A 102,025-nucleotide genomic window follows, 5' to 3' on the forward strand; every position below is an offset into this window, starting at 1 on the left:
GGTTAGTGTCTTCACTGCGGGTTAAAGACCCACGACGAAGACACTAACCTATCGAAAGTTCTCCCGACCCTCCCCTATGAACGGCGAAAAGCCATATGTGTTTCGAGAAGCCACCAAAGAAGTGGCTTTTCGAAACACATGTGGCTTCTCAGCGTAAGACCCACGGCAGGAGAACGACCTTACATGTCGGGCCAGTCGCGGTGCAACGAATACTCCGTATCCCCGTCACCGTTATCATTGAGGTGCCAGCGCTGACCGGTACGAATATCGGCCTTGCGTAGGCGCGGGTTCGGGTTATCCTTCTTGCCCATCGTGGGGGCTGCCCCGCACCAAGCGGCTGACGCCGCGGTGCTCTGCGCTCGGGACCGCGCGGGCCGATTTCAGAGACTGCCGCCTTGTTGCCCCTGATCTGTAGAAGAGTCATTTTTCTGTTAAACAAAAAAGGCCTGCCGTATGGCAGGTTATTGCGTTGGTGTAGAAAGCTAGGCGTGGAAGTTACCGGAACGCTGGTAAGCGTAGCTGGTATCCGTTTGACGCGGACGCTCACGAGGGTAGGTGGTGACCGGTTTGCCCGCGGTGTAGTTGGTGGCAGTATCGCCGTTGCCGTACTCGATGACATAGGAGGAGGGCATGAGCTCAATTTCGACGTGTCCGGCGAGCATGTCTGCTTCGAGGCGGTAGGGTCCTCCGTCATCGACGTAGAAGTTGATCTGGTCGCCCTTGTAGACGTTGGGGTCGCCTTCTGCTCGGCCAGTGCCTGCGGGATTGTTATAGGACTGGTGCAGGGTTGGCTTGCCCGGCTCTAGGGACTCTGCAGCATGGCGAATTTCCGTCATAACTTCTTCGTAGGTCGGGCCGGTGGGGCCGGGGCTGTCGGCACTGGTGAGGGTGCGGGTATTGTTCGGGATGCAACTAGCAGAGGAAGGGCTTCGGGGACTTCCGTGATCTACAGGAATGCCAGATTCAAGCGACATATTTGTGAACTTGAATGTTCCTATTCTTCCGTCTTTGGTTGTGCATGACATAATATTGGGATTTTCGTTGGCGTAGGTAACTTTTACGCCGTTTCCCTGATTTACTGTGGAATAAGTATATTGTTGCTGAATTTCCTGGTTGGCATTATCTGCACCTGTATTTTTCTCATCGTAACCATCTTGACTGCCTCGCGAAGTAGTTGTTTCAACTTCGATTTGGCAAACTTTAGCTGATGTGTCAGAACAAGGCGCAGTAATAACGTATGCATCAACGTTAGTGGTACCGCAAAATCCTAGAATGCAAGATAGAGAAAAAATCCCACTGCATTTTATTATTTTTTTCATTATTTTAGTCTTCTACCTGTTCGTAACCGATAATTTTCCATGAAGAATCAGAATACTTAAACTCAAATTTCCAGGTGTCATTATCCTTCTGGATATTTCGGTTTCGGTGCCATTCTCCGGTAGGCTCCACAAGAGTTATATAATTCCACTCGCGATATGCCTTCCAAAAATAGGTTTCCCCATCCTCAGACCACGGATTTCCATCAGCAACATAGTTGTCAATGCCATCAATAATCCACCCGCCGCGCTTATACAAGTCCTCAAAGCTCTTATATCCCTTAAGTTCACTTTCAAAATTACTGGAAATGTATTTTCGGGATTCCGTAAAATCGCCTACTTGAATTCCGTAATTAGTCCATTTCACCCAAGCATCCATCGTCTTACGGATACCTTCAATAGACTTCTCACGATAGCCCTCTTCAGGGGCGTTAGGCTTCGGCACGTTCTGAGCAGGGCCCTTGCCGTCCGCAGGGCGGTACTCACCATCCGGTGCCTTCGAGCCGCCCGAGTAGCCTCGAACAGTAGACGGGGTTGCGCTTGCCGAAGGCGACTCAGATGCCGCCGCAGATGCCGAGGCAGTTTCACTCGGCACGACGGATGCGGTGGCTGCCGCCTCGCTATTTGCCTGCTGGCCACACGCCGCAAGCAGGGCACCAAGGCCCACAAGTGCGCCGCTGCCCAACAGGGTACGGCGATTGAAAATGGTCGAATCCATAGAAGATACGCTCCTATCGTCGGTGACAGTGTGATATATGTGCATGTCGGGCCGTTATTCACAGGTCACATTGACCACCGGAAGAAAAACAACCCTATAGTGCATCCAGCAATCGCATCAATGCGCTATAGAACACTACAATATCCACCCTACCGCATGTTTGCCGTCGTTTGCATTCTTTTGGGTACAACAGCGACTAAACATCACCATACGAACACCTCAATGCTTTATGCATCAAATAATCTGCACTTGTGGAGGTGCCGCCTCAGCAGAATTTGTGTCATGGTTTAGCGTCTTTGACCATGGTTTTTAACTACGACCAAAGACACTAGCCTATGGCACAAATCCGTAACCCATGACCGAATCTCCGGCTGCGCCAGGTAGGCGAGAGCTGGTTATGGGTTATGCCTTGCCTTTTCGTCGATAGGTTAGTGTCTTCACTGCGGGTTAAAGACCCACGGCGAAGGCACTAACCTATCGAAAACCTCGGTCTAAAAAGCAGGCGGCCCCGGACGCACACATGTATCCGGGGCCGCCTGCTGCGGTTATTTATGACCTACGAGGCAATCTTCGCGATCTGGAACATGGACGCCGGCATCGGTCGGTCCAACGACCAGCGAATATGCATCGGCTTGGAGCCCTCGTGAGAAATGTATTTCACGGTGCCCAGGCACATGTAGGGTTCGGGGCCGAGCCTATTCTCCCTGTGCTGGCGGGCGAAGAGCACGATGCGTCGGCCTCGCTCCTCGTGGTGTTGGAAGAGCTGACCAAGCTGACTTTCGGGGGTTGTCGCGCTCTGCGAATCCCACGCGAACTCGTCAGTGCTGATGGCGTAGTCCTTATACATGGTGGCCGGGGAGAAGTGCTTTTCAGACTTTTCCAACGTCACCAGTAGCGCGGTGGTATTCGTCGGGTCGAAGGGCACAACACCGTTGACCACGCCGCCGGGTACCTTGAAGTTCTCCTCCTGACCACCCAGACCAGCAAACAACTCCTCGCGAGAGTAGTAGGCGTGAGTGCGCAGGGGGACGCCTTCACCCTCAAAGAGCGGCAGGGTGGAGGTGGTATCCGTACCGGCGTTGAAGTTCCAGACGCTCTCCATCTCCTGCAACATGCCGCGGTTCTTGCGCAGAGTTGCCAGGCCCTCGTCGAGGCTGAACTTCTCAGAGGACCCGTCCCACTTGGCCTTTGGCCAGATGGAGAACAGGAGCATCCATGCGTGGCGGCGCTGTTCTTCGGTCATGTCCTGTTCCAGGATGTCGGTGTTCAGTAGCTCCAGGTATGCGTTAATGCGGAACGTGTCGTGCACGTGTGTGAGTGCCTTGACGCGCTTATTCGTCTCGACGGCCACGTTGTCCTGGAAGGGAACCACCAGGTCGGGGTACAGTCCACTCGCGGCCTGGAGGCTGGTCCAGGTCGTTGCAACGGGCTTAGCAACACCGGGCAGGGGCACCTTGCTGCTACGGCCGTAAATCTGCGGCAGTCCCAACCCGTAGCGGTTGATGAAGTCGATGACGGTGGGGCGAATATCGGGTTCCGTGGAGTTTCGGCGCATGTCTTCCAGGTAGCTCTTTGCGGTGTCGATGAGGGCGTTCTGGTTCATGCGTAGGGACTCGCGAATCTTCTTGATGACCTGCTTCTGAGTCAGCTCGTCCAGGTGGAAGTGGCAGCCGGCCGGCAGTTCAGGGCTCTCAATGTCCTGCTCGGTCAGGGTACCCTGTCGTACAAAGGCGCGGTACTTGTGGTGAACCATGAAGTTCTTGTTCTGGTGTCCCACGAAGTCGAGGACCGTCAGAACAGACTTCAACGGTGCACGGCGCAGACCGCGGCCCAGCTGCTGCAGGAAGAGGGTGAGCGACTGGGTGGGGCGCAGCATCAGGAGGGTGTCGACGCTCGGAATATCGACGCCCTCGTTGAACAGGTCCACGGTGAAGATCGTGGTCAGCTCGTGCGCTTCGTCTGCAAGGTTTTTCATGACCTCGGCGCGGCGCTCGGCGGAATCCGTACCGACCAAGAAGTCGGCGGGAATACCCACCTCGTTGAATTTCTGCGCCATGTATTCGGCGTGCTTCACGCTCACGCAGAACCCGAGTGCCTTCATGCGCAGGGGGTTGTCGACCTTCTCGCGTAGCTCCTCCACGATGATGCGCAGGCGGCGTTCAGCCTCGTCCTTGGTGTACAGGTTCTCCAGGGCGTTTTCGTCGTATTTGCCACCCCGAACGTTGATGCGGCGCAGGTCGGTGCCGTCGGCAATACCGAAGTACTGGAAGGGTACGAGGAGGTGGTCTTCGAGTGCGTCCCACAGGCGGATTGAGGTCGCCACATAGCCGTCAAAGTACTTGTCGGCGATGTTTACCCCGTCTTCTCGCTCGGGGGTTGCGGTCAGGCCAATAAATTCGCGGGGCTCAAAATAGTTGAAAACTTTGTCCCAGCTGGCGGCCTTAATGTGGTGGCATTCGTCCATGATGATGACATCGAAATAGTCCGGCGCGTAACTTTCGAGGGTGGCACCCGACAAAGTCTGAATGGTCGCAAAAACAGCCTCGTTATATTCGGGCTTTTTGCCGCCGGTCAGGAGCTCACCGAAATTACCTTTAAGCATGACGTCGCCGAAAGTGCGGCGCGCCTGGTCAAGGATTTCTTTGCGGTGCGCAATAAAAAGCAGCTTCAGCTTTTTGCCGGACTGCTCGCAGAGTCGCCTGTAATCGAGAGCCGAGAACACGGTTTTGCCGGTGCCGGTTGCGGCCACGGCGAGGTTGCGGTGACGACCCTTAGAACGAGCGTTCTGCATTTCTTCAAGCATACGCACCTGATGCGGGAACGGGTGCACATCCAGCAGGGACGAGTCGATATCGTACTCCAGGCCCTTGCTTTTACGGCCGGTAATATCCGCCTTGGCCAGGGCAGTGTCGAGATCCTGTTTCTCCTGGTCAGAGGCGGTGTAAAGGGTGAAATCGCCGCTCTTCCAGTAGCTTTCGAAGAGGCCTTCAAACTGGCGGATCAGGCCGGGCGTAATCGGGTTAGAGATGCGAACATTCCACTCCAGGCCGTCAGTGAGCGCGGCACTAGAGAGGTTCGAGCTGCCCACATAGCCGGTGGACATGCCGGTATTGCGGTGGAATAGCCAGGCCTTCGCGTGCAGGCGGGTGCTGTCGCCCTGGTAGCTGATTTTCACCTTGGCGCCGTACTCTTCAACGAGGCGGTCGATAGCCTTACGGTCGGTTGCGCCCATGTAGGTGGTGGTAATAATACGGAAAGGAATACCGCGATTTTTAATAGCTTTAAGTTGCTCGCTCAAACTATTAACGCCGGACATTTTAAGAAATGAGCAGAGCAAATCTACACGGTCTGCACTTTCTAGCTCTTTCTGAATTTCAGTATTGAGATTCAGGTCTTTAGAAGTATTCGTCATCAGAGCAACGTCGCTCAGAGGAATATCGGGGCGCGTAGTTTTTGCGTCAGTGAGGGTGAGCTCGCGCATCTGAATTACGTTGCTGTCGTCGTCGGTCAGCAAGGAGTCGTTCTGCTCTTCGGCGTCCTGCGGTAGGAGCTCCATCATGCGGTTGATGAGTTCCACCTGGTGTGCAGGGGTTTTGAGGCTTTCGAGGGCGGGAGCCAGCTGGGTGGCGAAGAACTGGGTGAGCAGTTCGGAGATGTTGTAGTCGTCCTTTTCGAGGATTTCTTCCTGCCATTGCGCGCCTTCGGGGGTGGCGCGGCCCATGAGCGATGCGCTCTTGAGGTGTTCGTAGAGCCCCAGGGGGAGAGTTTCGTCAGTTACGGTCATAGCAGCAGCCTAGCAGCCCGGGCGGTTTGCCGCTGCTTGGGTGGTCACCGGCTCACGGGGTAGGGGTGGTGGAATCCTGTAATTACAAAAATTCCGGCGACTCCTGCATACACCCCTCCTTGAAAAGCCACATGTGTTTCGAGAAGCCACTTAACATGTTGCTTTTCGAAACACATGTGGCTTCTCGGCGATTAAACTCGGCGCAGCAATCACCCCGCCCCGCACGCAGAACACACCAGCCCAAACGCTATTGATTCGCATCACAGGCCGGCGTTCTTAGGTATCCTTGGGGTAACACCCAGACAGAAGCCCGCCCTCCACCTCGAAAGGGGCCGCATGAAAACCTTCTGAACTAACCTACCCCTCACCATCCGCGCGGCAGTCATCTTCTGCTACGCCTACGCCGCGGTGCGCATCCTCAATCTCTTCGCTGAGGCAGGCACCGCACCGCTGACCCCACGCACGCTCCTCGACGGTGCCCTCACCGTCGCGGTCGTCGTCGGTGCTCTCGTCCTGTACCTGGGTAACGCCCTGAGTGCCGCTCTGCGCGCCCGACGAGAAGGCTACGAGCCCCGCCCGCCCTCGGCCCGGTTCTGACCGCCGTGGGCATGGCTGTTCTTGACGTGATTAACTATGTGCGCCTCCGCCGCACCCGCAAGGTCTAACCGGGGAATGGCACTACAAGAAACCCTGTAATTACAAAAAATCTCCCGCACCGGGTGGAGCACACCTTCACGGCATGCCCCGCCCAGTGCGGGAGATTTCTATATCAACGGAATGCCGCAGCCTTCACGCTACAGCGCCGCGTGCACCTTACAGGCTCTGTGCCTGAATTGCGGTGATCGCAACGGTGTTGATGATGTCCTCAACGGTGGTACCGCGCGACAGGTCGTTCACGGGCTTACGCAGACCCTGCAGAACCGGGCCCACAGCGGCAGCACCCGAAGACTGCTGAACAGCCTTGTAGGTGTTGTTACCGGTGTTCAGGTCGGGGAAGACGAACACGGTAGCCTGACCAGCGACCTCGCTGCCGGGCAGCTTGGTCGACGCAATGGACATGTTCGAAGCAGCGTCGTACTGGATCGGGCCCTCAACCGCGAAGTCGGGGTTCGAGGCGCGCACGAGCTCGGTTGCCTCACGCACAACGTCCACGTCTGCGCCAGCGCCGGAGGTGCCGGTCGAGTAGGACAGCATAGCAACCTTGGGGGTGACGCCGAACTGGCGTGCAGTCTCTGCGGATGCCTTCGCGATGTCGGCGAGCTGCTCTGCGTTGGGGTTCGGGTTCACTGCGCAGTCGCCGTAGACCAGAACGCGGTCTTCCATCAGCATGAGGAAGACGGAGGAGACGATCTTGGTGCCGGGGCGGGTCTTGATGAACTCGAGCGAGGGGCGGATGGTGTTCGCGGTGGTGTTCACTGCACCGGAAACCATGCCGTCGGCGATGCCCTTGTAGACGAGCATGGTGCCGAAGTACGAGGGGTCGGTCATGCGCTCGCGAGCAGCCTCAATGGTGACGCCCTTGTGTGCACGCAGCTCAGCGTAGGTTGCTGCGAAGTCCTCGGTGTACTCGTTGTTTTCGATGTCGATGATACGAATGGTGCTGGGCAGTTCGATACCTTCGGCCCGGCAGATCTCTGCGATCTTGGCGGGGTTGCCGAGCAGGATCAGGTCGCAGAAGTCGCGGCGTGCAATGATTTCGGATGCACGCAGGATACGCACGTCGTAACCCTCGGGCAGGACCACGGAGCGGCGGTTTGCGCGTGCGGTCTCGATGAGGTTGTGCAGGAAGCGCAGCGGGGTCATGGATGCGGGGCGCTCAATTTCGAGGCGTGCCAGCAGTTCGTCCTTGTTGACGTGCTCGTCCCAACCGCCCATTGCCGCTGCGAGCTTGCGCTGGTGGCCGCTTTCGAGGGTGCCGCGGACGCGGGAGACTGCGCGTGCAGACTTGAAGGTGTCCTTGGTGGTGGACAGCACGGGGAACGGCGCGTTGTCGATGAGGGAGCCGACTGCGGTGTTCTTGCCGGGCAGTGCGTCCAGGCCGCCGGTGAGCAGCACGCCGGAGGGTGCGGGGAAGGTCGGTGCCAGTGCGGATGCGAGGGTTGCTGCGACGATGTCTGCACGGTCGCCGGGGACGATGACGAAGTCGCCGTCGACGAACTGGTTGAGGAAGTTGGAGACGTTCATTGCTGCGACCTTGATGCCGTGGATGTCGCGGCTGAGGTCTTCTGCCTTGATGCCTTCGGTGTCGAGCTTGAGGGCTTCGGCAACTTCACCGACGGTGGGTGCGTTCAGTTCGGGGATTTCGGGCAGTACGTAGACGGGCAGGTTTGCGTCGCCGCGCTTGACGGACTTTTCGATTTCGTCGTGCAGTTCGGGTTCTGCCCGGCTGACGATGATTGCGAGCAGGTCTACCTTGGAGGCGAGCAGTTCGGTGCGTGCCACGTCGACTGCGGTGACTGCTTCTTCGACGGTTTCTTCCTGTGCGCCGACGATTGCGACGACGGGCAGGCCGAGGTCACGTGCGATCTGGACGTTCAGGTCGAATTCGACTGAGAGCGCGTTGGCGGGCAGGTAGACGCCGTCGACGATTACGACGTCGCTGTTTGCTGCGACCTTTTCGTAGGCGGAGACCGCGCGTGCGGAGATTTCTTCGGTGTCGCCTTCTGCGATGAGTGCGAGTGCGTCGGTCATGGAGACTGCGCCGCCTACCTGCTCTTCGGTCAGGCCGAAGTGTTCACGGATGAGGCGTGCCATGGGGTCGTCGGCGATGGTTGCGCCGTCGAATACGGGGCGGAAGAAGCCGACGCGGTCTGCGCGCTTGATGAGGGAGTCTGCTAGACCCAGGGCTACGAGGGACTTGCCCGAGTTCTGGGACATAGCGGAGAGGTAAAGACCGGTGGTCATTGTTTTACTGTCCTTCTATGCGATGTTCGGCGCTGGGTCCCGCGGTTGCGCAGGGGTGTATGTGCTCCTGTGCGCGGGTGCGTCGAGCTTATAGGTCATCTTCTATCTTAAGGCGTTGTGGGGGTGGCGCCTAACAGGGTGTGCGGTGCGCTGCGTCATGTGGGCGGGCTGTTTCCCTGTTGTGGTGTGCCGTTTAGGGGTTGGGGATGCGCGCGTATCGTACGCTGCGTCCGGGGGCCCAGGAGCCGCGTGCTTGGAAGTACACGCCTTCGTTGCGGTAGCCGAGCCGCTCGTAGAAGGAGAGCGCTCGTTCGTTTTCTGCCATGACCCACAGGTAGGAGTTTTCGTCCGGGTAGATGACGGATTCGTAGAGTGCCTGACCGAGCCCGGTGCCGTGCGTGTGGTTGAGGGTGTACAGGTGTACGAGTTTGCGGGTGCCTGCGGGCAGTTCGGGGAGGGACTCGGCACGTTCGAGTTCCCAGGAGGAGGGCTCACACAGGGAGAGCGCCAGGCCGACCGGCTTATCCCAGTCGATGCGTGCGCCGATAGAGCAGGAGAGCCCGCCGTCGGGGGTCCAGCCGGGCACCTCATAGGCAAAGAAGCCGCGCACGGTGGGGGAGGAGAGGTGGCGGTGGAAGTCTTCGAGGTATTCGTTGCGTTCGGCGCGGTGGCGGGCGGTGAAGCTTTCCCCGAGCGTGTCGAAGTAGATCGGGTCGTAGGTTTGCTCCATGCAGTCCAGCTGCAGGTTGACGTATTTTTCGGCGTCGGTCGGTTCAATTGGTGCGAGCGCGTAGCGGCCCTGACATACAAATCCCATGGGTTCTAGTCTACTCAGCCGGCCCCTGTGAAGGCGGTTCCTTGCGGGTGCGTACGCTAAGGGCGTGCGGGGGCTGTTGCAGAGCGCTCTGTTGCCTTGAGGCTTGTCAGCTAGGCTAGTGGGTATGGCGAAAAAGAGCAGGGCACCCAAGAAGTCCCAGAAGGCGCAGAAAGCCCAGAAGACGCAGAAGCAGCAGAAGAACCGCATCGACGATACCGAGAACACCCCCGTGCAGGGTGCCGCTGCTGGCGTGTACCCGATTTCTACGGGTGAGGCGGAGCTGGTCCCTGACGGCTACCATGCTGACGGCTGGCTGCTGCTCATTAATGGTGTGCAGTCTTCCCACGTGATTGTGGGTGAGCCTCGCCAGCTGGATTTTGAGTACATGCGCTGGATTGCCGCGGTCGTCTCCTCACACGTGGAGGAGCACCTGGACGCCGCGAAGCTGCGCATCACCCACCTGGGCGGCGGCGCGTGCTCGATGGCGCGCTATTTCGCTGACCTGTACCCGACCAGCCGCAACACGGTTGTTGAGCTGGATGCCAAGCTCGCCGAGTATGTGCGCGCCTGGTTCGACATCCCCAAGGCGCCGCGCGTGAAGATTCGCGTGGGCGAGGCGGGTGCCGTCACCGCAACCTTCGCGCCCGCATCCCGTGACGTGCTGATCCGTGACGTATTCGCCGGGGACACCACGCCCGAGGCGCTCACCACTGTCGAGTTCACCCGCACCGTTGCCGAGTCGCTGGCACCCGGTGGCCTGTACATCCTGAACTGCGGTGACGGGCCGGCGCTGACCGGTGCCCGCGCGGAGGCGTCCGCCCTGCTTGAGGTGTTCGAGTACGTGTGTATTGTGGCGGATTCGGCAATGTTGAAGGGCCGCCGCCGCGGCAACGTCATTATTGCTGGCTCGCACGCGCCCCTGCCGGAGGCTGGTTCCGTGCAGGCTGCCGCTATCGCCCGTGAGCTCATGGGTGGAGGCGTGCCCGCCCAGTACTGGGATACCGCGCGGGTGCGCCAGTTCGTGAGGTAGCGGTTCCGGCGGTAGCTTACGTTCTTCAGTCATGACTTAAATTTTTCGACCATAGGTTAGCGACTTTGGTGGGGGCTTTTAACTACCGCCAAAGACCGTAACCTATGGCCCAATTCGGCGCCCCCTCCACGGCAGACGCTACTATAGTGGCATGCGATACACCTACCTTGGCCCCTCCGGCACCTTCACCGAATCCGCCCTGCTGAGCGTCCCCGGCGCATCCGACGCCGAACGGATCCCCGCCACCAGCGTGCCCGACGCGCTCGCACGCCTGAACGCGGGCGAGGTGGACGCCGCCATGGTGCCCATCGAAAACTCCGTGGAGGGCGGCGTGAGCGCCACCCTGGACGCTATCGCAGCCAGCGAGGGTGTACGCATTATCCGTGAAGTGCTCGTACCGATCCGCTTCGTGCTGGTCGCCGCGAAGCCCATCAGTATTGACGATGTTAAGACCATCTCCACCCACTCGCACGCCTGGGCGCAGGTGCGCGGCTGGGCGCAGGAGAACGTACCCGCCGCCGCCTACCTGCCCGGCTCCTCCACCGCGGCGGCGGCTGTCGGCCTGCTCGAAGAGGGCTGCACCTACGATGCGGCAATCTGCTCCCCGGCGCTACTGAACTACCACCCGGAACTGCACGTGTTGCAGGACAACATCGGCGACAACAAGAACGCCGTAACCCGCTTCGTGCTGCTCTCCCGCACCGCCGACATCCCCGAATCGACCGGCTCCGATAAGACCACCCTGACCGTGCCGTTGCCCGCCAACCGCGCCGGCGCCCTGCTCGAACTGCTCGAACAGTTCTCCGTGCGCGGCGTGAACCTCTCCCGCATCGAATCGCGCCCCACCGGCGAAGGCATGGGCTCCTACTCGTTCAGCATCGACGCCGACGGCCACATCTACGAGGCACGCATGCGCGATGCACTGCGCGGCCTGCACCGCGTCTCCCCGACGCTGAAATTCCTCGGCTCCTACCCGCGCGCCGACCACGAAAACACCGAAGTCGACGCCATCCACTCCGATGGCTCCTTCGACGCCGCACACGAATGGGTTGAGTCGCTCTTCCCGAACGGTCGCCCCGCACAGCTGCAGCGCCGCTAGACACCCCCGCACCTACCCGCGCCCCACCAGCGCAAACCCCGCCCACAACCCACCGCAAGATTAGGTAGGATAAAACAGTGATTGATATTAACCTCCTCCGCGAAAACCCCGACGTCTTCCGCGCCTCCCAGCGAGCACGCGGCAAGGACGAAACCCACGTCGACCGCATCCTCGAAGCCGACACCGCACGCCGCGCACTCATCGGCGAATACGAGACCCTGCGCGCCGAACAGAACGCCTTCGGCAAGACCGTCGCAAAGGCACCCAAGGAAGAAAAGCCCGCCCTCGTCGCACAGGCGAAGGAACTGGCAGCCCGCGTCAACGAAGCAAAGGCAGCCTCCGAAGCGAAAACCGCCGAATACGAGGAACTGATCAGCAGCATCGAAAACCTCATCATCGACGGCGTACCCGTCGGCGGCGAAGACGACTACGTAGTCGTCAAGGAAGTCGGCACCCCCCGCGACTTCACCACCGAAGGCTTCGAACCGCGCGACCACCTCGAAATCGGCGAACTCGTCGACGGCATCGACATGGCACGCGGCGCGAAGGTCTCCGGCGCACGCTTCTACTTCCTCAAGGGCCAGGTAGCACGCTTGGAGCAGGCACTCATGTGGATGGCGCTCGACCTCGCAACCGAGCACGGCTTCACCATGATGACCACCCCCACCCTGGTACGCCCCGAAATCATGAACGGCACCGGCTTCAACGTCAAGCACGACGACGAAATCTACCGCCTCGAACGCGACGACCTGTACCTGGTCGGCACCTCCGAGGTGGCGCTCGCCGGCTACCACACCGACGAAATTCTCGACTTCGAGAAGGGTGCGAAGAAGTACCTGGGCTGGTCCTCCTGCTACCGCCGCGAGGCAGGCTCCGCAGGTAAGGACACCCGCGGCATCATTCGCGTGCACCAGTTCAACAAGGCTGAAATGTTCGTCTACTGCCCCGTCGAGCAGGCAGAAGAGATGCACGCAAAGCTGCTGTCCCTCGAAGAGGAAATGCTGCAGCGCTGCGGCCTCGCATACCGCGTGATTGACACCGCCGCAGGCGACCTGGGCACCTCCGCAGCCCGCAAGTTCGACTGCGAGGCGTGGGTCCCCACCCAGGGCACCTACCGCGAGCTGACCTCCACCTCGAACTGCACCACCTACCAGGCGCGCCGCCTGAACATCCGCGAGCGCACCCCGGACACCGTGGATGAGGCAGGCAACGTGCGTAAGGGCCGCACCCGCTCCGTAGCGACCCTGAACGGCACCCTGGCGACGACTCGCTGGGTGGTTGCCATCCTGGAGACTCACCAGCAGGCTGATGGTTCTGTTGTGATTCCTGAGGCTCTTCGCCCGTACATGGGTGGTGCCGAGGTCATCCCGGCTGTCGCTGAGTAAGGGAAACCCCGCCCGCTGAGTAATCTCATAACCAGCTGAAAAACCCGCTCACCGCGTAAACGGTGGGCGGGTTTTTGCGTATCCCGGTAGTCTAAGAACTATGCCTCTTTACCGTAAACTCCTTGGTGTTTCTGCGGCGGCGGCTCTGACCGCCTCCGTCACTCGTGCCCGCCGTGAAGCGCGCCGACGCGCTATCGAACTGGGTGCGCCCTTCGGCGTTCTGCCGACCCTGCCCACCGGTGAGGCGCAGCGCGTGGGCGTGGTGTACAACCCGAGTAAGCCCGGCGCTGCGGCGGCTATCGAGATTCTGGAACGTACCCTCGCGGCGAACGGCCACCCGCAGGCGCTGGTGCGCACCACCCGCGTGGACGAGCCCGGTTCTGAGGCTGCCCGCGAGCTGATCGCTGAGGGTGTTGACCTGCTGATTGCTGCCGGTGGTGACGGTACGGTGCGTGCTGTGGCGGCGGCGCTGGCACATCATGAGGGGCGCAAGCCGCGTCTGGGTATTCTGCCGATGGGTACCGGTAACCTGCTGGCGCGCAACCTGTACATTCCGGTCAGTGACGTGGCGGCGTGTGTGAATATTGCGCTGAACGGTGCAGGTCAGGCCGTTGATGCGATTGAGATGACGACGACGAGCGCCCCCGGCGAAGAAACCGAACACACGTTCTTTGTGATGAGTGGTGCCGGATTTGATGCGCTCGTCATGAATGACACGAACGAGGACATTAAGGCGAAGTTCGGGTGGGTCGCGTACGTGCAATCCGGTATGAAGCATATGCTGGGCAGGTCGCACCCGGTGCGTATTAGTGTGGATGGTGCGCCGTTCCGTACTTTGCCGATGCGTTCGGTGCTGATCGCGAATTGTGGCCGCCTGCAGGGTGGTATTCGCCTGGCGGATATGACGGATGTGCATGACGGCAACCTTGAGGTGATTGTGGCGTCGCCGCGTGACCTGGTGGAGTGGGGGCTGCTGATGGCTAAGGTTACGCGCCGCACGATTCTGGGTTCGCCGCGCATTGAGCTGCCGGTGATTCGCCACTTGGTGGGGTCTGAGGTGGTGTTGGAGTTCCCGGATGGTGCGCAGCCGGTTGAGGTGGATGGTGACCCGGCACCGTCGGCGTACCGCATTAGCGCGCGCGTGCTGCCTGCCGCCGTGGAGGTGGCGGTCCACCCCGAGGTGCTCTAGTGGGTGTAGTGAGGGTGTTCGGGAGCCTTCCTAGCACCCTAACTACCTATTTGTGACCTGGATTATGAAAGAAATCGCGGATTTTTTCACTATTTCCTGAAAATCAGGAGGATAATGAAAAAAACCGCGATTTTTTACACCATCAAGGAGGGTACACGTGAACACCACCGGCACAAGGTACCGCACCCTCAAAAGCATCTTCCACGAACGCGGCAAAGCCGCCGCACAAACCGAACTGCAGGCACGCCGCAACGGCCACTCCACCTACCTCCTCAACGAATTCACGGTAGGGGAGCACCCCCTGTTCTACCTGGCAGACCGCATCGCGCTCGCATCCTTCGAACGCATCATGCGCCGTGAACGGCACATCGAACAGCTGAGCTCCCAACTGCCCAGCATCGCCATGCAAAGCTACCTACTCGACCTGGCAGTACGCAGCATCGTGGCGTCCGACCGCATCGAAGGTGTGCACACCACACGCCAGCTCATCTCTGAGGCACTCACCTCCGGCGACAGCGAGGACCCCCGCGCCAAACGCGCCGTCGAATTCGTGAACCTCCTCAAAGACCTGGGGGCAGGCCGCCCACCCTCCACGGTTGAGCAGGTGCGTAGCCTCTACGACACGCTACTCGAGGGGCACCTCGCGGAAGAAGACCGCCCAGACGGGGCTCTATTCCGCACCAAACCCGTGGTTATCCACGACAACACCCGAGAAATTCACCGCGCCCCCGACAGCGAAGTAACCATCACCGCCAACGTTCAGGCGGCGCTTGACCATGCCCTCGACCCGAACGTGCCGGCGCTATTCTCCGCGATCGCCGCGCATTTCATGGTGGAATACACGCACCCTTTCTACGACGGCAACGGCCGCCTGGGCAGGTACCTGCTGGTGTCCCACCTGGGGCAGACACTCACCCGGCTGACGACCCTCACCCTGCCGAGCACGCTCAACATTCAGAAGAGCCGCTACTACAAGGCGTTTAGCGCGGCGGAAGAACCCCTCAACTACGGTGAGGTGACCGGTTTTCTGCATGTTTTTCTGGGGCTGATCGAGCAAGCGCAGGAGCACCTGGTAGACGAGTTGGAATCACGTGACCGTGCGTGGCGTGCCCTTGGCAAGCGTATCGCTGATCTGGAGGGCAGCCGCACCTGGACGGGTGGCACCCCCGGGCTGACTTCGAAGAAGCTTGATGATGTTCTGCGGCTGCTGTACCTGCTGGGGCAGGTGCAGATTTTCCGTGCGCCGGTTGCCCCCACTTCGAGCGAGTTGCAGGAGGCACTGGGTGTTACGGCGCCGACTCTGCGCGATAGACTCAAACTGCTGCAGGGGCTTGGGCTTGTTGAGGGTGTGAAGGCTGGCCGTACGATGCGCTGGTCGCTCACCGAGGCGGGAACCGCCCTGCTAAGCTTGCCCGCCATTGATGACGACGAAAAATAGCCCACGAGCATAAGAAACAGGGGAGGGGCCGCACCAGAATGTATCCCGCCTATAACTGGCAGAATCGTGGAATCCATCTTTGCAGTAGCGGAACGGGCCGGTTGCAGACATAAGTATCGGTATGTGGTAATCCATCTGCTCACGCCACCATTGTGTAAGGCTCCTGTAGTCGCCGTGTGATTCATCCCATGTCTGCTACATTAGGGTCAGGCGACATAATGCTTCCGGGTGCTTCCACCACTCAGAACACCAGAAAGTATTCTGGATATCTATTTTGCGGTTTAACGAGGCCGTACACCTGAACTCGAATACCGAATGACTGGAAACATAATGGTGATCAATCACAAGCGACGGGGCGAAACACAGAGCGCTGCTCCTAGCCTGCATCTGAGAGACATGCCCATCGAGCACTTGTATGCGCGCTATCAAAGGATAGCGCGGAACCTGCCGAGACGGATCCGCTGGCTTGCTTTGGTATTCGCGCCAACGAGCACGAGTTTCACCGTCTTCACCGCTGGCCTACTGAATGTTGCAGGGGCTCTGATGATTACGGCAGGTATCGGCCAGGTAACGTCAGGTGAGAGGACCCCAGGCAGTGCTATTTGGTTACTCATCTTCGCTTTCCTGGCTGAAAGCCTAGGGTACTGGGTGAAGGAACGCCAAGAGCTTATTCTCACGATCGCGGTTCGACAGCTCACATACCGCCGTTTCCGGGACATCTTTAGTAGGTCATCCCATCCGCCGGAAGCTCACGGGCATGTTCTCACATACCCAGGACAGATCAGCCAGTTTGCCTTCGTTGTTGATTTCGCCGTTTCAACCGTTCAGATTATTGCCTTTCTCGCGGCTTCGCTCGCGCTATATGGTGCAAGCGGCGCAATCGCTGCGTTGCTCATCACTGGATTGGTATTCGTCAGCGTCCGTCTCATCAACTTGGTGGGCCGACTATGGGAACAGTACGTCGCTCTAGAGGGAGAGCGTCGGCAGTGGATCCAGCGTGTAGCAAACGCGCTGCCTCGAGGGCAAAGCATCCCCAGCTGGGGTACCGCCCTGGACAAGGTCGCTAGCATCCGAAACACCGAAGAGCAGCTTCTGCACAGACGAGTCCCGTTGCAGATCCTGAATGGATTCCTTGAACGGGGAGCACTAACTGCGGTGCTCGCTGTGGTTGTGGTTCTCGGCGCGTGGCTCTGGCCATCCGCTCATTTCGGTGTTGGAATTATTTTGGCAGCCCGCTACCTGTACGCAGCGGTGCAGAACAACATCGTAAACTATCGGGTTATTCGGCTCGCTGTGCCAATGATGCGTGAGCTCGACAAGCTCGAGTCGTCTCCAAATTGCACGGTTAAACAGCAGGACTGGGTGGGGCAGCCTTCAAATTCTAGAGAGGTGCTTGCCGCTACGTCTGAGCGCGCTGAAGCATTGCGCACATCCGTGACCACCCCCGATTCTGCTTTCGTACCACGCAACCCGGAAGTGTCCCATTCGGTGTTGTCAGCGTGGCGAGCTTCTGCTTCGCCACATCAGGTATCCCGGTTCACTAGCCTCGCTTTAGGTATGGGGCTCAGTGAGGATGTGATCGGGCGGTTCTGGCAAGACGCAACAACCTTGTCGTCAGGAGAGAGACACCGTGCTGCTGTCGCTATCGTTTTGGCAGACAAACCGGACTGGCTAATTTTGGACGATACGTTCGCAGCGCTTGATCCTGTAGCACGAGAAGTGGTTGCCGAGAGGATCTTAGAGTGCGTGCCAACGTGCACACTTCTGGCAAGCTCGGAGGAGTACGTACCGAGTGCCTTCACCCCCGGCAATGATGCGAGGGTAGACCCTCTTGAGTTGCAGGCTCATAGCCCCGGGGCAGCTAAGGAGGCAGATGCTGGTTCGACGGATGTGAGCGAGGGACAGGACCTTCCTGACCCTGATCCGAAGCGTGCCACATTCCGACGATCGGCCCTGTTGTTGTTTGGACCGCATTTGGTGTGGATTACGTGTGGCGCCCTACTCTTGAGCGGATCCGAAGTTGCTTTTGCATTGACGATTGCTCACAGTGATGGGCTGTCTGCTCAGGTTGCTGGAGTGTCAGCTGCTTGCGCACTGGCAGCAATTGTTGGGTCCGTCATGTTCTTTGGCCCGCTCTACTGGGCTCCCATCGCTAGGCTGAGCGATTTGCACGACCGGGTTATACGCAGGCTCGATCGATTCGCTAGTCCTAGAACAAGCGGTGCGGTCATGGGGCGGATGGGTGAAGACTTCTCCGACCTTCAGATGTCGGTGCCTAGCGCCCTGGGTTCGGTATTTATGGTCATTCTACAGACCTTTATGCTCATTGGAGGCGCAGTGGCTGGCGCCCCGCTGTTCATGATTGCTGTGTTGGCGGTAGCACCCCTAGCGATCCTTGCTATGCGTCAGGGTTCAAAGTGGATTCTCCCTGCCTCGACGACGGCTGCCAATCGCCGAGGTGACTTCATCGGGGTGGCTGGTGCCCAGGCTGGCTTACACGCTGCGCCCGTCAGTGCAGGGCTGCGTCGGGCTGGAGAAGAAGCCTACGCTCATTCGGAGGCTGCATACGTCAGCAGCTCGATTCAGTTGGCGAACGCCTACGCACTGCGTACGGGACTGATCCAGTTGCTTGTGTTGTCACTGAATGTTTCTGCAGTGGGATTGGCACTGATGGTCGAAGGATCGAACTCAGTGGTTGCTCCCGCGGTCGTAATATATTTTGCAGTAACTCTGTCATCTGGCATCCAATCTACGGTGGAGACGCTGCAACAGGTTGGTGTAGTCAGCTTGACTGCGGAGCGTGTTCGGATGCTTGAAGAGTACCGGGCCGACCGTTCTTATCCGCCCGTGCGGTCTGCTGACCTGGCTCTGCTTGAGAGCGTTCTTGACTCTGGGTGTTCTATGGTTGCCTTGATTGGACCAACTGGCGCGGGGAAGTCCGTCATGCTTGATGCTCTATACCGCCGGTATCCCCAAGGCGAAGTGGTAATCGTACCGGATATCGATCCGTTCGCATCTGAAGCATCGAATTCGAGCGGGCTCATGCTTGCGCGTTCCGTGTTACGTGAAGGCGCTGCCCGGCTTGTGTTGCTTGATGAGACCTTGAAGGCTCTCACTCCGTCAGAGGAGCGCGCTGAGCTCGAATCGATGGCGTGCGCTATCGAGGGCAGTGACAAGCAGGTTGTGATTGTCCTTCACTCGCGCTCGAACCTTGACTGTTTCAAAGAAGTGGTGAATTTAGATGCGTGAGCTGACCCAAGTACTACGTTTTTCTCCAAGAACTATCGAGGACGAAATGCGAATCTATAGGGCCAACCTTATAGCCTGGACCGATTCGTCGGTGGCACTTCTGAACGAGTACGGCGCCACACTGTGCACACCCGCCCCTCCTGCACCCGACAATGCCCTGATACCGCCCGCGATAAAAACCCCCGTTAAAAACACAGTCGGGGCCGTCTCGCACGCAGGCTCGAAAAGTGCGAGAATGGAGCAGAAAAGAAAACTACGAAAGAGATACTTTCATGCTTATTCTCGTTGTGAACGCCGGTTCTTCCTCCCTGAAGTACCAGGTGCGTGACACCTCCCTGCCCGAGGCAGAGCAGATGCTGACCTCCGGCCTCGTCGAAAACATCGGCACCGACGTGCCCAACCACGAGGTCGCATTCGACATCATGTCCGAGAAGCTTGAGCCCGTCCTGCACGGCCGCGAGCTGCAGGCAGTCGGCCACCGCGTGGTGCAGGGTGCAGAGAAGTTCACCCACCCCACCCTGCTGACCGAGGAAGTTGTCCAGCAGATCGACGACCTCTCCCCGCTGGCACCGCTGCACAACCCCGCACACGTTCAGGGCATGCGCGCAGCAATGCACAAGTGGCCCTCCCTGCCGCAGGTTGCTATCTTCGACACCGCGTTCCACTCCACCATGCCCGAAGAAGCATGGCGCTACGCGATCCCCTACGACCTGGCTGACAAGTACAGCATCCGCCGCTACGGCTTCCACGGCACCAGCCACGAGTACGTCTCCCACGTTGCAGCTGACATGCTCGGCATTGCACGCGACGAGTTCAACGGCATTGTTGCTCACCTCGGTAACGGCGCGTCCGTGACCGCTGTGAAGGGCGGCAAGTCCGTCGACACCTCCATGGGTTACACCCCGCTGGCCGGCCTGATCATGGGTACCCGCTCCGGCGACATTGACCCCTCGGCACTGACCACCATCCTGTCCCGTGAGGGCATTGACGGTGAACGCCTGGACACCATCCTGAACAAGGAGTCCGGTCTGCTCGCACTGGCTGGCTCCAACGACATGCGTAAGGTTGTTGAGGCTGCACAGTCCGGCGACGAGCGTGCACAGCTCGCACTGGACATGACCTCCTACCGCCTGATGAAGTACATTGGCGGCTACAACCTGGTTGTTGGCGGCGCGCAGGCACTGATCTTCACCGCAGGTATCGGCGAGAACTCCGGTGACTTCCGCAAGCTGGTCCTGGACCGCCTCGGCGCTCTCGGCATCAAGTACAACGAGGAAGAGAACGCTAAGCGTTCCCCCGAGCCGCGCGTGATTTCCACCGAGGATTCCGCTATCAAGGTGCTGGTCATCCCCACCAACGAGGAGAAGGCTATCGCTGAGGCTACCGAGGAACTCGTCAAGAGCCTCTAAGCCCCACGCACCCCGCCGTGTAGGCGACTGAGCGTAAAGTTATCCGCCGTGGTACCCATTCCGTATGGGTGCCGCGGCGGATTACTTATGCCCGCAAGGCGGTGCGCCCCCTGCACTGTGTGTCCCTGAGTCTCTGCACTGCGCGCCCCGGCGCTGTGTATTCCGGCGCGGTGTATTCCGATGCTGGGGCGTACTGTAGCGTCGCGAATGGGCATTCTATGAGAAAAAGCGCATTCACATTCACTAGTAAGTGCCCAAAAACGATAGAGTGGAATCAGATAACACTCGATACGAAGCGGACGAGACATGACTCAACCCCCTGAAAACCACCAGCAGCCCGGCGGACAGTTCAACGCCCAGCCCGGCCAGCAGGCATTCCGTGCCCCCGGTGAGCCCCTCCCGCAGGACCTCTCCGCCGGCTGGCTCCCCGAAGACGAGCGCCAGAAGCCGGTCAGCCCCCTGCCCCAGCCGAAGCTCTTCGCCTACCAGTCGATGCTGCCGCCGAAGGTGCTGCACGCGCTGCGTCACCCCTCCGAAATTCCGTGGCTGGTCGCCGCCTACGCCGTCACCGCGGTCGGCTACATTGTGCTGTTCATGGCGCTGGCTGACCTGTTCAGCTCGATGATGCGTTACGTCTTCAGCTCAACCGGTGAAGGCTCGGTTCGCGTACCTTCCGGTAGCACCTCCGCAAGCCTGGAAGACCTGATTTTCCAGACGGTTGGTCTGCTCATCCTGGGCCCGATTGCCATCTTCATTGTTCGTGCAATCTACTACGCGCAGCAGCGTGTTCGCGGTGTGCGCATCACCCCGACCCAGTTCCCTGAGGCGTACCAGATGCTCGCCGAAGCAGCGGAGGCAGCGGGCCTGCGCCGCGTGCCGGATGCCTACGTTGTTCTCGGTAACGGCACCATGAACGCTTTCGCGGCAGGTCACGGCTTCCGCCGCTACATCTGCCTGTACTCTGACCTGTTCGAGATCGGCGGTAAGTCTCGTGATCCGCAGGCGCTGCGCTTCATCATTGGCCACGAGGTGGGCCACATCGCCGCAGGTCACGTCGGTTATTTCCGTCTGATTTTCACCACGCTGTTCAACCAGATTCCGGTGCTGTCGAGTGCGCTGTCCCGCTCGCAGGAGTACACCGCCGACAACTTCGGCTACCGCTTCTGCCCCGAGGGCGCTGAGGGTGCTGTCAAGGTGCTTGCGGCAGGTAAGTACCTGAACAAGCAGGTCAACTTCGATGAGCTTGCCGACCGTGCCGTGACCGACCGCGGCCTTGCCGTCTGGTACGTGAACCTCCTGGCAAGCCACCCCATCCTCACCTGGCGTGCGCATGCGCTGCGTGACCGCACCCAGCCCGGCCGCCTGTTCTGGCGCCCGACTGAGAACCCGGTCAAGGACACCGCACCGCGCGTTCCTGTCCTGATTCCGGCGGCGGAGCCGGTGCACATGTGGCCCGACCCGATTCAGTCCACCGAGTTCATGCGTGAACACCAGGACGCTTGGGCAGACCACACCCTGGAAACCGTGGACGTGTACTCCAAGCCCGAGAACGCCCCCGAGTTTGATGCGAACTCTACGCTGTTTGCTGGCTGGCTCACCGAGCAGGCTCGTGCCTTCCACGGTCAGCGTTGGGATGCGTACGCTGCCGCCGGTGGCGTGCCGGCACCGGGTGCTCCCGGTGGCCCGCAGATGCCCGCACCGGGTCAGCCCGCACCTAATCAGCCTGCCTACGGTCAGCAGCCCGGCTTCGGTCAGCCTGCCGCAGGTCAGAATGGTGCAGGCCAGAATGGTGCAGGCCAGCCCGCACCTGAGCAGCCCTCTGCCGGTCAGCCTAATGGCCAGCCCGAGCAGTATGGTTACGGCCAGTACGGCAACAACTCCTCTGAGGGCGGCTCGTACGGTTACGGCTTCGACGGCGACAAGAAGTAGCCGCTGAGCCTCCTCTGACCGCCTCATCTGAGCCGCACAGCTCAATAACCTTTCACGAACCCGTCGGGGTGCTAAGGCACTCCGGCGGGTTCGGCTGTTAACCGCCTCCTGCGCACTCCTGAGCATCCCGTGTGACCCCCAGGTGAGAAGATGCGCCCGCCCCAGCATCCGCCGCGGGGTGCGGTCATAGAATGGAAACCATGCTTTCATCACTTCGCTCCATCAAACTCGACCCGCTACTGACCATGCTCATTACCGCGGTCATCCTCGCCATTATCGTGCCTGCGCGCGGCGACTTCGCCGAATGGTTCAGCACCGGAACGAAGTTCGCGGTCGCCTTGCTGTTCTACCTGTACGGCGCTCGCCTCTCCACCGCGGAGGCTATTCGCGGCCTGACCCACTGGCGTCTGCACCTGATGATTTTGAGCTGCACGTTCGTGCTGTTCCCCCTGGTCGGTTTGGCGCTCTCCCCGCTGCGTTTTGTGCTCGGTGATGGGCTGTACATGGGCATTCTGTTCTTGACCTTTGTGCCCTCGACCGTGCAGGCTTCTATCGCGTTTACCTCGATTGCGGGCGGTAACGTGGCGGCGGCGATTGTGAGCGCCTCGCTCTCTTCGATTGTGGGTGTGGTAGCGACCCCGCTGCTCGCCATGCTGCTGATGAACACGGGCCATATTGAGTTCTCCGGCACCGTCTTTCTGGATATCGCCATTCAGCTGTTCTTGCCGTTCGTGCTCGGTCAGCTGACGCGCCGCTGGGTGGGGGAATTCGCCAAGAAGCCGACCACCAAGTGGCTTGATAAGTTCTCGGTCATGATGATTGTGTATTCGGCGTTCTCCGCCTCCGTGGTGCAGGGCGTGTGGACGCGCGTGGCGTGGTGGCAGATTGTGCTGCTGATTGTGCTCATGGCGATCATTGTGGTGTTCATGCTGTGGCTGACCGACCAGCTGGCTAAGCGTCTGGGCTTCAACCGCGCCGACCGCATTACGATTCAGTTCTGCGGTTCGAAGAAGTCGCTGGCGGCCGGCCTGCCGATGGCGATCATTATTTTTGGTGCGGGTTCGCTGGGTCTGATGATGCTGCCAATCATGATTTTCCACCAGGTTCAGCTGATGATTTGCACCTGGCTTGCGGGCCGCTATGCGCGCCTGGATGTGGTGGGTGCCGCCTCCGCGAAGGAAGTTCAGTAGGGGGTTTGAAACCTGTCTGCTGGGGTGCTTGCCGGGGTGGTTGCTGGGCTCTTTGGCTGGCTCCCTGATGGGCGCTCCGACGGATACGCGCGGGCACCTCTGAACCTGTGAGATAAGCCTCTGATGAGGGGTTTTAATGGGTTCTTTGGGTCTGGATGATCTGTCTATGAAGTGATATAGCGCGCACTCATCGAAAAACTCTCTGACTAGTGCATTTACGTGCAAAATGTGGCATTAGTACTTGTCAGTTGGTTTTCTGTGGGTTATCTGCACTCTATTGCACCAAAGTGACCGGCGAGACAATCAACACTATCGGGTGTTGAGCGGTGAAAAAGCCCCAATTTTGCCCTAGAATATTTTGTCGATGGGTTAGACAGATTTGCATCCTGTATGCAAGAATTTATGACTCATGTGGGAATGGTTGAGATTCACTCCCTCACACCGCCCACGAGCATTGATGCAGCGGATTCACTCCCCGCCCGCATCCCACACCGGAAGAGACTCACTCACTCAACCGGAAGGAAGCTCAAAACCATTTATTCACTCAAACACAACTGGATACACTCAGCTTAATGACGCGCTTAGATTCCATCTATGCGCTAATCGCTGTCTGTATCCGCCAAGAAAGAGGACACTCCATGGCTACCATCATGAGCGTGAACGTATGCGATTCCAAGTACAACGCTGACCCCACCGGCGTACGAGACTCCACTAGTGCTATCCAGAAGGCTATCGATGATGTTGCTGCGCAGGGCGGCGGCTCTGTGGAGATTCCCGGCGGCATGTACCGCGTCTCCTACCCCTTCATCGAAATGAAGCACCGCGTCGAGATCTTCGGCCACGGTCAGGCAACCCGAATCGTCGCTTTCACCGACAAGGGTATTCCCTCCACCAAGAACGGTAGCTACGAATGCACCGGCGTTTTCCACACCGGTAGCTACACCACCCCCATGAGCGGTGGCACCAACCAGAACAAGCCCATGCGTATGGGCGTGCGTGACCTGTTCATCCGCACCAACAAGTACAACCTGCCGCTGGATTCTAAGAGCAACCAGATTTTCCTGGAGAAGCACACCCAGCCCGTCGACAACGTTGCAGGCGTCATCCTCCACACCCGCATTGCGGACGCTAACCCCGGTGAGCCGGACGCAGTGCCCACCCTGTCCAACATCGAAATCTGGGACACCGCCATTGGCGTTGCAATCCTGGGCCTGGACGACCAGGGCATGAAGATTGACAAGCTGCGCATCCGCCAGACCCTGCGCCAGGGCCTGCTGGTCGGTAAGCCCGTCGGCCACCCGCTGCGCCCCCGTGAGGGTGACACCCCCGGCGCAGCAGATAACAAGTTCTCCATGATTGACGTCTCTGACGCAAACATGAGCTACGGCACCTTCGCCGGTATTGAGATTTACACTTCTCAGTCCAAGTTCGAGGCGTCCACCAGCTGGTTCAACAAGCGTAACCAGGGTAAGAACGCCCTGTACGAAGTGAAGACCCGCCACGTGGGTGCAGGCTGGTTCATTCAGGGCACCCGCAACATGTTCATTGGCTGCACCGCCCAGGAGAACGCCGGTCACGGCTGGCTCGTGGAGTGGGGCAACAACCAGTTCATTGGCTGCCTGGGCGAGTCCTCCAGCTTCCAGGATGCTGTTACCGGCGCTGCTCGAGGCGACGAGGCAGCGAACTGGTACATTGGCCGTAACGCACGCGGTAGCCGCTTCGTGGCTCCTCGCTCGCACAACCCTTACAGCTGGGCGAAGGCTTCCCTGTACGGCTTCTACATTGAGAACAACATTCGCGATATGCACATTACGACTGCGTCCGCGAAGGATGACCGTATTGGTGATAACAACATGGTTGGCCGCCGCGTTCACGTGACCGGCGCTATGGGCGATAATGTGCTCATCGAGGTGGACCACATCCGCCACGCAACCTTCGCGCCGAAGCAGCTGGAGAAGCGCGGCAACGGCGTGTTCATGGGCTAACCCTCACGGGTTGAGCTGCGCGGGCTGAGGCTCGTGATTACAAAATCTTAAAACGCATACGCCTGAGGGGCGGGGAGTAATCCCCGCCCCTCGGCGTTTAAACACCTCATGAGAAAATTTTTTAGTTAGATAGTGTCGTGATACACACTCAAATATATTACACTTAAGTGCATGAGCCCAGCCTGGCGTACAACCAGACTGGACTTATCTGTATTTGGACTGGTCACGGAAGGCAACACGGTCTGAAGCAGTAAAAATGTTGGCAGTATCCACTGTTTAGGTTCCGTGCGAGCATCGTTGATTGCATGACCGCAGGCGCATTGAGCGCTCAGGCATAACTTGGCAATCACCAATAGTTTCTAGTTAACACACGATGAAGGGTGTGACATATATGCTTCTTGACGCGCACGATATTACCTACGCGTACGGGGCTGGGAAACCCGCCCTCACCGACGTTCATCTCCAAGTTTCTTCCGGAGAAATTCATGGATTGATTGGACCTAACGGCTCTGGAAAATCCACGCTCATGAAACTGATAAGTAACCTCCTGCACTCCAAGAAGGGTGATATTCAGATCAGCGGTCATGAGCACCAGAGCCTTGCTGCTCGCACCTCCTTGATGTACCTGGCAAGTAACGACTATCTACCGGAATTCCTGACCGGTATGGAGTACCTGCGTTTTATCCACTCTCTGTACAAGGAGAAAGTGGATGAGAATGCTGTGGCGGAGTACTTTAAGCGTTACCAGATGACAGGTCGACAGCATGATCTGATGGAAGACTACTCCCACGGCATGCGCAAGAAAACTCAGCTCATTGCAGCGTTGCTATTGCGTCGACCGCTTACTCTCATTGATGAGACGCTTAACGGAATCGACATCGATGCAATTTACACCTTTGAACGAGATATGCGCACATTACGCGATGAAGGGTGCGGAATCCTGCTGTGTAGCCATGATTTCACGCTTCTAGAAAGGTGCGCAGACCGTGTTACCTTCCTCCACCGCGGCGTAGCGCTCGAGGATGACGCTACCGACGTTCTTCTAGAGCGCTATGGAACTCTCGATGCTATGGTCCGAAAAACTGTGGATGAAATCGAGGGGGACCTATGAGGTTCAGCGCGGTATATCAGCTCGTTCACTTCTATTTCCTCTTCCTGCGCCGCCGTGTTTTAGGAAGGGGAGTTCTGGCAAATCGACCAATTCGTTACGGCGCATTTTTTGGTGTCTTAGCGCTATACGCAGGATATGTTCTGCTGAGTATCAGCGTTGTTAGGCAAACATTTAATAACCCGGAAATAATAGCGCCGATTCTGGAAGGAATGGGTATCTCATCTATTTTTTGGGTTGCCGCATTTTACACAATTGTGCGAATCCTATTCCTGAAAGCAGATGAGCTAACAGAACTTACGTACACTCTTCCCGCGACCAATAAAGAACGTCTGATTGCGAGTGTTGTATTCGAGATGCTTCTTGTCGGAACAGCTACTATTGCTCTTTCAAGTGCGCTGGCTATTGCTTGTAGCATTGTCGTGGGGTGGAAAGCTGCGGAGCTCTTCCTCTTTGGTGTTGTGTCACCGGCTCTTGTTACTTACCTGATTCTGCTAGTAATTCATTTGGGAGTAGAGCAACTCCTTGCCCTCGTGGGAATGGCACGTTTGCGCGGTCTTGTGATTCCTGCTCTTCTTGCAGGTCTTATGGCTGTTGCATTTAGCCTGATGCGCGACCAGAGCATCGAATACATGCGGATTCGTTTGCTCGAAGATACGGCCCCATGGGTGCCACAGCTGGCGTTTCTCCGTATTGAGGAAGCTATCGGAGGGCCGCTAGGAGCAGCGGGTGCTGTACTCGCCTTGCTAGGAGTATGTGGACTGCTACTAGCTCTAGCTATAGCAATTGCGCCGAAGGACTACACTCCGCTCAGGAGCTACTTCCTTGCTCTGCCTGGAAGCCTTGCTAACACGCGATTTGGCGCTTTGGTGCTGATGCAGTTCCGTAGCTTCGAGAACCAGTTTGTGCTGGTATCTGCTGTGGTGGCAGCTTTCGCAATTCCTTGGAAGAGCTGGAATGCGCCTCCGGCGTACATTATGCTCCCGGCTTTCTTGGGAATCTACGCGTATGCATCTTCTGAACCCCTGCGTCGCCTTACTCCGTTCCGCCAATCGGCAGGTGTGTTTTACCTTCAGCTGATCGGTTCGCAGGCAACTATCATGCTTGCGCTAGGTGCAGTTCTTGGAACAGTTTATCTAGCGCAAGGAGGTCAGCTATCAGATATCCTGACCGTTTTTGGGTTTGGGCTGGTATCTATCGTCATGACTAATCTTGTGGGTATTATCTTCCCGCCTGAAAAGGGAAATCCATTCTCTGTGGTTATTGGTGTGATTCTTCTGCTCTCGGTGGTGGCAACTTTTGCTTTGGGCCTGAATATGTTTGGGCTCCCAACGGAGGTTAACGTGACCATCATTGCGGTGCTTCTTGGATTCGCCGTGTTCTTTAGTGTCTTGGGAATTTCCCGTAATGAAAAAGGAGTGCGCCATGAAATGGTTCACCTATAGTATTTATTCGCTTGCTACTGCTGCAGTAGTCACCGTATTGGTAGTCGCCGGAAGTACCATCTATACGCTCTTTAGCTTGGGCGAGAATAGTCCTATGGGAGAGGCGTTCTTTGGCGCGATGCTCTTGGAGTCAATTGCACTCCCGGGCGGGGGAGTTAGTATGCGAATGAGCATGGTAAATCCTGTGCCCGTCGTAGTGACGCTCATTCTCTTGACGTTTGTCATCTTTGCTGTGATTGTGGCGTATAACCGACTTTCCGCCTACCGTGCTCAGCTCATTGCAGAGAAATCCTAAGGGATGAGTCGGCGAACTCTTGAACTTTTACAGGAGACATCCCTGCTTCATCAATCGAGGCATTTAGCGGTTGCTATGTTGCGGTCGTTACGGTGGTTCCTTGCGATATGGTGCGGATGTACTGTAGGCATGATTCTCTGGGCTACCAGTGCGGGTGCGCCAGGACTTGCAGAGCCGCTGATATGGGTTCTGATCCATGCGCTTGGCGGATTGACGTTGGGATTCATGATTCATGAATTAGCGCATCTGATCGCTTTGCGGGTTTTAGCTCCGAATGTTGGAATAGTTTCACTTGAAATTACGCCTTTACGGGTGAGCTTGCATCCACACGGTTACATGACGGGCCGACAAGTAGCAGCTGTTGCAGTTGCTGGACCGGGTGCCTGTATTGTGGCAGGGGCAATCCTGTGGGCGTTACCTGTCAATTACGGGCTTCATTGGTGGTATCTTACCCACGTCATATTCCTTCTCCCCATTTTCGGGGACGGTCACGCGTTGGTGCGAGGCATGTTACTTGGTACTAAAGCTAGCCATGTGGGGGAGAACTGACTGTGGGATTCCATAACTAAAGGCGGTTACGCTTTGAGGGGCGGGGAGTAATCCCCGCCCCTCGGCGTTTAACCCGCACCCAAAACGGCCGAAAAACCGTAGAAAAACAGGGTAGGGGAGCGGGCATCACAGTGCCCGGTCGTCGCCTCCACACGCCCAATGCGGTACCCTTGAGCAGGAGGCAGGTCTGCCGGTGCACAGACCCGCACACGCCAAAACACCCGCAGAAATGCGCCCAACACACCGCACCACACAAACTCAACACTGCACCCACGCAGCACCGTACTCACTCAGCACCGTATTCACCGCATACTGCCGTATTCACTCAATTCACTCACCACGCCGCCTTCAGCACCGAACGCGGTATCCATCGAAAGAATTGAGCCCCTCATGCCCGATACGCCCATGAGCATCAATGCCATCAACTACGGCGCAGACCCCACCGGTGCCAAAGACTCCACCGTAGCCATCCAGCGTGCCGTCGACGCTGTCGCCGCACGCGGCGGCGGATCCGTAGAACTACCCCGCGGCATCTACCGCGTCTCCTACCCCTTCATCGACATCAAGCACCGCGTCGAAATCTTCGGCTACGGCTCCTCAACCGTCGTCATCGCGCACTCCGACCGCGCCATCCCCACCACCGCCAACGGCCACACCGAATACACCGGCGTGTTCCACGTCGGCAGCTACACCACCCCCGTCTACGGCAACTACAACGCCAACAAGCCCATGCGTATGGGCGTACGCAACCTGCACATCCGCACTAATGCCGCAAATACCCCCATCAGTAGCTACCCGCTCGATGCGCACACTGCCCCGCTGAATAACGTCGCCGGCGTCATCTTCCACACCCACCTGACCGGCGACATGCTCAACGAACCGGACATCGTGCCCGTTATCGCCGGCGTGGAAGTCTGGGACACCGCCATCGGCGTCGCCGTACTCGGTCTGGATGACCAGGGCATGAAAATTGACGACGTGACCATCCGCCGCACCCTCAACCAGGGCCTGCTGCTCGGCAAACCCGCCGGCCACCCCCGCCGCCCCAATGAAGGACAGAACTCCGGCGCGGCAGACAACAAGCTGCGCGGTATCGACGTTGCCGAGGCGAATCTCAGCGGCGGCTCCTACGCCGGTATCGAGGTGTACGCGGCGCAGGCTAAGTTCGAGAACTGCTCCAGCAACAGCAACCACCGCACCAGCAACAAGAACGCCCTCTACGAGCCCGCCACCCGCCACGCCGGCGCAGGCTGGATCGTGCAGGGTGAACGCAACATGTTCATCGGCTGCACCGCACGCTCCAACGCGGGCCACGGCTGGATTGTTGAGTGGGCGCACAACATCTTTATCGGATGCGAAGCGGAAGGCTCCAGCTGGGCTGGCACCGTCAGCGGTGCCGCCGGTGCCGACGAGGCCGCTAACTGGTACATCAGCCGTAACGCGCGCGGTACCCGCATGGTCGCGCCCGTCTCCTACAACCCGCCGGAGAAGCCCGCCTCCCTGTACGGCTTCTACATTGAAAACAAGATTTACGACCTGCGCATCACTGAAGGCACCGCCAAGGACGACCGCATCGGTGAGGGTAATATGCTCGGCCGCCGCGTGTACGTTACCGGCGCAATCGGCGCGAACGTGGTCATTGAGGTTGAGGAGCTGCGCCACTCCACCTCGCCCGCCGGTCAGCTCACCAAGGAAGCCTATAACGTGATGCGCGGCTAGTAGAGGCTAGTAGACACGCCCGAACCGGTTCGGAACTTTCCTGTGAATCGAGAGGGAGGCGCGTGTGCCCTAGTGGGCGCGTTATACCGCCACATGTCGGCTAAGAATCAGGGCAGCTGCGAATGGAATACATACCATTCGCAGCTGCTTTGTCGTTTAGAACAATGTTTAATTTTTAGTTGATAAAAGTCTCAATTAAATATTGAATAAAATATTAATATGTACTTTAAACTTTCTATGGTGGTGTAAAACAGTCCATTCACTGTGCACCACCATAGCCGTGCGACAGTATACGGAACACGCACATCATTGGTACACACCAAAACCGCGTATCGCCGCACGTCAGCTCCTATTCATTGCCGCTTCTCACTATTCCTCAACGCACTCCTTCCCCCTTTTCTTATTCGCTCCATTTGGCGACCCCGCAGTCGACCCAAAAATCGGTTCCTTCCGGCCGGTTCCCAACCACAATTACATAAGGAAAAATCCATGCTTCCGGTTATCTCCCGAGTCCTCACACCCACCACTCGCGCACGCCGCACTTTCGCACTCACTCTCGCACTCGCCCTCGGTGCCGTACCCGCAGGCACCTCCGCCATCGCCTCCCACCAGGCTGTAGCTCACGCCGCCGAACCTGCCGCAGCCAACGGCCTCATCAAACTTCACCAGCCCAAGAACGACCCCAGCTACGCCGAATGCGTCGCCAACTTCCTCGGCACCATGAGCGCCACCCCCGGCGTGTGGGCGGTCTGCCACGGCTACCTCGACAGCGAAGAATACACCGTCACCCGCCGCCACAGCAGCGCAACTGTCACCCGCGGCCAGCTCGTACGCATGCTCTACCGTATGGCAGGATCCCCGACCGTCAAGGACCTCCCGAAAACCTCGCCCTACAAGGACGTGCCCACCACCGACCCCAACTATGCTGCGTACATTTGGGCAGCGGATGCGGGCATCACCTCCGGCTGGGATGACGGGCTCTTCCACCCGGACGATTACGCCACCCGCCACACCCTCGCCGCGTTCCTGTATCGTGCCGCAGGTAGCCCCGATGGTGCCGCACGCCTGCGCCAGATTCGCCGTCCGCTACGTGCCGAAGTCAAGAAGACTGAGCAGTTCAAGGCTGAAAACCGCTGGGCAGCCCGCACGCTCGGCGCCTACCCCGAAGTGGACCGCGACAGTGACGGCGTGGCAGACGTGGTGAACCCTGCCAGCCCCCTGTACTTCTCCGATGCCCTGTACATGCTCAAGGCGTACGGTGATAAGGGCCTGAAGGTTGTGGGCACTCCCGCCGTTGACTAGGAAGCCGTTGACTAGGAAGCCGTTGACTAGGGGTAATACCGACTAGATGCAGTGCTGACTAGATGCAGTGCTGACTAGCGCATATATTCACCGCCCGCCGGTGCGACCCGAAGGTTGCGCAGGCGGGCGGTGCTCTGTTCCGGGTGCTGTGCTGTTCTGGCAGGTTGCGAGCGCCCGTGCCGCCGCGCAATCGCTTCCGTGCAATGAAAGGTGCATGCTCTGCACCCGCTAAGCTAGAAGGCATGAAGATTGCCACCTGGAACATCAACTCAATCCGCGCCCGTGAGAACCGCGTCGAAGACTGGCTCGACGAACACGACGTTGACGTGCTCGCCCTGCAAGAAACCAAAACCAAGGACGAAACCTTCCCCTTCGACCTCTTCGAATTCATGGGCTACGAGGTTGCGCACTTCGGCCTGAATCAGTGGAATGGCGTGGCAATCGCCTCCCGCGTGGGCCTTGAGGACGTGCAGCGCGGCTTCGATAATCAGCCGCACTTCGGTAAGCCCGGCGAGCCCGAGGTGCTGGAGGCGCGCGCGATCGGTGCGACCTGCGGCGGCGTGCGCGTCTGGAGCCTCTATGTGCCCAACGGCCGCGGCCTGACCGACCCGCACATGGACTACAAGCTCCGCTGGATGGAGGCGCTGTGCCAGAACGTGCACAACGAACTGGCTGCTAACCCGCAGTCGCAGCTCGCCCTGGTCGGTGACTGGAACGTCGCCCCCGAGGATGCCGACGTGTGGGATATAGACTACTTCCTGCGCAACGAAATGACCCACGTTTCCGAACCCGAACGCCGCGCCTTCGCCGCCCTACTCGAAGAGGGCATGGTGGATGTAGTACGCCCGCACACTCCGGGCGAGTACACCTACTGGGACTACCAGGCGGGCCGCTTCACCAAGGATGAGGGCATGCGCATTGACTTCCAGCTGTTCTCGCCCGCGCTCGCCGCGCGCGTGGAACGCGCCTGGATCGATAAGGTGGAACGCGCCGGTGAAGGCGCAAGCGACCACACGCCGGTCGTGGTTGAGATTGCCGACTAATCCGAGCGTATAGCTTGCCGTAGAACCGCGTGCAGTAAGGAGGCGGGGGAGGGGCCCCCGCCTCCTTGCTGTATCTGCCGGTGCTTCTGTCCTGTGTTTCTGCGCGCCTGCTCCTGGGTTTCTGCCAATATTTCAAGGTTTTCTGTGTGGCTTAGTTGAAAAGTTCGGCTAGCCGAACTATTGTTAAATTCCGCCCGGGACGACAGGCAAAAGCGCATTATGATGCCTGCGCAGACACAACCGTGTCCCTAGCGTCCCGGCGCGGCAAATCCCATACATCAACCACATACTCAAACCCGTGACTTCCAATGAAGGATGCCTCATGAACGCTTTCACCCCCGCAGGCAGCAACGCACGCCGCCTCGTCCAGGCGCTCTGCGCCGCCCTCGCACTCACCCTGCTACTCGTGCTCACCGGCTGCGGTAGCACCTCCAGCACCACCGAAGGCGCTAAGAGCAGCAGCGGCAAGAAGACCGTGCTCACCACCTTCACCGTGCTCGCAGACATCGCCCGCAACGTGGCAGGCGACGACCTGAACGTCGAATCCCTCACCAAGCCCGGCGCAGAGATTCACGAGTACGAGCCCACCCCCTCCGACCTGAAGAAGGCACACGCCGCCGACCTGGTGCTCGACAACGGCCTGAACCTGGAATCCTGGTTCGCGAAGTTCGTTGAAGAATCCCATGCTAAGCACGTGACCGTCTCCGAGGGGGTCACGCCCATCTCCATTACCGAGGACGCCTACGCGGGCAAGCCCAACCCCCACGCCTGGATGAGCCCCAGCAACGTGCAAAAGTACGTGGACGTGATGATTCGCGAATTTAGTGCTCTCGACCCGGCCCACGCCGCCGACTACAAGACCCGCGGTGAAGCCTACAAGAAGCAGCTGCAGGGCGTGCGTGACGAGCTCGTCAAGGAAATCTCCACCCTGCCCGAGAACCAGCGCGCACTGGTCACCTGTGAAGGTGCCTTCTCCTACCTGGCGGCAGACGCGGGCCTGAAGGAAAAGTACATTTGGGCGGTCAACTCCGAACAGCAGGCGACCCCCTCGCAGATTTCCTCCGCGATCGATTACGTGCGCGAGAACCAGGTTCCCGCCGTGTTCTGCGAATCCACCGTCTCTGACAACCCGATGCGCCAGGTCGCAGACGCCACCGGCGCACGATTCGGCGGCGTGCTCTACGTGGACTCGCTCTCCGAGGCGAACGGCCCCGTGCCCACCTACCTGGACATGATCCGCTACGACGCACGTACCATCGTTGCGGGCCTCAAGGGCAACTCCTAAACCCGGCATAAACCCCGAATAAACCCGGCATAAACCCGGGCCAACCCCGGCATCGAAAACCCTGGGTAAACCCCAAACCCCCGATAGGATAGGAGGGGCGTCGCCTTCTTGGCTCCGCTCCTCCCACGCCGTTAACACTCGCTCACACAGCACCCACTCAGCAACACGCAAGCAAGTACACCCGCCCCACGCATACGGTGACCACCAGAAAGAACACAAGGAATGAGCACTCTTCTCAGCTGCGAAAATGTGCACGTGAACTACGGGCCAGTCCGCGCCCTCACTGGCGCATCCTTCACCCTGGACACCGGGCGTATCTGCGGCCTGATCGGCATGAACGGCTCCGGCAAATCCACCCTTTTCAAAGCCATCATGGGGGTCGTACCCATGCACGCCGGCAGCATCACCCTCGACGGGCAGCCCGTCGGCGGTAACCGTGGCAGCCGCGGCAAGAACGCGCACCATCACCGCGCCGGGCTCGTCAGCTACGTGCCGCAGAGCGAAGAAATCGACTGGACCTTCCCCATCTCCGTGCGCGAGGTGGTCAGCATGGGACGCTACCGCAACCTCGGCATCACCCGCCGCCTGCGTGCCGCAGACCGTGCCGCCGTGGATGAGGCGCTCGCCCGCGTGGAACTGACCGACCTTGCCGACCGTCAGATTGGGGCGCTTTCGGGCGGTCAGCGTAAGCGCGCCTTCGTGGCACGCGCTATCGCTCAGGGCGCCCAGCTGCTGCTGCTGGATGAGCCTTTCGCCGGCGTGGACAAGCGTAGCGAAGCGATGCTCATTCAGGTCATCGAACAGCTGCGTGACGAGGGCGCGACCGTGCTGGTTTCCACGCACGACTTGGCGAGCCTGCGCCAGTTCGCCGACGAGGCGCTACTGCTACGCGGCGATATTCTGATGCACGACACCCCCGAGAAGGTGCTCGCCCCCGAGAACCTGGTGCGTGCCTTCGGCATGGAAGTGGACGCCGGCGCGTCGGTCGCTACCGGCGCTGCTACCTCCGGCACTACTACGATCAGCTCTGTGGAAGGGAAGAACTAAATGGACATCCTCAACTTTCTGGTGGAGCCGCTGACCCTGCCCTTCATGCTCCGCGCATTCGTGGTCACCGTGCTTGCCGCCGCCGTCTGCGCTCTGCTCTCCTGCTGGCTCGTGCTGCTCGGCTGGTCACTTATGGGGGATGCCATTTCGCACGCGGTGCTACCCGGTGTGGTGCTCGCCTATATTTTTGGTGCGCCCTTCGCAGTGGGTGCGGTGGTTGCCGCCCTCGTGGCGGTAACTCTTATCGGCGGGGTGCGGCGCAGCGGCCGCGTGCGCGAGGACGCCGCGATCGGCATCGTGTTCACGACCATGTTTGCGTTCGGTCTGGTGCTGATTTCGGTTACGCCGTCGAATACCGACCTGAACCATATTCTCTTCGGTAACGTGCTGGGCGTGTCCTGGTCGGACGTCTGGCAGGTCGCCATCCTCGCGGTGATTGTTGCCGCCGTGCTGCTGGTCAAGCGCCGCGACTTCGTGCTGTACGCCTTCGACCCGGGCTTTGCGCAGGCGGTGGGGTTGCGTCCGCGTCTGCTCGGCGCGCTGCTGCTCATTATGCTGGCGCTAACCTCCGTGGTGGCACTGCAGATCGTGGGTGTGGTGCTGGTCGTGGCGATGCTCGTCATCCCCGGCTCCACCGCGCGCCTCATCACGGACCGGTTCGTGCCGATGCTCGCGGTGAGCGTGGGAGTCTCCCTGGTGGGCACGCTGACCGGCTTGTACGCCAGCTACTACGCGGACGTATCCCCCGGTGGTGCCGTGGTCGTCACGCAGGGCATACTGTTCGCCCTGGCGTACGTATTCGCCCCGCGCTACGGTCTGCTGGGCAGGATGCGCGCCCGCCGACTCAGCACTGCCGCAACGAAAACTGAGCCCTCAGCTTCCTAAAACTAACTCAATACAGCGCTAGGCGGAGGCCCTTCATGGGACCTCCGCCTAGCGCTATTTTCTGAAATTCTAGGGTGCCGCTACCGCCCTGTATCTAGCGCACCGTGCGGGACACGAACAGGGAGGCGGTCGCCTCCGCACCCAACGGAATAATGGTACCGCCGGGCTTCACCGCACCGGCCGCGTCCGTCTCGTGCAGGTTGCCGGAACCGGCACCGACCACGCTCACGTTCACCGCCTCCGAGAAGGGCGCACCCTCCTCAATGTGCAGGCGCACGCCGGGCACAAAACCGTGGCCCTGCAGGTAGCGCAGCAGGCGCGGGTCGTCATCGTTGATGCGTTCGAGCACGACTGTTTCGCCGGGTTCGCACTGGCTCAGCGGCACGGTCTGCGGAAAACTAATATGCCCCGAAGAGTCCGGGATCGGGTCGCCGTGCGGGTCGCGGGTCGGGTGCCCCAGCAGGGTGTCGATGCGGTCCACCATGAAGTCGGATACCGCGTGCTCCAGAACCTCCGCCTCGTCGTGCACACGGTCCCAGGTGTAGCCGAGGGTCTCCACGAGGAACGTCTCAATGAGGCGGTGGCGGCGAATCATCGCCAGCGCGTAGGAGCGGCCGGTTTCAGTGAGCTCAATAGCGCCGTAGGGCTGATGCTCAATCAGGTCGGCGGCGGCGAGGCGCTTGAGGCCGTCAGATACCGAAGAAATGCGCAGGCCCATGCGTTCTGCCAGGGCGGATGCGGTGGCAGGGGTTTTGGTCCATTCTTCGAGGCTCCAGATTTCCTTGAGGTAGTTCTGGGTGCTGACGGAAAGTTCTGAGAGAGGCATAAAGATAAGTCTACCTTTTCTCTGGTTTTGCCCGTCGAGCTGCAGGGTATTCAGCGCGGGTTTAAAAAGCGTCCCGCCCGGATAGTTCACCCCTGGCAGGGGGCGACCATCACGGGCGGGATCAGGTGTTCGGTTCCGCGCTGGCAGGCACTAAAGGCTGGCAGGTACCAGGTACGAAGGCTGACAGGCGCGAAAGAATGAGGGGGGCGCGGCGGCGGTTAGGTGGCGCGGCGGCGCGAACGGTCAATACGGGTCAGCAGCTCGATGAGCGCACCGCGTGCCGCCTGCTCCTCATGCCAGAGGGAGCGGACGAGGGTGCGGCTGACCGCCTGGGTGGTGATGCCGAGTGCGGTTGCGGCGGCCTTCTGCTGGCCGCGTACGCCGGGTACGAGCAGGTTTACTACGCGCCATTCGGCGTCGGTGCGGTCGGCGCATACGCGGTAGAGCAGGCGTGCGGAGCCTGCGGCGAGGTCGGCGAGGTGGCGGTTGTCGGCGCTGACGCTGATGCAGCGTACGGGTGCGCCTCCTTGTGCTTCTTCGACGGCGAGACGTGAGAATTCGAGGGCGTCGCCGGTGCAGTCGGTGGTGCTGACGGCGCCGAGTGCGCCTGCGAATCGGGGGATGTTGAGCTCGCCGATTCCGATGCCGACCCAGAAGCCGTTATCGCGCGCGGCAATGAGCGCCGCGTGGAGTGCGTCGCTGGCGCGGTCGAAGGCGCCCTGAATTTCGTCAGGGTATGTCTGGGCGAAGGCAACACGCGGGTTGAGCTTTGCGAGTTCGTCCGACAGTGCAGTGAGTGAGTGCTGTGCGGAACGTTGAATAAAGGTTAGAACGAACACCTTCCTATTATGCCGTAAAACCTTCAACAAGCGGCGTAAGGTTCGCCGTAATACCGGCAACATTTAAACCCCTAAAAATGCGCATTGATAAGGGGAATTATCGTGAGCGTGCACTGTGTGCAGAAATCCTCGAAAGGACGTAGAACACCCCCGAAAGGAAAATAATTTTCATGCAAGTGCACGTTGAATTATTCGCTTTCGGGGGCGTTGAGTGGGGTTGATAGACGGGGCTACCGCGGAACTACTGTGCGTTCGTTACCTGCGAGATATGGGGCAGCTGACGCAGCGGCTTCTGGAATACCATCACCACCAGCGACAGGAAAATGAACACCGCGTAGAACAGCGCCGTGTACGTAATACCCCAATCAACAATGAGGAACCCTGCCAGCAGAACAGCCAGCGGGGTGAGCGCCATGTTCGGGATGCCCTGCACCGAGTGCACGCGACCGATCATGTGCTCCGGGGTGGATGCGTTAATGTACGCAATGATGCTCGAGTTGAAGGAGGGAAGCACAATACCCGCCAGCACAATCAGCAGGCACACCGCCCACAGCATCGAGTGAACCACCGGCAGCAACAGGTAGCAGGCCGACATGATGGCCAGGGAGGTGATACCGAGCGGGCCGAGTGCAAACTTCTCGGTCAGCGGGCCGACCAGGAACGAGCCAAGCAGCACACCCACACCGAAGGCGCTCGCGAAGATGCCGATGAAGAGCGGGTGTGCGCCCTCCAGGGTGTAGTAGTAGATGAAGGTGAGCGGAATGCCGACCGTTCCAAAGTTCGCAAGTGTTGAAACGAATGCAATGGACACCAGCACCTTGTTCTTCAGGATGTACTCGAAACCGGCTTTTGAGTCCTGCCAGAAGCTGGTTTTCTCGCCTTCCTCCTCTTCTGCGGGGTGCCGACTAGCGCCGTAACTCTTGGGTGCGACGATGAATGCCAGCAGGTTGACGACCGCGTGAACTGCGGTCATGAGTACAGTCGAGAAGCCGATAATGATGCCTGCGACCGGGCCGCCCAACAGGTTAGCGGTGGACTCGCGCGTCTCACCCATACCGGAGGCGTACCCCAGGTGTTCCTTGGGGACTACACGGGTGATGATGGACTGCTCGCTCGGGTAATCGAAGGTGGAAATGATAGCGGCGAGAGAAATCGTGATCACCAAAACGTAAATGTTGGTGACGTTGAAAACGAGGTAGAGAAGAATCGCTATCCAGGACAGTGACTGGCCGATACAGGACAGTGCCAGGCACTTTGAGGGGCCGATTCTGTCGACCCATGTTCCAGATATTGCTCCGGCGCAGGTGGCGAGAACACCCGCGACGAAGAGGGTGATGCTCGCAGCTTCGGGGGAGCCGGTCAGCGCCAAAATAATGATGGGCGTGGTGATATAGCTCATCGAGTCTGAGAGCTGGTTGGCTCCAATGGCGAAGAGAGTATTTCGAAAATCTCTATTCTTGAGTAGCTCGGTGTTGACACTCATGGGGGACCTCCACTGTGTATGAATTACTGTAATCGAACATATTTTGATGTATTGCTTTACCTAAACTTTGTGGCTTAAGTTTGGCAAGATACCTAATTCCTTCATATGCGGCAAGTGATCCAGATATAAGGACTATAGGAGATATTGCAGCATTTATCTCTGGGACTTTATCTGTATGAGCTTCCTCGTAACCTAGACGAGTCATATTTCGTAGATTACTTTCACGGATGCATCTATAGCATCCTGTAACCTTTGGGTCATAGATGCAACAATTAATTATTGGGCCATTGTAGCTTGCATCAATCCATGGCTTACCAGATTTTAATGAAGCATCAGAGAACCAAAATGGTATATCGTCTGGACTGTCAGCGCAACGGTACACTAGGTCATATTCATTAAAATATTTAATGAGGTCATCAGAGGAAGTAATTTTCTTATCTTCGGATGTAATAAGAATTTCTGAATTTATTTTTTGGAGATTTTTCATGGCAGCCGTTGATTTTTTGAGCCCAAGGTCTTTTTCTGTGTATAGAATTTGCCTATTGAGATTCGACTCTTCAACATTGTCAAAATCAACTATGTGTATTTGAGATACTCCTGAAGAGGCTAAGTTCATGGCCACGGATCCACCAATTCCTCCAAGACCTACAATTGCAATCTTCGAGGAGGACAGAATATTTTGCACCCGAAAAGGGTCGCTACTTCCTGAAGTGTCAATCCAAGAAAAGAATTCACGACTTCTTGAGTACCTATTAGATTTTGTAGATGATTTAAGGTAGGATCCATCTTCTATGTGACCCATCGTTATGAGTGATTCTATAATTTTCTTTGAATTTTTAGGAGTTAATCCTAAAATTTCTGATGTCTTTATAACTACCTCATCTATCGTGTATTCTCCTGTTAAAATCTCATTCAGGTTCTTAAAATTTCCCGAGGGGTCATGAATTGTGTTTGATATGCCTTGTGTTATAGATCCAATAATGAATCTATTGTTTTTAATTTTTATAATTGAGTGACCAAATCGAAGCTTTGGGTACATTTTTCCATCTTTCTATCTGTTGGATGTTTGTATGCGTAGAGGGGCTCGAGTAACTGAGATTACCGAGCCCCTCTGGAGGTGGTTATTTACTGTCCGCCTACACGATGTGCCGGAGGACGGGTACCACCATGAGCCCTCTTGAGCTCATCTTCGGATGAGGTAATCAAATCCTGAATATCGAGTTCCATTGGTGTTCCTTTCGACAGATAGTCATCTATGGCTATCGAATCTTGGTTGAGCGAGTCAGCTCAACCCCCAACATCTGTTGGTGTCTTAAATCATAGTGGAGATATGGGTCATATGCATGAACTCATGTTGAAAAACTTTCCTCATTTTGAGTATTGACATTAGGGTTAGGATGACTACAATTCAGTCTTGGTGCTTCCGCCCAACCGAACCCTGAAATAACCCGATTGAACCCGGTTGCGGGCGCACCAAAGACGCCCCCGCAACGCAGCAGGCGGGGGAGTGTAGAAGAGCGCAGAATAAGGGCTGCACTAGGTGCTACTCCACCAGGCCCGCGAAGCCCGACAGAGCCAGCACCTCCTCAACATCCTGCGGCACCGAACGCGCCACCCACGGCGAATGCACCAACACCGCCTGCCACTGACCGCGCGACACCGCCACATTCAAACGATTCGGCGACAGCACAAACCCGGCACCGCGCCCAGAATCAACCCGCGACGATGCCAACGACACCAACACCACCGCAGCCTCCTGACCTTGGAACTTATCCACCGTGCCCACACGCACACCAGCACCCGAAGAATCCGCCAAACCAGCAGCAATCAGCGCCTCACGCACACAATCAACCTGCGCGTTATACGCCGCCACCACAATGCAATCCTCCGCCGCCAACGGGCGCGGCTCAGCACTAGCCGCCGGAACCCACTCACGACCCAACAACTCGCGCACGCAATCCACCACCGCCTGCGCCTCCTGCACAGAACGCACCGAACAACCCGCATGCTCCACCGGATACGACACCACACCCGGCGCAACACCCTGCAAGGCGCGACCAGCCGTCGCCGCCGCGCTCGCCAACGCGCCATCATACGACAGCCACGAAACCCGCTCGCACAACGCCGAATCCATGCGCCACGACTCACCCAAGAAATAGCCAAAACGAGAATCCAGCGCCGCCGCCCCATCAGACAACCAGCCCAACGCCGAAACATCCACCGGGTACGGGTGCACACCCGTCGACACCTGCGGCAACTGCTGCGGATCGCCCAACAGCAGCACCGAACGAGCCGCACGAGCCGCCGCCACCGTATTCGTCAGCGAGAACTGGCCCGCCTCATCAACCACCAGAACATCCAGCGACCCGGCAGGCACACGACGCTCACTCACGTAATCCCACACCGTACCGCCAAACAGCAGGCCGCCCGCACCAGAAATCAGCTCCACCAGCTCAGAATCAGACACCTCAGACCACGGGGCGTCCGGAGTCACCGACTTACCGCGCAGACGCACCGCACGCGAAACATCAAAACCATCACGGGCACAGCACGCCACCATGAGGTTCTCAATCACCGCGTGCGACTGAGCCACCACGCCCACCTTCGCACCCTCAGCCACCAGACGCGCAATCACGTGCGAGGCGAGGAAGGTCTTACCCGCACCCGGAGGGCCCTGAACCGCTACATAGGAATGGTCGAGAGCGCGAACCGCCGCATGCACGGCATCCACCGTGGGCAGGTCAGAGCCGGAAAAATCAACCTCACGGGGTAGATTTTCTGCATTTTTGGCGTTCGAGGCGCTCCTCTTCAGGCGCGGTGCACGGCGGAACAGCAAATCCGCGGAGGCGCTCTCCACCCCCGTCAGCGAAGCCGCCGCATCGAGCACGCTCGGCAGGGCACGGGACGGGTCAGGGGTCTCGGCGGACTCGCTGGAAGCTTCGGAATCCTCGCCGGGCACGGGGTCATTAAGCACGGAGTCGTTGGGCATGAGCGCGCCGCCGAAGAGCAACCCGTGCACATCAGACTGCAGAGCCGCCTCAATCGTCGCCGTAGACACCGGATCGCCAGGACCAATACCCGAAGGCAGGGCACGGTGCGGCTCATCCTTCACGCGGATGCGCTCCTGCAGAAGCACCTCCAAGAACTCGCTAGCCGACTCTTCGCCAGCCGACTCTTCGGCAGCCTTTTCGGGGTCCGCAGAATCCTCGGAACCGGCACCGAAACCGCCCTGCGCCACCGCCAGCACACGCAAGCCAAAGAAACCCGTCGCCGCCAACTCGGCGGGCACACGCTCACCCGGATTCGACGCACGGAAATAATTCACCTGCGACTCCATACGGTCCAGCGCAATCTGCGGGCTCAACCCCGCCTCATACGCACAAAAAACCGCACGGTCAGAGGGCGCAATCACCAGGCTCGGGTCAGCCTCAATTCGCGCACGCAACAGACGCACCTGCGCGCCGCGCACACGATACCAGCCGGGGGCGTCTTCAACCTCGGTGGGCTCCTTCATGGCGGCGGCAAGCGCCTCCAGATCTGCGGGGGTGTTCAGAAGAGCATGCGCATGCTCCACCGAAAGCACCTGCACTCGATCGAGGTACGCGTAATCGCGGCTCGCCACCCAGGCCGTCGGACCGTCCTCCAGTCGGCGAATGTGCTCACGCCAGAACGGGGCACGCTCGCGGCGGTGATAATTCGTCATGGATAGCAGCATTGCCGCCTCAAGCTCGCCGGCACCCCAACCGTGCTCCGCCGCGTGCTCCTCCAGGGATGCGAGCTGGGCATCCAGCAGGCACTGCAGGCGGTACTGTTCACTGTCGTTCTCCACCGCGGCGGGCACCCGGTACATGACCGGGTGCTCCTCAGTTTCCGGATTCTCGGCGGTATCTTCGGCAGTGTCTTCGGTGACGAGCTCCGGGGCGTCGGTCGCGAGGGTAAGAGATGCCGCCGCGTTCAGGCACGCCGGGCACTCGTCGCAGGTCAGAAAATAGGGGATGCGCTCGGCAAGTTCCGCCGGTTCTATACCCTCGTTCAGTGCCTGGGTGAGCAGCAGGAGGCGCTGCTCCTGCAGGCGAATCAGCGGCAGAATACGCGCCGAATCAACCCGGTGAGGTTGAGGAACGGGGGAGTGGTGCTCAGTGGGCTCTGATTTGGACCCCGCGCTGTACTCATTCGCGCCGTGCTCCAGATGAAGGTCGAGGCGCCTCGCATTCTCGGCATTCTCGGTTGCACTAGCGGTCAGCAGGTGTGCCGCCAGGGCACCGCGCAATAGTGCCCGATGTGCCGCCTCACCCAGATGCGGGGTGCAGACGATCTGGGCGGTATTGCTCTCGGCGGCGCTGTCCGCAGCCGGGCAGTCGAGGCGGTCGAGCTCCACCGTGTAGGTCAGCCCCGCCGCGGAGGTCGCCACCAGGGGCACCGGGTGCGCTGTGCCACCCGCATGCTCACTGCTGACTACTCCACTACCGACCATTCCACTGCCGACCATTCCGCCCTCGGTTAGCACCCGCAGGCACTCGCGGTACGCTTCGCGGGCGCGCTCGGACTTCTCGGGGGTCGGGTGGGCAGACTGCTTCTGCGCACGCTCCCGAAGCTCGGTGTAGAGCCGCAACTCGCAGGTGGAGGTGGCGGTCAGATCAGCGAGGGTGAAGGTAAGGTCCATGGTGACTTTTCTGCTGGAGGAGAGAGAAACAAGGCGGGTGTGAAACCTTGCCGGGTAAGTGGGCGTGAGCCCCGGTTGAGGAGTCTATCGGCACCCCGCGCCGCCCCTTGCCCCAAGAGGTCTTGCCCCGAGAGGTTGATTTTCAGGTTTCACGTGAAACACTACAGAAAATCAACCTGCACGGGGTGATTCAGGGGGCTTTCGGGGCTATCCGGGCATACACGCTAGGAGGCTGCACCCGCCGCAGCCGCGGTAGAAACTGCCGCCGAAGCAGCCGCAGAAGCCGGGGCGCTTGCCCCGTCCGAAGCGGGTGCCGAAGCACTCGCTGCTACCGCAGAGGGAGCAACAGAAGCACTCGGCGCGGTCGAACGGTTCGCAATTGCCGCCGTCGCGGCGTCCACGCGTTCCTTCGCGGCGGGCAGCGCATCCGCACCGCCCAGATCGTTCAGAATAATCGCGAAAATCAGGCGGGTGCCGTCGGGTCGGGTCGCTACACCGCACAGCGAAGACACCGTGTACAAGGTGCCGGTCTTCGCCTGCACAAAAGTGCGTGCGTGCACGGCGTTCGCCGCACCAAAACGACCGGACAGGGTGCCGCTCACGCCCGCGACCGGGAACGTGCTCATCAGCTGCTCCGCATGCTCATCAGCATTCAGCAGAGCCACAACCTGCACGAGGGTTCGGGCGGTCACGCGGTCCGTCAGGGACATGCCGCACACGTCCGCCTGCACCAGGTTTTCAATGTTCACGCCGGCATCCACGAGCGCCTGGCGCACGGTCTGCTGTGCCGCCTCGCCGCTGCCTTCCTTACCTGCGGCAACGGCGGCGCAACGGCCGAGCACCTCGGCGAGAGCGTTGTCGGATTCGAGCATCATGTGCTGTGCCTGCTCCAGCAGGGTTGCCGACTCGACCGCGGCGATTTCGGCTGCTTCCGCGGGGGCGGTGCGGCGCTCCGCAAGGGTAAAGCTCATGCCGGACTCCTTGCCGGCGGTGTTGAGCGCATCCACGAACGCCTGCTGAGCGGCAACCGCCGCATCGTCCGGGCGTACCGGGTTGCTTGCGGTGGACTTGCCCGGCACCGTGTGCGATTCGAGCGCAATGGGGTGAATGGGCGTGATCTGGCCGGACGCCACGTCGGCGTCATCCCAGCCGGGGTTCACGCCGGGGCCGGTGAAGAAGGTGCCGTCAAGGTAGACGGGTAGCGCCGCGGTCGGCTTCTCGCCCTGAAGAAGCGCCTTCACGGTCAGCTCGGCGAGGGTGGTGAGGCCTGCGCGTCCGACAATCTGCTTCGGGTTGGAGGCGCCCGCACCGAGCAGGGTGTCGCCGCCCGCCATGAGGTACAGTCCGACGGCGTCGCGGGTTACGCGGGTGCGCAGGCGCGCCTGCAGATTTGCGTAGCGGTTGAGTGCGAACAGGGTCAGCACCTTAAAAGTGGAGGCGGGCACGCGTGCGGTGTCGGCGTTGGCGGCGTACAGGTCGGCGGGCGCGGTGGCCGCCTTGATGCTGGGCAGGTTGCCGTCCATGCCGGTGACGAGCAGGCTGTACTGCGGGTAGGTGCCGTCCGCGAAGAGCGCGGTGAGGGCGGCGCGTAGCTGTTCCTGTTCCGCTTCGGGCAGTGCGGGGGCGAGGGTCGGGGTGGCGCTCGGGGTTGCGGAGGCGGTCGCCTCGGCGGTGCCGGTGGGGCTGCCGGTTGCGCTGCCGGTGGGGCTTGCGGAACCTTCGGGGCGTTTCTGTTCGGTTGCGGCGGATCCGCAGGCGGTGAGGAGGAACATGCCACCGAGGGTGAGGGCGGCGCGGCGGGTGAGGGTGGTGGTCTGGGTGTTGTGCTTGTTGGAAGGCATCTTTTGAGCATAGCGGGCGGATGGGGTGCCTATCGAATTTACGCGCCGGTGCTGGGATGCTCATGCCGTGCTCCTGCTGCCCCTTATAACCCCTATCTGACCTGTCCGGCATGGTGGCGGGGTGCGGCGGCGGGGTGTGCTGGCGGGCGCGGGACTAGGCGGAATGTTAACTGTGGTGTGAGCGTGGTAAATTACGCTGGTTTTGGCGCCAAATACGCGGTTTCGGTGTGCGTGAACGGGTTACAATGGGTGAGTTCAACACCTAACTTTCGCACCTTGCGCGCCGAAGTCGCCGCGAAAGTGACTCTAACTCACGAGAAAGAAGGTTCCGATGGAACTCGACGTCACTATTGAAATTCCCCGCGGCTCCCGCGTGAAGTACGAAGTGGACCACGAGACCGGCCGCCTGCGCCTGGACCGTGTGCTGTTCACCTCCATGCAGTACCCCACCGCTTACGGCTACTTCGAGAACACCCTCGGTGAGGACGGCGACCCGCTGGACGCAATGCTGATCCTGGACGTTGACGTTGTTCCCGGCGTGCTGGTTGAGTCCCGCCCGGTCGCAGTGTTCAACATGACCGACGAGGCTGGCGGCGACGCTAAGGTTCTGTGCGTTCCCACCGACAAGCGCTACGACCACATCAAGTCCCTGGCTGATGTTCCGGAGCAGCTGAAGGCTGAGATTCAGCACTTCTTCGAGCGTTACAAGGACCTGGAGCCCGGCAAGTGGGTTAAGGGCGAGGGCTGGGAAGACCTGGCTGCTGCTGAGAAGATGGTCCAGGAGGCTATCGACCGTTTCGCAGCTGAGGGTCACTAAGCTGCCGCACCGTTAGGTGCACCCGGTTTTTATCAGGGGGGCGTGTTCCCCGTGTCTGGTTTGTGCGAGTTTTCGTGCGTGCTGGAGGCGGTGGGCACGCCCCCTTTTTGTTGTGTCTTTCGCCGCATCTGCCTGCACGCCGGGCGTAGTTGATTGCGCGAGGTGCAGATTCCGGGTATGGTCAAAGGGATTCACTCTTCTTCTACTCTCACACCTTTCACCGAGGATAGAAAATGAAGAAAAACCTTTCGACCCGTGGTGCGGCGGCACTGTTGGCGCTGACTATGGGGTATATGGGTCAGGGCGTAGCCCAGGCGGCATACATTCAGCCGAAATCTGCACAGCCTGTTGAAGAGCTAGAGTTTGATGTTAATTGTTTTGGCATGCACTTCTATTACGGCGCAAACATGATGACCAATTTGCACTGGGCGGAGTGTACCGGCCTGATTACGAAGAAGCAGGTTGTTGGGCTGGCCCGAACCCGTGAAGATAAGTTGCCGAACGGGGTCATGACCATTTCGCGTGGTCGCTTGCTGGAGTACCTGTACCATCTGGCGGGTTCACCCGAGGTGAAGAACCTGCCGGAGAAGTCCCCGTACACCGACCTGACTCCGGGTGATGCTCGTTATAAGGTTGCTATTTGGGCGACCCGTGTGGGTTTGACCACCGGTTGGTCTGACGGCTCCTTCCACTATGACACTCCGGCGAGCCGTGGCGCCTACTTTACCTTCCTTTATCGTGCTGCGGGTAGCCCCAAGGTGGCTCTGGAATCTCTGGATAAGGCGAATGCTGTGCGTGCGGAGAAGGGTGCTGCCCCCATTAAGGAGGGTAGTGAGTTGCATCGAGCAATGAGCTGGATGTATCAGCATGCGCTGGCGAAGGGGGAAGAAGTCCGGGCGTATGACACTGGTTTCCTCACTAACGGGTACACGCCGTGGGATTTCAATGAAACACCAGATTTCTATTACGCTTCGTACCGCACTATTTTCACCCCTCTCATGGTTCTTGATTACCATGAAGAGCTGGCACCGATTGTGGCTCGTCTGCAGTCGCTGTCCTAGTGGCAGGTGAGCGGAGGGCTTGCTGGGGGCGTGTTTCCCGTGTCTGGTTCGTGCGATTTTTCGTGCGTACTGGAGGCGGTGGGCACGCCCCCTTTTGCTGTGCTCCTTGATTGTGTTCGGAGGTTCCTTGGAAGGACATGTGTAACCGAACTATTCTTCGGAAAACAGCCTCGGAGGGCTTCTTGGGGTGCTAATATGGGCATATTACGAAGAATAGTTCGTATAATCTGAGGTTCTGTAGCGGTGAGGAGGGGACATCCATGGCATTCGACGCAACGGGGTTCGCACAGGAATTTGGTGCGCAGGTTCGCGCCGTCCGCAAGTACGAAAAAATCACCCAAATGGAGTTGGCGTGGATGGTCGGGCTCAGCGATAAAACAATCCGCGATATTGAGCGTGGGTTGCCCGGCCCGTCAATTGGTGCGGTCCTCAAAGTCGCCCAAGAGCTCGGTATCGAGCTGGCTATCACCAACCCCCTCACCTAACCCCTCCCGCACACCTATATAAAGGAACCACCATGCAGAATGGACGCGCAGGACGCCTGCACCCCGCCGTCGGCACTGCCCGCCGCCACCTCGCCGCCGCCCTCGAAAAGCTCCTCGGCGCCGGAAGTATCAAAGCCACCGGACGCTCCCGCACCGCCTCCACTGCGGACGCCGCCGATCTACCCCTGCTCCTGGTCGCCTGCAGCGGCGGCCCCGACTCCCTCGCCCTGGCGGCAATTGCCGCGCACTTCGCCCGCCGCGGCGACGTGCGCGTAGGCGCCATCATCGTCGACCACGGCCTGCAAGAAGACTCCGCCGCAGTCGCCGCGCAGACCGCGCAGACCCTCACCGACCTGGGGCTTCACCCCGTCATCACCGAAAAAGTGCAGGTTCCCGTCGGGAACATGGGCCCCGAAATGGCGGCGCGCACCGCCCGCTACACCGCCTTCACGAAAGCCGTCGAAGCCACCGGCGCCCGCGCCGTACTACTCGGCCACACCCTCGACGACCAGGCAGAAACCGTGCTACTCGGCCTAAGCCGCGGCTCCGGCACACGCTCCCTTGCCGGTATGCCGCCCGTACGCGTCGAAAGGGGCGTCACCTACCTGCGTCCCTTCCTCGGTCTGCGCCGCACCGACATGCTCGACATCTGCGATGCCGAAACCCTCACCCCCTGGATCGACCCGACCAACACCGACGAAACCCTCATGCGTGCCCGTATCCGCCACAGTGTGCTGCCCTACCTGGAGGAGCACCTCGGCGGGGACGTCGCCCGCTCCCTGGCGCGCACCGCCGCGGTGGCCGGCCCCGATGCCGAATACCTCGACGAGCAGGCACAGGTAGTCTACGAGCAGGCGCTCCTACCCGCCGGAACCACCGTGCGTGGCATCGAACGTGAGGACGCCGTGCTACTGGACCGTGCGCAGGTGGCGGCGCTGCATCCGGCGCTTCGTTTGCGTGTGCTTGCCACCGCCTGCAAAGCCGCCGGGGGAGAGAACCCGGGCTTCGAGCGACTGCAGGCGCTGGACTCTTTCACCGCCGAATATGCGGTAGCTGGACCCGTTCAGATGCCCGGTCATGTGAGCGCGTACCGCCGCCGCAAAATTGTGCACCCGGCAACCGGTGAACGCCTGGACGTGCTCGTATTAGTGCCAACTCGACCCTAACTAGGTGCCCAGCTAGGTGCCCGCGGAAGCATCCTCAGCACACACTATCTGCGTGGTGAGGTGCGCCGCGGCGCCGTTTTAAGCCATACTTAAGGCGAACACCATCCACATTGTCCGCTGTGGGAAGGCATGAAACCCCGCACCCGGGGCCCCGGCGGAGGCGCAGAGCGTCTAAAGATACGAAGGAATACATCGTGCAGGCTATCGACGTGCAGGACGATATTAAGAACGTTCTCTTCAGCAAGGAAGAGATTAACGCGAAGGTCGCCGAACTGGCGGCGCGCATCGACGAAGACTACGCCGGTAAGGACGTGCTGTTGGTGGGTGTTCTCAAGGGCGCCATCATGATCATGGCTGACCTTTCCCGCGCTCTCAAGGGCCACTACACTATGGACTGGATGGCTGTTTCCTCGTACGGTTCCGGCACCAAGTCCTCCGGCGTTGTGCGTATCCTCAAGGACCTGGACACCGACCTGGTGGGCCGCAACGTCCTGATCGTTGAAGACATCATTGACTCCGGCCTGACCCTGGCATGGCTGCAGCAGAACCTGATTTCTCGCGGCGCAGCTTCCGTTGAGATTTGCACCCTGCTGCGCAAGCCCAAGGTCGTCAAGGCTGACGTTGAGGTCAAGTACGTCGGCTGGGACATCGAGCCTGAGTTCGTTGTTGGTTACGGCCTGGACTTCGCTGAGAAGTACCGCAACCTGGACTGCGTCGCAACCCTGCACCCGCACGTTTACTCCTAAGCCTTCACCTCAGCAACCATGCTGTAGGTGGTGACGCCCCGCCTCCTCACGCTTGTGGGGGAGCGGGGCGTTGCTGTACCCGGAGGTGGATGTACCCGACGCAGAAGATGCACTTTCACCCCCGCCGAGTGCTACAACCCTTTAGCCCGCAGGTGAAATAGAGAAGCCCGGTACCTAGCCGCCCGCCGGGGTAGGGTACATTTAAGGTTGCACCGTTGGGTGTTCCGGCAGGCATGCCGCACCCCAACGGGTCACAGCCGCAACGTAAGGACAAAGCATTGGCGCAAACCCCCAATACTCCGCAGAAAGGCTCGGAGGGCTTCCTGAAGAAGCTGATTAACGGCCCCTGGTTCTGGCCGGGTGCAGCTCTCGTAATCATGCTGGCTTTCCTCATGGCCTCCTTCTTCACCCAGCCCTCGCGTCAGGTGGACACCAACGTGGGTCTTCAGCTGCTCAACGACCACCAGGTCAAGAGCGCAAAGATCTACGACGGCGACCAGCGCGTCGAGCTGCAGCTTAAGGACGACTACAAGAAGGGCAACGACAACTACGGTAAGTCGGTGCGCTTCTACTACGTGCAGCCCCGCGGCGACGAAGTTGCTAAGGCAATGGAATCCGCCGAGCTGGAAAGCTACACGGACCAGCCGGTTGAGCACAGCTTCCTGGGCTCCTTGGTGTCCCTGCTCCTGCCGATTCTGCTCTTTGGTGTGCTCTTCTGGTTCCTGATGGGACGAGTCGGAGGCGGCTCCTCCGTGATGAGCTTCTCCAAGTCCCGTGCGAAGAAGTTCACCAAGGACAAGCCGGAAGTCCGCTTCAGCGACGTCGCCGGCGTGGACGAGGCTCTCGCCGAACTGGAAGAAGTCCGCGAGTTCCTGGCTGAACCCGAAAAGTTCACCCGCCTGGGTGCCAAGATCCCCAAGGGCGTTCTGCTGTACGGTCCTCCCGGCACCGGTAAGACCCTGCTCGCCAAGGCTGTGGCGGGCGAGGCTGGCGTGCCGTTCTACTCGATTTCTGGCTCTGACTTCGTTGAAATGTTCGTGGGTGTGGGTGCGTCCCGCGTGCGCGACCTGTTCAAGGAAGCGAAGAGCGACCCCGCCGCCATCGTCTTCGTCGACGAGATTGACGCTGTTGGCCGCCGCCGCGGCGTCGGCATGGGCGGCGGTAATGACGAGCGTGAGCAGACCCTGAACCAGCTGCTGGTTGAGATGGACGGCTTCGACGGCAACTCGAACGTCATCGTCATTGCTGCAACGAACCGACCCGACGTTCTGGACCCGGCGCTGCTGCGTCCCGGCCGTTTTGACCGTCAGATTGGTGTGGACGCCCCCGACATGCAGGGCCGCGAACACATCCTGCGCGTTCACGCCGCAGGCAAGCCAATCGCTAACACCGTTGACCTGGCTCAGGTTGCTAAGCGCACCCCCGGCTTCACCGGTGCTGACCTGGCGAACGTCATGAACGAGGCGGCTCTGCTGACCGCCCGCGATAACGGCAACGTGATTGACGACCGCGCTATCGACGAGGCAATCGACCGCGTCATGGCTGGTCCGCAGCGTTCCTCGCGCATCATGAACGAGCACGAGCGTAAGGTCACCGCATACCACGAGGGCGGTCACGCCCTGGTCGCGGCGGCACTGCGTAACTCCGCGCCGGTCACCAAGATTACGATTCTTCCGCGCGGCCGCGCCCTGGGTTACACCATGGTCATGCCGCAGGACGATAAGTACTCCACGACCCGCCATGAACTGCTTGACCAGATGGCGTACGCGATGGGTGGCCGTGCGGCTGAGGAAATCGTCTTCCACGACCCGTCCACCGGTGCGTCTAACGACATTCAGAAGGCAACCGACACCGCCCGCAAGATGGTTACCGACTACGGCATGAGCGCCGTCATTGGTTCCGTGAAGCTTGGCGGCGAAGACACCGAACCGTTCCTCGGTGGCGGCGGCGCTTCGGCACGCAACTACTCCGACGCGACCGCGGCAAAGGTCGACGCTGAGATTCGTGCCCTGCTGGAGCAGGCACACGACGAGGCGTTCCAGATTCTGCTGGAAAACCGCGATATTCTGGACCGCCTGGCGTACGCCCTGCTCGAGAAGGAAACCCTGCTCGAGAACGAGATTGCCGAAATCTTCAAGGATGTTCGCAAGCGCCCCGAGCGTGAGCACTGGTACTCCAAGCCGACCCGCGAGCGTACCGACATCCCACCGGTGAAGGCACCGAGCGAGCTGGCGAAGGAAGCCGAAAAGGCTGAGGAAGCACCTGCCGCTACTGCTACGGCACCTACTGTTCCGGTAGCACCGGCTGCACCCGCACAGCAGGTCCCGGTAGCACCTACGCAGCCGTTGCCGCCTCAGGCGCCCCTCAGCGACCCGGACGCCGACCCGACCGTCGCAATGCCCACCCAGCAGTACCCGAACTACCCCGCCCCTCCGGCGCAGCGCCCGGAGAACGGCAACCCGAACCAGAATGGAGCAGAGAATGAGCGAGGCTAAGAACGCCGTCGACCAGCCGCGTATTGAGGCTGCCGTCCGTGAGATTCTGCTCGCGATTGGTGAGGACCCGGACCGTGACGGTCTGCAGCAGACCCCTGCACGTGTGGCGCGCGCCTACGCGGAGTTCTTCTCGGGCCTGCACCAGGACGCCGGCGAGATTCTGGGTACGACCTTCGACATTGCCCACTCTGAGATGGTGCTGGTGAAGGACATCCCGTTCTACTCGACCTGTGAGCATCACCTGGTGCCGTTCCACGGCGTGGCGCATGTGGGTTACATTCCGGGCCCGGACGGTAAGGTGACCGGCCTGAGCAAGCTCGCCCGCGTGGTGGATCTGTACGCTCGCCGCCCGCAGGTGCAGGAGCGTCTGACCACGCAGGTGGTGGAGGCTCTGGAGGAGCACCTGAACCCGCGCGGCGCGATTGTGGTGATTGAAGCTGAGCACATGTGCATGTCGATGCGCGGTGTGCGTAAGCCGGGCGCGAAGACCGTGACTAGCGCGGTGCGCGGTGCGCTGATGAACGGCGCAACCCGTGCGGAGGCGATGAGCCTGATCTTCTCGCAGCGCTAAGCACTCGGGATGAACATATAGCTATACGACAGGGGGCAGGATTCTAAGGAATCCTGCCCCCTGCGCTGTGTAGCGGCATTTGTTGGGTCGTATGACGAGTGCCCTTGCGTAAAGAGCATTAGTGATTGTAAAGTTGTTACTACTAGAACCGGCACCACTGCCTGATGAATGATTGAGAATTCTGAAGGAGTACAGGACCGGTCTTCTTTTTTAAGTGATTGACGCTCATTCCTCATTTGGGGGCAGACACGCTGAAAGGGGCGGAGGTGAAAACCTCCGCCCCCTTTTCGCATCGCCAAAGTGCTCCGAGAATGTGTTCTGAGCCGGTACCTTCCGCGGCCGCGGCAGTGCCGATCATGCCGCACCGCAGAAGCTAGAAGAGCCCGCCGCTAACGCTGCAAGCTACCCTTCGCCTCGCTCGGATTATCCCAACCCAGGGCAAGAGTCACGATCAAGCCCACGGCAATGAAACCGCAACCGGTCGCGGTGCCGAAAGCAATCCAACGCACGGCAGGAACACCTTCAGCGAGCACAATAGTCACCAGTGCGGCAAGAGCTACCAGGGAGAGGATCCAAGCTCCAGTCTTCATATTCACAATGAGTCACTTCCTAGAGTATGTATGTGTGGGTGCGCGCCACCGACTGGGAACGCGCCCGGCACGGTATGCGTGCCCTCCCAGCATACCTTTAAATAAGTATCTGTAATGCAAGTATTGCATGCCGTGTCCCCAGAATCGACCCCACAGCTGCCCCAACCCCCGCCCCAATCACTGCGGCAAATATGGGAGCACCGCAGATTCGGTACGATAAACCCATGACTGAATCCACACACACCACCCGTGTAGCCCCCCTGCCCTGCGACGCGCTCGCCGCCGAACGCACCCTCGTGATGGGCATCCTCAATGTCACCCCCGACTCCTTCAGCGACGGCGGCCAGCACTACGCCGCCACCGACGCCATCGCCCGCGCCGCCCACATGATCGCCGAGGGCGCCTCCATTATCGACATTGGCGGTGAGTCCACCCGCCCCGGTGCCGTGCGCATCAGCGTGGAGGAGGAGCAGCGCCGCATCCTGCCCGTCATCGAGGCAGTCGCGCAGATGGGCACCACCATCAGCGTTGACACCATGAACCCGCAGACCGCTCGCGCCGCCATCGCCGCCGGTGCGCACATCATCAACGATGTGTCCGGTCTGAACGTGAGCGATGAAATGATTGAAACCGCCGCTGAACTGCAGGTGCCGTACATTCTCATGCACGCCCGCGGCACCTCCCAGACCATGAACAGCCTGGCGGAGTACCCGCGCGGCGTGGTCATTGAGGTTGTGGAGGAGCTGACCGGCCTGCGTGAGCGTTTCCTTGCCGCCGGTGTGCTGCCGCAGAACCTGATTCTTGACCCGGGTCTGGGCTTCGCGAAGGGCGGTATGCAGGATTGGGAGCTGCTCGCCGCCGTTGACGAGCTACAGGACCTGGGCCACCGCCTGCTCATTGCCGGTTCTCGCAAGCGTTTTATCGCCAACGCCCTGACTGCGGCGGATATGGCGCTGGCTGAGCGCCTGAACGCGAGCGGTTTCACCGCAACCGATGCGGGTGAGGCTGAACGCGAACTGTGGCAGCCGCTGTCGGAACCGCGCCCGGCTCAGCATCGTGCGGCAGCTTCTGCGGCGGTGACCGCCCTGGTGGCGGCGCGCGGCGTGTGGGCGGTGCGCGTGCATGACGTGCCCGCCAGCGTGGATGCGGTGACGGTCGCCTCCGCGTTGCGCTCCGTAAGCTAAGGCTCTGCCAGCTAGAACCACCACCCCGCGACCGCCGACTACCCGAATACCCTCTAGGAGACCCCCAATGACCCAGGCAGATTACGCACGCCACGACCGCATCACCCTCACCGGCATTACCGCTAAGGGCTACCACGGCGTGCTCGACTTTGAGAAGCGCGACGGCCAACCCTTCGTCGTGGACGCGACCCTGTACAGCGATTTCTCCGCCGCAGCCGCCACGGATGACCTGACGAAGACCACGAACTACGCGCTCGTGGTTGACCTGATTCACCGCCACGTGACGAACGGTTCGCTGGACCTGATTGAGACCCTCGCGGTGAACATTGCCGAGGGTATTCTCGCGATGTTTGAGCTTGTGGAGGCGGTGGAGATTACCGTGTCGAAGCCGCAGGCGCCGATTGAGCTGCCGTTCGGTAACGTTGCGGTGAGCGTGTTCCGTGAGCGCACCGTGGAGGGCGGCCGCTAGTGGCGGGCGCAGCAGAATATACACACCGCGCGGTGCTTGCGCTGGGCTCGAACCTGGGCGAAAGCGAAGACACCCTGGAGCGTGCCGTCGCCGACCTGGTGGCGGGCGGCGTGCAGCTGGTGCGCGCCTCCGGGCTGTACCGTACCGCCCCGGTGGGTGGCCCGGCGGGTCAGCCGGATTTCGTGAACGCGGTCATTGAGGTGACCACTGACCTGGGCGCCTACGAGCTGCTGAAGCTGTGTAATGCGGTGGAGGCGGCGCATCACCGTGAGCGCCTGGTGCGTTGGGGTCCGCGCACCCTCGATATTGACGTGATTGACTATGACGGCGTGATCTCTGAAGATCCGGTGCTGACTTTGCCGCATCCGCGGGCGCAGGAGCGTGCTTTTGTGCTGGTGCCGTGGGCGCAGATGGACCCGCAGGCGTACCTGACGGTGACCCGGCGTGCGGAGCCTTCGGGGGAGCGGCCGGATGAGGTTCCCACACCGCTGAGTCGCGAGGTCGTGAACGTTGCGGAGCTGTCCCGCACGCTGCTTGGGGCGGATGAAGACGCTATTAGCTATATGCGTGAGATGCAGGTACCTGATCAGCCTTAAATGTGGCACTCTGGAAGGTAGAGGAACCTACCGAAAGGAAACACCATGAAGCCCCTGAGTTATCGGGCGATTATTGTGGCGGCTGTGTGCGGTGCCGCTGCCGCTCTTATGGTGAATTCCGTGATGATTGGCGCCGGTTTTGGTGAGCTGAATTTTTCGTGGATGCTCGGCGCGGTGTGCCTGCTGGTTGCGGCGGGTGCCGTGTGGCTGGGTGTGCAGGTGGCTCGTTATCGTCGTATTCAGACGCGTGAGAAGGTGCCGCATATGGGCCCGATTCTTGCTGCGCGTGCGGTGGCGTATGCGCAGGGTTCCATCATGACCGGTGCCCTGTTGACGGGCTGGTGCGCTGCGATTCTTGGTTACCATGTGGCGATGGTGTCTGTGCGCGGTTTTTCGGTGGTCTTTTGGGAGGTTCTTGTTAATTGTGTGGGCAGTGTTGCCCTGCTGATTGCTGGGCTGTGGGCTCAGCATTGTTGTCGTATTCCGCCGGAGGATGATGAGGATGCGGCCTCCTCTTCCGGTGCTGTAAAGCCGCGAGAGGGAGGAACCTATGTCGGCTCCTAACCAGAATAGTTATTCGCCGAATGGCCAGTACGGGCAGGACGCCCAACAGGGTCAGTATGGTCAGTATGGTCAGAGCCAGCCTGCTCAGCAGAACCAGTACGGGCAGTACCAGCAGGCGGCTTACGGTCAGCCTGGTGCCCCGTATGGACAGCAGACCCAGAATAACCAGCAGACGCAGTATGGACAGCAGGTTCCGCCCGCTGCCGCGTACCCGAACGCGCCTCAGCAGGTTCCCGCGCAGCCGGCACCTTCTCAGCCGGTAAGCTCCCAGCCGGTAGCCTCTCAGCCCGTGCCGGAGCCGCAGTGGGTGCCCGCCGCCTCCGGCTACCTGACGGTTCGTTTTGTTCACACTATTTCTGCCTTGGCGCTCCCGATCCTTGCGGGTGTTGCCATGTATTGTGCGGGCACGTTCTTCGGCGGCCCGGAGGCGCTACGCATCGTCGGCCTGGTGGTGGTCGCGGTGTTTGGTCTGTGGGGTCTGTGGTGGATTCTGACCACTCCGCGCCGTACTCGCGCGCTCGGCTACGCGCTGGAGTCGAATCACCTGATGGCTCGCCGCGGTATCGTGTTCCGTTCGATGAGCTCCATGCCGTACGGCCGCATCCAGTATGTTGATGTGGATTCGGGCCCTCTGGAGCGCATGTGCGGTGTTGCCCGCCTGACGGTGCGCACCGCGGGTACGACCACCGGCACGATGGTGCTGTTCGGTATTCCGCTGAACGTGGCGGAGGAGCTGCGCGCGGATCTGGTGCGCCGCGCCGATGAGCGAATGGCGGCACTCTAATGAGTACCCCGGTTCCGAATAATAACGCCCCGAACTCTCAGGAGCAGAAGTGGTGGCGTGCCGATATCCGCACGTTCATCATGAACCTCTGGTTCATTATTCTGCTGGCGTTCGGCTTCTTCCAGAGCATTATCCTGAATATTTTGACCACCCCGCCGAACGAGTGGGGCGCGCGGCTGACGCAGGCATTTGATGAGAACAGTAGCTACTTCAGCGCAACGTACTCGCAGCTTATCGGCTTCGCCGTGCTCGTGCTGATTCTGGTTGCTGGCTCGATTGACTGGTGGTTTACCCGCTATAGCCTGGACGATTTGGCGATTCACCGCCGTAGCGGTTTTCTGTTCAAGAAGAACCGCACGATCCGTCTGGAGAGCGTGCAGAGCGTGGACATTTCGCGTCCTCTGGTGGCTCGTCTGCTGGGTCTGTCGGAGCTGCGTTTTGAGGTGGCTGACGGCTCTTCGGAGGCGCTGCACATCAAGTACGTTTCTGCCCGCAAGGCGGAGGTTCTGCGCCGCACCGCGATGGCGAGTATTAACCTGCTGCGTTCGGAGGCGGCTGGCCGCCCGGTCGATGTGCTGCCCGATAGCATGCAGATTTCGGCGGAGCGCATGCCGGATGCGAATCAGCTGCACCAGCCGTTTGAGGCATCTTACGAGGCGTCCTATGGTGCGCCTCTGCAGGACGGTACCGTACAGGACGGCACTCAGCTGGTAGCGCCTCAGCAGGGCGCCCAGCAGCTCGCACCCGAGCAGTCTGCACCCCAGCGCCCCGGTACTCAGCAGCCCGGCGCATCCCGCCGCGGCGCTCGCATGCCGATGCCGGTCACGGCTGACCCCTCACAGCCGCCGATTTTCCGCATCTCGAATGTGCGTCTGATTGCCTCCATCATGCTGGAGCACCTGGTGTGGCTGGTGCCCGCCGTGGCCCTCATGGTCGGTGCCGCGGTCATTGCCGCGATGATGGGCGGCGAGAGCCCGTTCCTCATTTTCATGGCGATGCTGCCCGGTATGTTCGCGCCCATGGTCGGTTATGTGGTTGCCCTCTGGACACGTTTTGACGGTGCCGCGAACTTCAAAATCACCCCCAGCGGTCAGGGCGGCGTGACCCTGCGCTACGGTTTCACCGGCACGCACACCCAGAACGTGATGGTTGAGCGTATTCAGGCACTCGCCGTGGAGCAGTCCATCCTGTGGCGTGCGTTCGGCTGGTACCGCATCAAGATGACCATTGCCGGTATTGGTATTGAGAAGAACGACAACCAGAAGGTTGTGACCCGCAATGTTGCCCTGCCGGTTGGCAATAAGCAGGAGACGCTGATGGTGTTGCGCCTGCTGTTGCCCGCCCTGGATGAGGCGCAGGCGCAGGTGCTGCTGGATACCGCTGATGGTTCGCTGAAGAGTCAGAAGCCGCAGGTTCCGGCAATGATTGTGACGCCCTCTTCGGCGCGCTGGATGGACCTGCTCACCTGGAAGCGTAACGGCGTGACCACGGTCGGTTACACTGCCGGTTCGGTGCAGGCGAGCACCCGCATTGATTCTGATGCGGCACGTTCGAGCGTTGGTGAGCATACGCGGGGCGACCTGCTGCTGATTCGTGGCGGCTACTTTATCCGCACGCTGTCGATTGTTCCGGTCAGCCGTGTGCTGAGCGTGAGCCGAGGTCAGGGCCCGCTGCAGCGTGTCTTCGGATGCGCGAGCGTGCATTTCGGTACGGTGCCCGGCCCGGTGCGCACCCTCATGATGCACTTGCCGCCGCGCGTCTGCGAGGATTTGGTGTGGTTGATGACGGTTCGGCTGGAGGGTATTGAGCCCTACTACCGCGTACCGGAACCCGCGCTGGGTTCTGTGCCTGCTGCAAACGGGTACAGCGCGAACGGGTACGGTGCGCTCTAACCCGCCGGGTTAGCGGGCAGCAAAACTGCAGATCGCGCCCTGCCGTCAGTGTTCTTCGTGACACCGACGGCAGGGCCTGCGTAAAAGGGAGAATATACTTAAAGCCGTGATACAGCATTCAAAACCTGCGCGTTTGGGCATTGGAATTATTTCAGCCGGGAGGGTCGGATCCGTCCTCGGTGCGGCTTTGCGCGCCTGCGAGCACACTATTGTGGGTGTTCACGCGGTGTCTGAGGCTTCTCAGGAGCGCGCCGCGATGCTGCTTCCCGATGTGCCGCTGCTGCCGGTGGAGCAGATTGCTGAGCGTAGCGAATTGCTGATTCTTGCGGTTCCCGATGATGAGCTGCCGGGCCTCGTCACCTACCTGGCGTCCTCGGGAAGTATTACCGCCGGTCAGATTCTGGTGCACACCTCCGGCCGTCACGGCACCGAGGTTCTCGCACCGGCGACCGCGCTGGGCGCTATCGGTTTGGCGATTCACCCCGCCATGACGTTTACCGGCATGTCCGTGGACCTGCAGCGTCTGAACGGCACCTGCTTCGCAGTGACCGGGCCTGCACCGTTCATCCCGATTGCTCAGGCACTCGTGGTGGAGATGGGCGGCGAACCCGTGCACGTTGCCGAGGCTGACCGAGCGCTCTACCACGTAGCCTTGGCGCACGCCGCGAACCACCTCGTGACCATCCTGGGTCAGTCCCAGCAGATGCTCGCCTCCATCGGTATTGAGGATCCGGCACGCTACATGGGCCCCCTCGTGCGAGCCGCCGTGGACAATGCGCTCGCCAGCGGTGAGGGTGCTCTCACCGGGCCCGTGGCACGTGGAGACGCAGGCACCGTAAAGGCTCACCTTCAGGCTCTGAATGAGTACTCAGAGCATGAGAAAACAGGTGATATTACAGACTCTTATGCCGCTCTGGCACACGCAACCGCAAAAAGAGCGCATAATAGAGGTTTGTTAAACGATGAACAACTGGGACGAATTGAGAATCTGCTGGGTGAGTCTTCGGACCGCAACCACCCCGGCGATATTGATGATTCAGCCCCCGAAAACAAGGAGTTCTCGTCATGACTGAGACTTCGATGCCCCGAGTCGTGACCACCATTGCGGAGTTCCGCACGGCAATCACCGAATCCCTTGCCGCAGCGCAGGAAGAACTGGACCGGGCCGCCCGCCAGGAGGCGGAGCAGAACGGCACCGCAGTTCAGTACACGAACGCATCCCTGGGCTACGTGCCCACCATGGGCGCCCTGCACGACGGCCACGCAACCCTGTTGCGTCGCGCCGCTGAACAGAACGATGTAGTGGTCGCCTCCATTTTCGTGAACCCGCTGCAGTTTGGCCCCGGCGAGGATTACGAAGCATACCCGCGCACCCTGGAGGCAGACGCTGCCCTGGCTGGTGCCGCCGGTGTTGACATTATTTTTGCCCCCGAGGTTGAAGAGATGTACCCCGACGGTGACCCGCTCATCCGCATTTCGAGCGGCGAGCTGGGCACCAAGTTTGAGGGTGCGACCCGTCCGGGCCACTTTGATGGCGTGCTGGCTGTGGTCAATAAGTTCTTCAACATTATTCGCCCCGCAGCCGGTAACCACCCGGTGAATGCGTACTTCGGTCAGAAGGACGCTCAGCAGTACATCCTGATTCAGCGTATGGTGCGCGATTTCAACCACGACGTGACCATGCGCCCTGTGGCGATTGTTCGCGAAGATAACGGCCTGGCGCTGTCTTCGCGTAATAGCTACCTGTCGGATGAGGAGCGCGAGTCTGCCCTGGTGCTGTCCCGCACCCTGGCTATGTTGCGTGAGAATTCGCTGAACCGTGGCTTCCACGAGATTGATTTGGACGGTGCGCGTGAGCGTATCAACTCCACTCCGGGTGTACGCCTTGACTACCTGGAGCTGGTCGACCCGATGACTTTCGGTGAGCCGACTGAGGAGTCGGAGCGAGTGCTGGCACTGGTTGCTGCGTTCGTTGGCCCGACCCGCCTGATTGACAACATGGACCTGCGCTAAGCGTTCGTTCGTTTAGAAGAGTCCCCAACACACTACACAGATAGGTATCACTGTGAGCACTGAGCACACTGCCGCACCGGCGATTGCTGATATGTCTGAGCAGATGCAGATTCGCCTGGAAAAGCGTGCGAAGCTAATCGAGTCGGGTCGCGAGGCATACCCGGTGGGTCTGCTGGATTCTGAGGGTAACCGCGTGGAGCCCAACCACATTGAGGATTTGCGCGCCGAGTACGATCCGAAGCTGGCTGCTGAGGAGCTGAAGGCTGGCGACGAGACTGACCGTGTGGTGCATGTTGGTGGCCGCGTGGTGTTCGTCCGTAACACCGGTAAGCTGTGCTTTGCGACCCTGCAGGGTGGTACCGAGGGTAAGCGCATCCAGGCGATGCTGTCGCTGGCTGAGGTTGGCGAGGAGTCCCTGTCTGAGTGGAAGTCCCTGGTTGATCTGGGTGACCACGTGTTCGTGACCGGCCGCGTGATTGTTTCTCGCCGCGGTGAGCTGTCCATCATGGTGACCGACTGGAAGATGGCGTCGAAGGCGCTGCGCCCCATGCCGGTTCTGCACAAGGACCTGAACGAGGAAACCCGCGTTCGCCAGCGTTACCTGGACCTGATGGTTCGCGAGGAGGCTCGCGAGCTGGTGAAGAAGCGCGCCCTGATTACCCGCACCGTCCGCCGCGTGCTGGAAGATCACGGCTACATTGAGGTTGAGACCCCCGTTCTGCAGCTGGTGCACGGTGGCGCGACGGCTCGCCCGTTCCGTACCCACCTGAACGCTTTTGACCAGCCGATGACCATGCGTATTGCGACTGAGCTGCCGCTCAAGCGTGCAGTGGTTGGTGGCATTGACCGCGTGTACGAGATTGGCCGCGTGTTCCGTAACGAGGGCGTGGACTCGACCCACAGCCCCGAGTTCACCACCCTGGAGTGCTACGAGACCTATGCTGATCAGTTCGTGATGGCTGAGCGCATGAAGGAGATTATCCAGAGCTGCGCGAAGGCTGTCGGTACCGAGCGTATTGAGACTGAGAACGGCACCATTGACCTGTTTGGTGAGTGGAAGTGGGTTGGCGTGTACCCGGGCTTGTCCGAGGCTGTGGGCGTTGAGATCACCCCCGAGACTGACGCATCCGTTCTGCGTGAAATCGCTGAGAAGCACGAGGTTGATATCGACCCGAAGTGGGACGCTGAGAAGCTGGTGACCGAGCTCTTCGGTGAGATTGTTGAGCCGACCCTGGTGAACCCGACCTTCGTGTACGATTACCCGCCGAGCGCTCAGCCGCTGGCTCGTCCGCACCGTTCCGGTGAGCCCCTGATTGAGGCGTGGGACCTGATTATTGGCGGTATGGAGCGCGGTACCGCGTTCTCTGAGCTGATTGACCCGGTCATTCAGCGTGAGCGCCTGACCGCTCAGTCGCTGCTGGCTGCTGCCGGTGACGATGAGGCGATGGAGCTGGATGAGGACTTCCTGCGCGCCCTGGAGCACGGTGCACCCCCGATGGGTGGCCTGGGTCTGGGCATTGACCGTCTGATTATGTTGCTGGCGGGCGATCAGGATCCGGAGCGTCCGGGTACTGTGGTGCGTCAGCCCGGTATTCGTGAGACTATTCTCTTCCCCCTGATGAAGCCGGAGGCCTAAGCTTCCCCTTCACCTGTGAGGGTGTTAATGCGGCGGGTGCCGCGGATACGGTTGTATCTGCGGCACCCGCCGTTTTCTGTGCACTCTTTTGCACGGTGTATAGCTTCTGAGGTGGAGTTTTCTGTTTGTTTGCACAGGTCAGGGACGTTTTAAGGTGCTTTTTTGCTCTATTCTGGTGCTGATTTATGCTGCTCTATTCACTCTGGCGGGGGTTTCTGCTCTTATGCATGAACGCGTTACATAGAAAATAATGAGGGGTTGGGAGATAGCAGAATTTCGCTTTTGAATAGAGCTGAAATGTATGGTGCGAATGGTCTAATGTGCAGGCTCGTGCGGGCGCTATATTTCACTCAGATTGTCGGGGACGCCGGGGTACATTATTAGGTGTCTTTGTCTCTGGGGGCTGTGTCTGCTGCCTGGAAGAATCCAAAGTATTTGCACTCTAAACTTCACTTTAATGTTCTTGTAGCGAGTGCAGATTTAACGGGGATGCACAGAAGCGATATATCGCTGCGGATGATTGGCGTATTGTTTCAAAGCTCAGAATATTTTCGGAATCTTTAATATATTTCTGATACTATATGAAAGAAAATTAGTACATAAATATATCCGGCACACTATTTTCTCAATCCCGATAGAGGCTTTTGAGTTTACTCCACAGGATATATGCAACAGATGAGGAGGTGCCTCAATGGCACAGAAGGTTCGCATCATCCTTGAAGACGATCTCGATGGCGGCCCCGCAGACGAAACTATCCGTTTTGGTCTGGACGGCGCTCACTACGAAATCGATTTGTCCTCCGCAAACGCAGCTCGCCTGCGTGACGCTATCCGCCCCTTCGTAGCGAAGTCCCGCCGCGTGCAGGGCACCGCTACCCAGCGCACCCGTGCCCCCCGTGGTACCGCTGCTCCGGTTAAGCGCAACCCCGAGACCGCAGCAATTCGCGAGTGGGCTAAGGCTAACGGCCACAAGGTTTCTGACCGCGGTCGTATCCACCAGGATGTTCAGGACGCATACTACGAAGCAATGAAGGCTCAGGACTAAAAGTTCTAAGTTATTACGCGTAACCGGAGGGGTTGGTTCTTCAAGGCTCTAAACCTCCGAGCGCTTAGGGCGGACGGTGTTATCACCGTCCGCCTTTAGTTTTGCCCCGGTATTTCTTGATATGCGTTACATATCTGCTGGGGGTGGTGGGGTGTTTTTATATCACCCACCCCAATTAACTATTTACATGTAAAATATATTGATCCTTTGCTGATGCCCGCTTCTGAATTATTAGGAGGAAGAGTGGGGAATCGGATGCGCAATCTGGTGTCGAGTGCGGGTTCCCCATTTAGGTTTCATGCATTGGCAGGAACACTAAAGGTAATGTTGCATTAATCTCTTCAAAGCGGGGGATATGCACTGTGATATTCATGCGATCGTTGCGTTGGGTATTCCATCGAAGGGGCTGGAATGTACTGACTGAAATTTTCGAATAATTGGGAGCCCTGCATCTTCGGTGGGGCTTTCAGAACTTACGGATTATCTCTTGATGGGGCGCCGAAATGATGCGGGAATTATCCGGAAAATAAGCGCCGCGTTATCCGGCAAATATTTTTTGCGAATTATTGAAATTTCTCACTTAAACATATAAATTTTTAAAAATTTCTGCAATATATTCATGCACGTGCAGGAAACAAGCGGTTTAGGTGTTGGTCTATGTGGGTTCTTGTGTGTTCGCCCCTCCCGCAAACCCTCGTATCGGCACCGTAGACCCTCGGAACCCACTTGTAGCACCTGTCCGCGGTACATCCGACGGCAATATGCGCACACTCTGCACAGACTGCCTCCGCAAAAACAGCCAGCCCCGGCAAAAACAGCTGGCCTCGGGAGAAGCAGTCAGCACCGACAAAAACAGCTAGCACCGACCTGGCGGCACCCATCCACCTTCAGGTAGGCTCACCTGCGTGAGCTAGACCCCTCAAAACCGCCCCCGAGCCCCGCCAGAAGCCCCGAAACCGCGCCTAAACCGCCCCTAGAACGCCCGGAACAGCTCATCTGTTCTCTTGATGGCGAACAGACGCCCATCAGCCCGCCCTTTCAGCCGCGCTCAACGTACTCTTGTATCAATAGGAAAATGCAAGGAGTGCGTAAATGTTTGAACGCTTTACCGATCGAGCTCGGCGCGTTGTGGTGCTTGCCCAGGAAGAGGCACGCATGCTCAACCACAACTACATCGGTACCGAACACCTTCTGCTCGGTCTGATTCACGAGGGCGAAGGCATCGGTGCCCGCGCCCTGGAATCATTGGGCGTTACCCTGAACGCAGTACGTGAACAGGTTCAGGACATCGTCGGCCCCGGCCCCCAGGCGCCTAACGGCCACATCCCCTTCACCCCGCGCGCGAAGAAGGTTCTCGAACTGTCCATGCGCGAGGCTATTCAGCTGAACCACGGCTACATCGGCACCGAACACATCCTGCTGGGCATGGTTCGTGCAAACGAGGGCGTGGCAAACCAGGTGCTGGTCAAGCTGGGCGCTGAGCCCGCTGCCGTGCGCCAGGCCGTGATGGACTTGATTTCCGGCTACCCCGGCAACAACTCCGGTGAAAAGGAAACCGCCGGCGTGGGTGCAGGCAACTCTCGCGAAGGCACTCCCGCGGGTTCGACCATCCTGGATCAGTTCGGCCGCAACCTCACCGCAGCAGCGCGTGAGGGCGAGCTGGACCCGGTCATCGGCCGCCACAAGGAGATGGAACGCGTCATGCAGGTCCTCTCCCGCCGTACTAAGAACAACCCCGTGCTGATTGGTGAGCCCGGTGTCGGTAAGACCGCCGTCGTGGAGGGCCTGGCACAGGCTATCGTGCACGGTGACGTCCCCGAAACCCTCAAGGACAAGCACCTGTACACCCTGGACCTGGGCTCCCTGGTCGCAGGTTCGCGCTACCGCGGTGACTTCGAAGAGCGCCTGAAGAAGGTTCTGAAGGAGATTCGCTCCCGCGGCGACATCATCCTGTTCATTGACGAGATCCACACCCTCGTTGGTGCAGGTGCCGCAGAGGGCGCAATTGACGCTGCCTCCATCCTCAAGCCCATGCTGGCTCGAGGCGAACTGCAGACCATCGGTGCAACCACCCTGGACGAGTACCGCAAGCACATTGAGAAGGACGCCGCCCTGGAACGCCGCTTCCAGCCGATTCAGGTTGATGAGCCCTCTCAGGAGCTCGCCGTGCAGATCCTCAAGGGCGTGCGCGATAAGTACGAGGCACACCACCGCGTCACCATTACCGACGAGGCTATCGAGACTGCCGTGAACCTTGCGGCACGCTACATCTCTGACCGCTTCCTGCCGGATAAGGCTGTCGACCTGATTGACGAGGCGGGCGCACGCCTGCGCATCAAGCGCATGACCGCACCCCCGGAAATCAAGCTGCTCGACGAGAAGGCCGCCAAGCTGCGCCAGCAGAAGGAAGACGCCATCAACTCCCAGGATTACGAGAAGGCCGCAGGCCTGCGTGATCAGGAGCAGAAGGTCCTGGCTGAGAAGGAAGAAGCCGAGAAGGCATGGCGCGAAGGCGGCGACGCATTCGGCACCGTGACCCCCGAGGTTATTTCTGAGGTTCTGGCCGCTTCCACCGGTGTTCCCGTCTACAAGATCACCGAGGAAGAGTCCAGCCGCCTGCTGACCATGGAGCAGGAGCTCCACAAGCGCGTTATCGGTCAGGAGCACGCTATTGCGGCACTGTCCCGCGCTATCCGCCGTACCCGCGCAGGTCTGAAGGACCCGCGCCGTCCCGGTGGTTCGTTCATCTTCGCCGGTCCGACCGGTGTGGGTAAGACCGAGCTTGCTAAGGCTCTGGCGGAATTCCTGTTCGGTGATGAGGATTCGCTCATCACCCTGGATATGTCCGAGTACCAGGAGAAGCACACCGTCTCCCGTCTGTTCGGTGCGCCTCCCGGCTACGTTGGCTACGATGAGGGCGGCCAGCTGACCGAGAAGGTCCGCCGCAAGCCCTTCTCCGTGGTCCTGTTCGACGAGGTTGAGAAGGCTCACGCTGACCTGTTCAACTCGCTGCTGCAGATTCTGGAAGACGGTCGCCTGACCGACTCGCAGGGTCGCGTGGTGGACTTCAAGAACACCGTCATCATCATGACCACCAACCTGGGTTCGCGTGACGTGAACCGCCGTATCCCGGTTGGTTTCCAGGCGATGGATGACACTGCAGCCGACTACGAGCGTATGCAGGCACGCGTGATGGAGAACCTCAAGGAGCACTTCCGCCCCGAGTTCCTCAACCGTGTGGATGACATTATCGTCTTCCCGCAGCTCTCCGAGTCTGAGATTCTGCAGATTGTGGACCTCTTCGTGGGTCGCCTGGCTAAGCGCCTGGCGGAGCAGGATATGTCCATTGAGCTGACCAACGCTGCGAAGGTTCTCATGGCGGCTAAGGGTTACGACCCGTCCATGGGTGCTCGTCCGCTGCGCCGCGAGATGCAGCGCAACATTGAGGACGCCCTGTCTGAGAAGATCCTCTTCGGCGACATCAAGCCCGGTGAGAAGATCACCGTGGACGTTGAAGGTGAGGGCGACTCCGCGAAGTTCGTCTTCTCTTCGCAGCCGATGAAGGAGCTGGCTCTGGACTCGGTGCAGGAGCTGAACGAGGGCGAGTCTTCCGAGGCTCCCGCAGCTGAGGCACCTGCCGCTGAGGGTCAGGGCAACGACTAGGCTCTGAAATAAGCTCTAGGTAGCTAGGTTCTAGTGCACTAAACGCATGAGGGGCGGTACCGGAAGTATCCGGTACCGCCCCTCAGGCGTTTCTATGCTTTTGGGAGGCTCTAGGAGCCTCTCTGTGGCGGGTACTAGAGTGAGACGAGCACAGTATCGCCCTGCGTGACTTCGCGGGCGAGAGAGTCCGCCAGCAGCCCCGCGTAGCAGCGCTGCAGCTGCTCGGCGGCGGGGGAGAGCGCATACAGCGCCTTGAGCGGGCGGTGCACCGCGGCGGGTGCATCAGCTGGGAATGCCAGGTCGGGCGAAGTTGTATCGCTAGCTGAAGTTGCACCCGAAGACGCACCCAGGATGAGGTCGCGCTCCACCGGCTCATGCGCCGCACGCAGCACCGCCATCACCGCGCCGCGCACCTGACGGTCCGTGCCGTGCCAGCTCTGACCCTTGGGGGTGTAGTCAGCCTCCGGCTTGCCTGCCGCAACCCAGGCGCACAGATCCTCCACCGGGCACAGCTGACAGCTCGGGGACTTCGCCGTGCAGACCAGCGCACCGAGCTCCATGGTCGCCGCATTCCACAGGCAGGAGGTGGGGGTATCGGCGGGCATGAGCGCCTCCGCCAGGCGAGTCTCAGCCGCGGTCAACGAGCGGGAGGGTAGCGCCTTGCCGGAGACAGCGCGCGCGTGCACGCGGCGGATGTTCGTATCAATGACCGTGGCGCGCAGACCGAACGCGAACACGCTAATCGCCGCCGCCGTGTAGGAACCCACGCCCGGCAGAGCCAGCAGCGCCTCGTAGTCGGCGGGAACCTCACCGCCGTGCTGCTCCACAATCGCCACTGCGGCACCGTGCAGACGCTGCGCGCGGCGCGGGTAACCCAACCTGCCCCAGGCGCGCACCGCCTCCGAGGCGGGCTCGGCGGCAAGGTCGGCGGGGGTGGGCCAGCGGCGCATCCACTCCTCCCACACGGGCAGCACGCGCTTGACGGGGGTCTGCTGCAGCATGAACTCGCTGACCATCACACCCCAGGGGGTGCACTCGTCGCGACGCCACGGCAAATCGCGTGCCTGGTCGAGGAACCATCCATTGATTCGGTGGTGGAGTGCCTCGATGTTGGTGCCTTCGGGTAGGGCGGGTTCGGGGCGTGTGCGTGCGGTGCGTTTGGGCTCTGAGGTCATCCGAAAAGCCTACGCCACAGGGCATATATTCCCAAAACCGCATGAACGGGGTTCACTGTGATTCTCAGGGTTAAACCCGGTATCCTTAAGGGTATGTCTGAAAATGGTCCCGTTCTGCCTCCCGAAGTGTACCGCCGTCGTCGTATCGTAGCGGTCATTGCTCTGCTCGCTGTCATTCTGCTGCTGGTCGCCGGCGTGACCTCCATGGTCGGCATGATTAACGGCAAGAAGGACGCCACTGTAGCCTCCACTGCGACGGCTTCCGGTGCACCCTTCCAGAGCTTCAGCGCTCGCCCCTCCGAAACTGCTTCGGCTACCCCGTCCGCTAGCGCGACTGCCTCTGCAACCGCGTCTGCGTCGGCTAGTGCTACTGCTTCGGCAACTCCTTCGGTGACCGCTTCTGCGGCACCCACCGCAAGCGTGACCCCCACTGCGGCAACCACCCCCGCGGCGACCCCGACTGCTCCCGCACCTACTCCGAGCGTGACCACTGCGGCTGTCGCGGCGGCGTGCACCGCGAACGACCTGAAGGTGACCGTCACCCCCGCGAAGCGTACCTTCGCTGCCGGTGAGCAGGTGTCCTTCCACGTGACCTACACGAACTCCTCGAAGACCCCCTGCGCTGTGGGCGGCGAGGGTGCGAACACCGGCGTGGACCTGAACATCACCTCCGGTGCGGCTCAGGTGTACACCCGCAGCCTGTGCGCGGCGACCGCCGTTCAGAAGGCTGAGGTAGCCGCAGGTGCCGAGGCGGCAACCGACCTGGCGTGGGACCGTAAGATCAACGTCCTGGGTTGCTCTTCCGCTTCGACCGCTCAGAAGGGTTCTTACTGGGCGACCGCTACGGTGAATGGTGTGAGCTCGGCTCAGGTGAACTTTGTGATTCAGTAGTTCACCAACCTGATGTTCACAACGTCTGAACTTTCATAGTTTTTGCCCGTGAATGGGCGCGAAAAGCCCCCGTGCTGGATATTCTCCGGTGCGGGGGCTTTTTGTATAGGTCTATTGCGTGGCGCTATTTGGAGGCGCGCGGCTTGGCGAAGCGGCGCTCACCCAGGTACCCGAGCAGGCTTCCGAATGCGGTCCACTGTAGTGCCGCCAAAAGCAGGGTGGACAGGTCGGTCACCTCAAAGGAATTGGGGATGACCTTGAACCACAGCAGCGGCAGGTAAATTAGGAACAGAATGGGGGACGCCCACACGAAGAACGGGACGGGGTGCTTGGCCGACGGATACTTAGCTCGTGAGTACGACATTGTGACCTCCTTGGGGTGTCAAGGTGCGGAGAAAACTCCGCTGTCACTGCATCATAGCGCAAAAATATTCTCCGGGGGGGGGGATTACGCGCCGCTGACTTAGAGATATTTCTCCAGGCTGCTCTCCGCCATGCGGGAGAGCTGCTCACGCACCGTGCGGGCACGAGCCTCACCCACACCGTCCACGGCGCGCAGGTCCTCAAGGGACGCCGCCATGAGAGCCTGCAGGCTACCAAAGCGCTCCACCAGACGCTCAGAAATAGCGTTCGGGATGCTCGGAATGCCGGCAAGCAGGCGGAAACCGCGAGGCTGCAGGGGTAGCTCCAGGTCGGGGTTCTCACCAAAGCCGACAGTGCGGGCAATCGTGCGCAGATCCACGATGTCCATATCGTCCAGGTTCTGCAGAGCCTCAACGCCGGCGGTAATCAGCTCGTCGTTCACCTCGGGCAGGTAGTCGCGCAGAATCAGGTCGCTGGCGGTCATCTCGGGGGCGCGCAGCTCCTCCAGCTGCAGGGCAATCAGGCGGCCGTGCACGCCGAGCTCCAGCACGTAGTGGCTGACCTCGCGGATAATGCGGTTCACCATCTCCATGCGCTGCAGGGTCATCGCCACGTCGCTCAGGGAAACGTTCGATTCAATCTCCTGGGCAGACAGGTTGGAGAGCACCGAACGCAGACGCTTCTTGTAGCTTTCAAGGGTCTGAATCGCCTGGTTTGCGCGAGCCATCAGGTACTGGCTGTCCTCAACCATGTAGCGGGTGCCGTCAACGTACACCGAAATCACGGACATCGATGCACTCACCGAAATCACCGGGAAACCGGTCTGAATTGCGGTGCGCTCGGCGGTGCGATGGCGGGTGCCGGACTCGTTCGTTTCAATGGAGGCGTCCGGCATGAGCTGCACGCCGGCGTGCAACAGGCGGGTGGCGTCGCGGTCGCAGATGATAGCGCCATCCATCTTCGCCAGCTCGCGCAGGCGGGTTGCCGAGAACTCAGTGTCGATATTGAAACCGCCCGACGACAGGGAGGATACGGTGCGGTCGGATCCGAGTACGATGAGTGCGCCCGTACGGCCACGCATGATGCGTTCCAGGCCCTCGCGGAGCTCGGTGCCGGGGGCGATTCGGGCGATAGTTTTAAGCAATAGGTCACTATAATTCATCTGCACGAAAACCATTGTACCCGTAAGGGTGGTTATTGAGCCAGGTCAGGGGCGGAACGGCGGGCTAAAGTGCCTCAAAAACGAACGGATATTCTCGATATTTATACGGGAGTGCACCGGGCTAAACTATCTGCGTTTAAGAGTAAAAATGCGTTCTGTGGCACCCCATTTCGCCGTGACCAAACACCGCGCGCCATATCGCCCCAGACCCTAAAATAGACCCATGACCGCGCGCACGAAAAACACCAAAACCGCACCCGCCTACCGCTGCACCGAATGCGGCTGGACCACCGCCAAATGGGTAGGCCGCTGCGGCGAATGCCAAACCTGGGGCACCGTTGAAGAAGCCGCCGGGGGCACCCGCGCGCGTACCCGCGCCGCATCCAGCGTGCAGAAACCCGCCCAGCCCATTGCAGAAGTCGACTCGCGCGTAGCCGCCTACATGAGCACCGGAAACCCCGAATTTGATCGCGTGCTCGGCGGCGGACTCGTACCCGGCGCGGTCATCCTCATGGCGGGCGAACCCGGCGTGGGCAAATCCACCCTGCTGCTGGATGTCGCCGCCACCTTCGCGCGCGGCACCGCCGGGATTGCGGGACAGCAGGGGGCGCAGAATATCGCACCCCAGCCGCCGCGCCCGGTCCTGTACATCACCGGCGAGGAATCCGCCGCGCAGGTCAAACTCCGCGCCGACCGCATCGGCGCCATCGCGGACACCCTCTACCTGACCAGCGAAACCGACCTCGGCACCGCCCTGGCGCATATTGAGCAGGTCAACCCCTCCCTGCTGGTCATTGACTCGGTGCAGACCCTCGCCTCCGCGGAAGTTGAGGGTAGCGCCGGCGGCGTGACCCAGGTGCGTGAGGTTGCCGCCTCCGTGATTGCCGCGGCTAAGGAACGCAATATGTGCACCCTGCTCGTGGGCCACGTGACTAAGGAAGGCACCATCGCGGGCCCGCGCCTGCTCGAGCACCTGGTGGACGTGGTCTGCCAGTTCGAGGGCGATAAGCACTCGAATATCCGCATGCTGCGCGCGATTAAGAACCGCTTCGGACCCACCGACGAGGTGGGCTGCTTTGACATGCACGAGGACGGCATCGCACCCGTGCTGGACCCCTCCGGCATGTTTGTTTCGAGCACCCCGCACCCGGTGGCTGGCACCTGCGTGACCGTCACGATGGAGGGCCGCCGCCCCCTGCTCGCCGAGGTTCAGGCGCTGCTGGATCAGGCGGTGGCACCCGCCCCTCGCCGCACCGTTTCCGGTCTGGATTCGGCGCGTATCCAGATGCTGTTGGCGGTGCTGCAGCGCCGCGCCGGGCTGAACGTGGGCAAGCTCGACTGCTACGTCTCCACGGTGGGCGGTGCAAAAATTGCCGAGCCCGCCGCCGACCTGGCGTGCGTCATGGCGCTCGCCTCGGCAGCTCAAAATAAGCCGCTACCGCGCAAGCTCGCGGTCTTTGGCGAGGTCGGTCTGGCGGGTGAGGTGCGCGCCGTTCCGGGCATCCGCCAGCGCATCGCGGAGGTGGGCCGTCTGGGCTTCACACACGTGCTGGTGCCCGCCTCCCCGACCGGCGTGGGGGACGTGCCCGAGGGCGTGACCGTGCGTGAGGTAACCACCCTGGGTGAGGCGCTCGCGCTGCTCTTCCCGCAGAAGTAAAACACCTAAAGACACAGCAAAGGGGACTCCCGGCTGGCGTGAATGCCGCCGGGAGCCCCCTCCGTTGTGTCCTTGATGGTTGCCACTGACCCCGATAGAAGCCCGCTAGAGCCTAGTTAGGAGGAGCGGCTCTCCTCCTCGTTCTCGTGCAACATAATGTTGATCGAGCGGGTGTTGAGCTTGTTCGTGCGGTGGGTGTTCACCGCGCTATCGGTCACGTCATCAACCACCGTGGAATCGTCCATGTCAGCGTCCACAATCGGGATTGCCGAGGTGCGCGGTGCGTGCTTCGTGACCGCCTCGCCGAGGGGCACGAGAACCGCCACGGCGTCCTTGTGGGACATGCCGGTCGCCTCCAAAAAGTCGACCACAATCAGACGGAGCATCAGCACCAGCGACTCGCCCTCAAAAGTTGCCACACCCATGGTGCGCGGCTCGAGGGTGCCGGCAAGCTTAATCATGCGCTCGCGTGCCGCCATCATGTAGTGCTCGCGTTCGCCTTCGGTCGGTGCAGACATGCCCAGGCCGAGGCTTTGCGCCGCCAACGACAGCTCGGTCAGCGCGTCACTGAGCGAAAGCTGTGCGGCAGTACGCAACTGCACGTGGTGAATCGTGGACGCCATGCGGCGGTTGAGCACGCGGTCGTTACGAATCGCCAAATCCACCGCGGCGAGGGTCTTCGCCATGCGCGCCAGCTCGCCCTTGCTCTTGCGGCTATTCCAGGACAGCTCGCTCATGCCCTGCGCGGTAATCAGGTCACCGCGGCATGCATCGTAGAGCGGCTGCAGGGCGCGCGCATCGAGCAGGCTCTGGTACGCCTTGTTGTAATCGTAGTAGCGGATTGCCTCGGAGGAGAGCTGGAAAACCTTCGCGAACGCATCCATGAGAGCCTGCGCGCGGGCACGCGGGTTCTTACGCGGGTCGCGCGGCATCAGGTACATGGCGAGGAACGCAAAGGCGCCACCAACGATACCGTCGAAACTGCGGGTGAACGCATCGTCAGGTACGGGCAGTAGCAACGTGAAACAGGCCTGGAAGCTGAGCTGAATCGTAAAAATAATGCCCTTATCAATAAATCGGGCAATAATCACGGTCAAGAAAAGCACCACTGCCGCCTGCCAGGTGCCGTGACCGAGCAGAATCAGCAGAAGGTCGCCAATGAGAATGCCGAGGGTCACGCCGAAGGAGACCTCAAGGATTCGGCGGGAATGCTTAGCACCGCTTACATAGCCGAGAGATACGAGGGCGGCAACCGGCGCGAAAATGGGTTCCTGGTGGCCCAGGATGTGCTCAGCGAAAAGCCAAGCGCCCATAGACGCCGCAACAATCTGCACAGACTGAAAGAAGTCAGCCCGGACTCGGTGAATACCCTCATGGACGAACTGCCGGGTGTTCTGTTCAGTAGTGCGTAGAATCTCTGCGAAGCGTGCCATGAGCACCATCATACCGGCGCGTGTGCTCTGTACAAGGGGGTAGGGGAGTGTTGGGTGCAAGTGTGAGAGACCCCGCGCCCCGTACCCGCCCTATACCCGCTCCGAAGCCGCGTTTTTCGCGGAAACCTAGCTCCAAAACCGCTGCTCTAGCTCCGTTACGCAGCCTGGCCCCCGTTATGCAACCTAGCCGCGGAGGCGGCGCGCCACCCTCGCCAGCAGGCCCGGCTTCGTCTCGGCGGGCGCTTCAGAAGATGACTCAGGCTCGACGGTGACAGGATGCGTTTCTTCGGCGCCGTGTGCCCCGTGAACACCGCGCGCGCTGTACCCGCCGCCGATTGCGCGGGCACATTCAAGCTGCCGGCGGTGCTCAGCATCCCAGGAGTGTGCCCGGTCAGACATCGCCCACTCGAAACCCGCGGTGAGGGAGGTTTCGGTAAAGAGATCGCGTGCGGCGCGGACGGTTGCACCAAGCGGCTCGGGGAGAGCCAAGGTTTGCTCTGCGGCAGGGAAAGGCGCGGGGGCTTCTGAACCGCCGAGAGTTTCTGCATTGCCGCGAGTTTCTGCACCGGAGGCAAAAATCTGCGCAAGCAGGTAGGCACGCTCGGCTCGCAGAGCCTCCAGCAGTTCGGTGCGACGTACATCCGATGCCACCGCCGCATGTCGTAGAGCGGCGGCAACCATCAGCTCGGGAACGCCACCGGCGAGCATGCCCAGCGGCAGGGTGAACTCGCCCAGCCCGTACAGGTTCAGGGCGCCGCCCACGCGCATCTGCGTGAAGGCATCTGGCACGAGGGCGAGCACGGGAATACCCGCCGCCGCAGAGAACACCGCCGGGTGGTAGCGGCTGGTCAGCGTGAACGCCGCGCCACGGTGCACGGTGACGCTCTGGTCGGTGTGCAGAATCGGCAGCAGGGTTGCCGGAGTGGAGGGGCTGAGCTGCTCAGCGATGCGCTGATGCACCTGAATATCGCCGCTTTCGGGGTTCTGTGGGTCGCCAAAATGGCTCAGGAACACGAGGGCGTAGCCGTGCTCGCGCCACATGCTATCGAGCAGACGCGCGATCTGCTGCGCCTGCTGTTCGGTGCACTCGTTGACGGTCACGCACACGTAGCGTTCGGGCAGCTCATCCAGTGCCTGACCTGCGGAAACGCCCTCCGCATAGTGCAGGGTACGCGCCGGGGAAGCCACCGGGTAGTCGGTGGCGTCATCCACGCTCAGGCGCGCGTCAATACCCCGCTCACGGCACCAAGCGAGGGAAGAACGTTCGCGCACCGTCACCGAACGGGCGGTGCGCAGCATACGCTCCAGAACCTGTGCGTCTTCGGGGTTGAGGACCGGGCCCAGGGATTGACCGGTCACGTACACGGGCACGCCCGCATGCTCGGCGGCACGCACCGCGGCGGCACGCTCGTAGAGGAGCCAACCGAAGCGGGAGTTGAGGTTGCCGCCGCCGGAGACCACGACCGCGTCCATGGCAGCGATAGCGTCAGCGAACTCCACCATGCGCTCAACGGTCTGCGCCAGCGGATGCAGCACCTCCGGCAGCGCTCGAACCTGCGGCAACGCCACCAGCTCGGTAACGGAGGGGCGTTCCCGGTCGGCGTGCAGCTGCGCCAGGATGCACTCGAGCGCCGCGAGGGTCAGCTCGCGTTCAGCCGGCGCCCAGGGGAAGAGGAAAAACGGCAGGTACTCGTAGGGTGCGCCCGCCTCATGCTGTGCCGCCTCATGATGTACCGCCGCGCCAATATAGCGCGCCGAATGGCCCACATCGCGGGTCATGAGGGTGACCGCCGCGCCGCCTTCGGAAAGCGCCTCCGCGCTCGCAATGGTCATGGCTTCGTCGCCCACGTGGTAGGTGTGCTGGCCGATATCGCCAATGACGAGCACACGCGGTGCTTCAGTAACGGGCAGTGCTGTAGAAGAATGATTGTTCTCTGTCACGCCTTATGCGCCCTTCTGATCTGCCGACTCAGCCTCAGCCGAACCAGCCTCTGCCGACTCAACCTCAGCACCGCGACGAACCAGGGAACGCTGGCTGAGGGAACGCTTCGCCAAGGAACGCAACGCGCGGCCCGGGGTGCGCAGGTGCTTGAGAACCCGCAGACGCTCCTCAATAGCCTGCTGGCGGTTCTCAATAGACTGCTGACGGGCCTCGATACGTTCCAGGCGGCTCTCAATAGAGCGCAGAATATCTAGGGATTCGCGGGTCAGATTGTGCCCGTCAATCACGCGGCGCTCCAGGTCAGCCGCCAAATGTGCCTGATACAGGTACGCACCCGGTCGGGCACCCGCCTGCAAATCCTCGCGGATAGCGCGGGCGCGCACCAACGAATCGAAGCGGGCATGATCAGCCTGACGCTTCACGCTATTCGCCTCGGCACCCTCCGCGTCGGGGCGCAGCGACCAGTACGCCAGCGGCTCATCCACCAGCAGAATATCCGCAACAGAGGCGGCACGCATGTTGAACTCCCAGTCGCCGACCACCGGCAGGGACTCGTCATAAAAACCGACCAGCTCGTGCAGGCTGCGGCGGTAGAGAATACCAATCGGCACGGCACGGTTCGTGCGGAACAGGAACTGCAAACCCATGCCGGGCAGGCCGTCGTGGAAAATACGCTCCTCGTACACCTCGAACTCGCCGTCGGCGTTCTCACGTTCGTACCGCTCCACAACGCGGGTGGTGCACATGAGCGCGCCGCTCTCTTCCAGCGCCGCGACGGTGCGCTCCAGGAACTTGGGTGCCCACAGGTCGTCGTCATCGTGAATCGCCACGTACTTGGAGGTGGTCGCCGCCAAACCGGCGTTGGATGCCGCCTCCATGTTGCCGCCGGCGGTGGTCAGCAACTGTACGCGGCTGGAATCCTGCGCGTTAGAACCCAGCGGAGAAGCCTCAATGACGGCGCGGGTTGCCTGTTCGTCGCCTCCGTCGTTAATCACGCAGACCGTGTAGTCGGTGAAGGTCTGCTGCGCAATATTCTCCAGCGCGCGGCTCAAGAAGCGGGGGCGGCCCTTCGTGCGGACCAGAATAGCTACGGTAGGGGAAGACATAACCACAATCAGTCGAGGGTGAATGGGCCCGTGCCAGCCCAGGAACTCAACCCATTATGAAGGTGTGCACTGTTCAGACTCAACCCACCGCCCGGCTAACCCGCAACAGCGTGCACACAGGGGCACGAGCCGCCCCTAAAAACTAGCTGATGGACTGTAGCGCCACCATCGCCAGCACACCGAGCACAAAGCACGCCGGAATGGTTACCAGCCACACCAGAAGAATCTGCAGAACAATCCTGGATTTCAACGCGTTAAAACGCTGGTTCACGCCCGCGCCGAGCGCCGATGCAGTCGCCAGGTGCGATGAGGAGAACGGCACCTGCAGCAGGAAGTAGCCGAGCACCTGCACCACCGCGGTCGTACCCTGGGCGACCGCGCCACGGAACGGGTCCAGGCGCACCATCTTGTAGGCGAAGGTGTAGCCGATGCGGCGGCCACCGGTCAGCGTACCGGCACCCAGGCTGAGGGCAATAATGATGGTGCCCAGCAGCATCCCGCCCCAGGTGAGGGACTGAATCAGCGCCGGATCCATGATGCGTTCGCTCAGTAGCGCCCACAGCAGCAGGTACAGGTAGCCGGTCTGCAAGCCGTGTAGCAGCGAAATTGCGGAGGCAGACACCGCCAGCACCTCGCGGGCATGCTGATTCACCAGGCGCGGGTTGTGGCCGACCACCAGCCGGTAGAACGGCACCACCATCAGCCAGGACAGCAGAAAAATGAGCGGCGGCAGGTAAAAGAGCGGCAGCAGGGTCGCCCCAAAAATATGCGGCAGGAAGGCGAGAGAACCAAAGCCTTCAGCGGCGCTGTCACTCCTCGTCTGGGTCCACCAGCTCACGCCGGCGAGGGCACCGACCAGTGCGTGAGTCGAGGAGGACGGCAACCGCAGAAACCAGGTGAGCACACCCCAAATAGCGCAGACGAGTAGCGCCGCAATGATGCCGTTCAGGCCGGTGGTGCCTTCCGGGGCACTCACCCACGAGGCGGAATACTCACCGAGCAGCAGAAACGCACCGATTACACCGAGCACGTTGAAGAGCGCGGCAAGGTACAGGGCGGAGCGTTCGCCAAGGGCGCGGGTACGCACCGGAACAGCGACGGAGTTGGAGGCGTCGTGCACACCGGTAACGTAGACCGCGGCAATGAAGGCGCAGCAGGCTAGAAGACCCAGGAACATTAGGATTCCTGAACGATAATGCGGCCGATCTCGGCAGACACATCACGCATAGCGTTGGAGGCGGCGGTCAGCTGCGCCAGGAAGGTGGCGTAGCGGCGGTACCGTTCGGGGGTGTAGCGTTCGGCAATGTACGCGTCGTACTCTTCGGCGGTGCGTAGCGCCTGGCGGGAGATGCGCAGCATGTCCATCCAGTAGTTGTCGAGGCCGCGAATATCAGCAAGCTTGGGGATGACGGCGGCGGTCAGCACCGCCTGACGCTGAATGATGTCCAGGATTGAGGTGATGTGCGTGGCGAAGCCGTCAATGCTGTGCAGGGACAGCACGTGCGCGGCGCTGGTGAGCTTCTCAACAGCGTTGGTGAGCTTGCGTGCCAGCGTGTACAGGTCTTCACGCGGAATCGGCGGGGAGAAGGAGCTGCGCACCTCGGTGAGGGTGCGGAACAGCAGGTTCGTGGAGTCCGCCTCGTGGGTGAGCATGCGTTCGAAGAGTTCGGGGTACTCCGCGACGGGGGAGCCGACCATTTCTGAGAGCAACGCAGCGGCCTCACCGACCTGCGCTGAAATTTCAGCGAGGGAGGCGAGGGATTCGTTGGCGTGGGGGAAAAGTCGGTGCAGCATAGTTCCCAGTCTAACCAGTATTGGGTGGTGCGGGTGCGCATAGCCCGCGCGTATCTCATGAGCGCTCGAGCTTCAGACACAACTGCGTCGGGCTGACGGCGGCTTCTAGACGGGGTTTTAAGCAAAAAACGGTGGGGGTCGATTTCTCGACCCCCACCGGAACGTTTAGGGATGTCGGGTTGGGAGCGCCTCTCGGCGGAAGGCCGCTCGAAGCGGCTAAAGATTTGGAGCCCGGGGCTACCTATTAGCAACCCGACATCTTGTAATTATTATCCACCCGAACCCGGCGCAGAGTCAATCGGAAACAGGCTTTTCAGGCCTTTGCGGCCCAATGTGGAACCTGTGCCAATTCGCGGCACGAACCCGTATTTTTGCGCCCCGCAACGTTGTAGAAGACTAGAATGCTTCGATGTTGGTCTGCGATTTTTCCTGCGCAGAACCAGCCCCCGAGCCCCCATTAACCTGCTGACTAGCCTCAACGGCGCGTAGCTGGGCGGCGACCGCCTCCAAATCGTGCGCGATCTGCTCCATCTGCTGAGCCTGACGCGGCAGACGAGCACGACGCTCCACCGCCTCACGCTTCACCTCGTGGCTGCCCGGAACCGCACCATCCTGCCCGGCAGAGCGCGCATAATCGGTGCGGATACCCAACGCCACCACGTGCGCAAACGCGGCGCAACGTTCCATCGCAATGTCCATATCGCCGGTGTACAGGCCCGCCAGGATCTCATCAATCGTGCGGACCACCTCGTCGGCACTCGGCGGGTCGGGAACACCCGCCACCACGTGCGAACGGTAATCCTCCGCCATGCCCAGCTCAAAAGCGCGGCTCACCCCGCGCGGCGAACGATGCACCACGTCCCGCAGCCAGTACATGCGCCACAGCGCACCCGGCAGGGAGTGGGCGCTCGCGTGCGACCAGAGTTCGGCGAGCATCTCAATACCGTAGTCGTCGGTGAAGCTGACGAGCCGTTCGGTCATCTGTTCGTCGGTGCCGCGTCCGCGCATCAGCAGGATGCGTGCGGAGGCGTGCGCCGCCTCTTCGCGTGCGGCGGGGTCCATGCCGCCTTCGTGGCGTTCAAATTTCTCGGCGGAGTAGAGGACGGGGCGGTGGTGGGTACGGTGTCGTGCGCGTCCGGAGGCGCCGGTTGATGATGCGGGTGTAGACATAGGATTTCCCAGTGTACCGTTCATTGGCTGGGGGCCGGTAGTGTATAGTATTTCTATCTGCACACTTTCAGTTTTGTGTGGATAGGAGCGCCTTTAGCTCAGTCGGTAGAGCTACGGACTTTTAATCCGCAGGTCGTGGGTTCGAGCCCCACAGGGCGCACTAGCCGACCCGTCGCCTCCCGCTTTGCGGGGGTCGGCGGGTTTTTGCGTCTTCACCCTCGTGTGCGGGGTTTTACCCCGTGTTGATTCCGTGTGGTGGGGCGTGTCCTGCCGGGTTGGCCTGGCAGTTTTTGATTTGTGTACGTTGACCCGAAAAGATGAGGAAACCCGTGAGCGTCACCATTAAGAACCCCGAAGAGATCACGATTCTTGCCACTGGCGGCACGATCGATAAGTTCTATTCGGTGGCGGGCACCATGGATATTGGTGAGCCTGCCGCTAAGGACCTGCTGGACCGCGTGATTACCGATATCCGTTTTGATATTCGCCCGCTGATTGGCAAGGACAGCCTGGACATGACCGATGAGGATCGTGCCGAGCTGACCGAGGTGCTGAACGCTGTCACTAACGACCAGGTACTCATCACCCACGGCACCGACACCATGCCGGAGACCGCCCGCTACCTGCTGGAGCACGCCGACCTGGGCAATAAGGTCGTGGTGCTGACCGGTGCGATGCAGCCCGCCGTGATGGCTCGTTCGGATGCCGGTTTCAACCTGGGTGCCGCTATTGCCGCCCTGAACCTGCTGGAGCCGGGTGTGTACATCAGCATGAGCGGTCGTATTTTCCCTGCTGAGAGCGTGCGTAAGGACCGTTCGCGCGGCATTTTTGAGGGCTAAGATGGCTGATTCCGCTCGTATGCGGCGGGGTGAACCGGTTTCTGCCGCTGAGCTTGCGCCGGTTGAGGGCTCCTCGGATCTTGTGCCGCAGGAGCATATGTCGCAGGCGCAGCTTATGCAGCTGCAGGCTATGGATGAGCTGGAGCAGCAGGCTGATGAGTTCTGGAATGTCACCAGTGATTACCCGCTACCGGCTAAAAACCTGTACCTGGTGCGTGTGCTGCTGCTGGTCGTACCCTCGCTGATTACTGTTTATTACTTCATTCGCGTCACGCTTTTCCCGATTGGTGCGGTGCCGCTGGTCTATCTGGTGATGCATATGTGGGTTGCCATGATTTACCGGGCGAACCGTTCGGTGAAGTTGGTGTTGCTGGCGAATGCAGCGTCCGGGGTCGCGGCGGCGATTATGACGGCGTTCTTTGCCTATGCGCTTGTGACGGTGCAGGGTCCGCAGACGCTGCTGGACCGTGTGGGCGTGTTCTACACGGTGAGCTTGCTGACGGTCATGGCGTCGTTCGCGTTGGAGGTTCTGTTCTCGCTGTTCTATAGTTTGGCGGTTCGTAGGAGCTTGCGTCTGACGCAGAAGAAGCAAGAGGAAGAACAGCGGAACGCAGAACAGCAGCATGCAGAGGACCCGAACGCGGAGGCTTCGCAGGTAGCGGAGTAGGGCTAACGCGCCCCGGCGGGCGGGGATTCTACCCCGCGTATCCGCGCCTCCGACGGGGTGATAACGAGGCGATAAGCGGCGGTGTGACACGCTCCCCGCGACGCCCAGCTACTGCTCAGATTCCCTTAAAGTACGCGTGATACGGTAGAGACAGAAACACGACCCGCACCTGCCAGGAGGCCACTCATGGGCGCTACACACCTGAACACAGATGCCGCTTCATCCGCAGAACACCCGGATGAAGATATCAGTATGCAGACCCGCTTTCAGGCGCCTATCCGTCACGTGACTCCTGCTACGCCGGAGGTATCCGTTCCGCTGAACGCGCCGCCTGTGGTGACTGGCTCGCATCCGGTTATTTCGGCGACTTCTACCGTCATCATTCAGGATGGTACGAACCCTCCGATTGTGGTGCGTACGCATCCGACGGGTCCTCTACCGCCGTTCCCGGGGCAGGGTCAGTTGCCCGCTTTTCTGCGCACCTACACCGCTGACGAGGTGAAGGAGCGCAAGCAGAAGCTCAAGAAGAACCTGCTGGTCCGCGCGGTTATTCTGTGTATTTTGACCCTGGTTGAAGGCCTCATTATCTCTCAGTACACGCAGCCGTTGGCGATTTGCTTTGGGTTTGTTGCGGCGCTTTACTTGGTGGTTCAGATGTGGCCGCTGATGCGCCCTCCGCGTGATTCGGCGGACGCCTCCGTGTATAGCGTTTGGGCTATCTGCTCCCTGATTGGGTTTGTTGCGGTGGGGCTGGTGCTTTCACCGATTACGTTCCTGCTGCTGATGCTCGACTGGGCTGGGGTTTCGATGGGGCTTGACCCCCTGCTGATACTTGTTGTCTTGGGCTTGGTCTGGTTGAGCGAGGTCGGTTTATCGTTGCTGACCATTTACCGCTTCAACAACTTGCGAATTGCGATGGCGAACCGGGCAGATTCTCCGTTGCTACCTGAAAGTATTTCTGCGACGGTTGACCCGTCCACTTCTGCCTAAAGTTTTTTGAGGCGGCGCGGTAGATGAACGCCGCGCCGCCACCCACACACCACACACTCGCTCATACATCTTCCACACACACTATCAGCCGACATTCGAAAGATTCAGCTATGTCCGCCGTCGAGTCCTCTCCGCCATCCGCTCCGAACACCACGCATCCTACGAAGCCTGCCACCCCCACTCTCGTGTCTGTGGCGGGTTGGGTTCTGCTCGCTATTGCCGTGGGTTGGCTGGTGCTGATTGGGTACACGGGTGTCACGTATGCGACGACGCAGCTGTCGCATTTTTCGACTTGGCGCGCCCAGTCGCTGGTGGAGGCGCAGGCGTACTATCCGGTGATGTTTTTGCTGGTCAGCGCCTTCGGTAACGTGACGTTGCACGGTTTCTGCACTGTGGCGTACCTGCGTGGTTACCGTTGGGCGGCGCTGGTGCTGTCGGTGGCGTTGGCGCTGGGTGTGTTGGCATCCCTGCTGATTATGCTGGCAGTCGCGGCTCTTCTGGGTACGTTGAATGGTGCGCCGAGCCAGGATGTTGAGCTGCTGCTCAGTAGCGCCTCCCCGCTGTACACGCCGGTATATATTGCTGCACCGTACATGCTGGTGTGTGTGGTCGCGTTGGCGTTGGTGTGGTCGCGTCAGTCGCGTTCGTACATGGAAGCGCGCCGTGATTGGCGCCTGCGCCGCAGCGAGGACTACCTGATTTAGCCTTGCAGATTCTGGCTGCGGGTCCCGGACCTGCGGCTCACCGATAACTTTATTCACCCAACCACAGTTAGGATGACTCGTGCACCCTACTTCCGAACCTGCGCACGAATCCACATCGCAGACTACCCCCGGCGCTGCTAAGCGCACATATGATGAGCGGGCGGCGTTTGAAGAGGCGAAAAGAAACCTTGGCATAGTTGGCGATAGGGAACAGGAATTTAACCGGGGACTGGAGCTTCTTGGTAAAGCCTATTCCATCAGTATGACTCTCATCCTGGTGTATTTCCTCCTGGATGCGTACCAGATTATCGTTACCGCGGGCCGGAGTGTGAACATCGGCTCGTTCCTTAGCTATGCCCTGCCGAAGGTTCTGTCTGACGCTGTCTTGGTGGTGCCGTTCCTCTGGTTCGTTCTGGACTATACCAAGTCAGGGTACGTTAATCCGCGCCGCCTGCTGATGCTGTACCTTCTGCTGTGTTCCTTGAGCGGTGTGCTCTCTTTTGCGGGTGTCTTTGGTCTGGCTCAGGTGCTTTTCCCTGCGTTTACCGCACTGGATCCGGTGTCGCATCCTGCCGCTGCCTCGTCTATGGTGTCGCAGGCTCTGGTCGGGGTGATTACGGCGGGTAGCGCCGTTCTCCTGTTTTTGCTGACTCGCCCGGCTGTGGGCGTGGTCCCGAGCCCCGCGGCGATTCGGGAGCAGATGCAGATCATCAAGGACAGCATGGCGGATGATGAGGAAGAGCCGACCCGTGAGGATGTTCTTCGTCAGCTTGAGAAGGAAGAAGGCCCGGTCAAGGACTCTACCGAGCAGCTGTTGCGTGAGCTTTCTGCCGATTATGCGCTCTCGAATGATCCGGTGGAGAAGAACCGCCTGCTGGCTGAGATACAGCAGATTCAGCGCGCCCAGAAGACGGGTGTAAAGCCTAACTTCGGAGGCACGTCTGGCGGGTCGGCTAAGCCCCAACAGGAAGCGCACGAGGGTGCGGAGGCGACCGCCGCCTCCACCGCGCCTGCCGCCCCTCAGGTGGTGCTCCCGCCCCGCCCGAAGACGCTGCGCGGCGTCATGTGGCTCGCTACAGCCATTATTATTCTGTCCGCAATCCAACGTATCTATGTATCTATCCATAACGAAGTGCCAGACCGCGTTATGGAAAATATGCCGGGCATCATCATTTCAGGCATATTTGCTACCTTCATCTTCTCTCTCATACCGATTTTCGTCCTCCGTCGACTGTGGAAGGGCCGTAGATGGGCGTACTTCCTCACCCTCTTCGGTAGTGCTTTTGTGGTTTTTATCGGGGCGATGAGTTTGCAATCTTTCATCTCGGCTGATTATTTCTCCAGGCTGGCGGATGAGTCGTTGACTTCAAGGCCCCGAGACTACGTAGTTTCCATCGTGGTGAGTGACATTATGGGAGCTTTTCTTACGGCCTTCTACCTGCTGATAGTCGTGCTGCTCATGAGCCGTCCCACCAGGTCGTTTATGGCTACCGCGAGGTTGGCATGGATAGAAGCACGTGAACAGGTGAACGCCGGTGACGGTTGGATTGTTGCGCATCAGGATGCAGAAACGCGTACTCACCTGGAAGAAGAACAGACACGCAGGGAAGAGAAGGAAGCTAACCGACGCGCTGAAGAAGCGGCCGCGCAACAGTACAAGACGACCCGCCGCACGGATGCGAGGAGGAACTCCCGCAACGAACAGCGTGGCTATAAGGATACTTCCGTGTACACCGAGGAAGGCTACCGCCTCAACTAGGGCGGGAAGCCCCTCCCCATGGGGAGACTCTTTGCCACCCGCCCTGCGCTATAGCGTGCGGGGCGGGGGTGCGAAGAGAAGAAAGGAACAACGATGTCAGAACGTACCCCAAAGCAACCGCTAAACGATCCGGAGTACACGGTTCCCGAGTACAGCGTGCTGTTGCCCTCCGACGAGGCTGAAAATAGCACGGTGGAGAGTGGCGCGGCAGAGGACAACGCACCCGGCGGCAGCGCCCCCGAGCACGCCAGCACCCCCAAGCAAACCACTCCCGGCTACCGGGAGGCGACCGCTGGCTACACTGCCGCCTCCGAGCAGGTAATTCCGGAGCGCCCGAAGGCTATGCGCAGCGTCATGTGGTGCGCTGCCGCCATTATCGTGCTGGGGCCCCTGAGTAATTTTCTGCCGATTCTAAGCTGGTCGTATATCGATTTTGAGATGGTGGTGAGTGTTTTCTTCTCTGCCCTGGTGGTTACCCTCATCATCTCCGCCATCCCGATTTTTGTTCTCTGGAAGATCTGGGATGGCCGCGAGTGGGCGCGCATTCTTACCATCATCTACTGCGCTCTCGCGGCTGCTAGCGGTGTGCTTATTCTTGCGGATAATTTCTCGGGGTTGAGCTCTAGAGCGGCTGCGGCGTCCAGCCTGGTGCGTATCGTGAGCGGCGTTTTTACTCTCGTTCTTTACCTCCTGATGATTGTGCTGCTGACTCGTGCTCCTATTAGGGCGTACACACAAATCGTTAGCGGGGCACGTGCGCTAGAACACCAGCAGATGATGTCTGAGACGAGACAGGCTGCCGGTCAGGTCCCGGCGGAACTTCGAGAGCTTTTCGCTGATGATGAGGACGGCGAACGCACCTCATCAGGGGAGAACACCCCTCGACCCCCGCACCGTAGCGCGGGATGGGGAACATAGAAAGGAACAATGATGTCAGAATACGGATCTCCGGGGCTAGCCCCGCACTACCAGCAAAACCAGCCGTATCAGCCGCATTCTAACGGCCGCCCCGCTGCGCTGATATGGGTAACGGTGCTTACTGTGCTGGTTATTCTGATTGGGGCAACCCAGTCTACTGTGAGTGCTTTGGAGCGGAACCACACCTCCATGAATTCAGAGGCGCTGGTGCAAGTAACGATCCCTGCACTGGTCAAAATTATCCTGTTGGATGCGGTGACTCTTATTGCTCTTCTGTTCCTCTGGTTGAGGCGTAATTGGGCGCGTATCGTCAGTATTATTTTGAGTGTTCTCGGTGCGCTGGGCGGTCTTTTTTCTATTTTTGGTTCCGTCATACTCTTCAACTCTGTTGATGTGCAGGCGCTGAGCGGTGCCGAGCTGGCGCACTTCATTTTTGTCCTTGTGCTGGTGAATCTGCCTACCGTCTGCCATGCGGTGATAGCGGTATTGCTGTTCACTCCAGGTATGCGCCGGTACACGTACGCGGCTGGCTCATACTAAAGGCCTGTCGGTGTGAGAAGGCTGTGATAGAGTCCGATGCGCGGGCATCAAACAGAGCCTGCTGCGGGTGGCAAATTTCTGCGCCTCTTCCGTCGGACTTCTAAAGGTGAAAGGGTGGGGATACCAAATGGTATCCCCACCCTTTCGCGTTAAACATCACAATCTTCTAGCTGGTAAAACCCTTTGAGTTGCCTAAAAGGTTCCAGTCATCCCATAAAAACCCTACTAGCCTCGAAGAGCTTACCCTATACTGAAAAAGTATTATTCTCTCAGCTAACTACATCAAATAACCCTTTTGGGTAGATTTCACGTAAATCTACCCAAACAAGGGCAATAATCACCGACTTACGCACCATAGTGCGAGCATACGAGAGAAAGAACGATGATGTTGAACAATACTTCCGGTGCCTCCGCGGGCACGCTGGCACCTCAGCCTAGCGCCGCAGCATCGAACTTTCCGGCACTGAACTTTGCGGCACCCGCCGCAGTGACGCCTCAGTTTCTGGTTCCTGCTGGTGTCCACCCCGTACACAGCGCGCCAGGCACTCAGCGTGCTATCAATCTTCCGTCGCGCCCCATTGCCATCTGGGCTGTATCCCTATTCTTGGTGCTGTACATGTCCACATACCCTCTACAGCCTCTTGTGGGTCTAGAATTTACGGGCGCTTACATGTTTGCAGGTATGACGATGGGGCTTACGATGGTTCTCCCCATTGTCCTTGGAGCAGTCTCTGCCTGGTACCTCAATGAGGGTTATGAGTGGGCGCGAGTGGTGATTATTATCGAGGGCGCGTTACGCATGATCCTGGATATTGTGTATGTAGGTCTCTGTGCCCACGTTTTCTTTGACAATGGATACAATTCGCAAATGCTTAGGGTGTTGTTCTTTGGCCCGTTTATGACCCTTGAAGTCTTGTGCGCGAAGCTCGCCTTTGATTTTATCAGCCGCATCGTGATTATTGTTCTTCTCTGCCAGCCGCAGGTGGGGCGATACATCCAAATGCGTGGAGACCTGCGACGCATGGGCCTAAAGTAACCCCGCGGAGGTAGTAACCCCGCGGAGGCGTAGCTGGCTTCCGGGGCATCACCTCCACCGGGTTTGAGAGAACGCAAAAAGGTGGGGATACCAGACGGTATCCCCACCCTTTCTCATTCCCGGCTCAGCAGCCGAGAAGGACTCACGTATTACTCAGCAGATTCCTGCTTCGCCTTCGAACGGCCACGCAGGTACTCGATAATAACCGGCACCACAGAAACCGCCACAATAATCACAGCAATGTACTCAATGTTGTTGTGCACGAACGGAATACCGCCCAGCAGCACACCCGCCAGACCAATCGAACCAATCCACGCAACCGCGCCAACAACATTCCACAGGTGGAACTTCTTACGGTCATACGAAGAAATACCAGCCGCAAGAGACACAAAAGTACGAACAATCGGCACGAAACGACCCAGAACCAGAGCCAAGCTACCGCGCTTCTGGAAGAATTCCTCAGTAGTGTGCAGGTTCTTAGTGCTCAGAATCTTCGCGTCATCCTTGAAGATCTTACGGCCGTAACGGGCACCAATCTGGTAGCCAACCTCAGCGCCAGCAATAGCAACCAGCACCAGGACCGGGAAAGCAACCCACAGGGACAGGCCCATCTGCTCATGAAGCATACCCAGAGCAAAAATCAGGGAGTCACCCGGAAGAACCGGGAAAAGAACACCGGACTCAATAAATACGATAATTGCCGAAACAACCAGAACCCAGGGGCCGGTATCGAGCAGGAACTGCTCAAGGTCGAGGCCCAAGAGCGCAACCGGAAGATGCGCCAAAGCGATGGCAAGAAAAGTCATGAAAAATCCTGAACTGTGAGTGGACCGCACGCACGGATCGGCGGCGGAATAACACCAGCATAGAAAGTGTACCTATGGTGAACATTGTGCAAAACTATGCGGAGGCTGTGTATTACTGGCACAATTCTACCGGCATTTACGCCGGACGCACGGGTGAGCGAGGCGTAAATCTCCCCACCATCGCGGCTAAACAGCCGGAGGTGACGCGGCGCTCGCACGCTTCCTCAAGAAATGACTATCCGCAGAGCCGGGCGATACCGGGGTGTGACATGATGGAAAGAGAGCACGGCGCGTCGCGGCGTAGCGATTGACCCAACCATCCACCGTTGGAGAGAACCATGAACCCCGAACAGCCAGCGTCCAGCCCCGCCGATCTCCTGCATGCTGAAGCCCGTGAAGTGTTGCGCTGCCTCACCGGCGTCACTAATGCCGAGTTCCACGACGGCCAGTATGAGGCGATTCGCGCCCTCGTAGCCGACCGCGCCCGCACCCTCGTCGTGCAGCGTACCGGCTGGGGTAAGTCTGCGGTCTACTTTATTTCTTCCCTGCTGTTGCGTGCCCGCGGTATGGGCCCGGCTCTTATCGTCTCCCCGCTGCTTTCCCTCATGCGTGATCAGGTTGAGGCGGCATCCCGCGCGGGAGTGCGTGCCGCCATGGTGAACTCCGCGAACGTCACCGAATGGGATGAAATCCGCACCCACCTTGAAGCTAACGAGCTCGACGTGCTCCTGGTGGGCCCCGAACGCCTCAATAACCCGGCGTTCCGCGAGCAGTGGCTACCGTACCTGCTGCCGCGCCTGGGCCTGCTCGTCATTGATGAGGCGCACTGTATTTCTGACTGGGGCCATGACTTCCGCCCCGATTACCGCCGTATTGGTTCGCTCATTAAGTCTCTGCCGGTGGGTGTGCCGGTGCTGGCGACTACCGCGACCGCGAATGACCGCGTTAGCCGCGATATTGCCGAACAGCTCAGCACTGATACCACCGCACCCGTGCATGTGCTACGCGGTCCGCTGTCCCGCGAGTCCCTGCGCCTGGGTGTTCTGACCCTGCCTGATGAGGCGCAACGCATCGGTTGGCTGCTTACGCACCTGAACAGCCTGCCCGGTTCGGGCATTATCTACACGTTGACTGTCTCTGCGGCAGAAGATACCGCAAATGCTCTGCGTGCCAGCGGCTACGAAGTGCTCGCCTACACCGGCAAAACTGATCCGGATGAGCGGCTGGTTGCAGAGCAGGCACTCAAGGAAAACCGGGTGAAGGCTCTTGTCGCGACAAGTGCCCTCGGTATGGGTTTTGATAAGCCTGATTTGGGTTTTGTCGTGCACCTGGGCGCGCCGTCGTCTGCGGTGAGCTACTACCAGCAGATTGGCCGCGCCGGACGAGGCGCCGTCAACGCTGATGTTCTGCTCCTGCCCGGTCGTGAAGACCGCGCCATTTGGGAGTATTTTGCGACAGCCTCCATGCCTAACGAGGAGCAGGCGTTGGCGGTGCTGGATACCCTCGCCCAGTCCCCGGAGGGGTTGAGCATTACCGCGTTGGAGGCGCGCGTTCAGTTGCGCCGCTCCACCCTGGAGCTTCTGCTGAAGGTGCTGGATGTTGAGGGTGCCGCCGTGAAGGAAGGCAACTATTGGCGTCGAACCTCTTCGCCGTGGCAGTACGATAGTGCCCGTTACGCGGCGGTGGCGCAGGCGCGTGTGCTGGAGCAGAACGCTATGCTCGAGTATGAACGCACTAGTCAGTGTCGTATGCTTTTCCTGGCTCAGCAGCTTGATGATGCTTCCGCGACTGCTTGTGGTCGTTGCGATGTGTGTGCGGGTCCCTGGTACCCGGTTGAAGTTCCTGCTGAGGCGCAGCAGGCGGCGCAGAGTAGCTTCAATACGGTGGGTGTGCCCCTGCAACCGCGCCGTATGTGGCCGAGCGGGCTGGATCAGCTGATGGGTGCGGATGCGCCGCGCGGTCGTTTGTCTAAGGATGAGCAGGCTGAATCCGGTTACGCTTTGGCGCGTCTGAGCGACATGGGGTACGGTACTCGTCTGCGTGAGTTTCTGGCGACGAATGAGCTGGGTGAGCCGGTTGATTCTGAGGTCCCTGCCGAGCTGGGTCGTGCTTGCGTGAAGGTGCTTGCCGCTTGGGAGTGGTCTGAGGCGGGTCGTCCGGTGGCGGTGTTGACTCTGCCTTCGCCGGTGCGTCCTCGTTTGGCTCAGTCCCTGGGTAGGGGATTGGCGTCGGTGGGTCGTCTGGTGGATTTGGGCTGGGTGTCTCTGGTGGGGGAGCCGCGTTTCTTTGGCGGTAATAGCGCGTTCCGTTGTGCGGATGTGCTGCGCTCGTACCGGGTGCCTGCAGAGGTTCTGGACTATGTGCGTGAGCATCGGTGCCCTGTTCTGCTGGTTTCTGATGTGGTGGATTCGCGGTGGGCGTTTACGGTTGTGGCGCGTGAGCTGCGGCTGGCAGGTGCTTCTGCGGTGTATCCTTTCTCTTTGGCTGCCACCCACTAGTTGCGCCCATTAGTGTTTATTTATTCCCCTGACGAGGTTGTATGTCATATTCGGAATATTCAAAATTGACGGTCACAGACGGTTCTTCCGCTGTGCTCAGCGATATTCCCGCTCGCCCCGAACACGGCGAGTGGATGGTCCGCGCCCTCGCCGAGGGTGCCGCCGCGGGTGAGCGTGGCGAGATCCCTATCGGTGCTGTGGTGGTGGATGAGCAGGGTGTCATTATTGGTTCGGCGGGCAATACCCGTGAGCGGGAGCATGACCCCAGTGCCCATGCGGAGGTGAACGCAATTCGTCAGGCGGCGGCGCATCGTGGTCAGTGGCGCCTGGACGGGTGCACGCTCGTGGTGACGGTTGAGCCGTGCCTGATGTGTGCCGGCACGATTCTGGCGTCGCGCGTTTCGACGGTGGTTTTTGGTGCCTGGGAGGAGAAGACGGGGGCTACTGGCAGTCGTTACGATGTACTGCGTGATGGCAGGGTTGCTCCGGTTCCCGAGGTGTATGCGGGGGTGCGTGCTGATGAATGCGCGCAGCTGATGGTGGACTTCTTTAAGGAACGCCGCCCCTGACCTCCCCTAGGCTCACCCCTAAAGATGGTTTGTATAACGCGAAAAGCCGCGCAGAGATTGCGTGGCTTTTCGTGTTATTTGTACGAAAAACCCGATTTATTTGAAAAATGCTTCAAAAATTTCAAAAATGACCCCTGTTTTTCAAGAAAAGCCCACCACATCACACATAACCGGGTCTACCATATATAGGCATTGGAGCCTCCGCCTGCCCGCGCCTGACGTTCTACACCCCGCGCGGTGCCCGCGGATGACTCCCAGAAACTCACCCGAACCATCCATTCTCTGAGGGGATATAACCGTGTTAAGCGTTGACAATATTTGGGCGAAAGGGCGCCACACTCCGCTTTTTGACCGCACCACCTTCTCAGTGGGCGAGGGTGAAGTCATTATTGTTCAGGCGGATAGCCAGTTAGAGCGTACCTCTCTCGCGTTGGCGCTGACTGGTCGCCTTCCCCTGTCCGGCGGAACGATTAGCTGGAGCGAAGGCGATGATGAGCCTCGCCGTATTTCGATGAAGCGTCTGCGTGCTCTCAGCAGCGTGGTGGACTCTCCTGATGTGACTGCTCCTGAGCAGCATATGCGCGTGCACGATTATGTGTCGGAGATGCTCTCCTATAACCTGCCGATTTTTGGTCGTTCCCGTGCGAGCCGCTGGTTGGCCGAGCGCGGTCTTGAGGAGCTGGACAGCCTGTGGATGGATGAGATTAGTGGCGAGATGAATATTGAGCTGATGGCTGCTTTGGCTCAGCATAGCCCCTCTGACCTGCTGGTTTTCGATACTCCTTCCCGACACCTGAACCACACGTACATGTGGCTTCCGTACCTGGAGGAGCTTGCCGCCGATGAGGACCACCCTCGCACGGTTGTGGCTGTTGTTCCGCATATTTCTGAATCGTGGCATGGTGCGCGTGCTGTGGTCGGTCGTGTCCCTGAGGAAAACGTGCCGGCTCCTGTTGAGGGCGAGATTGAACCCTCCAATGATTCCCCCGAACATGGCGAAAACGCTGAGAAGGAGTAAGAATGACTGTTCTGCGTGTGGCTCTTGTTGAGCTTAAGCGCCTGACCAGCGGTGTTTTGCCGGTTCTGGTGCTCATCGCGATGTCCTGTATTCCGCTGCTGTACGGCGCCCTGTACCTGTACGGCAACTGGGATGCTTACGGCCATGTGAATGGCATTGTGGGTGCCCTGGTGGTTGAGGATGAAGGCGCGACGGATTCTGAGGGTCAGCAGGTGAATACCGGTGCGGACGTGAAGAAGAACCTTCTAGACGCTGGCACGTTTGATTGGCGTCAGGTGCAGACTCGCACTGAGGCTGTTGAGGGCGTGGAGAACGGCACCTATGACTTTGCGATGGTGATTCCGAAGGACTTCTCCCGTAATTTGCAGAGTGCCGGTTCGTTCAAGCCTGATGCTGACGGTAAGACGGGCACTATTGATGCGCGTTCGGCGGGTATTGAGGTCATTACGAATGACGCGAACAACTATGTGCTGACGAATATTGTCACGAAGGCGGGCACTGCGGTGCGTGATTCGGTGGCTGAGAAGGTCGGTAATTCTACGGCGAATTCGCTGTTGGCTAGCTTCACGACTATTCATTCGAAGATGGGTGAGGCTGCTGATGGTGCGTCGAAGGTGAATAGCGGCACGGTGAAGCTGGCGGATGCTATCACTCAGCTGAAGGATGGCACCGCCACGGTGAATGATGGTGCTGTGAAGCTGAAGGATGGTACTTCTTCTCTGGCTGATGGTCAGTCCCAGTTGTTGGATGGTCAGAAGCAGTTGGCAGAGGGTGCCGCGAAGCTTGCTGATGGTGTGTCGACTTTGGATTCTGGCGCGGCGAAGCTGGATTCTGGCGCGGCGAAGCTTGCCGATGGTGCGTCGGGTTTGAAGGATGGTTCGTCGACGTTGGCTTCGGCGGCTGCTTCTGCTTCTGATGGTGCGTCGAAGCTGAAGGATGGTTCGGCGACTCTGGCTGAGGGTACTGCGAGCTTGAAGGATGGCTCTGCGTCGGTGGCGAAGGGCGCTAATGATTTGGCGTCGGGTATTCATCAGATGCGTACTGGCATGGATCAGGCGGGTATTCGTGAGTTGCCGGCTGAGCTGAATGCGATGTGCATGCGCTTGCATGAGACGGATACGTCTGCTGGTAGTGGTGATTTTGGTCGTGACTTGTCGAATACTGTGGTGTCTGCGAGTGCGCAGAAGGTGCGTGCTCAGGTGACTCCGCTGGTTGAAGCGGGTACGTTGACTCAGGAGCAGGCTGATCAGCTGGTGGCTGCTGTTGATTCTGAGGAGACGAAGAATGAGGTTGCTGAGCTGAATCAGAAGGCTCTGCAGTCGCACCTGGCTACTCGTGATGCTGCCGCTGCTGATGCCCTGTCGAAGCTGAGCGCATTGAAGTCGAGCCATTGTATTTCTGATGGTTCGTCGTCGACTGCGGTGAAGATTCAGACTTTGGTTGCTGGCGTGGATTCGCTGGATTCCGGTGCGTCTTCGCTTGCCAAGGGCGCTTCGTCGGTAGCTGATGGCGCCGCTCGTGTGGATGCTGGCGCGTCCTCGTTGGCGTCAGGTTCGGCGAGCCTGGCTGATGGTAATTCTAAGATTGCTTCGGGTGCTTCGAGCCTTGCGAGTGGTTCTGCGACTCTGTCGGGTGGTGCTTCTGAGCTGAAGGAGGGTACCGATTCTTTGAAGAGCGGTACTGCCGAGCTGAAGGATGGTAGCGGTACTTTGGCGCAGAAGGAGCAGTCTGCGGTTGAGGGTCAGCAGAAGTTGGCTGATGGCGCGAATGAGCTGAAGGATGGTGCGTCGCAGCTTTCTGACGGTACGGCGAAGCTGTCTGATGGTTCTGCTCAGCTGAATGATGGTGCTTCCGAGTTGAAGGATGGTACTTCGTCGTTGGAGAGCGGCCTGGCTTCTGGTGTTAAGCAGGTTCCGAGCCTTGCTCCGACTGATCAGGCGAAGGTTGCGGATACGATGTCGAACCCGGTGACTTTGTCGCATGATTCCTTGGCGTCGGGCCGTAACTATGGTGAGGGCATGGGCCCGTTCTTCATGTGCTTGGCGTTGTGGATTGGCGGCTTGATGCTGGTTCAGACGTTGCGCGTGATGAATAACCGTGCGTTGGCTTCGCATGCTCCGTCGATTCGTGTGATGCTCGGTAGCTGGATGCCGTTCGGCCTGGTGGGTATTGCTCAGGCGACTTTGATGTTTGCCGCGATTAAGTTTGGTTTGGGCTTTGAGATGGCTCATCCGTGGCTGGTGTGGCTGTTCCTCTGCTATGTGGCTTTGGTCTTTACCGGCTTCATTCACGGTCTGACGGTGATTTTGGGTGCGCCGGGCAAGCTTGTTGCTTTGGTCATTCTGATTCTGCAGCTGATTACTGCGGGCGGCACGATGCCGTATGAGACTTTGCCTGAGTCGATTCGTTGGATGCATGATTTCTTCCCGATGGGTTATGCGGTGGCGGGTACGCGTCGTTTGGCGTATGGCATTAATGAGTCGAGCCTGTGGGGCATCATGCTGGTTTTGACTCTGTGGGGTCTGGCTGGTCTGATGTTGGGTTACATTGGCACGCGTCGTGATCGTACGTGGTCGCTGAAGAAGCTGGCTCCGGAGATTACGGTGTAACAAACCCTGTTTAGTCGCACCGGGGGAAAACTGTCTAATAAAATAGAGATATATCTGCAAAAAGGGAGGGAGGACTGCTGATGTTGCAGCGCCCAGTCGCTGAAGCTTCAAGTCGTCGTCCCGGCCGTACAGGTAGAACTCAGTTGAAGTTGTTCAACGCTGCTATGGAAATCATGACCGAAAAGGGGCTTGAGTACGCCACCGTTGAAGAGGTGGCTGCCCGGGCGGGTGTTTCTAAGGGAACCGTGTATTACAACTTCGGTTCTAAGAAGACCATGGTGGATCAGCTGGTTCAGTACGGCACGCAGTTGCTGCTGAGCGATGCGCGTCGCGCGGCGTCGGTTCATTCTGATCCGCGTGAGGCGTTGCGGAGTGCTGTTCGCGCCGCGTTCCAGTATCTTGAGGACCGTCCGGGTTTTACTCGGATGTGGCTTTCGGAGGCGTGGAAGGGTGCGGATGGTTGGACTGAGGCGATGAGCGATAACCGTCTGAATCTTCTGGATTTTTTGGAGGAGATGACGGAGGCTGTGGCTCGCCGCTATACGGTTGATACCGCTCAGAATCCTCGTGCGATTGCGATCTCTATGTTCGGCGCGATTTACATGTTTGCTATGGATCGTGAAGTGCATCAGGCGGAGCGCAATGCTGAGGATGCAACGCGTGCTGTCATGCTGGTTGTAGATGGGTATATCCGTCATTAGGCGGACCTGTTGGGGTCTGTAGACGTAGCCGGGACTTCGGTGTCGGGTGTCGAAAAGGGCACGGTGAAAAGGGGCCGTGAAGAGGACGACACCCGGCTGCCGCACGTGGTTTTTCTTGCTCTCCTGTTGGGGGTGTGCTATAGTTTTCCACTGTTGGTGGTGTGTCCGAGCGGCCGAAGGTGCATCACTCGAAATGATGTTTGGTGTAAAAGCCAACGGGGGTTCAAATCCCTCCACCACCGCACCAACGAAAACCCGTCGAGATTCGTCTCGGCGGGTTTTTGCATGCCCGGATTGTTCTGGGGTGCTGCTGGCGGGGGTGTTGGGGGGTGTTTGTGCGGGGGTACTTCGCCTCGTTTTATAGGGTGTGTGCCACTTCCGGGGCTTTGCCGGTGCTTGCTGATTTGGGGGTGGGTAAAATCGTATTATGCGTATTAAGATTCTTGACCACCCGCTGGTCTCTCACAAGATTAGTGTTCTGCGTGATAAGAACACCCCGTCCCCGATTTTCCGTCAGCTGGTTGATGAGCTGGTGACCCTTCTTGCCTATGAGGCGACTCGCGAGATTCGTGTGGAAGAGGTTGAGGTTGTGACTCCGGTGGCGACTACTACCGGTGTTCGTATTGCTGATCCGAAGCCGCTGGTTGTTCCGATTCTGCGTGCTGGTCTGGGCATGCTGGAGGGTATGACCCGTCTGGTTCCGACCGCTGAGGTGGGTTTCCTGGGTATGGCTCGTAATGAGGAGACCCTGGATATTGTGACGTATGCTGAGCGTCTGCCGGAGGACCTGACTGGTCGTCAGGTGTACCTGCTGGACCCGATGCTGGCTACCGGTGGCACTCTGATTGAGGCCATTAAGTTCCTGCGTGAGCGTGGTGCTGAGTCTGTGACGTGCGTGTGCCTGATTGCTGCTCCTGAGGGCATTGCTGCTCTGGAGAAGGGCATTGAGGGTATGGAGAATGTTGACCTGTTCCTGGCTGCTCGTGATGAGCGTCTGAACGAGAAGGCGTACATTATTCCGGGTCTGGGCGATGCTGGTGACCGCCTGTACGGTCTGGCTGAGTAGTTTTTCAGCGTTATTCACGTGATGTGAGTGGGGCGCCTCTGCATATGTTTAAGCATGTGCGGGGGCGCTTTGTTGTGTCTGCTGGAGGCCGTGTGCAGGTCATATGGTGTGGTGTTGGGGGATGTGTGTCTAACGGTCTGCTGTCTTGGGCGTTTATGGTGTTGTTGGGCGCTTGTGTGGGTTTATGAAACACCCTTGATAATATGTGATGAGGAACACTATAGTGCTTTGAGGGGCTTAAAATATATTGAGCATATTCACAGCTTCACATGAAAATACAGGGTGAAACCAGTAAATAAAAGAAGCTATGAATATTTATAAGGAAAAAATACTGAAAGCTTCAGGTAGTCCCTGAAACCCCAAAACGCGAGAGGGGGTATTGTACTCCTCTCGCCCATAAAGATGAATCCACTATGCCGAATCCGCTTGATTTATCCGTCAAATAGGAGAAATATTAAGTAAGAGGATTGAAGCTCGAACAGGTATTGGGGACTGTTTGACTCGGCGTCACTTCCGGCGCACCCCACACTACGTACGACAGGGATCCCGTACACAGACTTTGAGAGAAGGTTGAATCATGTCAGGCGCTGTACCTGGATATGTGCACATCTCCCAGCGCGGCCGCGCCGCTAAGCGCCAGGTCGTGCAGCCTCAGCGTCCCGCTGCGCAGGCCGCAACGTTGCGTCCGATGACTTTCTCAGCCGGTGACCCTGCCCATAAGCAGGCTCAGGAAAATGAGGCACGCGGCTTTGTGCTCTATGTTGGTTTGAACGAGGAACTTGCTGCAGCGAACGGCACCTCCCTGGTGCGTATCGTTCAGGATTTGCGCACTTATGCACACCACCTGGCTCCCGAGTCGGAGTCGTACGCCGCTGTGGCGTTGGCTCCGGTGAACGCTGAGGGCAGCGACCTTGAGGTGGTACGTAATGCGCTCGGTGATCCGACCGCGATGTACATGCACCCGGAGGCGCATGTCGCCCGCGAAGCAGAGACCACGAATAGCCACTCTTCGGGTGTGCTGATTGATTTGGCACGTCGCGAGGTGTTCCTGGATGGTGAGCCGCTCATGCTGACCTTCAAGGAATTCGAGCTGCTGGCACACCTGGTGGAGAATTCTTCCCGCACCGTGGGTCGTGAGGAGCTGCTGAAGGCGCTGTGGAGCTCCGGTGACGAGCATCCGCATGAGCGTACGATTGACGTGCATATTCGTCGTCTGCGTTCGAAGCTGGGCCGCCTGTCGGGTACCGTGCGTACGGTGCGCGGTCAGGGTTACCGCTTCTTTGAGCACCCCGAGGTTGTTGTCTGGGCTGCTCCGGAATACTCAATCTAGTTTTTAGAGTGCACCTCGGTGTGCTGGCGTCATGCCGGTGCGCCGGGGTTTACTTGTGCCCCCTAGGGGTGTTAGTGTGCGTGCTGTGGCGGCGTGCGGCACGTTCCGGCGCCCTCTAGATAGAATGGGTGTATGGCTGAAAATTCTTCCAACACTGCATCTGGCTCGCACCGCAGCGGGGTCAAGCGTCTGATTATTATGCGCCATGCGGAGGCTGATTGGGGTCTGAACGATTTTGATCGTCCGCTGACGAAGCGCGGCCATGAGCAGGCTGCCGCTGCTGGCGCCTGGCTGGCGGCTCGCGGTTATATTCCGGAGCAGATTATGTCGTCATCGGCTTTGCGCACTCGTCAGACGACTACTTGGGTTTCGGATGGTTTGGGGGCGAAGGCGCCTACTGCTCATCTGGATGAGGGGCTGTATGAGGTGTCTGCGTCCCGCATTATTGCGCGCATTAACAGCGTTTCGGAGAATGTTCATTCTCTGATGGTGGTGTCGCATCTGCCCGGCGTGCAGGATGCCGCGCAGCGCCTGATGAGCCCTGATTCTGACCCGAACGCGTCCATGGATGTGTATTACGGTTTCCCACCCTCTTCCATTGCGGTGTTTGAGGTGCCGGGGGAGTGGGCTCTGCTTGATGGTGCGGATGCGCGCCTCGTGGACTTCAAGAGCTTCTAGACCAGGAGTTTCTAGCCCAGGTTTTTCTAGGCTTTGTACCTGAATGAAATGGGTAAAGCAAAAGCCCCGTACCAGCCGGTACGGGGCTTTTTGTGGCGGAGACGGGGGGATTTGAACCCCCGGTCGAGTTTAACCCCGACCCTTCATTAGCAGTGAAGTCCATTCGGCCGCTCTGGCACGTCTCCACGGTGCGCTCGTGAGCGCATCCCTATAAGAATATAGGCTGTTTTGCGCTTGGTCAATTCGACCCACGCTTGGGGGATATCTCTGAGCGTGTGTTGCTCTATAGGGCGGACTATGGATTGTAGGCTTTGAGGCTTATAAGCATTTTCGATAAACTGCTACCGTCCGACCGATAAATAGAGGGCGTCTCTGGCGTGTGATTTTTCCATGCAGCGTTGCCAGAGTCGTCTTATTTACTCAACGAAATGAGAAATCATGTCTGAAAACCCCAACAACCCCCAGCCCCAGTTCAACCAGGACCCCCAGTTTAGCCAGCAGGCACCCCAGTTCAATCAGCAGGTTCCTTACGGTGTGCCCGTTCAGACCCCTGAGCAGCAGGCTCAGGCGAAGAAGGCAAAGACCCTGTCGATTGTCTCTCTGGTGAGCGGTATTGTGAGCTTCTTTGTCCTCGGTTTCATCCTTGGTGCTGTAGCTATTGCGACCGGCCGCCTGGCTATGAATAACCCCGAGCTGAAGAACCGCGGTATGGCTATTGCCGGTACTGTTCTGGGTGTCGTCAGTATTATTTTGCTGGTCGCTCTGAAGATTTTTGTAAAGCAGTAAGATTGAAGCTACCTGCAGTAGCCTCATGATTTGAGGAAGCCCGCGTGTACTCCGTGTGCACGCGGGCTTTTGCGTGCCTAATTAGTTTTCTAATTAGTGCATATATGGTGCGTATAGCTCCAGAATGACGAATCCGTTTGTGCCCACCTCAGCGATAGGTTAGGGTGAGTAAGGTTCAATACACACCATTCACACGAAAGAGGGACCACATGTCTCAGAACCCGCAGGACTCTAACTCCTACGACTACAACCCGGAATACGGCAACCTGAACGAGCAGAACGCTCAGAACGGTCAGCAGCAGTACCAGCAGCCTGGTCAGTACGGTCAGCCCATGATGGTGCCCGTCGGCATTGTTCAGAAGACCCCCGAGCAGCTTGCTGGCGAGAAGGCTGGTCAGACCTCCATGGTGCTCGGCATTATTGGTCTGATCTGCAACTTCTTTGTTAGCTGGTGGCTGTTCGGTCTGCCCTCGCTGATCATGGGTGTTATCGGCATTATGAAGGCTAATGAGGCTGAGCGTTTTGGCACTGCAGCTTCGGGTGGTCGCATCATGGGCTGGATTAACGCAGCTTTTGGTGGCCTATTCTTGGTTGTAATCGGTGGTTTCCTGCTGCTGGGTCTTATCGGCGCGGCAGGTGCTGCTTCTTCCTCTTCCAACCACTTTACTGAGCTGGTCAGCACCCTGGCACTCTTCTAAAAGGTCTCGCCCTCCTAGAGGGTACATAAAAGCCCCGTTTCTCGTATTGAGGAGCGGGGCTTTCGCGTACCAGCTGGCACTCTACTGCCCTCTTAAAATGTATTGCGCGGGTTTGTGCGACAGATGTAGTTGTACCCGTTTCGGTGATAGGTTAGGGTGAATACTGTTTAACACACACCAGCCGTACGAAAGTGAGATGCCATGTCTCAGAATCCTCGGGGTTCAGACCCCTACGACTACAACCCGGACTACAACCGTCTGAACGAGCAGTACAACCAGAACGGCCAGTACGGGCAGAACACTCAGTACGGTCAGTATGGCCAATACGGTCAGGGTTCTTACGGCCAGTACGGGCAGAGCTCCTACGATCAGTATTCTTATGACCAGTACGGTCAGAATTCGTACGGTCAAGACTCGTATGGTCAGAATCAGTACGACCCGTACGGTCAGCAGTACCAGCAGCCCGGCCAGTACGGTCAGCCCATGATGGTTCCTATTGGCATTGTTCAGAAGACCCCCGAGCAGCTTGCCGGTGAGAAGGCTGCTCAGACTTCCACGGTGCTGGGTATTATCAGCTTGGCGTGTATAGTGACTCTCAGCTGGTGGCTGTTTGGTCTGCCTTCCCTGATTCTGGGTGTTATCGGTATTTTCAAGGCGAACGAGGCAGAGCGTTATGGCGCGGCTGCTTCGGCTGGGCGTATCTTGAACTGGATTAGCGTAGTCATTGGTGGCATGTTCCTGGTGCTTTTTGGCGGCGGTATGCTGCTGGCGATTATGCTGGCTCTTTCTGATTCTGCCGCAAATTCTAGGCTCGTGGAGACTGCGCAGATGCTGGTACTTTTCTAAACACTTTCACCCTCATTGGAGGGTACGCAAAAGCCCCGTTCCTCACGTTGAGGTGCGGGGCTTTTCTGTATGTATGCCGTATGTTTGGTGAAATCGGCTCGACATACTTGTTCCCTTGGTGGGGGAAAGTCTAGGGTGGGCATAACGCCCGGTATTGAAAGGTTATGATGCCCCAAAATAATGAAGTTTTTGATTACAATCCCGAATATGCCAAGCTCTACCAGGGAAATGGCAGCCCGCAGTCTGACGCTGACAACACGGACGATTGGACGCAACATGCGAGCAAGCAACCTTCCGACGAGCAAAGGGCACAAGACGGTAAAAAGGCAGCGAACGTATCCCTGCTTTTCGGCGCCCTCGGCCTCCTATTTTTCTTTCTAGGGTGCTGGTTGTTTGTCCACGATTTTGACAGTGGTGGTCTGCAGATAGTTGTTGTTGCACCGTTGCTGAACGTCCTGGGTATTTGGCAGGGGCGAGTAGCGAAACAGCACGGTGTACCTGCCCTAGCGGGTCGTATTCTCAGCTGGGCGGGTGTAATTTTTGCCCTTCCCTTCGCCATCATCGTCGCATTGTTCTTGATTGTCCTGACCGGCGGAATATAACTATGTCGACTCCACAGGGAGCCTGCGTGTCCTCTTGTTCTAGTGGATTAGGGGAGGGGCTAGGGGGTAATACTTCTCTAATGTTGAATGTGAAAGGTTGTGGATGCGATGTCGCAGCTACCC

At 59.5% G+C, this 102,025-nt stretch carries 83 protein-coding genes, 3 tRNA genes and 1 pseudogene; 62 read left to right on the plus strand and 25 right to left on the minus strand.

The window, feature by feature from the left end; all coding sequences use genetic code 11:
• Positions 1 to 179: 179 nt before the first annotated feature.
• The 4 genes from HMPREF2845_RS09450 to HMPREF2845_RS00630 form a co-directional block, all read right to left on the minus strand.
• Entirely contained in the window at positions 180 to 311 is a 132-nt protein-coding gene (locus HMPREF2845_RS09450; protein ID WP_256370754.1) for a hypothetical protein, read from the minus strand.
• A gap of 171 nt (positions 312 to 482) precedes the next feature.
• Positions 483 to 974, minus strand: a complete 492-nt coding sequence (locus HMPREF2845_RS09380; RefSeq protein WP_246824577.1) for a hypothetical protein — start codon at positions 972 to 974, stop codon at positions 483 to 485.
• A gap of 349 nt (positions 975 to 1,323) precedes the next feature.
• Positions 1,324 to 2,034 carry a DUF6318 family protein gene (locus HMPREF2845_RS00625; protein WP_070630081.1) on the minus strand — a complete coding sequence of 237 codons (711 nt, stop codon included), beginning with the start codon at positions 2,032 to 2,034 and terminating at the stop codon, positions 1,324 to 1,326.
• 556 nt (positions 2,035 to 2,590) lie between these two features.
• A complete protein-coding gene (locus HMPREF2845_RS00630) occupies positions 2,591 to 5,818 on the minus strand; it encodes a DEAD/DEAH box helicase (protein ID WP_070633616.1) in 3,228 nt (1,075 codons plus the stop codon).
• Positions 5,819 to 6,226: 408 nt separating this feature from the next.
• On the opposite strand from HMPREF2845_RS00630, the gene HMPREF2845_RS00635 reads away from it, so the two are divergent.
• Positions 6,227 to 6,415 carry a hypothetical protein gene (locus tag HMPREF2845_RS00635; RefSeq protein WP_070633618.1) on the plus strand — a complete coding sequence of 63 codons (189 nt, stop codon included), beginning with the start codon at positions 6,227 to 6,229 and terminating at the stop codon, positions 6,413 to 6,415.
• A gap of 216 nt (positions 6,416 to 6,631) precedes the next feature.
• On the opposite strand, the gene pta is transcribed toward HMPREF2845_RS00635, so the two are convergent.
• Both pta and HMPREF2845_RS00645 read right to left on the minus strand, forming a co-directional pair.
• A complete protein-coding gene (pta, locus tag HMPREF2845_RS00640; RefSeq protein ID WP_070633619.1) occupies positions 6,632 to 8,722 on the minus strand; it encodes a phosphate acetyltransferase in 2,091 nt (696 codons plus the stop codon).
• A 193-nt stretch (positions 8,723 to 8,915) separates the two neighbouring features.
• Positions 8,916 to 9,539 (minus strand): GNAT family N-acetyltransferase, encoded by a 624-nt coding sequence (locus HMPREF2845_RS00645; protein WP_070633621.1) that lies wholly within the window; start codon positions 9,537 to 9,539, stop codon positions 8,916 to 8,918.
• A 124-nt stretch (positions 9,540 to 9,663) separates the two neighbouring features.
• Here HMPREF2845_RS00645 and HMPREF2845_RS00650 point away from each other — a divergent pair, with 124 nt between their 5' ends.
• The 5 genes from HMPREF2845_RS00650 to HMPREF2845_RS00670 all read left to right on the plus strand — a co-directional run bounded on the left by HMPREF2845_RS00650 (position 9,664) and on the right by HMPREF2845_RS00670 (position 15,680).
• A complete protein-coding gene (locus tag HMPREF2845_RS00650) occupies positions 9,664 to 10,569 on the plus strand; it encodes a spermidine synthase (protein WP_070633623.1) in 906 nt (301 codons plus the stop codon).
• A gap of 151 nt (positions 10,570 to 10,720) precedes the next feature.
• Positions 10,721 to 11,668 carry a prephenate dehydratase gene (gene pheA / locus HMPREF2845_RS00655; RefSeq protein WP_070633624.1) on the plus strand — a complete coding sequence of 316 codons (948 nt, stop codon included), beginning with the start codon at positions 10,721 to 10,723 and terminating at the stop codon, positions 11,666 to 11,668.
• 77 nt (positions 11,669 to 11,745) lie between these two features.
• Positions 11,746 to 13,053, plus strand: coding sequence for a serine--tRNA ligase (gene serS / locus HMPREF2845_RS00660; protein ID WP_070633626.1), 1,308 nt, complete (start codon positions 11,746 to 11,748; stop codon positions 13,051 to 13,053).
• Positions 13,054 to 13,153: 100 nt separating this feature from the next.
• The gene (locus HMPREF2845_RS00665) at positions 13,154 to 14,242 is read left to right on the plus strand and encodes a diacylglycerol/lipid kinase family protein (RefSeq protein WP_070633628.1); all 1,089 of its coding nucleotides are present in this window, start codon (positions 13,154 to 13,156) and stop codon (positions 14,240 to 14,242) included.
• 157 nt (positions 14,243 to 14,399) lie between these two features.
• Positions 14,400 to 15,680 (plus strand): Fic family protein, encoded by a 1,281-nt coding sequence (locus HMPREF2845_RS00670; protein WP_070633630.1) that lies wholly within the window; start codon positions 14,400 to 14,402, stop codon positions 15,678 to 15,680.
• On the opposite strand, the pseudogene HMPREF2845_RS09485 reads toward HMPREF2845_RS00670, so the two are convergent.
• Positions 15,645 to 15,857, minus strand: a pseudogene (locus HMPREF2845_RS09485) (hypothetical protein); the annotation flags it as partial. The gene HMPREF2845_RS00670 and the pseudogene HMPREF2845_RS09485 overlap by 36 nt on opposite strands.
• A gap of 153 nt (positions 15,858 to 16,010) precedes the next feature.
• Here HMPREF2845_RS09485 and HMPREF2845_RS00675 point away from each other — a divergent pair.
• The 14 genes from HMPREF2845_RS00675 to HMPREF2845_RS00740 all read left to right on the plus strand — a co-directional run bounded on the left by HMPREF2845_RS00675 (position 16,011) and on the right by HMPREF2845_RS00740 (position 36,120).
• Positions 16,011 to 18,929: a hypothetical protein gene (locus HMPREF2845_RS00675; protein WP_070633632.1), complete on the plus strand. Its 2,919-nt coding sequence runs from the start codon at positions 16,011 to 16,013 to the stop codon at positions 18,927 to 18,929.
• Positions 18,930 to 19,201: 272 nt separating this feature from the next.
• Positions 19,202 to 20,338 (plus strand): acetate/propionate family kinase, encoded by a 1,137-nt coding sequence (locus tag HMPREF2845_RS00680; protein WP_005504300.1) that lies wholly within the window; start codon positions 19,202 to 19,204, stop codon positions 20,336 to 20,338.
• Between the two features lie 306 nt (positions 20,339 to 20,644).
• Positions 20,645 to 22,267, plus strand: coding sequence for a M48 family metallopeptidase (locus tag HMPREF2845_RS00685; RefSeq protein ID WP_070633634.1), 1,623 nt, complete (start codon positions 20,645 to 20,647; stop codon positions 22,265 to 22,267).
• Positions 22,268 to 22,458: 191 nt separating this feature from the next.
• Positions 22,459 to 23,457, plus strand: a complete 999-nt coding sequence (locus HMPREF2845_RS00690) for a bile acid:sodium symporter family protein (RefSeq protein WP_371260498.1) — start codon at positions 22,459 to 22,461, stop codon at positions 23,455 to 23,457.
• Positions 23,458 to 24,095: 638 nt separating this feature from the next.
• Positions 24,096 to 25,442 (plus strand): glycosyl hydrolase family 28-related protein, encoded by a 1,347-nt coding sequence (locus HMPREF2845_RS00695; RefSeq protein WP_070633636.1) that lies wholly within the window; start codon positions 24,096 to 24,098, stop codon positions 25,440 to 25,442.
• A gap of 391 nt (positions 25,443 to 25,833) precedes the next feature.
• On the plus strand, positions 25,834 to 26,553 hold the full coding sequence (locus HMPREF2845_RS00700) for an ABC transporter ATP-binding protein (RefSeq protein WP_083308716.1): 720 nt from the start codon (positions 25,834 to 25,836) through the stop codon (positions 26,551 to 26,553).
• A complete protein-coding gene (locus HMPREF2845_RS00705) occupies positions 26,550 to 27,995 on the plus strand; it encodes a hypothetical protein (RefSeq protein WP_070633640.1) in 1,446 nt (481 codons plus the stop codon). Before HMPREF2845_RS00700 ends, HMPREF2845_RS00705 begins: the two co-directional genes overlap by 4 nt.
• Positions 27,976 to 28,290, plus strand: coding sequence for a hypothetical protein (locus tag HMPREF2845_RS00710; protein ID WP_070633642.1), 315 nt, complete (start codon positions 27,976 to 27,978; stop codon positions 28,288 to 28,290). The genes HMPREF2845_RS00705 and HMPREF2845_RS00710 overlap by 20 nt, the downstream gene beginning before the upstream one ends.
• Positions 28,291 to 29,244: 954 nt before the next feature.
• On the plus strand, positions 29,245 to 30,558 hold the full coding sequence (locus HMPREF2845_RS00715) for a glycoside hydrolase family 55 protein (protein WP_246824578.1): 1,314 nt from the start codon (positions 29,245 to 29,247) through the stop codon (positions 30,556 to 30,558).
• Positions 30,559 to 31,047: 489 nt separating this feature from the next.
• Complete coding sequence (locus tag HMPREF2845_RS00720) at positions 31,048 to 31,860, plus strand: S-layer homology domain-containing protein (protein WP_049346249.1); 813 nt, start codon at positions 31,048 to 31,050, stop codon at positions 31,858 to 31,860.
• 242 nt (positions 31,861 to 32,102) lie between these two features.
• The gene (locus tag HMPREF2845_RS00725) at positions 32,103 to 32,903 is read left to right on the plus strand and encodes an exodeoxyribonuclease III (protein ID WP_049340486.1); all 801 of its coding nucleotides are present in this window, start codon (positions 32,103 to 32,105) and stop codon (positions 32,901 to 32,903) included.
• A 322-nt stretch (positions 32,904 to 33,225) separates the two neighbouring features.
• Positions 33,226 to 34,188 (plus strand): metal ABC transporter substrate-binding protein, encoded by a 963-nt coding sequence (locus tag HMPREF2845_RS00730; protein WP_005507646.1) that lies wholly within the window; start codon positions 33,226 to 33,228, stop codon positions 34,186 to 34,188.
• Between the two features lie 222 nt (positions 34,189 to 34,410).
• Positions 34,411 to 35,235: a metal ABC transporter ATP-binding protein gene (locus HMPREF2845_RS00735; RefSeq protein ID WP_049346251.1), complete on the plus strand. Its 825-nt coding sequence runs from the start codon at positions 34,411 to 34,413 to the stop codon at positions 35,233 to 35,235.
• Positions 35,236 to 36,120 (plus strand): metal ABC transporter permease, encoded by an 885-nt coding sequence (locus HMPREF2845_RS00740; protein ID WP_049346253.1) that lies wholly within the window; start codon positions 35,236 to 35,238, stop codon positions 36,118 to 36,120.
• 94 nt (positions 36,121 to 36,214) lie between these two features.
• Here HMPREF2845_RS00740 and HMPREF2845_RS00745 read toward each other — a convergent pair whose 3' ends face one another.
• The 6 genes from HMPREF2845_RS00745 to dacB form a co-directional block, all read right to left on the minus strand.
• Positions 36,215 to 36,946: a metal-dependent transcriptional regulator gene (locus HMPREF2845_RS00745; RefSeq protein ID WP_005504316.1), complete on the minus strand. Its 732-nt coding sequence runs from the start codon at positions 36,944 to 36,946 to the stop codon at positions 36,215 to 36,217.
• 218 nt (positions 36,947 to 37,164) lie between these two features.
• Positions 37,165 to 37,785 carry a hypothetical protein gene (locus HMPREF2845_RS00750; RefSeq protein WP_005507641.1) on the minus strand — a complete coding sequence of 207 codons (621 nt, stop codon included), beginning with the start codon at positions 37,783 to 37,785 and terminating at the stop codon, positions 37,165 to 37,167.
• Between the two features lie 241 nt (positions 37,786 to 38,026).
• Positions 38,027 to 39,268, minus strand: coding sequence for an MFS transporter (locus tag HMPREF2845_RS00755; protein ID WP_070633644.1), 1,242 nt, complete (start codon positions 39,266 to 39,268; stop codon positions 38,027 to 38,029).
• On the minus strand, positions 39,237 to 40,307 hold the full coding sequence (locus HMPREF2845_RS09070) for a HesA/MoeB/ThiF family protein (RefSeq protein WP_080975574.1): 1,071 nt from the start codon (positions 40,305 to 40,307) through the stop codon (positions 39,237 to 39,239). The genes HMPREF2845_RS00755 and HMPREF2845_RS09070 overlap by 32 nt, the downstream gene beginning before the upstream one ends.
• 504 nt (positions 40,308 to 40,811) lie before the next feature.
• The gene (locus HMPREF2845_RS00760) at positions 40,812 to 43,931 is read right to left on the minus strand and encodes a DEAD/DEAH box helicase (RefSeq protein WP_070633646.1); all 3,120 of its coding nucleotides are present in this window, start codon (positions 43,929 to 43,931) and stop codon (positions 40,812 to 40,814) included.
• Between the two features lie 224 nt (positions 43,932 to 44,155).
• Positions 44,156 to 45,772, minus strand: coding sequence for a D-alanyl-D-alanine carboxypeptidase/D-alanyl-D-alanine endopeptidase (gene dacB, locus HMPREF2845_RS00765; protein ID WP_070633647.1), 1,617 nt, complete (start codon positions 45,770 to 45,772; stop codon positions 44,156 to 44,158).
• A gap of 331 nt (positions 45,773 to 46,103) precedes the next feature.
• Between dacB and ppa the strand changes: the two genes are divergently transcribed.
• From ppa to folE, 7 genes are all read left to right on the plus strand, one after another.
• Entirely contained in the window at positions 46,104 to 46,589 is a 486-nt protein-coding gene (ppa, locus tag HMPREF2845_RS00770; RefSeq protein WP_005504328.1) for an inorganic diphosphatase, read from the plus strand.
• Between the two features lie 233 nt (positions 46,590 to 46,822).
• Entirely contained in the window at positions 46,823 to 47,650 is an 828-nt protein-coding gene (locus tag HMPREF2845_RS00775) for an S-layer homology domain-containing protein (RefSeq protein WP_049346262.1), read from the plus strand.
• Positions 47,651 to 47,910: 260 nt separating this feature from the next.
• A complete protein-coding gene (locus HMPREF2845_RS00780; protein ID WP_005504337.1) occupies positions 47,911 to 48,135 on the plus strand; it encodes a helix-turn-helix domain-containing protein in 225 nt (74 codons plus the stop codon).
• A gap of 32 nt (positions 48,136 to 48,167) precedes the next feature.
• Complete coding sequence (tilS, locus tag HMPREF2845_RS00785) at positions 48,168 to 49,301, plus strand: tRNA lysidine(34) synthetase TilS (protein ID WP_070633648.1); 1,134 nt, start codon at positions 48,168 to 48,170, stop codon at positions 49,299 to 49,301.
• Between the two features lie 194 nt (positions 49,302 to 49,495).
• Positions 49,496 to 50,047 carry a hypoxanthine phosphoribosyltransferase gene (gene hpt / locus HMPREF2845_RS00790; protein WP_005504342.1) on the plus strand — a complete coding sequence of 184 codons (552 nt, stop codon included), beginning with the start codon at positions 49,496 to 49,498 and terminating at the stop codon, positions 50,045 to 50,047.
• A 278-nt stretch (positions 50,048 to 50,325) separates the two neighbouring features.
• The gene (gene ftsH / locus HMPREF2845_RS00795; protein ID WP_070633649.1) at positions 50,326 to 52,542 is read left to right on the plus strand and encodes an ATP-dependent zinc metalloprotease FtsH; all 2,217 of its coding nucleotides are present in this window, start codon (positions 50,326 to 50,328) and stop codon (positions 52,540 to 52,542) included.
• Positions 52,529 to 53,113 carry a GTP cyclohydrolase I FolE gene (folE, locus tag HMPREF2845_RS00800; protein ID WP_005507626.1) on the plus strand — a complete coding sequence of 195 codons (585 nt, stop codon included), beginning with the start codon at positions 52,529 to 52,531 and terminating at the stop codon, positions 53,111 to 53,113. Before ftsH ends, folE begins: the two co-directional genes overlap by 14 nt.
• A 389-nt stretch (positions 53,114 to 53,502) precedes the next feature.
• Here the strand turns inward: folE and HMPREF2845_RS00805 are convergent, their stop codons facing one another.
• Positions 53,503 to 53,709 carry a hypothetical protein gene (locus HMPREF2845_RS00805; protein ID WP_070616019.1) on the minus strand — a complete coding sequence of 69 codons (207 nt, stop codon included), beginning with the start codon at positions 53,707 to 53,709 and terminating at the stop codon, positions 53,503 to 53,505.
• Positions 53,710 to 53,927: 218 nt separating this feature from the next.
• On the opposite strand from HMPREF2845_RS00805, the gene folP reads away from it, so the two are divergent.
• The 11 genes from folP to HMPREF2845_RS00860 all read left to right on the plus strand — a co-directional run bounded on the left by folP (position 53,928) and on the right by HMPREF2845_RS00860 (position 67,549).
• Entirely contained in the window at positions 53,928 to 54,887 is a 960-nt protein-coding gene (gene folP, locus HMPREF2845_RS00810; RefSeq protein ID WP_070633650.1) for a dihydropteroate synthase, read from the plus strand.
• 67 nt (positions 54,888 to 54,954) lie between these two features.
• Positions 54,955 to 55,356: a dihydroneopterin aldolase gene (gene folB / locus HMPREF2845_RS00815; protein WP_070633651.1), complete on the plus strand. Its 402-nt coding sequence runs from the start codon at positions 54,955 to 54,957 to the stop codon at positions 55,354 to 55,356.
• Positions 55,356 to 55,952, plus strand: a complete 597-nt coding sequence (gene folK, locus HMPREF2845_RS00820; protein ID WP_070633652.1) for a 2-amino-4-hydroxy-6-hydroxymethyldihydropteridine diphosphokinase — start codon at positions 55,356 to 55,358, stop codon at positions 55,950 to 55,952. The genes folB and folK overlap by 1 nt, the downstream gene beginning before the upstream one ends.
• Positions 55,953 to 55,997: 45 nt before the next feature.
• On the plus strand, positions 55,998 to 56,516 hold the full coding sequence (locus HMPREF2845_RS00825) for a DUF3180 domain-containing protein (protein ID WP_005507616.1): 519 nt from the start codon (positions 55,998 to 56,000) through the stop codon (positions 56,514 to 56,516).
• The gene (locus HMPREF2845_RS00830; RefSeq protein ID WP_070633653.1) at positions 56,503 to 57,300 is read left to right on the plus strand and encodes a PH domain-containing protein; all 798 of its coding nucleotides are present in this window, start codon (positions 56,503 to 56,505) and stop codon (positions 57,298 to 57,300) included. The genes HMPREF2845_RS00825 and HMPREF2845_RS00830 overlap by 14 nt, the downstream gene beginning before the upstream one ends.
• A complete protein-coding gene (locus HMPREF2845_RS00835; protein WP_070633654.1) occupies positions 57,300 to 59,192 on the plus strand; it encodes a PH domain-containing protein in 1,893 nt (630 codons plus the stop codon). Before HMPREF2845_RS00830 ends, HMPREF2845_RS00835 begins: the two co-directional genes overlap by 1 nt.
• 106 nt (positions 59,193 to 59,298) lie before the next feature.
• Positions 59,299 to 60,261 (plus strand): Rossmann-like and DUF2520 domain-containing protein, encoded by a 963-nt coding sequence (locus HMPREF2845_RS00840; protein WP_049360014.1) that lies wholly within the window; start codon positions 59,299 to 59,301, stop codon positions 60,259 to 60,261.
• Entirely contained in the window at positions 60,258 to 61,205 is a 948-nt protein-coding gene (gene panC / locus HMPREF2845_RS00845; protein ID WP_049360017.1) for a pantoate--beta-alanine ligase, read from the plus strand. Before HMPREF2845_RS00840 ends, panC begins: the two co-directional genes overlap by 4 nt.
• A gap of 52 nt (positions 61,206 to 61,257) precedes the next feature.
• Positions 61,258 to 62,841, plus strand: a complete 1,584-nt coding sequence (gene lysS / locus HMPREF2845_RS00850) for a lysine--tRNA ligase (RefSeq protein ID WP_080974502.1) — start codon at positions 61,258 to 61,260, stop codon at positions 62,839 to 62,841.
• Between the two features lie 691 nt (positions 62,842 to 63,532).
• Positions 63,533 to 63,886, plus strand: a complete 354-nt coding sequence (locus tag HMPREF2845_RS00855; RefSeq protein ID WP_070604962.1) for a histone-like nucleoid-structuring protein Lsr2 — start codon at positions 63,533 to 63,535, stop codon at positions 63,884 to 63,886.
• Positions 63,887 to 64,978: 1,092 nt separating this feature from the next.
• Positions 64,979 to 67,549, plus strand: a complete 2,571-nt coding sequence (locus HMPREF2845_RS00860) for an ATP-dependent Clp protease ATP-binding subunit (RefSeq protein ID WP_070633655.1) — start codon at positions 64,979 to 64,981, stop codon at positions 67,547 to 67,549.
• Positions 67,550 to 67,683: 134 nt separating this feature from the next.
• Here HMPREF2845_RS00860 and HMPREF2845_RS00865 read toward each other — a convergent pair whose 3' ends face one another.
• Positions 67,684 to 68,724, minus strand: a complete 1,041-nt coding sequence (locus HMPREF2845_RS00865) for an HhH-GPD family protein (protein WP_070633656.1) — start codon at positions 68,722 to 68,724, stop codon at positions 67,684 to 67,686.
• A gap of 93 nt (positions 68,725 to 68,817) precedes the next feature.
• Between HMPREF2845_RS00865 and HMPREF2845_RS00870 the strand changes: the two genes are divergently transcribed.
• Positions 68,818 to 69,615, plus strand: coding sequence for a hypothetical protein (locus HMPREF2845_RS00870; protein WP_012902783.1), 798 nt, complete (start codon positions 68,818 to 68,820; stop codon positions 69,613 to 69,615).
• Positions 69,616 to 69,739: 124 nt separating this feature from the next.
• Here HMPREF2845_RS00870 and HMPREF2845_RS00875 read toward each other — a convergent pair whose 3' ends face one another.
• Together HMPREF2845_RS00875 and disA are read right to left on the minus strand one after the other, a co-directional pair.
• Positions 69,740 to 69,979: a phosphoglycerol transferase gene (locus tag HMPREF2845_RS00875; protein ID WP_070633657.1), complete on the minus strand. Its 240-nt coding sequence runs from the start codon at positions 69,977 to 69,979 to the stop codon at positions 69,740 to 69,742.
• 99 nt (positions 69,980 to 70,078) lie between these two features.
• Positions 70,079 to 71,155, minus strand: coding sequence for a DNA integrity scanning diadenylate cyclase DisA (disA, locus tag HMPREF2845_RS00880; protein WP_012902785.1), 1,077 nt, complete (start codon positions 71,153 to 71,155; stop codon positions 70,079 to 70,081).
• Positions 71,156 to 71,363: 208 nt separating this feature from the next.
• Between disA and radA the strand changes: the two genes are divergently transcribed.
• A complete protein-coding gene (gene radA, locus HMPREF2845_RS00885; protein WP_049354023.1) occupies positions 71,364 to 72,797 on the plus strand; it encodes a DNA repair protein RadA in 1,434 nt (477 codons plus the stop codon).
• Between the two features lie 116 nt (positions 72,798 to 72,913).
• Here the strand turns inward: radA and HMPREF2845_RS00890 are convergent, their stop codons facing one another.
• The 6 genes from HMPREF2845_RS00890 to HMPREF2845_RS00915 all read right to left on the minus strand — a co-directional run bounded on the left by HMPREF2845_RS00890 (position 72,914) and on the right by HMPREF2845_RS00915 (position 80,242).
• The gene (locus HMPREF2845_RS00890; protein WP_070633658.1) at positions 72,914 to 74,242 is read right to left on the minus strand and encodes an FUSC family protein; all 1,329 of its coding nucleotides are present in this window, start codon (positions 74,240 to 74,242) and stop codon (positions 72,914 to 72,916) included.
• A gap of 171 nt (positions 74,243 to 74,413) precedes the next feature.
• Complete coding sequence (locus tag HMPREF2845_RS00895) at positions 74,414 to 76,171, minus strand: polysaccharide pyruvyl transferase family protein (RefSeq protein ID WP_070633659.1); 1,758 nt, start codon at positions 76,169 to 76,171, stop codon at positions 74,414 to 74,416.
• Between the two features lie 3 nt (positions 76,172 to 76,174).
• Positions 76,175 to 77,278 carry a glycosyltransferase family 2 protein gene (locus tag HMPREF2845_RS00900; protein ID WP_049354020.1) on the minus strand — a complete coding sequence of 368 codons (1,104 nt, stop codon included), beginning with the start codon at positions 77,276 to 77,278 and terminating at the stop codon, positions 76,175 to 76,177.
• A 142-nt stretch (positions 77,279 to 77,420) separates the two neighbouring features.
• Positions 77,421 to 78,455: an inorganic phosphate transporter gene (locus tag HMPREF2845_RS00905; protein ID WP_049354018.1), complete on the minus strand. Its 1,035-nt coding sequence runs from the start codon at positions 78,453 to 78,455 to the stop codon at positions 77,421 to 77,423.
• Positions 78,455 to 79,072 (minus strand): hypothetical protein, encoded by a 618-nt coding sequence (locus HMPREF2845_RS00910; protein WP_005504391.1) that lies wholly within the window; start codon positions 79,070 to 79,072, stop codon positions 78,455 to 78,457. Before HMPREF2845_RS00910 ends, HMPREF2845_RS00905 begins: the two co-directional genes overlap by 1 nt.
• Positions 79,073 to 79,468: 396 nt before the next feature.
• Positions 79,469 to 80,242 carry a hypothetical protein gene (locus HMPREF2845_RS00915; protein WP_049340427.1) on the minus strand — a complete coding sequence of 258 codons (774 nt, stop codon included), beginning with the start codon at positions 80,240 to 80,242 and terminating at the stop codon, positions 79,469 to 79,471.
• Positions 80,243 to 80,329: 87 nt separating this feature from the next.
• Between HMPREF2845_RS00915 and HMPREF2845_RS00920 the strand changes: the two genes are divergently transcribed.
• The 9 genes from HMPREF2845_RS00920 to HMPREF2845_RS00960 all read left to right on the plus strand — a co-directional run bounded on the left by HMPREF2845_RS00920 (position 80,330) and on the right by HMPREF2845_RS00960 (position 87,695).
• A tRNA-Lys gene (locus HMPREF2845_RS00920) sits at positions 80,330 to 80,402 on the plus strand.
• A 169-nt stretch (positions 80,403 to 80,571) separates the two neighbouring features.
• Entirely contained in the window at positions 80,572 to 81,081 is a 510-nt protein-coding gene (locus HMPREF2845_RS00925; RefSeq protein ID WP_083308717.1) for an asparaginase domain-containing protein, read from the plus strand.
• 1 nt (position 81,082) lies between these two features.
• Positions 81,083 to 81,748, plus strand: coding sequence for a hypothetical protein (locus HMPREF2845_RS00930; protein ID WP_044150051.1), 666 nt, complete (start codon positions 81,083 to 81,085; stop codon positions 81,746 to 81,748).
• 186 nt (positions 81,749 to 81,934) lie between these two features.
• Positions 81,935 to 82,738: a hypothetical protein gene (locus HMPREF2845_RS00935; protein ID WP_049357394.1), complete on the plus strand. Its 804-nt coding sequence runs from the start codon at positions 81,935 to 81,937 to the stop codon at positions 82,736 to 82,738.
• A gap of 110 nt (positions 82,739 to 82,848) precedes the next feature.
• Positions 82,849 to 83,442 (plus strand): flagellar type III secretion system protein FlhB, encoded by a 594-nt coding sequence (locus HMPREF2845_RS00940; protein WP_049349909.1) that lies wholly within the window; start codon positions 82,849 to 82,851, stop codon positions 83,440 to 83,442.
• Between the two features lie 262 nt (positions 83,443 to 83,704).
• Positions 83,705 to 85,201, plus strand: coding sequence for an ABC transporter permease (locus HMPREF2845_RS00945; protein ID WP_246823149.1), 1,497 nt, complete (start codon positions 83,705 to 83,707; stop codon positions 85,199 to 85,201).
• A gap of 93 nt (positions 85,202 to 85,294) precedes the next feature.
• Complete coding sequence (locus HMPREF2845_RS00950) at positions 85,295 to 86,119, plus strand: multidrug ABC transporter permease (protein ID WP_070633662.1); 825 nt, start codon at positions 85,295 to 85,297, stop codon at positions 86,117 to 86,119.
• A gap of 9 nt (positions 86,120 to 86,128) precedes the next feature.
• Positions 86,129 to 86,659, plus strand: coding sequence for a hypothetical protein (locus HMPREF2845_RS00955; RefSeq protein WP_141752938.1), 531 nt, complete (start codon positions 86,129 to 86,131; stop codon positions 86,657 to 86,659).
• A gap of 382 nt (positions 86,660 to 87,041) precedes the next feature.
• Entirely contained in the window at positions 87,042 to 87,695 is a 654-nt protein-coding gene (locus HMPREF2845_RS00960; protein ID WP_070633664.1) for a hypothetical protein, read from the plus strand.
• A gap of 149 nt (positions 87,696 to 87,844) precedes the next feature.
• On the opposite strand, the gene HMPREF2845_RS00965 is transcribed toward HMPREF2845_RS00960, so the two are convergent.
• Positions 87,845 to 88,501: a DedA family protein gene (locus HMPREF2845_RS00965; RefSeq protein ID WP_049352327.1), complete on the minus strand. Its 657-nt coding sequence runs from the start codon at positions 88,499 to 88,501 to the stop codon at positions 87,845 to 87,847.
• A 338-nt stretch (positions 88,502 to 88,839) separates the two neighbouring features.
• Between HMPREF2845_RS00965 and HMPREF2845_RS00975 the strand changes: the two genes are divergently transcribed.
• The 9 genes from HMPREF2845_RS00975 (at position 88,840) to HMPREF2845_RS01015 (ending at position 98,970) form a co-directional block, all read left to right on the plus strand.
• Positions 88,840 to 90,999 carry a RecQ family ATP-dependent DNA helicase gene (locus tag HMPREF2845_RS00975; protein WP_070633665.1) on the plus strand — a complete coding sequence of 720 codons (2,160 nt, stop codon included), beginning with the start codon at positions 88,840 to 88,842 and terminating at the stop codon, positions 90,997 to 90,999.
• A 41-nt stretch (positions 91,000 to 91,040) separates the two neighbouring features.
• Complete coding sequence (locus HMPREF2845_RS00980; RefSeq protein ID WP_070633666.1) at positions 91,041 to 91,568, plus strand: nucleoside deaminase; 528 nt, start codon at positions 91,041 to 91,043, stop codon at positions 91,566 to 91,568.
• Between the two features lie 367 nt (positions 91,569 to 91,935).
• Positions 91,936 to 92,586 (plus strand): multidrug ABC transporter ATPase, encoded by a 651-nt coding sequence (locus HMPREF2845_RS00985; RefSeq protein ID WP_246824580.1) that lies wholly within the window; start codon positions 91,936 to 91,938, stop codon positions 92,584 to 92,586.
• A gap of 2 nt (positions 92,587 to 92,588) precedes the next feature.
• Positions 92,589 to 95,195, plus strand: coding sequence for a YhgE/Pip domain-containing protein (locus HMPREF2845_RS00990; protein ID WP_070633668.1), 2,607 nt, complete (start codon positions 92,589 to 92,591; stop codon positions 95,193 to 95,195).
• Positions 95,196 to 95,275: 80 nt separating this feature from the next.
• Positions 95,276 to 95,896: a TetR/AcrR family transcriptional regulator gene (locus HMPREF2845_RS00995; protein ID WP_005504416.1), complete on the plus strand. Its 621-nt coding sequence runs from the start codon at positions 95,276 to 95,278 to the stop codon at positions 95,894 to 95,896.
• A 155-nt stretch (positions 95,897 to 96,051) separates the two neighbouring features.
• Positions 96,052 to 96,138, plus strand: a tRNA-Ser gene (locus HMPREF2845_RS01000).
• A 185-nt stretch (positions 96,139 to 96,323) separates the two neighbouring features.
• Complete coding sequence (gene upp / locus HMPREF2845_RS01005) at positions 96,324 to 96,962, plus strand: uracil phosphoribosyltransferase (protein WP_005507583.1); 639 nt, start codon at positions 96,324 to 96,326, stop codon at positions 96,960 to 96,962.
• A 577-nt stretch (positions 96,963 to 97,539) separates the two neighbouring features.
• Positions 97,540 to 98,292: a winged helix-turn-helix domain-containing protein gene (locus HMPREF2845_RS01010; protein WP_049352307.1), complete on the plus strand. Its 753-nt coding sequence runs from the start codon at positions 97,540 to 97,542 to the stop codon at positions 98,290 to 98,292.
• Positions 98,293 to 98,424: 132 nt separating this feature from the next.
• Positions 98,425 to 98,970, plus strand: a complete 546-nt coding sequence (locus HMPREF2845_RS01015) for a SixA phosphatase family protein (RefSeq protein ID WP_005504419.1) — start codon at positions 98,425 to 98,427, stop codon at positions 98,968 to 98,970.
• Positions 98,971 to 99,063: 93 nt separating this feature from the next.
• On the opposite strand, the gene HMPREF2845_RS01020 is transcribed toward HMPREF2845_RS01015, so the two are convergent.
• Positions 99,064 to 99,155 (minus strand) — tRNA-Ser (locus HMPREF2845_RS01020).
• Between the two features lie 253 nt (positions 99,156 to 99,408).
• Here HMPREF2845_RS01020 and HMPREF2845_RS01025 point away from each other — a divergent pair.
• The 4 genes from HMPREF2845_RS01025 to HMPREF2845_RS01040 all read left to right on the plus strand — a co-directional run bounded on the left by HMPREF2845_RS01025 (position 99,409) and on the right by HMPREF2845_RS01040 (position 101,902).
• Positions 99,409 to 99,756, plus strand: a complete 348-nt coding sequence (locus HMPREF2845_RS01025; RefSeq protein ID WP_049346009.1) for a DUF4190 domain-containing protein — start codon at positions 99,409 to 99,411, stop codon at positions 99,754 to 99,756.
• A 209-nt stretch (positions 99,757 to 99,965) separates the two neighbouring features.
• Complete coding sequence (locus HMPREF2845_RS01030; RefSeq protein ID WP_005504421.1) at positions 99,966 to 100,454, plus strand: hypothetical protein; 489 nt, start codon at positions 99,966 to 99,968, stop codon at positions 100,452 to 100,454.
• Positions 100,455 to 100,655: 201 nt separating this feature from the next.
• A complete protein-coding gene (locus HMPREF2845_RS01035) occupies positions 100,656 to 101,300 on the plus strand; it encodes a hypothetical protein (RefSeq protein WP_005504422.1) in 645 nt (214 codons plus the stop codon).
• 167 nt (positions 101,301 to 101,467) lie between these two features.
• Positions 101,468 to 101,902: a hypothetical protein gene (locus HMPREF2845_RS01040; RefSeq protein WP_070665899.1), complete on the plus strand. Its 435-nt coding sequence runs from the start codon at positions 101,468 to 101,470 to the stop codon at positions 101,900 to 101,902.
• Positions 101,903 to 102,025: the final 123 nt, after the last annotated feature.

Origin of the sequence: Rothia sp. HMSC065B04, from assembly GCF_001812285.1 — a bacterium.
GTDB classification, from domain to species: domain Bacteria; phylum Actinomycetota; class Actinomycetes; order Actinomycetales; family Micrococcaceae; genus Rothia; species Rothia mucilaginosa.

Coding starts and splice junctions, on each gene's coding strand:
- HMPREF2845_RS09450 (WP_256370754.1), bottom strand. CDS start 311: ATGGGCAAGAAGGATAACCCGAACCCGCGCCTACGCAAGGCCGATATT.
- HMPREF2845_RS09380 (WP_246824577.1), bottom strand. CDS start 974: ATGTCGCTTGAATCTGGCATTCCTGTAGATCACGGAAGTCCCCGAAGC.
- HMPREF2845_RS00625 (WP_070630081.1), bottom strand. CDS start 2,034: ATGGATTCGACCATTTTCAATCGCCGTACCCTGTTGGGCAGCGGCGCA.
- HMPREF2845_RS00630 (WP_070633616.1), bottom strand. CDS start 5,818: ATGACCGTAACTGACGAAACTCTCCCCCTGGGGCTCTACGAACACCTC.
- pta (WP_070633619.1), bottom strand. CDS start 8,722: ATGACCACCGGTCTTTACCTCTCCGCTATGTCCCAGAACTCGGGCAAG.
- HMPREF2845_RS00645 (WP_070633621.1), bottom strand. CDS start 9,539: ATGGGATTTGTATGTCAGGGCCGCTACGCGCTCGCACCAATTGAACCG.
- HMPREF2845_RS00650 (WP_070633623.1), top strand. CDS start 9,664: ATGGCGAAAAAGAGCAGGGCACCCAAGAAGTCCCAGAAGGCGCAGAAA.
- pheA (WP_070633624.1), top strand. CDS start 10,721: ATGCGATACACCTACCTTGGCCCCTCCGGCACCTTCACCGAATCCGCC.
- HMPREF2845_RS00665 (WP_070633628.1), top strand. CDS start 13,154: ATGCCTCTTTACCGTAAACTCCTTGGTGTTTCTGCGGCGGCGGCTCTG.
- HMPREF2845_RS00675 (WP_070633632.1), top strand. CDS start 16,011: ATGGTGATCAATCACAAGCGACGGGGCGAAACACAGAGCGCTGCTCCT.
- HMPREF2845_RS00680 (WP_005504300.1), top strand. CDS start 19,202: ATGCTTATTCTCGTTGTGAACGCCGGTTCTTCCTCCCTGAAGTACCAG.
- HMPREF2845_RS00685 (WP_070633634.1), top strand. CDS start 20,645: ATGACTCAACCCCCTGAAAACCACCAGCAGCCCGGCGGACAGTTCAAC.
- HMPREF2845_RS00690 (WP_371260498.1), top strand. CDS start 22,459: ATGGAAACCATGCTTTCATCACTTCGCTCCATCAAACTCGACCCGCTA.
- HMPREF2845_RS00695 (WP_070633636.1), top strand. CDS start 24,096: ATGGCTACCATCATGAGCGTGAACGTATGCGATTCCAAGTACAACGCT.
- HMPREF2845_RS00700 (WP_083308716.1), top strand. CDS start 25,834: ATGCTTCTTGACGCGCACGATATTACCTACGCGTACGGGGCTGGGAAA.
- HMPREF2845_RS00705 (WP_070633640.1), top strand. CDS start 26,550: ATGAGGTTCAGCGCGGTATATCAGCTCGTTCACTTCTATTTCCTCTTC.
- HMPREF2845_RS00710 (WP_070633642.1), top strand. CDS start 27,976: ATGAAATGGTTCACCTATAGTATTTATTCGCTTGCTACTGCTGCAGTA.
- HMPREF2845_RS00715 (WP_246824578.1), top strand. CDS start 29,245: ATGAGCATCAATGCCATCAACTACGGCGCAGACCCCACCGGTGCCAAA.
- HMPREF2845_RS00720 (WP_049346249.1), top strand. CDS start 31,048: ATGCTTCCGGTTATCTCCCGAGTCCTCACACCCACCACTCGCGCACGC.
- HMPREF2845_RS00725 (WP_049340486.1), top strand. CDS start 32,103: ATGAAGATTGCCACCTGGAACATCAACTCAATCCGCGCCCGTGAGAAC.
- HMPREF2845_RS00730 (WP_005507646.1), top strand. CDS start 33,226: ATGAACGCTTTCACCCCCGCAGGCAGCAACGCACGCCGCCTCGTCCAG.
- HMPREF2845_RS00735 (WP_049346251.1), top strand. CDS start 34,411: ATGAGCACTCTTCTCAGCTGCGAAAATGTGCACGTGAACTACGGGCCA.
- HMPREF2845_RS00740 (WP_049346253.1), top strand. CDS start 35,236: ATGGACATCCTCAACTTTCTGGTGGAGCCGCTGACCCTGCCCTTCATG.
- HMPREF2845_RS00745 (WP_005504316.1), bottom strand. CDS start 36,946: ATGCCTCTCTCAGAACTTTCCGTCAGCACCCAGAACTACCTCAAGGAA.
- HMPREF2845_RS00755 (WP_070633644.1), bottom strand. CDS start 39,268: ATGAGTGTCAACACCGAGCTACTCAAGAATAGAGATTTTCGAAATACT.
- HMPREF2845_RS09070 (WP_080975574.1), bottom strand. CDS start 40,307: ATGTACCCAAAGCTTCGATTTGGTCACTCAATTATAAAAATTAAAAAC.
- HMPREF2845_RS00760 (WP_070633646.1), bottom strand. CDS start 43,931: ATGGACCTTACCTTCACCCTCGCTGATCTGACCGCCACCTCCACCTGC.
- dacB (WP_070633647.1), bottom strand. CDS start 45,772: ATGCCTTCCAACAAGCACAACACCCAGACCACCACCCTCACCCGCCGC.
- ppa (WP_005504328.1), top strand. CDS start 46,104: ATGGAACTCGACGTCACTATTGAAATTCCCCGCGGCTCCCGCGTGAAG.
- HMPREF2845_RS00775 (WP_049346262.1), top strand. CDS start 46,823: ATGAAGAAAAACCTTTCGACCCGTGGTGCGGCGGCACTGTTGGCGCTG.
- HMPREF2845_RS00780 (WP_005504337.1), top strand. CDS start 47,911: ATGGCATTCGACGCAACGGGGTTCGCACAGGAATTTGGTGCGCAGGTT.
- tilS (WP_070633648.1), top strand. CDS start 48,168: ATGCAGAATGGACGCGCAGGACGCCTGCACCCCGCCGTCGGCACTGCC.
- folE (WP_005507626.1), top strand. CDS start 52,529: ATGAGCGAGGCTAAGAACGCCGTCGACCAGCCGCGTATTGAGGCTGCC.
- folP (WP_070633650.1), top strand. CDS start 53,928: ATGACTGAATCCACACACACCACCCGTGTAGCCCCCCTGCCCTGCGAC.
- folB (WP_070633651.1), top strand. CDS start 54,955: ATGACCCAGGCAGATTACGCACGCCACGACCGCATCACCCTCACCGGC.
- HMPREF2845_RS00825 (WP_005507616.1), top strand. CDS start 55,998: ATGAAGCCCCTGAGTTATCGGGCGATTATTGTGGCGGCTGTGTGCGGT.
- HMPREF2845_RS00830 (WP_070633653.1), top strand. CDS start 56,503: ATGTCGGCTCCTAACCAGAATAGTTATTCGCCGAATGGCCAGTACGGG.
- HMPREF2845_RS00835 (WP_070633654.1), top strand. CDS start 57,300: ATGAGTACCCCGGTTCCGAATAATAACGCCCCGAACTCTCAGGAGCAG.
- panC (WP_049360017.1), top strand. CDS start 60,258: ATGACTGAGACTTCGATGCCCCGAGTCGTGACCACCATTGCGGAGTTC.
- HMPREF2845_RS00855 (WP_070604962.1), top strand. CDS start 63,533: ATGGCACAGAAGGTTCGCATCATCCTTGAAGACGATCTCGATGGCGGC.
- HMPREF2845_RS00860 (WP_070633655.1), top strand. CDS start 64,979: ATGTTTGAACGCTTTACCGATCGAGCTCGGCGCGTTGTGGTGCTTGCC.
- HMPREF2845_RS00865 (WP_070633656.1), bottom strand. CDS start 68,724: ATGACCTCAGAGCCCAAACGCACCGCACGCACACGCCCCGAACCCGCC.
- HMPREF2845_RS00870 (WP_012902783.1), top strand. CDS start 68,818: ATGTCTGAAAATGGTCCCGTTCTGCCTCCCGAAGTGTACCGCCGTCGT.
- HMPREF2845_RS00875 (WP_070633657.1), bottom strand. CDS start 69,979: ATGTCGTACTCACGAGCTAAGTATCCGTCGGCCAAGCACCCCGTCCCG.
- disA (WP_012902785.1), bottom strand. CDS start 71,155: ATGGTTTTCGTGCAGATGAATTATAGTGACCTATTGCTTAAAACTATC.
- radA (WP_049354023.1), top strand. CDS start 71,364: ATGACCGCGCGCACGAAAAACACCAAAACCGCACCCGCCTACCGCTGC.
- HMPREF2845_RS00890 (WP_070633658.1), bottom strand. CDS start 74,242: ATGATGGTGCTCATGGCACGCTTCGCAGAGATTCTACGCACTACTGAA.
- HMPREF2845_RS00900 (WP_049354020.1), bottom strand. CDS start 77,278: ATGTCTTCCCCTACCGTAGCTATTCTGGTCCGCACGAAGGGCCGCCCC.
- HMPREF2845_RS00905 (WP_049354018.1), bottom strand. CDS start 78,455: ATGTTCCTGGGTCTTCTAGCCTGCTGCGCCTTCATTGCCGCGGTCTAC.
- HMPREF2845_RS00910 (WP_005504391.1), bottom strand. CDS start 79,072: ATGCTGCACCGACTTTTCCCCCACGCCAACGAATCCCTCGCCTCCCTC.
- HMPREF2845_RS00915 (WP_049340427.1), bottom strand. CDS start 80,242: ATGTCTACACCCGCATCATCAACCGGCGCCTCCGGACGCGCACGACAC.
- HMPREF2845_RS00930 (WP_044150051.1), top strand. CDS start 81,083: ATGGCTGATTCCGCTCGTATGCGGCGGGGTGAACCGGTTTCTGCCGCT.
- HMPREF2845_RS00935 (WP_049357394.1), top strand. CDS start 81,935: ATGGGCGCTACACACCTGAACACAGATGCCGCTTCATCCGCAGAACAC.
- HMPREF2845_RS00940 (WP_049349909.1), top strand. CDS start 82,849: ATGTCCGCCGTCGAGTCCTCTCCGCCATCCGCTCCGAACACCACGCAT.
- HMPREF2845_RS00945 (WP_246823149.1), top strand. CDS start 83,705: ATGACTCTCATCCTGGTGTATTTCCTCCTGGATGCGTACCAGATTATC.
- HMPREF2845_RS00950 (WP_070633662.1), top strand. CDS start 85,295: ATGTCAGAACGTACCCCAAAGCAACCGCTAAACGATCCGGAGTACACG.
- HMPREF2845_RS00955 (WP_141752938.1), top strand. CDS start 86,129: ATGATGTCAGAATACGGATCTCCGGGGCTAGCCCCGCACTACCAGCAA.
- HMPREF2845_RS00960 (WP_070633664.1), top strand. CDS start 87,042: ATGATGTTGAACAATACTTCCGGTGCCTCCGCGGGCACGCTGGCACCT.
- HMPREF2845_RS00965 (WP_049352327.1), bottom strand. CDS start 88,501: ATGACTTTTCTTGCCATCGCTTTGGCGCATCTTCCGGTTGCGCTCTTG.
- HMPREF2845_RS00975 (WP_070633665.1), top strand. CDS start 88,840: ATGAACCCCGAACAGCCAGCGTCCAGCCCCGCCGATCTCCTGCATGCT.
- HMPREF2845_RS00980 (WP_070633666.1), top strand. CDS start 91,041: ATGTCATATTCGGAATATTCAAAATTGACGGTCACAGACGGTTCTTCC.
- HMPREF2845_RS00990 (WP_070633668.1), top strand. CDS start 92,589: ATGACTGTTCTGCGTGTGGCTCTTGTTGAGCTTAAGCGCCTGACCAGC.
- HMPREF2845_RS00995 (WP_005504416.1), top strand. CDS start 95,276: ATGTTGCAGCGCCCAGTCGCTGAAGCTTCAAGTCGTCGTCCCGGCCGT.
- upp (WP_005507583.1), top strand. CDS start 96,324: ATGCGTATTAAGATTCTTGACCACCCGCTGGTCTCTCACAAGATTAGT.
- HMPREF2845_RS01010 (WP_049352307.1), top strand. CDS start 97,540: ATGTCAGGCGCTGTACCTGGATATGTGCACATCTCCCAGCGCGGCCGC.
- HMPREF2845_RS01015 (WP_005504419.1), top strand. CDS start 98,425: ATGGCTGAAAATTCTTCCAACACTGCATCTGGCTCGCACCGCAGCGGG.
- HMPREF2845_RS01025 (WP_049346009.1), top strand. CDS start 99,409: ATGTCTGAAAACCCCAACAACCCCCAGCCCCAGTTCAACCAGGACCCC.
- HMPREF2845_RS01030 (WP_005504421.1), top strand. CDS start 99,966: ATGTCTCAGAACCCGCAGGACTCTAACTCCTACGACTACAACCCGGAA.
- HMPREF2845_RS01035 (WP_005504422.1), top strand. CDS start 100,656: ATGTCTCAGAATCCTCGGGGTTCAGACCCCTACGACTACAACCCGGAC.
- HMPREF2845_RS01040 (WP_070665899.1), top strand. CDS start 101,468: ATGCCCCAAAATAATGAAGTTTTTGATTACAATCCCGAATATGCCAAG.